This is a genomic window from Paenibacillus methanolicus (genome assembly GCF_008124765.1).
In the GTDB taxonomy this organism is placed as follows: Bacteria; Bacillota; Bacilli; order Paenibacillales; family Paenibacillaceae; genus Paenibacillus_Z; species Paenibacillus_Z methanolicus.
The window spans coordinates 1-115,343 of sequence record NZ_VNHS01000013.1; the positions used below are offsets into that span (position 1 = coordinate 1).

Genomic DNA, 115,343 nt, shown 5'->3' on the forward strand with positions numbered 1-115,343 from the left:
AGACCCCTGGAAGACGACCAGGTTGATAGGTTCGAGGTGGAAGCGCAGCAATGCGTGCAGCTGACGAATACTAATCGGTCGAGGGCTTATCCTAACGTTTAAGTTCGCAAGAGCTTAAACAAAACACAGCTAAAGTGTTGAGTTTCGTATCCAGTTTTCAGGGTGTAATAACACCTGAATGTTCCCTGATAGCTCAGTTGGTAGAGCACTCGACTGTTAATCGAGTTGTCACAGGTTCGAGTCCTGTTCGGGGAGCCATTTCATGGAGAAGTACCCAAGTGGCTCAAGGGGACCCTCTGCTAAGGGGTTAGACTGCGTAAGTGGTGCGAGGGTTCGAATCCCTCCTTCTCCGTTCTTCTTTCAACAGGGCCCGTTGGTCAAGGGGTTAAGACACCTCCCTTTCACGGAGGTAACAGGGGTTCGAATCCCCTACGGGTCACCATCTTTACATGCTCACGTGTTGGGGATTAGCCAAGCGGTAAGGCAACGGACTTTGACTCCGTCATGCCAAGGTTCGAATCCTTGATCCCCAGCCATTTTTCGAGCCATTAGCTCAGTTGGTAGAGCACCTGACTTTTAATCAGGGTGTCGTAGGTTCGAGTCCTACATGGCTCACTTTTGTCTTCATATGCGGTTGTGGTGGAATTGGCAGACACGCTATCTTGAGGGGGTAGTGCCCACCGGGTGTATGGGTTCGAGTCCCATCAACCGCACCATCTTATTATGCGGTCATGGCGGAATTGGCAGACGCGCTAGATTCAGGTTCTAGTGTCAGCAATGACGTGGAGGTTCAAGTCCTCTTGACCGCACCATTATGCGGAAGTGGCTCAGCGGTAGAGCATCGCCTTGCCAAGGCGAGGGTCGCGGGTTCGATTCCCGTCTTCCGCTCCATAATGTGCGCCCTTAGCTCAGCTGGATAGAGCGTTTGACTACGAATCAAAAGGCCGGGAGTTCGAATCTCTCAGGGCGCGCCATTTTATTACGGGATGTAGCTCAGCTTGGTAGAGCACCTGGTTTGGGACCAGGGGGTCGCATGTTCAAATCGTGTCATCCCGACCATATTTTTCAATTAAATATGCTAGTCTACATAGTGAAAACCGATCGCCTCCGGGTGATCGGTTTTTTGATTTATGCTTGGATAGATGATGTCAAGAAAAGGAGTGCGATGAATGATGCCGGTTCATGTCCTTCGCATCTATAATTTTGTCTATTTTTCGCTGTTTGCGATTTTCCTTTCGTTCCTGCCCGTTTATTTGTCGTCGATTGGCTTAACCAAGACGGAGATCGGCCTGCTCATCGGATTAGGCGGTTTCGTGGGAATGGTGGCGCAACCGATGTGGGGGATAATTAGCGATCGCCTGCGAACGGTCAAGAAGGTGTTACTGCTGCTCATTTTACTGTCGGTCATCGTGGGGGCGGTTTTGTTTCAATCGCAGCAACTGATGCTGCTGTCCGGACTCGTTGTGCTCATGTACTTGTTCTTTATGCCAACGGATCCGCTTATGGAAAGTTTGAATGTGCAAATATCTCAACAACAAGGCGTTGCCTTCGGATCGATTCGTATGTTCGGCGCGCTCGGCTATGCTGTTGCTTCGATGATTGTGGGCTATGCCGGCGAAGTTGGCGGCAGGATGTCGTATGTCTATTTATTTGTCGGTTACGGAACGCTTACGCTTCTTCTAGGCTTTCTACTGCCAGATGCCCCCGTTAGCGCAAAAGTAATGCGCCAAAGCGATTTAAAGGCATTTCTGAAGGCGAGGAAGACGTTGTTATTCTTTGCGCTTATTCTCATTATCTCGGTTCCCCACCGCATGAACGATATTTTTATCGGATTGTACGTGGAACATCTTGGCGGGAGCACGGTACAGGTAGGATATAGTTGGACGGTGATGACCGCGGCGGAAGTGTTGTTCTTCGCGTTAAGCGGCAAGCTGATCAAACCTGGCAGAGAAATGGCTGTCATCACTCTTGCGGCGGGGTGTTACGCGATCCGGTTTTTGCTAAGCGGACTAGCTTCGACTCCGGAAGCGGTCGTATGGCTGCAAATCATGCAGGGCGTATCATTCGTCCTCTTCTACGGCGCGGCTATTCAGTTCCTGTATCGCATCATTCCGGAAGAATGGAAGGCGACGGGGCAGACGCTATTGGCCGTGCTGTTCTTTGGGATCTCGGGCGTTGTCGGCTCTACTGCAGGCGGCTGGCTGTTCGACCGGATTGGCGGAGAGAAGGTTTATCTCCTCATGTCCGCGATGGCGTTCGCGGGCGTTATGTTCAGCCTCGCCGTTTGGAGAACGGTCGAAGAAAAGCCCGATTCAGGGACGGAATCGAGGATCAAGTCGAAAATCGGCGAGTAACAGAATGCGGAATCTGACGTTTTTTTACGTCATTCCGCAAATTCTTTTTTTTACTCGAAAAGTGTTGCCAAGTTCATGGGATATATGTTATATTAACATTCGTTCGTGTGAAACAAACGTGCGAGTAAGGCCCGTTGGTCAAGGGGTTAAGACACCTCCCTTTCACGGAGGTAACAGGGGTTCGAATCCCCTACGGGTCACCATATTAATATCGCGGGGTGGAGCAGCTCGGTAGCTCGTCGGGCTCATAACCCGAAGGCCGCAGGTTCAAATCCTGCCCCCGCAACCAAATATTTTGAATGCGGAGCCGTGGTGTAGAGGCCTAACATGCCTGCCTGTCACGCAGGAGACCGCGGGTTCGAATCCCGTCGGCTCCGCCATTCCCTTCATATTTTGCCGCTGTAGCTCAACTGGTAGAGCAACTGACTTGTAATCAGTAGGTTGGGGGTTCAAGTCCTCTCGGCGGCACCAGCTTTTCATATGCGGTCATGGCGGAATTGGCAGACGCGCTAGATTCAGGTTCTAGTGTCAGCAATGACGTGGAGGTTCAAGTCCTCTTGACCGCACCATCTGCGGAAGTGGCTCAGCGGTAGAGCATCGCCTTGCCAAGGCGAGGGTCGCGGGTTCGATTCCCGTCTTCCGCTCCATATGCGAAACGAACGTTCAGCGATAATGCTGAACGTTTTTTTGTTATTCTGTATGCAGACACAAGATAGTCGGGACCAAGACAATAGGGCTTGTGGTCGGGGAAGAACAAAGGTATGAACAGGCTTCTTCATGGATCGGCCTTATTAATATACGAGAGCAGCAAGAAGAGCCCCCTTTGAGGAAGGAAGGCTCTTTGCGATTCCAATTTCCCCTATTCAAGAGGGGAAATTTAGCGTCAACCGGCGGAAGCGCGAAGGCGTGGAGCCGGTGACGGCCTTGAATTTCTTATGAAAGTAGGGCAAGCTCTCGAAGCCGCATTGCGCGGCGATGTCGCTGACTTTGTCGTCGGTACGGGTGAGGAGTTCTTTGGCGCTAAGGATGCGTTTGGTGAGAATATACTCCGTGACGTTCATGCCGGTCAGCTGCTTGAATACCCGGCTGAAGTGCGAAGGACTAACGGCTGCTTCGCGCGCGAGATGCGGCAAATGAATATCCGCGAATAGATGGTCCTCGATATACTGCAGCGCCTGGCCGATCCAAGGCCATACATGCGTGGTCGGAACGCTGTCCGAGGCTGTACAAGGCGTCGTGTGACGCGCCAGCACGAGCAGAAGTTGCTGCAGCGCGAGTTGAATCGCTTGTCTGCAGCCCGGCCGTTTCTCGCAGAGCTCCTCATGGATTCGATCCATGTGCTGTTCGACCATCTCGCGATATGTACGCGTATCCAGCTGATACTGCTTGGTTTGTTTGCTGTGCTCGAATGCGTCCAAGAAGGAGAAGCCGTCCCCGTATACATTGGGCGGAATGAGCAGCGAGCTAAAATATAGAGCGGTGGCGATAACCGGATCGGTGGCGTCCGGCAACGTGCGGTGAATCGTGTCGCCGGGAATTAGGAACAGATCCCCGGGCTTCACGTCGTATAGGGTCTGATCGATAAAGAAGGTTCCGCTGCCGGCATAAATATACACGATTTCATACCAGTCGTGAAAATGCTCGGGCAGCTCGGTGTGCGACGATTTGGTTTCTCGGTAAGCGATATCGAACATGAACGGGCTTCCTGGCTTGAACTGTTTACGCAATGGTTTCACGTGCAGAGGCTCCTTTGAGTCGATTAATCTCGCTTTCTCCTAAAATAGCAAGAAAGAGTACAAATCTGCAATGAAAAGCGACTTCTTGGCGAAGATATGCTGATACAATAGAAAAGAACGTCCGTTATGAACCATCCTATTCCAAGCAGGAGGGGACTTATGCGTATTGATGCCCATCAGCATTACTGGAAATTAAGCCGAGGCGATTACGGCTGGATCGGTCCGGAGATGCCGGTGCTGTGCCGGGATTACTTGCCCGCCGACCTGCAGCCTGAATTGCAGCGGCATCGAATCGAGAAGACGATCGTCGTGCAAGCGGCGGCGACGCTGGCGGAGACGGAATATTTGCTGGAGCTGGCGGAATGCGATGAATCGATCGCGGGCGTAGTCGGTTGGGTCGATATGTTCAATCCCTCTTATGTGCACGCTTACGAACGTTTTGCCGGACATCCGAAATTCGTCGGGTTCCGCACGATGCTTCAAGATCTTACGGATGCTTCGGTCATTCTCGAACGCGGATATTTGGAGGCGCTTTCTTTCTTCGAGCGGAAAGGCACGCCGATTGATCTATTGGTCAAAACCCCGCAGCTGGACGCGCTGATGGAAGCGCTGGAGCAAGTGCCGCGACTGCATGCGGTGATCGATCATGTGGGCAAACCGCGCATCGCGGAAGGCGTCCAGGATCCGTGGCGCAGCCAAATGGCGGCGATCGGCGCGATGCCGAATATATACTGCAAATTGTCGGGGATGGTAACCGAAGCGGATCACCAGAACTGGAAGCCGGAACAGCTGGTGCCGTATATTCGCCATGTGCTGGAACAATTCGGACCGGACCGCGTCATGTTCGGCAGCGACTGGCCGGTTTGCTTGCTGGCGGGCAGCTATACCGACGTCTTACATGCGTTGGAGCGCGCTTTGCCGGAGGAATGGACATCGGCGGAACGCGAGAAGCTGTTCGGCGGGAACGCGGCGGCTTTTTATCGGCTCAAGTAATGGGCAGCCAGTCTCTGTCTCAACTAGGGGCCGGAGCGATGAATGAAAGGCTTCGTGAAGTAGCCTGTTAGACGCTTAGACAACGCTTGCCGTGCCCTATGCAGCGCAGACGTCGTGCATCCGGCAGGTTAATCAACTGAATCGCCAAAAAGGCTTCTTCCGTCAGGAAGAGGCCTCTTGGCGTTTCAATTCGACCAACGTCGCATGCAGCTGTTCGGTCGCGAGCCCATGGAGGACGAGCCGGAAGCCTGCGCGCAGCGTGGTCAGCGGCACCATCGGATGCTTATTGTTCACGAGCGCCATTCGTTCGTTGCTGCCAACGATGCGGGAGGCGTAGATGCCGATCGTCTCGTCGAGCTGGAGCGAATTCGTCGCCCGCCAAAAATCATTGTCGGTCAGGAACAGCTGATAGACCGGCGTGAAGCATTCGATCGCCGTCGTGAGGTCCATGAAGTTCGTCCAGCGACGTGGCATCGGCTCGATCGGAATACGGCTGTTGGAGATGGCGTCGAAATTCAACCGCTCCTGCTTCGTCATCTCCAGCCCCTTCTCGCTCAGCTCCCGATTCAGATTGATGACGAAGTTGTACAGGTTCAGGTCGTGAATGAGAAACAGATCGTCCTTCACCGGTTCGAGGTTCGTCGGCTTGAGCGGATTCAGTTCGATTGCAACGCCCGGTACGTTGTCGCGGATGAATTGCAGCACTTCGGAGCCGAGGTAGAAGTGGCGCAAAATCATGAAGTTGGCTTCCGGGCCGACGAACGTGCGCATGCCCCAATACAGCACGTTGTGAAGGAGACGCGACGAAGTCAGCGCCTTGGGGACGACGATTTTGTAAAGCTGCAGGACGATGATGAGCAGCCGGGCGAACGGGCGGAGGACGGGCAGCAGAAACTGGCGCGATTTGCCGGAGCAGTCTTTGAGATAAGCGGCCTTGGCTTCTTCGTTGAACGGGATGCTGCGGTCCATGTATAGGGCGAGGAAAGGGTCCGGGTCACGCTTGTCGTGAGCCATCCGCTGAAAATGGTTCGGTTGTTGGTTCATACGTTCCCCAGCTCCTCTAATTGCAGCACGTATAGTCGCGCCGTCGTTTTGGCCGTCTTGACGATGCGCGCCGCCATGTCCATCGTCAGCATCGGATGGGCGATCGCGGCTTCGAGCCGCTCGAAATGTTTCTCGTCCGAGTCGCCGTGATAGATCAGGAACGACACCTGCTCGTCGGTCAGGTTAAGCTGGGCTTGGATCATTTCGCCCCAATACCGGGCCATCCGGCAGCCGAGTCCTTCGATGATCCACATGGCGCCGATCAGATCGAACGGATTGTCCCGGCTGGCCCGCTGGAACAGGTAGGCGGAGAGCGCCTCGCTGCCGATGTTCTTGTCGCCGGACTGGATCGCGGCAAGATCGCCGCCGACCGCGGTATAGTTCCGTTCGAGAATTTGAAAATCCCGATGCTCATCCCGGGCATGCGCGATGAACAAGGAGCGCAAGTCGATATGTTCGATCGCGATATAGGAGGCGGCGCGTGCGATCCATTGGGAACCGTCGATGACCTGCTGCCGGATGTTCTCCATGAGCTGTTTATACAGCTCCAGCGTGAATTTGCCATCGTATAGCTGGCGAATAACGGGTACGCGGGCAAGCTTCTGCTCGAAGTCGATCCATACCTGCACGAGCTCGCGAACGAGGAAGGCTTGCGTCGCGCTGGCGGCATCGTAATCCAGATGCGGCGCCTCGGGCTCGCGTTCTGTGGCGGGGATGCCCGCGGCGGCCGGTTGGTCGTCCGCGGACCCGACGACGGTCATCAGCATGAAGGAGGTCTGGAACCGTCCGCTCTCCGGCACCATGCACAGCACCTGCTCGCCCGGCTTCAGATGGCCTTCGTTCATCAGCTCCTCGAGCATGATGTAGATCGATGCGGCGCCTGTGTTGCCTTTGGTATATAGATTGGTGAACCAGCGCTCTTCGGGAATCGTCAGCCCGCCGAGCCGGAGCAGGCGGAAGATCTCTTCCCGGAAGAAGTGCGACGAGTAATGGCAGACCATCCAGTCGATCCGCGCCGGGTCGATCCTCCCTTCGGCGACCAGCTCGAAGAAGCGATTCACGCCGACCTTGGGCATTTCGTTCACGAGCCGGATATCCTGCTTGAGATTGATGGCGCCGCGATCCGCCGCCTCCTGAACGGAAGGGTAGTCGAGCCAGCTGGCCGGCGCGTCCGCATCGGACGAGACGCCGGCGTACATGCAGGCCTCGTAACGGTCGGCATAGGACATGTTGTCGATCCACTCCACCCGCAGCGACAGGCCGCGCGAGGCGGGCTGTCGTTCCAGCACGGCGGCTCCTGCGCCGTCGGAGAGCATGAAGCGCAGGAAGTCGGTATCGAACGGAATCGGGCGATCCATAAAGGCGGCTTGCTTCTCGAAGCGGGCGTGTTTGAAAATACGGCTCGGGAACTCGCTCGCGCACGACACGGCGGCCTCCGCCTCGCCCGTCGCCACGCGCAAATAGGCGTTCTTCATCGCCTGCATGCCGCTGCCGCAGACGCCATGATGCGTCGCGACGTCCATCGCGGGCAGACCGCTCCGCGCATGCACCATGCTGGCAAAGCCCGGAACGAGCAGGTCGCCCTGCGTCGTGCCGGCGGCAAGGAATCCGATCCGCCGATCGAGCGATTCGGGATGGCGCCTCAGCGCGTCGTCAATGGCGTATTGCGCCATCTCGGCGTTCGAATAGAGGCTTCTCTGCTGCTTGTCGATCGCATAATGGCGGGCGCGAATCCGGTTTTGTTCCAAGATGCGGCGCATGGATTTGGAGCTCCGGCCGCCGATGCGGCCCAAATAATCTTCGATCTCGTCGTTGCCGACGGGCGGGCCGGGCAGAAACTTGCCGATGCTGGTTATATAGACGGGATTCATGTTGGAACCTCCTAATATGAACGGGTTGGGTGCAGAAGGATCGAAGCTGTTGCTTTAGTCGTATCATCTAAGAATTGAACCTGTGCGAATAGTACTAATTCTCTCTAGTACCTTCGAAAGGGGACGAGCCCGAGGGGCATTGGGAGCAGGGCACCGGCCTTTCTTCTCCAAATCAAGGAAGGTATAATGAGGACAAGAAGCTACTTAAGGGGGCTGTCATCATGAGCAGGATGATCGTTCGGCTAGGACTAGCGGCGGCGGCGTTAACGTTCGGGCTTGGCGCGGAAATGCGCTTCATGGACGCGGAGGCGCTCGCGCGGAGCACCTCGACGCCGTCTGCGCTCGAGCAAGAGATCGCGATGCAGGTAGAACAACGGCAGCCCGTCATTAAATTAGCGTATACCGGCGACCGCGCCGAACTGTCGGCGAACATCGCGGAGCTCGCCCGGCGCGCGATCGAAGCGGATGATTATACGGCGTACGTCGTCGATGCTTATTTCTATTCGGTGCGGGCATGGGGAAGCACCGCCACGGTGACGATGAACGTGCGCTACCGGGAATCGGCGGAGCAGACCCGATATGTCGACGAACAGGTTCGGCAGACGCTGGCGGCCATTGTGACACCCGCAATGAACGACAGCGAGAAGGTTAGAGCGATCCACGATTGGATCGTGCTGCGGTTGGCCTATGACGAGAACTTGGCGAGGTATACGGCTTATGAGGCGCTGACGGAAGGCAAGGCGGTCTGTCAAGGCTATGCTCTGCTGAATCAACGGATGCTGACGGAGGCGGGAATCGAGAGCCGCATCGTCGAAGGTCAAGTGGATAGCGGCAGCCATGTCTGGAATCTGGTTCGGCTCGAGGACGGTTGGCATCACGTGGACGCGACATGGGACGACCCGCTGCCGGATAAGCCAGGTCATGCCGGCAGCAAGTATTTATTGAGAAGCGATGCGGAAATGCGTAAGGATCACCGTTGGGAGAAAGCGTATCCGGCCGCTGGGGAAGCGGAAGCGGGAACGGCGGCCGGACGCGAGGATGAACCGGCTAGTTGAGCGGGTAAGCAAAGATGCGGATAGCCTGGCTGCAGCTTGCAGGGTATACCGCGAATTAATCATGGGAGTCGAATAGGGATGAATATCGTTTCTGCGTTGTCGTTTTTGTTTGTTTTTCTCGTGCTTAACGTTTGGCTTAGCTGGAACGGCTCGTTGTTCTGGTCGTCGATTCTGCCGGAAGGCATGATGAGCGCGTATTGGATCGTCTACGCGGTTATTGCGATTGCTTATATAGCCGCTATGCTGCTGCGCCGCGCGCTCCCTTATTGGGGCTACGCGCTCCTGAAGCAGATCGGCTCTTACGGGCTCGCCGTGTTGTTCTATGCGCTGCTGCTCGTGCCCGCGGGAGACCTGATCTACGGCGCGCTCCGGCTCGCCGGCATGGAGTCGGATACGGCGCTGCCCGTCGCTGGGTGGACGGCTAGCGGCGCGCTGCTGCTCCTGCTGCTCAAGGGATCCTGGAACGCGTGGCGCCCGATCGTAAGACGGTACGACATCGAGATCGGGAAGTCCGGCGGCGCCTATGAATCGCTGCGCGTCATGGTCGCCTCGGATTTGCATTTGGGCAATATCGTCGGCAAGCGGCATTTGAGACGGCTCGTGCGCAAGGCGGAGGAGCTGAAGCCCGACTTGATTCTGATGCCCGGCGACGTGCTCGACGACAGCGTGGAGCCGTTCGCGCGCGAACGGATGGCGGACGTGATGCGGGAGCTGCGCGCTCCGCTCGGGGTCTTCGTCTCGCTTGGCAACCACGAATACTACGGCGGGCATATCTCCGAATATATGGAGCGCATGAAGGCGATCGGCATCGAGGTGCTGACCGACCGGACGGTGTTGGTGGCGGATTCCTTCTATGTGGCCGGCCGGAAGGATAAGGCGGCGGAGGCCATGCAGAACGGTCGCCTGCCCGTCGCCGAGCTGTTGGACGGACTGGATCCGGCCAAGCCGATCCTGCTGCTCGACCATCAGCCCTACGCCTTCGAGAAGGCGGCCGAGGCAGGGGCGGATCTGATGCTCTCCGGCCATACGCATCGAGGGCAGATGGCGCCGAACCATTGGATTACGCGTCGTTTGTTCGAGCTGGACTGGGGGTATATGCGCAAGCACGCCATGCATGTGATCGTATCCTCGGGCTTCGGCACGTGGGGGCCGCCGGTGCGGATCGGGAGCCGCAGCGAGGTGCTCGATATCCGGGTCACCTTTACCGGGTAGCGGGAAAAATCCGGCTAAAGTCGGACGGTTGGAAAACGTTGGCTCGGGTACAATGTAGGTGGACAACATACTGGGAGGTAGGTCAAATGAGTTTTCGACTCGAAAAGGATTCCATGGGTGAAATCCAGGTGCCGGAGGATCGCCTGTGGGGCGCGCAAACGCAGCGCAGTCTAGAGAACTTCAAGATCGGCGTGGAGAAAATGCCGCTTCCGGTCATTCAAGCGTTCGCTTACTTGAAGAAAAGCGCCGCGCTCGCCAATAAAGGGCTTGGCAAGCTGGATCCGGCCAAGGCCGACGCCATAGCCGATGCCGCCGACGAAGTGTTGGGCGGACGTTGGGACGCGGAGTTCCCGCTGGCCGTCTGGCAGACCGGCAGCGGCACCCAGTCGAACATGAACGTGAACGAAGTGATCGCGCGGCGCGCGACGCAAATTTTGCGAGAGCGGGCAGGCGAAGGCAGCGTTCATCCGAACGACGACGTGAATCGCTCCCAAAGCTCCAACGACACGTTCCCGACGGCGATGCACGTCGCCGCGCTGATCGCGGTCGAAGACGACGTGCTGCCGGCGATCGACCAGCTGAAATCGACGCTCATTCAGAAGCGCGACGCGTTCCAGGACGTCATCAAAATCGGACGGACGCATCTGCAGGACGCGACGCCGCTGACGCTCGGCCAGGAAATCAGCGGATGGGTGCGCATGCTGGAGAAGGCGGACGCGATGATCCGGCTGAGCGCGGAAACGCTGCGCGAGCTTGCGATCGGCGGCACGGCCGTCGGCACGGGGCTCAACGCCCATCCGGAATTCGGGGACCGCACGGCGGAGGAGATCAGCAGACTGAGCGGCAAAACGTTCAAAAGCGCGCAGAACAAATTCCATGCGCTGACAAGCCATGACGAGCTGGTATTCGTCCACGGCGCGTTCAAGGCGCTTGCCGCCGATCTGATGAAGATCGCCAACGACGTGCGCTGGCTGTCCAGCGGTCCGCGCTGCGGCATCGGCGAGATCCGCATTCCGGAGAACGAGCCGGGCAGTTCCATCATGCCGGGCAAGGTCAATCCGACGCAGAGCGAAGCTTTGACGATGGTCGTCTGCCAAGTGATGGGCAACGACGCGGCGATCGGCTTCGCGGCGAGCCAGGGCAATTTCGAGCTGAACGTGTTCAAGCCCGTCATCATCCACAACTTCCTGCAATCGGCGCGGTTGCTGGCGGACGCCATGCGCTCGTTTGACGAAAACTGCGCGGTCGGCATCGAAGCGAACCGGGAGACGATTCAGCGTCACTTGAACGAATCGCTCATGCTCGTGACGGCGCTGAACCCGCATATCGGCTATGAGAACGCAGCGACGATCGCGAAGACCGCCCATAAGGAAGGATTGACTTTGCGGGAGGCGGCGATCCGCAGCGGCCTGATCTCGGCCGAGAAGTTCGACGAGGTCGTTCGCGCGGAGGATATGATTTCGCCGAACGCTTAAGCCTGGCTCATATTGAAGCGGGAGATGGAGACCATGGAAGTGGCGCTGGAGCTGATCGTGCGCTCCACAGAGATCGACGTGAACGGACATGTCAACAACGCGAAATATTTGGAATACCTCGAGTGGGGCCGCGAGGAATGGTACGAGCGCATGGAGCTGCCCTACGAGAGATTTGTGGCGTTGGGCGTGCAGACGGTAACGGTTAATATCAATATCAATTACCGTCGGGAATGCAAACAAGGCGACCAGCTTACGGTCATCACCGCGCCGGAGAAGGCGGGACGCAGCAGCTATGTGCTCCGGCAGGAAATTCGCAATGCGCAGGACGTAGTATGCGCGGACGCGCTCGTGACGAGCGTGGCGATGGACGCGGCGACGCGCGCGAGCCGCGAAATGCCCGAAGCGCTGAGAGCACTGTTCCCGGCATGATCCATCCGTTGCCGGGGGAGATGGCTTTCGTCAATGTGCCGCTCCTTCAGTTGGGCCGTGCTTGACTCGACGGAGATTGCGGCAGTAAAATTATATTATTCCGGTTATTTTAGTCGGAGTTATGAACGTTGACCAGATGACTGGAGACGCAAGCGCGAGCCTGGGTCTCCTTTTGTTTTAGGCAAGCCCTAGCCACGTGTTCGAGCGCCGCGCCGGCAGAACTTGCGCGACGCGCAAAATCCCATTATTAGGAGGCATGTAACCATGAGCCAAACTGAAACGAACCCATCCTTCGTACTTGAAGTAGCCGACGAGGTGGCCGGCCGCCGACAGGCCGACCATGCGGTTACGCCGCTGTTCCTCAATCGCTGGTCTCCCCGTTCGTTCGCGGACACGCCCGTCGACGAGGAGACGCTGCTGACGGTGCTGGAAGCGGGGCGCTGGTCGCCATCGTCTAACAATTTGCAGCCGTGGCGATTCATCGTCGCCAAGACGCCAGAACAGCTGGAGCTGTTCCAATCGTTCATTCTGCCCGGCAACCGGGCTTGGACGGACCGTGCGCCGGTGCTGCTGCTGCTTGCTTCCAATCCGCTCCGCGACAACGGAGAGCCGAACGGGGCGCACGCCTTCGACACGGGCGCGGCTTGGGCATCCATCGCGCTGCAGGCGCAGGCGCTCGGTCTGATCGCGCACGCGGTCGGCGGTTTCGACCGAGCGAAGGCCATAGAGACGCTGGAGCTGCCGGATGGGTTGGAGCTCCATGCGGTTGTCGCATTAGGCTATCGCGGCGGTCTAGAGACGCTGGACGAGAAGTTTCGCGAGCGCGAGGCGCCGAACGGCCGTCGGCCGCTTCGCGAGAGCGTCATCGAAGCGACGGCGAAGGCGTAAGGAGAAGATCGGACGGGCAGTCGGCAGAGACCGGCTGCTTTTTTTTGCGGACGCGTGGCGGATCGGAAACGGATTTGCTTGTTGCGCGTCGCGGCTGGTTGTCGTATGATTTCCTATATTTGGTTTAAAAGGCACTTCGGTCAAGTGGAGAGCGTGTCGGCGAGAGAGAAGGGGGAAGATCATGAAATGCTTCATTCGCGCTAGCGCGCGTCTTGTATTCTTGGCTTTGCTCGCCTGCTTGTTCGCGGTGCAGCAGACTGGCGAGGCGCATGCGAACGGCGGGGCGCTGTCTTGGCCGCCGGCCGGGCAAGGGCCCCTGCGCTTCGACGAGGATTCGGGTATTGCGTTAACCCGCGAGAAGATCGTGTACGAGATCGACCGAGAGCGTCACGATATCGCGCATGTCGGAGTCGAATACGTGCTGCGCAACGGGAAAGGGCAACAGAAGGACATCGAGCTGCTGTTCATTACGCCGTCATCCCCGGAGAAGGAGTTCCATGTCCGGGAGGGCGAACGCGTCTTGGAGAAGAAGGCGATCTCGAATGTGCAGCTCGATAATTGGATGAGAAGCGAAGCCGCGTTGGAGGTGGTGGAGCCGCTGAGCGGCAAGGTGCTTCGGTATCGCGAGCGCTCGCCGGGGACATGGAGCGGCGAGCGGCCGGTTATGGGCTACTCGTTCCGCCTTTCCTTTGCCGCGGGCGAGGAGAAAACCGTAACGATGGGCTACCCGGACTATGCCGGTTTTCATCGGATCGGCGTCGTCCAGCCCCTTCACTCTTATCTGTATTACATGACGCCGGCTGCGTTCTGGGAGGGAGAAACGGCCGTCGAGCTGGAGCTGCGCGTGCCGGATCGCAAGTTTCGCGTGCACTCGAGCATCCCGCTGACGAAGCTGAACGGGGTCACGTACGGCGCCAAGCTTGGCGCCCTGCCGCAAGCGGAATGGCGGCTGTCCGTCGTGGATGCTTCGGGGCTGATCTACGGGACGAATTCGCCGCTTCGGCATAATTTGATCAGCCTGCTCATCGTCTTGATCGCGGCCGCTGGACTGTTCTACGCCGCACTGCGGCTCAGACAATCGCTTATTTTGGCTGCTGGAACGCCGGCGTTAATCGCGTTTACGTACTTCTACGTCCATTCGGTCAGCAGCGATAAGATCATCGATTTCCTGGCAGTATGGATGATTCGGGTGGTCATGGCGGGGCTGTTGGCGGCGTGCTGGCTTGTCGCTTGGATGAAGATTAGAAGAAGAAAGGCCGCGGAAACCACAACGCATAGATAAGAGCAAGCTAATTAGCAACGCCTTCGCGGCGTGTCCCGAAGCATACAAGAAGAGCAGGCGCCTAGCGCGCCTGCTCTTCTTGCATGTCCGGGACGAACCATAGATCGCGAAAGCGTACCCAACTGAGCGATTCAAGCGCGATGCCCCGCACGTTCGGCTGAAAGGCCGTCTTCAAATGTTTGCGGTAGAGCAGCACGAGCGCGCCTTGGTCCATCAGTTTCTCTTCGATCGCGAGGAACAGGTTTCGGCGACGCGCCGGGTCCGGTTCGGCGAGTACGTGCTCGATCGCTTGGTCCAGCCAGAGACGCATATCCGGCAGCGTATGCTGCTGGAGGCTCCTGTACAAATCGACGAGCCGGAGCTCGCGGTGTTCGTCCAGCATGACCGCGAAGAGAAGCAGATCGGCGCTCATGCGGGCTTCGCCTTTGAACAGCTCTGCGGGGAGGAACTGAATGTCCACGTCGATGCCGGCTTGGCCGCACAACTGCCGAATGATGCTCGCGTCGGCTGCGTATTGCGGGATCGTAGCGAGCCGCAGCTTGTCGCGCAGATCGCCAGCCGCGGCCGGTCCCGCCGGTGCCTGGCTTGAGGCGATCGGCATCTCGGCAGCCGATAGTGACGCAGAACCGTAAGGCTCTATCGGCTGCCGTCTCTGTTCGGGCGTCGCTACGCCGTTGCTTGCACCGACTTGTCCCGTGTCGTAGGCTGCGCGACGACGGCCGAGGTCGTCGGACGCGGCCGGTTCTACCTCGATCGGCCAGAAGCTTTCCGCCCGTTCAAGGACGTCGCCGGACAGCAACCCGAGAAGCGCGTCCCGGTCGATCGCCGCGCTCAGCGCCGCCCGAAAGCGCGGGTTGCGAAGCGGGCCGTCCTTCAGCTCGTTCACCGTCAAGAACTTGCAGGTCATGCCGGATTGACGTATCTGCTGCCAGCCTCCCGAGGCGGCATCCGCCATGCGGACGTTGTGCATGACTTGGAAAGCGGGCATACGGGAGGCCTCCTGATTGCCGCCTTCGCCGTCCATGGTCCACACTTCCACCCGGTCGAGAAAGCCGCGACCTTGAAAATAGGAACCGAACGCCTCCAGCACCCAGACTCCCTGCTCGTTTCCCGTTAGCCGGAACGGGCCTGTCCCGACCGGCCGCAGGCCGAACTCGTCGCCGGAGGATTCGCAGACGTCCTGCGGTACGATGGAAGCCCGATTCGTCGAAAGGAAGGAGAGAAACGTCTCGTTGCGGTGCGCAAGACGTATACGTACCGTCGTCTCGTCCGGGGTCTCGATGTCCGCGATGTCGCCGTAAGCCCAGCTGTACAAGCCGTTCGGCGCAAGCTTGCGAAGCCGTTCCAGCGAATATTTGACGTCGGAGGCAACCATCGCGCGCCCGTGATGGAACAGCACGCCTTTGCGCAGATAGAACGTCCATAAGGTGCGAGTCTCGTCCGTATCCCAGGCATGCGCGAGATGGGGAATGATGCCTTGCCCTTGGACATCCATCCGGACGAGACCGTCGAACAACTGGGCGACCAGATGGGATTCGCCCGCGTAATGCGTCGCGGCCGGATCCAGCGTATAGATCGTCTGCGCCAGCGGAAAGCGTAAAATATCGGAACGGGCGGCGCCGCGCCGCTCGGAATGAAACCCGAACTGCCCGCTCAGCCACTGCTGAAACTGTTCCCGGGCGCCTCCTTGTTCTTCGAGGGACTGCAGAAGCGCAAGCGCAGCCCGCAAGTCCGAGCGCTCGATCAGCTCCTGCGCTTCCTGAAGCGCCGTCTGTTCCACGCTGGCGAGGAAACACAGCGTCGAACGGTTGCCCCGTCCTCGCTTCGCTTCCCACGTCAGCCATCGTTCTTCTTGCATTCGCTTGAGCAGCATGACCATGTTGCGATGCGTGCAGTCGATCACGCCCGATAGCTCGCCGGTCGTCGCCTCGAACGGTTCGCCGTCCCGGATCTGCGCGTAATGCTGGCGGAGCGCCAAATAATGCCTGCGAATTTTCACGGAAAGATCTCCTAATTAAAATATGAAATTTCCAGAGTTGAATTTGCACTTTTTGTTCTTGTTTTCATGGCTACAATATAAGGGAGAACGGCATCAAAATGCAAGTCTATTTCTTCATCGCAAGGAGCGATACGCGCATGAGATCCCGCACCATGGCAAAAAAGATACGACCGGCTGCTGACGATCGCGCTGCTATTCGGCGCGTTCAGCCAATACGCGCTGGTGGGACACGAGCCGGGATTATCGGTTCCGCTAATAGTCTTGGCCTTATACGCCATCTTCTACTACGCTATGAAAGGCAGAATCGGCGGGCTGGATCAGTGGCGGGGACAATGCCGCTCCGGCTGGCTGCTGTTCATCCCGATCGCGATGCTCTCCGCAAGCTACGCCCTGTTCTCGAACGAGTTGTTCCGCGCATTGAACGCATTGTTAATTCCGGCCATGCTGCTCGCGCAGGCGACGCAATTGACCCGCGCGAGCAGCAAGCCGTGGTACCGCGCGGCGTTCTACGCCGATCTATTCCACATCAGTTTCATTCGCGCGATGGAACAAGGCGCGGTCCCGTTCCGGCTGATCCGCGAGCTGACGGCGCGGGGAGGACGGCGGGAGGAAGGGCGCGCAGCGGCAGGACAAGCGCTGCTCGGCTTGCTGCTCGCGGTTCCGGTACTGATCGTGTCGTGCTGCTGCTCGCGGCGGCGGATGGCGTCTTCCAAGCGTGGCTTGGCCGAATTCCCGCCTTGTTCGAAGGCGCGCAGCTGGGCGAAGCGGTCGTCCGGATCGTCGTCGCGCTCGTCGTCGCGCTGTACGTCTTCTGCTACTTCTGGGGGTTGTTATTCCCGGAGCAGGGGCCGAGTATGGCGAAGCGTCGAGACGGCGTTCCGGGCGAAGCCTACAAGGTCGACATGCGTCTGCACGCGGTGACCGGGTGCACGCTGCTTGGCAGCGTGGCCCTCGTCTACGTGCTGTTCGCCGCCGCTGACGGCCTGCTGCCGGAAGGGACGGCTTACGCCGCCTATGCGCGGCGCGGATTCGTGGAGCTGGTGCTTGTCGCGCTAATTAATTTGGGTTTACTGCTGCTTGGACTTCACGGCTTGAAGCGCGAGCCGGGCGCCCTCGAACATGCGCGCAGAACGCTGCTCGGCCTTATTGTCGGCTGCACGTTCGTCATGCTCGCTTCGGCGTATATACGATTGTCGCTATACGAGGAGGCTTACGGGTACACGGTCACGCGGCTGCTCGTGCACGGCTTCATGCTGTTCCTGGCGGCGCTGCTTGCCTTCGCGTTCGCGCGCATTTGGCGCGAGCATATCTCGCTTGCGAAAGCGTTCATCGGACTCGGACTGTTATCGTACGTCATCCTCAATTACGTGAACTTGGATGCGCGCATCGCAAGCCAGAATATCGCGCGCTACGAGCAAACCGGAGATATCGACATCGATTATTTGACGGGGCTGTCCATGGATGCGGGTCCTCAGCTGCGGAAGTTGCATGAGCGTCATCCGAAGCTGCGAGGCATCAAGCCGGCACTACAGCGGATGCAAGAGGAGGCTAGCGGGGAGAGGGGCTGGCAGTCGTGGGAAGCAGCGAATGAGGGGAAATTAGTCCGGTCGGCCCGCGAAACAAAGCAGCAAAGGCGGGGACCCTCTACGGTCCTCGCCTTTGTGTACGTTTAGCCATTCGCATGAAGGTAGCTGCTTAACTTTTACGCGGCTTGATCGGATAGCCCGGCACGCAGCTTGCGCTGCTCGAGCAGCCGATGGCCGCGATAATAGAACGGAACCGCTATGAAGGTAAGGAGCATGAGAATGCCAAATATAAGCGGTCCTTGCGAGAAGCCGAGCTTATGCAGCAGGAACCCGCCTAGCCAGGCGGTTGCGCTCTGGCCGAGAAAGGCCAGGCCGCTGGCCCCGAAATAGGCGCCTCGCTGATGCTCTGGGGCAATCTCGCCGACGATGACGTCGCCGTGAACGAAGCATAGAATCTCGCCGATCGTGAAGACGACCACCGCCAGCGCGAGCAGGGCAAAATGGTCGAACAGCCCGAAGCCGAAGACGCCGAGTCCGAACAAGACGCAGCCGACCTTGAGCGCCGTGATGGATGAGTACCGCTTCATTAACCGGCCAAGCGGATATTGCAGCACGAGCACCGATATCGCGTTCGCGAGGAACAGCTTTGGATACAGGTCGATCCGGTCGTGGCCCATGTACTGCGACAGCGTCGTATCCAGATGGCTGTAAGCGCCGGCGACGAACAGGTTGCCCATCAGAAAGCTCAGGAAGATTTTATCGGTGAAGACGACCTTGAAAATATGGCGGAACGGTACCGGTTCCGATCCGGCTTGCCCCGAGCGGGCCGGTCGGTACGTGCGGCGGACCATCGCGAGCGCGGCGGCGTAGAAAAGGAAAATGCAGCCGGCGATCGAGAACGGGGCGAACGAGGACGAACCGCCTGCGCCTAATTGGAGTCCGATGAGCGGACCGATCGCGGCGCCGATATTAATGACGAAATACCGGGCGTTGAACAGGGTGGACCGCTGTTCGGCGGGCGTCACGTCCACCAGCAAGGCGCGGGCGGTCGGCTCGAACACGTTGCGGAACAAGCCGTTGCAGGCGCTCAGCAGGAAGAAGGCGGCGACGGAATCGGCCAACGCGAAGCCCGCGAATACGAAGCTCCACAGCGTCATCGCCGCGATCATGACGGGGAAGCGGCCGAACCGGTCGGACAGCATGCCTCCGATAAAGCTGCTGCACGTCCCGGCGAACAGGCTGATGGCGAGAATCGCCCCGACGGTCGTCGGATCGATGCCTTTCGTCCGGCTCAAATAAATGCCGAGAAACGGAATCGCCATGAAAAAGCCGGTGCGGGACAAAAAGGTGCCGGCCAGGATAGCCCAAGCTACGGGATGAAACCGAGGGATAAACGGACGGGCTTGCATCGAGGTTGCCATAGGTGCGTCATCTACTTTCAATATGAAGTCTGCGCATGCTCGCGTTGGCACTAATTATACGCGCCGGCCCGCAGACAAAAAGGGTATAAAACGACTTTAGCCGTTCCCCTTTTCAGGATTGTGCCATCCGGGTATGATGGATGACGGTGACGAAGGGAGATCCGCTTCCATGCGCCGAGTGCGACAGGCCATGCAGAGCGGATTTAACGGGAGGAGTACATTCAGACGATGAAACGAACGATCATCATCGGCGCGCTCGCGCCGCTTGCCGTTCCGGCGTTCGTCCATTTGACGCTCGAGGGCATCAGCCGGTACGTCAACGAGACGCCGCCGGCAATCGACGAGGCGAGTTTGGAGTTGGCGCCTGTCGAACTTTTGGATCATCATGAAGGCACGGTATCCATGTTCTGGTATAGCTTTGGCTTGACCGAATACGTCTCGCTCGGAACGGCGACCTTGGCCGTTTATATATTGGCGGTCGCGATCCGGATTTGGCTTCTGCGGCGAAGCGCGCGTAAGGATTAAAGGGGGGAGCAGGCAGAGCGGGGCGGAGATCCGTCAATATCGCGCTTCCGATCCAAGGGTGTCCGAGCGGAATCGTGGCCCCTCGGGCGAATGGTTATACGCGTCTGAGCCGAGATGGGAACAGTTGCTGACGCGGGAGATCGATCCGGCGGAAGGGAGCGGCATGCTGGCGAAACGGTTTCGTCCGGAACCGCTGCAGTAGAATCGAGGGTGTGCGGTAAAATCAAGGAGCAGCGCGAGATGCGCTGCTCCTTGTTTGCGTGCATTTGGCGCGCATTTAGATTTTGCTGGCCCATACGGCCACGCCGCGTTGATCCAGACCGGTTAGCGCGAGCGTTGGCTTGTTGCGATGCCAATCCCAGGCGGGCGTCAGCAAGCATGTCTCCACAATATTGCCATAGGAGATGGCGATCGCCGTCTCGCCCGTCTGCTCCCATTGCCCGACGATGGAGCAGCATTCGAACCGGCCGTCCGCGAACAACGTCATCGGGACCGAATTCAGCACGGCTTGGGGGACGAGCGGCGTCAGCTTGATGCGCTCGTATTCCCCGGCGATCGACGCCCGGTCGATCGGTTGGATCTTCTCCCCGGCATAGCGCTGCGGGTTCAGAAGCGGCCAGTCGTCCGGCGTCCAGAGGATGCGGTGCACGTGCATCGTCGCGATTTGCGGGCCGCTAAAATCGTGCTCGCGAATATGGCACGCCAAGTACCATGCATTATCTTCGTCGCGCAAGACCGAATTGTGGCCGGGGCCCATGTATCCCTGGCCGTCGCCGAAGCGGTAGCCGCCCGCGATCATAAGTCCGATCTCATTGCGGTCGTCGTCCACGACGTTCATATCCCGTCCGTTCGGGTCGAGGTAAGGTCCGAGCAGCCCGCGGCTTCGGCCGACTCTGATGTTGTAATCGCTCTTCAGCGAGCCGTACGACACGAATAGATAGTAGTAGCCGGTATCCGGATTGAAGCGGATATACGGCCCCTCGATCGCGCCGTCCGCCCACTTCGGCCGCCGCGCGATGCAGACGCCGATGCCTTCCTCGGCCGCGAGTCCGGTCTCCTTGTCGAGCTTGATGATATGCATGCCGCCCCAGAAGGAGCCGTAGGCCATATAATGATCGCCCGTCTCTTCTTCGACGACGAGATTGGCGTCGATGGCATTAACAGGGGACGCGTGGCTCGTCTTAAGCACGATGCCGCGCGGCTCGAACGGACCTTCCGCGTTGTCCGCGACCGCCAGGAAAATGGCGGACTGTCTAACGCCCCAGGTGGAGTTCGAGCAGTAAAGCCGGTATTCGTCGCCGACCTTGATGATATCCGGCGCCCAAATGCCGGTATCACCGACCCAATCCGACGATTCCTTCGGCGGCTGTTCCACCATTTTGCCGATCGTCTCCCAGGTAATGAGATCGGCAGATCGTCTGGCGATCGCGCCGGTGCAATACGTATAGTACAACCCCGTTACCGGATCGCGGAAGAGCGCCGGATCGTGCGAGCCCCACAGACTGAACGGATCCGGCCTAGACGGCGGCTGCTGGCCGTCGACGAAAACGGGCTTAGGCGGCTGCGCAGGAGGGGCGGAAGGGTACTCGATGGTTGAGGTATTCAGGCCTGTCATGGATATCCTCCTTGAGAGTTGCGCGTGAACTTCATGCCGTATAAAAATCAAAGCGTTGGCATGCTGTATAATTATTTTATTGAAATATTAATATTTTTGCAATTATATTAATGTTATTGTTAACGTATATCGGGGTCTATTGTATTTTTTAACTTTCAAAGTATATGTTTACAGGTTAAATATAAGGTGTTAGGATGGGATTAACTACCCAGATAAAATCTCGCAAAGGGGTTAAATAAGAGGAGGCGTGTTTATGCATATTCAACGACTGCCTTGGGCTGGAATTCGAATGACGACTGATCATGCGGCGATTGTAATCGATCCGGTCACCCGAATACCCGAACGGTTCGGCGGCGCGCGCGAACCGATGCATCCGCTGCGTACTTACGGCGAAGCGGACGCCGTCTTGGTTACGCATTTGCATGAGGATCATTTCGACCCCGATGCGATTGTCGAGGCTTATGGCGCGGACATTCCGGTCTATGTGCCGTCGGAGATGGCGGAAGCCGCGCGCGCGAAAGGATTGACGAACGTCATCGGCGCTCGCGTCGGCGAATCCTTCGAGCTTGGGAGCGGCGTGAAGGCTACCGCGCTTCCATCCGTCGACGGGGTGGGAGACGTGCAGGTGGCGTGGACGGTGGAAGCAGGGGAACGGCGGGCGATCCATTGCGGCGATACGCTATGGCACGGGTATTGGTGGGCGATGGCCGGCAAATACGGACCGTTCGACGCGGCCTTCCTGCCGGTGAACGGAGCCGTCCTCCAGCTGCCGGGACGTCTGCCCAGCGGTCAGCCGATCTGCTTGACGCCTGAGCAAGCGGTGTCGGCCGCCGCGATTCTAGGCGTGGGGGTGCTGGTGCCGATCCACTATGGAACCGTGCACTACCCGCCCGTTTATATCGAGACGCCGGATATCGCGGCAAGGCTTGCGGCGGCATCGGAGGGCAAGGTCAACGTGCGGATGCTAATGGTCGGAGAGTCGATCGCGCTGGGCTAAACGGGACGTATTTGACAGTTGGTTACTGTTGACGACAATACGTCAACCTTCATGGTTCGATGATATCGATCAAGGCCAGCGAACGAGAGGGCGGAACATCGGCTGCGTGCCGGTTTCCGCCCTCTTTGGCATGTCACGGTTTGCGTCCCGCCCACTTGGCCGCCCAACGGTCCATCGCCTTGAGCGCCTCGTTGAAATCCATCCCTTTCTCGGTCAGCGAATATTCCACGGTTACGGGTACGGTCGGGATGACCTCGCGATGGACGATGCCCGTATGCTCCAAATGCCGCAGCGCGTCGGTCAGCGACTGCGTCTTGACCACTTTCACGTCCCGCTGCAGCTGCTTGAATCGTTTCGGTCCTTTGCACAGCTCGGCAATGATCAGGAACGACCACTTGGCGCCCAGAATTTGCAGCACCTCGCAAATATTCGATAAATCCTCTTCCTCATGCCGAAGTTGCTCGCTCATTGGTTCACCCGCTTACGATTAGTTAGTTGATCAATACGAACGGACTATGTCCAACTGTTTTGCCTTCTTACAATAAGTTATTAACTTAATTATAATGACTGACAAGAGGGAAAACACATGTCGAAGGAGATGGAAAGCGTGAATCGGACATTGATCATCATGCTGGCGCTCGGGGGCTTCTTGGCCGGCTCCGCCGAGCTGGTCGTATCTGGTATTTTACAGGTTATCGCGGCGGATTTAAACCTATCGGTCGCCCTTGCGGGACAGCTCGTCACCGCGTATTCGATCGCGTTCGCGGTCGGTACGCCGTTAATTATCGCGTTCACGAGGAAGCGGGCACGCAAAGACGTGCTGGTCGGCTCGCTCATCCTATTCGCGCTTGGAAGCGCGGTGGCGTTCTTCAGCACGGGCTTCGAAGTTCTGATCTTCTCCCGAATTGTCCTTGGCATCGGCGCCGGATTGTACAGCGTGGTCGCGCTCAGTTCGATCGCGAAGCTCGTGCCTCCGGGCAAAATCGGCAGCGCGGTCGGCATGATCGCCCTCGGCTTCAGCCTCGCGATGGCGCTCGGGGTGCCGATTGGCGTCGCGGTCGCGGAATGGTGGAGCTGGCGCGGCATATTCGCCTTACTGGCGGTGCTCAGCTTGCTCGTCGCGGTGGCGCTTGCGAAGCTAATGCCGAATATCGCCGGAGGGTCGAGCGTCCCTTTCGTTCAACAGGCGCGGGTGCTGCGCAATCCCGTCATTCTGGCCGGCATCGGGGCGGCGTTGTTCAACAGCATGAGTCATTCGGTCATCCTGACGTATTTGGCGCCTTATTTGCAGACGATATACGAGGTCGGCACGGGTGGCGTAGGGGTTATCATGCTCGCATTGGGCTTGATCGGCATCTTCGGCTCGCGTCTGGGCGGCAGCGGGGTCGATCGCTTCGGCGCGGGAAGAATGCTCGTATTCAGCCTGGCGGCAGGCGTCATTACGCTGGCGTTGACGCCGCTGTTGTCGGCCACGCTTGCCGGCGGTCTTGCGATGATCATCCTCTGGATGGGTTCGGTGTTCATGTCGGCTCCGGCGCTTAATGCCTACCTGATCCGGCAATCCGGCGACGCCGCCGACCTCGTGCTCGGACTGAATACGCCGATCATTCACCTTGGCCTGGCGCTCGGGGCGGCGTCGGGCGGCGTCCTGTCGGAAGCTTCGGAGACGGTGTTGTACCATCCTTGGCTGGGCAGCGTGACCGTGGCAGTCGGCGTCGCGGCGGCCGTCTGGTCCAACAGCGCGGCGAGGCGCAGAGGGCAGGCGGCAAAGCCGGTCGCTTAAATCGGCTTGATCTCGGCGATATGCGCGCCTATACGAAGCCAAAGTGACAAAAATGTCACCTCCCCGACTGATGCCGCGATGGATAGCTCTCCCAATCCGGTCTATAGTAAGGACAGGAAAGGGAGGTTGAGAACGTGCAAGCCGTTATTCAAACGAAACAATTATCGAAGCATTACGGAAAGACTCCCGTGCTGAACAATATCGATCTTACCGTGAACCAAGGGGAGTTTACCGCGATTATGGGGCCGTCCGGCTCTGGCAAATCGACGCTGATGAACGTGCTTTCGACGATCGACCGACTGTCGGGCGGCGATGTTTGGCTGAAAGGGCAGTCGCTGCTGGCGCTGAACAAACGAGCGTTGCGCGAATTCCGCCAATCGCATATGGGGTTCATTTTCCAAGACTACAACCTGCTCGACACGCTGAGCGTGAAGGAGAACATCCTGCTGCCGCTGTCGCTGCGAAAGGTTAAGTCGCCGGAGATGGAAGCCCGCTTGAAGGTGATCGCGGGGGCGCTCGGCATCGAGGGCATCTTGGACAAATACCCGAGCGAAATCTCGGGCGGCCAGAAGCAGCGGGCGGCGTCGGCGCGCGCGATTATTACCGAGCCGTCGATCGTGTTTGCCGACGAGCCTACGGGCGCGCTCGACTCGCGCTCGGCGACGGGACTGCTGGAGCAGCTCGTTCATTTGAACGAAACGTTCGGCACGACGATTCTGATGGTGACGCACGATCCGTACGCGGCGAGCTATTGCGGCAGGGTCATTTTCCTGCGGGACGGCGGCATCGTCAGCGAGCTGTATGCGGGCGACCAGGGGCAAAAGGCGTTCTACGACCGGATTCTCGACACGCAGAGTCTGCTCGGAGGAGGCAAGCGATGAGCCTGCTCGATCTGACGCTGCGCAACGTGCAGCGGAACTTTCGCCTCTATACGATCTATCTGGTCTCGATGATCATCGGCGTCGTCATTCATTTCACCTTCTCGTCGCTCATGTTCAACGAGGATATTCTTGGCGCGCTGGAGAACCGGGACAATTTCCGCCTAGGCGTGTCGGTTGCGTCCGTGGTCGTATTCCTATTCATCATTTTCTTCATCCTGTATGCCAATTCGTTCTTCATGCGGCAGCGCAAAAAGGAGTTCGGCACGTACCTGCTCTTCGGCATGCGCGAAGGGCAAATTACGCGGATGGTGTTCTACGAGACGCTGGCGCTCGGCGCGGTGTCGCTCGTGTGCGGCATTCTGCTCGGCGGTCTGCTCTCGAAGCTGTTCGGCATGCTGCTCATGAAACTGATGCAATACGACAGCGTCATCTCGCTGTCCTTCCCGATCGAGGCGATCGGCACTACGGTGGCCGTGCTGTTGGCGCTGGCGGTCATCGTCACGCTGCAGAGCCATTTCGTCATCCGCCGCGTACAGCTCATCGAGCTGTTCCGCGCGAAGGAGCGGATGGAGAAGCCGATCCGTGCCAATCGCTGGCTGGCGCTGCTCGCGGTTATCCTAATTGCGGCGGCGTTCATCGTCATCGGCGGCGGGGCAACCTCGGTCATGTGGCAGGATTATCCGCTGCCGAGCATGCTTATCATCACGGTCGGCATGATCGGCGGCACGTTCTTATTTTTCCGCCAGTTCACGGGCTGGTTGCTGCAATTCATAAGCAACAGGCGCCGCTACTTCGAAGGCGGCACGATGCTGTGGACGTCCGCGCTGCGGTTCCAGGTGCGCGGCAATACGCTAAACCTGACGTTCATCACGCTGTTCGGCACGTTGATCATGCTGCTCACTTGTTTCGTGACGATCAACTACAAGGTGCAGTTCGACGCCGTCGGCATGAACTTGCCCAACGATATCGCCTATGAGGCGAAGGATCCGGCCGTCCGGGCGGAAGCGGAAGCTATCATAAACGAATCCGCGCACGGAATTACGTGGCAGCGATCGCTAGAGGCGCTGGCGGCGGAGCCGAGCACGCCGCTCGACGAAACGTTCGAGAATCCCGAGTATTTCTTTCCGCAGGTGCTGCTGATTGCCCAGCAAGCGTACAACGACATCGTGGAACTGCGCGGCGACGACCAGACGGTCGAGCTCCATGGCGACGAAGCGGTGTCGCTCTCGCAGGGGACGGACTTCGCGACGACGTTCGGAGCGGGCGACGCCAGGCGGCTGGAGCTTGCGCTGGGCTCGGGCACGATCGCGTTCAACGTCATCGAGAAGAAGGACTACGCGCTGCTCGGCTGGGCCAGCGATCCGGTGCTCTCCATGGTGAAAAAGCCGCCCGTTCTCGTCGTAGCCGATGAGACCTATGCTTCCTTAAGGGTAGACGCGGCGCGACGTACGTACGAGATCTACGAGATCGAAGATGAGAAGAACGCCGAAGCGCTGTCGAAGGAGCTGCACGCGCTGGTCACGAAGCAGCCGGAGGCGTATTACTCCGCCTTCGCGGACGTCTACTCGAAGCAGATCGAGAGCTCCGCCTTGCTGCTGTTCGCAAGCGCCTTCCTCGCGGTCATCGCCGTCTTCGCGCTGGCGAGCGTCATCTACTTCAAGCAGCTGCGCGAGGCGACGGAAGCGCGCGGGCCATATGCGATTTTGCGCAAAATCGGGGTACGGGAGGATCATATCCGCAGGGCGGTTCGCAAGCAGCAGCTGTTCGTATTCGGGCCCCCGCTCGTGCTCGGCATCGGATTCAGCTGGTTCATTATCAAGGCTTACATCTTGGATGCGGTGCAGGACTTCCCGGGGCTGACGAGCGCGGTGTGGGCGATCATGGGCGGGTATTTCATCCTCTACTTCGTTTTCTACCTGTCGTCGGTCAATTTGTATTACCGGTTGGCGAGCGCGCGGGGATAGGCATATATACGCAAAAGCGAACGAAAAACCGCAAGCGGACGGCGAAAGCGCCGGGCTTGCGGTTTTTTTGGGCGATTAATCGCGGTCCTCGCGCGAACGATCGCCGCGCCGCATCATCCAATGCGGATCGTGATGCTTCGGAAAATGGATCACCATCTCGGTGTAGGCGCCGGCTACCGACGAGCACGTCATGTAATGGCCGAGCCGATTGGACAGCTCCTGCGCGAGATACAGTCCCATGCCGGTCGATTTCGCCTGCGCCTGCCGTCCGTTCGTCCCCGTGAAGCCGCGGTTGAACACCCGCGGCATGTCTTTCGCTTCGATGCCGATGCCATTATCCCGGATGACGAGCTGTTTCTCCTGTGCGAAGGCGCGGGTCGAGACGACGATCTCTCCGTGCTCGCCCGTGTATTTCAAGCTGTTCGTGATGACCTGGTCCGCGATGAACTGCAGCCACTTGGGGTCGGATTGGACGGTCAAGCGGGGTTCCATCCGGAACTCGATCCGGATTTTGCGCGAGATGAACGTCTTCGCATGACGCCTCACGATTCCTTTCATGAACGGCTCCAATTCCACCGCGCCGATCTCGTAATCCTGGCTGAAGCTGTCGAGTTTCGCGTAATAGAGCGCCTGATCGACATAATGCTCGATGCGGGTCAATTCTTCTTCCAGGCTCGCCGGGTCGATCCGCGTCTGCTGCATGAGCCGAAGGACGGAGATCGGCGTCTTGATCTCGTGGAACCACGAGACGACGAAATGATAGTGTTCGAGCTGCTGCGCCTTCGCTTCGTTGAGCGCCAGAATGTGCCTTCGCTCCATCTGCTCCATCGCCTCGCGATAGGCGGCGGCCTCCATCGAGAGCGGACGCGTCTCCTCTTCGTCCATACGACGGATCGCGCTTGCGCTTTGGGCATACCGGTACAGCGTGTAGCCGGCGGCGATGAGCAGGGCGAGCGCGCAGGCATATAACACCGTGCTCCACCGCCACGAGACGCTGGGATCTGTCATGAATACGAGCGCTACGACGGCGACTACCGAGAGCAGGACCAGTAGGTGAGGACGCTCATAAGAGAGGAACCGCCAAAATTTCATTCGACGATATACCCCATTCCTTTGCGCGTCGAAATAAAGTCGTCCAATCCGAGCGAGGCGATCTTGCGCCGGAGCCGATTGACGTTGACGGTTAGCGTATTGTCGTCGACGAACTGCTCGTCGTTCCAGAGCGCTTGCATCAGCTCGTCGCGCGAGATGATTTTGCCGATATTGCGCATGAACGTCTGCAGCACGATGAATTCGTTGCGGGACAGCTCGGCGGACTGCGCGCCCGCGGCAATCGACGAATTGGACAGGTTGAACGTGAGCCCGCCGTGCGCCAGCTGCAGCTGCTCGTCCTGGTACGTGTAATTGCGGCGCAGCAGCGCGTTCACCTTGGCGACGAGCACGCCAAGATCGAACGGCTTCTGCACGAAATCGTCCCCGCCCATGTTGATCGCCATGATGACGTCCATGTTCTGATCCCGCGAGGAAAGGAACAGGATCGGCACCTTCGAAGCGGCGCGTATGCGCTGGCACCAGTAGTACCCGTCGAATACCGGCAGGTTGATGTCGAGGATGACCAAGTGCGGCTGGGCTTGTTCGAATTCCTCCAGCACGCGGTCGAAGCGGACCGCCTCGGTCACCTGCATTTGCCATTTGCGCAGCGTGTCGGCCACGATCGCGCGGATCTTGTCGTCGTCTTCGACAAGCAGAATGTGAAACAAGGAAGAGGCCTCCTATCGGAAAAAGGTCGTGCATTCAGTATAGCATTTCGGAGCGGGCAGGGGTTGGCGTTAATTCCCGTAAATATCCATAGAAAATATTGACAGCCAGACGGTGATTTGTTAGTTTTAAATTGTTATTGAAAACTCGCGGATGATTTTAAATAAACACTTAATATCGTGAAAGGGAGTGGATCGTCATTCAACCCATCACCGAGCAGCTGCGTCTGCTGGAGTTCGGCTATAGCGAGCCGCTGGAGTTCATTGCCGCGCTGTCGATGGCGGCCAAGAAAGATTTCATGATGGAGTTCGGGCGCGAGATGGGCATCGCGTTGGACGAAGAAGCCACGGCGATGTTGGAAGGGATGATCGGCCGGCTATCGCGGCACGTGAAGCGGGAGATGCATTTGCTCTTCGGTCAAAGCACGCTGTACGACCGGCTCGACGCCGGGCTGTATCATGTCTTCTTCGGCAGCGAGGAGACGGCGAGCACGCGGGACTGGCTCGATCGGTACAGCAGCTGGAACGCGCTTGATCTGGTGTATATGCTGCTTGAAGCGGTGTACGAAAGCGCGGGCATCGACTGGCTGGAAGGACATGCCGCATCCGCGGTCAGAACGGATGCGCAGCTGCTGCCGCTGCTGGCCGCCGCGCATCCGCTGCCGGACGCGGAGCTGCACGCCGAACTGCTCGATTGCGCGAGGTACCCGGAGGAATTCAAACAGCGCACCGTTCTGCTGCTGGATTCGTTCTGGACGCATGCGTTCCTGCCGGAACGGGAGAGGCTGGCGGCGATCGGCGCGGAAGGAGCAAGGAAGTACGAGGCGCTGTTCGCGGAGGAGCCCGAGAACGCTTTCGCCAGGGTCGCCCGAATCGATCCGATGCTCGTGACGAAACGGACGCGGGTGCACGTCAGCTATATTTCGCAGGTGTGCATGTTTTTCAACGCCGCCGAATGGAACGAGGACGCGTGCAGCTGGATGTCGCTTGGCTACTTTAACGACGCGTTGGAACGCAGGCAAGCGGATAAAGACATGACCGAGAAGTTTCTGAAGGTTATCGCGGACAAACGCAGGCTCGACCTGCTGGAGCTGCTCAAATCGCGCAATCATTACGCCGGCGAGTTGGCGCAGTTAATGGCGCTGACGCCCGCCGCCATTAATTATCATACGAATTTGCTGATCGATCTCGGACTGATCCGGATCACGAAGGCGGACGGCCGCATCTATTACGAGCTCGACGCCGAGAAGCTATCTTCGCTGATGGACCAGGCCAAGCGGACGTTATTGAACTAAGGAGGAGGGGGAACGAAGTGAGCCATTACGTGTTCGAGGCGCAGGAGATCAGCCAGCTCTATAAGAAAGGCAAGACCAGCAAGCTGGCTAACGACAACATATCGCTGGGCATCGAGCGGGGCGAAATTCTCGGGGTGCTCGGTCCGAACGGGGCGGGCAAATCGACGCTTATCAAGCAGCTCGTCGGCCAGCTCAAACCGACGTCGGGCCGCGTGCTGTACGAGGGCGGGGAAGTGTACGCCCAATCGCGCAGAGTCGCTTCGGAGGTCGCTTATTTCTCGCAGGACCCGCACGTTCTCTCGGATTTGCTCGTCATGGAGGCGCTCGTCTTCACCGCTCGTCTTCGCGGGATGGATGCCCGCTCGGCGAAGCGCGAAGCGGAAGCGCTGCTCGGGCTGTTCGAGATGAGCGAGCTGGCCGGCAAGAAGCTAAGCCGGATCTCCGGCGGACAGAAGCGGATGGTTGGCATCGGGACGGCGCTCATCGGCCATTCGCCGGTGCTCATCTTGGACGAACCGACCAACGAGCTCGATCCGAAGAAGCGCCGTCTCGTGTGGAATTTGATCGAGGAGCATAACCGGCAGGGGGCGACGATTCTGCTCGTGACGCATAACGTGCTGGAGGCGGAGCAGGTCGTCGATCGGGTGGCGGTTATCAACCACGGGAAGCTGCTGGCGATGGATGCTGTCGCGAAGCTGAAGCAGCGGGTCGACCAGCGGCTCCGGTTCGAGATCGGCACCGCGATGGGCCAGCGGGAAGCGGCGGAGCGGGAATTGGCCGCTTGGGGCATCGTGCAGGAGGGCGGAGAGAACCGCATCCGGCTGCTCGTCGAGAAGCATCGGGCGGCCGCGCTGCTCGAGATGATTATCGCGCGGACGGACCTGCCGATCGAGGAATATTCCGTCCTTCCGCCAAGTCTGGAGGACGTCTACTTTCACATCGATCGGGAAGCGGAGAAAGGGGAGGTCGTGCATGAGAGGGTCGGTTAATTCCGCGCCGCAAGCCGCGATCGCGGTGCCTACGGGCTGGGGAAGATGGTGGACGGAGCTGTCGATTCTCGTGCGCATTCAATTCGCGACGATTCGCAACAGCTGGGTGTGGATTATCGTCATGGCGACGCTGATTCCGATGACGACGATCATCTTCATGCGCTTTTTCATTACCGATCCGTCTTACGAGAACATCGTGCAGATTTTGGCGGGGAATTTGCTGTTCGGCATCATCGTTATGGGGCTCAACGGTTTGGGGCAGGAAATTTCGTTTCAGAAGCATCAGGAGCATTTCACGTTCTACGCTTCGCTGCCGATTTCGAAAATCAACTTCGTGCTGGCCAACATGATCCGCGGCTTGATGAGCACGGTGCCGTCGTTCGTCATCCTCTTGTTCCTTGGCCAGTGGATGTTCGACGTAAGGCTGCACGTCACGCCCGCGCTTCCGCTCGTGGCGCTGTTGTGCCTGACGAGCGTCGTCGGCGTCGGGATCATACTCGGCTTCTGGTCGCCGAGCCATCAGTTGACGAACATTCTATGCCAAGCGCTCATGATGCTCATAACGTTCTTGTCGCCGGTCATGGTAACCGCCGACCAGCTGCCGACGGTGGTGCAGTGGATCTCGTACGCTCTGCCGACGACGTATGCGGCGGACGCGATGCGGCAGGTGCTGCTGCACGGCTGGACGACGGGCGTCATGCTCGATTGCCTCGTCATGCTCGCGTTCAGCGTGCTGTCGTTGTTCATCGTCGGCAAGCTGGTCAGCTGGCGGGTGAACCGGTAGCGCGACTGGCGGCGCGATAATAAGCAAAAGATCCCTGAACCGGCAGTGTTCAGGGATCTTTTGCTTATCTTATTCGTAGCTAATGTCGATCTTCTCCGCCGCTTGATTCCAGTCGACCTGCGCGCCGAGCTGCTCGCTAATGAAGCGAAGCGGCAGGTAGGAAGTGCCGCTGACGCTGAACGGCGGCGTCTGGAGTTGGACCGTCGCGCCGTTCAGCTGCGTGATGCCCGTTTTGTAGTTGATCGTGATGCGCAGCGGCTTGGCCGGATTGGCGCCGGTAAGCGTGACGATTTTGCCGGCGTCGTCCCAATCGAGCTTGGCGCCGAGCTTCTCGAAGACGGAGCGCAGCGGGACGAACGCCTGGCTGGCGCGCGTCACGACGCCGTTCGTCAGCTCGACCGCCTCGTCGTTCAGGATGACGGCGATCGGTTTCTGCACGGGGACGGGCAGTTCGTGGCTCATTTCGTAGTCGCCGTAGCCCAGTTCCGCGTTCTTGTTGAATCCCCAGCCCCAGAGCGAGCCGTCCTTCAGCTGGAAAATGAGATGCCGGCTAGCTTCCACCTTCTCTACGCCTGCGGCCAGTAGGTTGAACTTGGCGTTCGGCGCTAGTTTAACGCCTTCCACCGACGTCTCGTACAGCTTGCCGTCGTCGGTCAGCGCGACGAGTCTGCGATCGGCTGCATAAGCTTCCCGTACGCCTTGGAGGGCGCTAAGCATCACCGGCGATTGTTCGTAATAGACGACGCCGTCGGATTGGCCGGTGACCGTCTTGCCCCAGAACCATAATCGGCCGCTCTTGTCGATGGCGGCCGAGCCGCTGATCTTCGCGATATTCGAGAGGCCTCGGACCTGCGCGGGCTTCGCGTCTTTATGCCCCGTCTCGGGCACTTCCTCCGGGAGAGTCCACACGGTTCCGTCGCGCTTCAGCCCCGCGTTCCGCTCGATGTCCAGCATCCCGCTCCAGCCGGGAACCGGCGTGAAGCGCTCAAGCTCCGGCGTGCTACGGACGACCGATCCGTCCTTCTTCAGGAACAGAAGCACGCTCTCTCTTTCATAGTCAGTCGTCGCTTCCTGGTAGGCGACGATCTCTGTCACGTCCCCGATGCCTTCGATCTTCCTCGTCTTCGACGGCACGAGCGCATTCCGGCTCACGGGAACGGCGAAGACCGCGCCGCTGGCATCGGCGATCAGCGCCTCGTCTTCCCAGTAATGCAGTACCGAAGCGAGGCCTGCCGCGTCGGGTACCTGCTCGATCGTTACGCGGTTCGTCGCGCCATCCCGCTGCCAATGCCAGACCGTGTCGTCCTCCTTCACGACCAGCTGCGCGGCGAAGGCCTCCTTCACGTCGGTCAGCCCGTGAATTTGGGTCGGGACGGCTTGCTTGCCGCTCCATGCCCAATACGAGCCGTCTTTCTTAATAAGCGATGTAGGCGAAAAGTCCAGAATGCTCCCTTGGATCGCGGTCGCCGAAGCCGGGAACGCCAGCTGCAGCGATAGCACCGAAGCCGCTAGGAGCGCGGTAAACGATTTTTTCATTATGCGATTCCTCCTTGCGACATTAGTTTCATTACGGGTTATAGCTGATGCTGATTTGCTCTTCCTTCTGCTTCCATTCGACATTGGCCCCGAGCTGTTCGCTAATGAAGCGAAGCGGCAAATACGAGTAGCCGCTCAAGCTGAACGGTTCCGTCTGCGTCTGGACCGTCTTGCCGTCCAACGTCGTTACGCCGCTGCGGAAGTCGATCGTGATGCGCAGCGGGCTTGCGCCGTTCGTTCCATCGAGCTTGACGATCTTGGCCGAATTGTCCCAGTCTAGCTTGGCGCCAAGTTTCTCGAAGACGGAGCGCAGGGGTACGAACGCTTGGTTATTTCGCGTCACGACGCCGTTCGTCAGCGAGATCGTTTCGCCGTTTAATACGAGTTCGATCGGGGGTTGGAACGGTTCTGGAGTATTATCGTGCCATCCCCAGAGTGTGCCGTCGGTTTTCTGAAAATGCCTTCCTTCATCTCCCAGGTTGTCTACATGATCGGCGAGCAGGCTGAAAGAAGGATTGGATGACATTTTATCCGTTTCGATTGACGTCTCGTACAGCTTGCCGTTATTCGTCAGGACGATGAGCGACCTTCCCACAACATAGGCATCTCTCACGTCGTTGATCGTCGCAATGCGAACGGGCGCCTGCGCGTGGTACTGGGTGCCGTCGGAGAAACCGGTTGCGGTGCTGCCCCAATACCAAAGCCGCGACTCTCCGTCGATCGCCGTGAAGGCGGTAAGCTTCTTAATGTCGTTCAAGCCTTTCACCTGCTGCGGGGGCTGAACCGATTGCGACAGCTCGTCCGACAGCGCCCAGACGGTTCCGTCGTTCTGCAGCGCGAAGCGGCCTTCCAGCGCGACGATGCCGTCTAGGCCCGTGACGGGAGTGAATTCCGAACGGCCTTTCGTATGGCGCAGCACCGTTCCGTCCTTCTTTAGAAACAGCCATTGCTCGCGATCCTCGAGCTTCGGGTCGGACTCGTAGTAAGAGGAAAAAGCAATGATACTATCAATGTCGGAGAGCTTGACGGTTTCCGCGATGTTTCGAGCGTAATACCCTTCCCCCGGCGGAATGCGGTAGACCGCGCCGTCCGCGTCCACGGCAAACACGGTCTCGCCATAGGGTACGACGTCGGTCAGACCTTTCATGCCGGGCACCTGCACCGCGGTCGACTTGCCCGTCCGATAATCGACGGCCCAATGCCATACGGTATCGTCCTTCTTCACGGCGAAATGGCCAATCGACGCCTGGATGTCCTTGAGCGCCGTCACCTGCGTCGGCACGGAGCGTTCGAGCATGCCTTGCCTGCCCCATTCCCAGAGCGTGCCGTCTTTCTTCACGATGGTGCCGGTCCCGTATTGGGCGATCGTCCCGCTCACGGGTGCGGCGGCCGCGGGAGAGACGATTTGAAGCGCGGTAAGGGATGCGAGCAATACGGATACAATGCGGTCTTTCATACGGGAGCGATTCCTCCTTTGGTCATGGCGCTGCAAACAAACCAACCTTTAGACGTTTCGGAGATCGGGAAGGTTACGATTTGTAGGGAATATATGTAAAATTAATAATTTCTCATCGCGTCGTACTCATGGGCGTAAGGGGGAAGGCGAATATCGCCTACGTCCCGAACACGGAGTGAGATCGGTGGAATGCGGCATTTGCCGGGGCTAGCGCAATTTAATACCTCCATGCCGGTCTCGGTTCAGAGGCGAAATCGCGCGATATGCGATGACAGTCCTTCTCGCTGCAAAATCGCTATCTGCTTCGGTCCGAAAAGATCGAAGTGGGGGTAACGGTCGCGGCGGTGGATGTATGCGGGATTGAGCCCGTGCTGCCTGCACCAGTCGGACAGCCGCTCCAAGTCGGCGCAGCCCGCTTTGGTCACGGTCCGCATGTCCGGGAAGCGAATGTCCGTCCAATAATGGGTAAGGAACGCGATTTCGCCGCGTAGTACCGCCTCCTTCCACGCGTTCAATTCTACTCTCGTAATGCCAAGCGCCATGTCGGGTCCACCTTTCTCCCTTTACTTTACCACGGTGAACCGCGGTTTTCGAAGCGCTGCGGGAATCTCCGTTAGGCGAGTCGAAACCAGACTTGATCGAGTACCGTTATTCGCTCTATAATGATCGTAATCGAACGTGATGCGTAACTGGCGGAGCATGGGTAACCATGAGGGAGCGCATTAACGGTAATAGCCGTACGCCTGGGCAAAGGTAAGGGGAGCAGCGTTCCCTTGCCTTTTTTGTTGTTATCAACATCTACAGGAGATGAACAAAATGGCGGAAAAGACGTTGATTTTGAATGGAACGACGGTGGCTGACGGGATTAAGGCGAATCTTGCGGCGCGGGTTGCGGCCTTGAAGGAGAAGGGGATCGTGCCCTGCTTGGCGACGATTCTGGTCGGGGACGATCCTTCGTCGGCGACGTACGTGCGGATGAAAGGCAGCGCATGCAGCCGGCTTGGCATGGAGTCCCGCCGCATTCATCTGGGGGCGGAGACGACGACGGAGGAGCTGATCGCGGTAATCGACGGGTTGAACGGCGACGACGGCGTGCACGGCATCCTGCTCCAGCATCCGGTGCCGCATCAGATCGACGAGCGCGCGGCGTTCGAAGCGATCGCGATCGGGAAGGACGTGGACGGGGTGACGATGCTCGGTTTCGCGCAGAATGCGTTCGGCATGGCGGAATATCCATCTTGTACGCCGGCGGCGATCCTCGCGATCCTCGACTACTACCGCCTGCCGATGGAAGGCAAGCACGCCGTCGTCGTCGGACGCAGCCCGATCCTCGGCAAGCCGGTGTCGCTCATGCTGCTGAACCGCAACGCGACGGTGACGGTGTGCCACTCCAAGACCGAAGGATTGGCGGAGCTCGTCCGTCAGGGCGACATTGTCGTGGCGGCCGTCGGCAAGCCTGCCTTTATCCAAGGCGAGTGGGTCAAGGAGGGCGCCGTCGTGCTGGATGCCGGCTATAACGAAGGCAACATCGGCGACGTGGACTACGAGGCGTGTCTAGCCAAAGCGAGCGCCATCACGCCGGTGCCGGCGGGCGTCGGTCCCGTCACGATCGCGACGCTGCTCAAGCATACCGTGGCTGCCGCGGAAAGAAGGGTGTTTCAACCGTAGTAAATCGGGGTAAGCACGAATATACTGTGCTGAAGTCGTTTATTCGTGGTAAAGGAGCTGAGCTGGATTGGAGATTGGTCAGTTCGAACAGGAAGTCTATACCGTTGAATTCGCGGATCGGCACTATAACGTCGTTTACTATCGGGAGATCGAGGCGATCGGCACGGAGGATGCCCGGCTGCAAATCCTGCTGCACCACCCGGACGCCAACATACGCGCGGTTACCCGGAAAGAATAGCTTATCGCAAGGCGAAACGACTGTAGCCGTTTTTTAGCGGCGACATGCGTTTCGTTCCGGATAAGCGGATTGGTTTGCGTTCACAATCCGAAGATTGGGAATGCAGCATTCCGCGATGGAGAAATACAAGATGGCTTATATTCGTGAACATATAAATTCTAGTATTTCAAGGAAGAACCGCCCGTGAGCGCAAGCTCATGGGCGGTTTCTTTTGCTGCTCGAATAAGAGGCGTAATGCATGCAAGAAGGAAAATATTGCCTGGCGGCGAAATTACTGAATAAAAGCAGTGTACGAAGCGGAGGCGAGGAAGACGCGCATTGACTATATATCAAAGGATGCATACGTGGTGCACGGGATTACGGTCCAAGACCTGGCGAGTCGGACGTACTGCGTGTTCGATCTGGAGGGAACCGGCATTGATTTCGACCGCAATCATATTACGCAGATCGGCGCAGTGCGGCTTGAAGCAGGCAAGATCGTTCGTACGTTTCGCGCCTATGTTCGATCGCCCAGACCGATCCCGCCTTCGATCGAAGCGATGACCGGCATTTCAAACGCAATGATTCAGGAAGCGCCGGCCTTTCCCGAGGCGATTCGCGCCTTTCGGGCCTTCTGCGAAGGGAGCGTGCTCGCGACGCAGGCCGGGTACGAATACGACATGCCGATGTTGGAGCGACATTGCCGAGAATACGGCGTTCCAGGCCTCGAGCAGCCGGTGCTTGATACGAAGGCCATGTTCGCATGGCTTTATCCCGAGTGCGAAGCGGTCATTTCGACCGATTATTTGCTGGATTACTACCACCTCTCGCGCGAGGGGGCGCAGCGTCATGACGCATTGGGAGATTGCGTGCTAATAAGCCGTATTCTGACCCAGTTACTAGCAGAGTACAAGGAACGCGGGATAGCGGATTTTCGCCTGGATAATTCCTTAACCGTGAGACGATTCGCAATCCCGGGCATGGCGAGGACGTAAATTATGAAAGGCGGAGAATCCAATGGGCATCCAAGTTAAAGCGGGCGATTTGCTCCAAGCCGCCGAGCATGTCATCGGTCATCAGGTGAACTGCCAAGGCGTGATGGGTTCGGGCGTCGCGAAGAGCATCCGCGCTCAGTTCCCGGAGGCGTACGAAGCATACCTCGAACTGTGCAGCCGCACGTCGAATGAGGAGCTGCTAGGCCGGTGCCAAATGGTGCAGACGCCAGACGGCAAGCACGTCGCCAATCTATTCGGTCAGTTCAACTACGGGCGTCAGCCGAAGCTGTACACCGACTACGACGCTCTACGGCAGGCGCTGAGCCAATTGAAAGGTTACGCCCGGGAACGCGGATTGACGGTCGCGCTACCGTATCAAATCGGCTGCGGCCTCGCCAACGGCGATTGGAGCATCGTGGAGGCAATGATCAACGAAATATTCGAAGATTATGAAGTGACGTTGTACAGGCTGTGAGCGAGACGAGCAAGCATCATAAAGGCACAGGTGCGTTCGCATCGTCTGCTATTGTGGCGGATCGGCACAAGCCGGGTTCCGCGTCGGGAGGTTCTATGACGACATCGACCACTATTTATTTCGTCCGCCATGGGAAGACGCAATTCTCGAAGGACCTCGAGAGGGAAGGCGGCGGCGCGAAGCTAACGGAAGAGGGCGAGCGCGATGCAAGGCGAGTGGCGGAGCAGCTGTCCGGCGAGGGCATTGACGTCATCGTCTCCAGTCCGCAGCATCGGGCGCGGGATACCGTCGCGCCGCTGGCCGAACGGCTTGGGAAAGAGATTACGCTTATGGAAGCGCTCAAGGAGCGGGCGATCGGTAGTCTGAGGCTGGATATTCCGGACGAAGAATTTCGGCGCGCCGTGGCGCTCTCGTTCGAGGACCTGGACGCGGCGCTCCCGGAAGGGGAGACGACGCGGCAAGCGCGGGACCGCGCGGTGCCCGTGATCAGGCGTCTGCTCAAGGCGCACGCGGGCAAACGGATCGCGATTGGCACCCACGGCAACATCATGACGATTCTGCTTCACTATTTCGATGCGCGCTACGGCTACGCATTCTGGGCAAGCACGAGCAAGCCGGACATTTACAGAGCGAGATTCGAAGGCGAGCGCCTGGCGGAAGTGGAGCGATTGTGGGAGGAAGAGGGCGCTCCGAGACCGGCATCCGTTCCGCCAGGAGGCGATAGACGGTGACGAGTAACGCCAACCGTATCAAGCAATTGCTGCGTCGTCGCGTGCTGGAGAACATAACGCCGCTCAAAATGCTCGAAGCATACGGCGCCTGCATGAGCTGCCGCTTGTTGGAGCAAGAAGGGCGTTGGGGCGTGCTGCTGCTTCTGCCAACGTCGGTCTTTCCTTACGATGCGAAGACATACCCGGATGCGACGCACAGCGTGTTCTTGGCCGGAACGGATGAGGAACTGCTTGGACAGCTTGTGGATGAACTGCCATTCGAACGGCCGCTCGTCTTCAAAGTGCAACGACCGGAATACGAGACGCTGCTGCGAGAGCGGCTCCCGCTTGAACGCAAACGAGCATTTCATACGTATTCCATTCGCATCGAGCGATTAATCGTTTCGCCGAACGGGAACGTCCCGGAGGAACGGCAGTTGAACGAATCGCTGCTGCCTCTCTGGATGGCCAACGGCTATACAAGGGAAGAGTTGTTGGCCATGTTCGCGGGCGGCGCCCGATCTTATACGCTGTACGAATGGGGAATGCCTGCGAGTACGTGCCTCACGTTCCCGAACTATGGCGACGTCTGGGAGATCGGCGCGGTTCATACGACGGAGGCGCATCGGGGGAAAGGTCTGGCCGCCCAAGTCGTGACGACGGCAGCGGCCAGCCTGCTTGCCGAGGGGCGGATCCCCCGCTATCATGTGGAAGAAGGCAATACGGCTTCCATCAAGCTTGCCGATAAACTGGGCTTCACGCATGAGGTGGAACTTGCGCATTGGTACTACGACGGCAAGCGAATCTGACAGAAGAAAGGCGTTGTCCGCATGACCTTATTTTATTACATGGCCGCCGGCCGCGCGCTGCCGACGGGCTCGTTCGGCAAGAACAAGACGACGATGACGCTGAATCATTACGTGACGCACGTGAATCCGGCCGCGGCCGATAACGGGCCGATGCAGATGCTGCTGCGGAAGTACCCGGCGGGCGAGCAGCTGATGGAAGTGTACGAGACCGAATTGGATGCCGTAGGCTTGTTCGTTAAGGGACCAATGGAGAATCCGGGAACGGAGCATCCGTTCAAGCTGCCGCTTATTTATGAAATCAGTCCCGAAGGCGGTTCGTACAAGCTCCGTCCCGAGTGGTTGAAGACGCAGCCTGCAGCATACGCGAAAAGCCGCAAAAGCCTGGACGTGCTGCTCGATTATTTGCGAAGCCATCTCGAACCCGGGGAGCATGCCGAGCTTTACGCCTGTTGGGCCAATGGGAAGGATCGTTTTGAGGACCCGCCGAAGCACGAGCTGGATACCGTGCTGGATTTGAACGCGTTTACGCTAGACGAAGGGTTCGATTGGCAGGAGCATCAATATATTAGCGTGACACGATGATGGCATGACATAAATGATAAGGCGGCGAGCCAGGGAGGATGATTTCCCTGACTCGCCGCCTTTTTCGTCGATTAGTCGATTAAAGGTGGAATAATTGCGTTAACGCGCGCGCTCCAGCTTCTTCAGGAACGCTTCGCCCACGTCGGCATTGGTGACGTTGATTCGCTTCAGGCGCAACGTGCTCGGCTGGTTGCCGGGGAAGTTGATGCCGGGTTTCACGAGCAGCGTCATCGTGAAACCCGCTTGACGGGCGATGGCTTCGCTGGCCGTGCTGTAGTCGCCGAACGGGTAGCAGAGCACGAAGACGGGGCGGTGCGTATGGTTCTCGATCATCGTCTTCGACAAGTTAAAATCGTCCAGCACCTTTTGCTCGAAAATTGCTTTCGTCTCCGGCTGCTTTCCGGCATATGCCGGCGCCGTTACGAGACCGCGTTCGACGTCCGAGCCTCGTACCTTGCCTTTGCGGTGCAGGTCGTACGTATGGCTTTGAGTATCGACGAGCCCGCTTGCCGACATCTCGGCGATTTGCGCCCAGGTTAGCTTCGGCGCCCCGTCGGAGGTGATGTCGGACGCATCGCGGCGGATCATCGAGGCGATGACGAAGATCGTCGCCTTGGCGTTGTATTTGCGCAGCAGCGGGTAGGCCAGCGTATAGTTGCTCTCGTAACCGTCGTCGAACGTGAGATAGACGGGTTTCTTCGGGAAGAGGCGCTGCCCCTTCAAATACTGCTGCGCTTCCTCGGCCGACAGCGTCGCGTATCCGCCTGCCGCAAGCGCGGCGAGCTGCTTCTCCAGCGCCTTCGGATGCACGATCGTCGACGTATCCAGATCGGTCTGAAAATGGTGATACATCAAGATCGGCAAACCGTCCGTCTCCGTGCGGTAGCGAACGCCGTCATTGGCGATGCTCAGCCGATGCGTTCGCGCGTTCCAGTCTACCGCAAAGTTCTCGAAGCCGCTCAACTTTCCAGCCGGAAAATACAGGATGCCTTTGCGCTCCAGGAGCTCATCCGGCTGTAGGTTTAACTTGGCCGAGTGCGTCTGTTTGGCATGAAGAGTTATGCCGCCGGCGATTCGCTCCGATTCGAGCCCGAAGCGGGCGGCATCGTGGAGGGGAAGGTAGAGACTACCGGACTGCTCGATCGGCGGGTGAGGCAAATGGGCTTCCAAGCCGTTGAAGTATGTGTGGATCGCCGCTTCTTTGCGTCCGTATGGGAAGAGAAGCAAGAGCAAGATGGCGAGCATCAGACTGACTTTAGATTTCATGAGGCACCTTGAGTAGAATGGATTTTGATTACGATTGCTTGCGGATTTCATTGGGCGTTCACCTAGCCGTTCTTGCGTCGGCGTCTTCGCCGGACGAGAAGCGCGGCGGTCGACAGAACGACGAGTCCGACGCCGAGAAGGACGAGCTCGCCGCGATAATCTCGGAAGGATAGCCGTCGCGGACGATGGTCCTTAATGAAGATCGTCTGCGGTTCGACGCCTGGTCCAAGGACGCGCAGATCGCTGGCGGCGGCCGTCAGCTCCTTGACGCTGCACTGACCGGTGTACGCATCTCCGTTGCGCTCCTGGTAAGCATAGACGAGATAGCGGGCGCCTACTTGGAAGTCGATTCCGCAGGAGGCTTCGGATCCGCGGTCGAACACGATCAGCTCGGTTTGCTCGGCGCCCTTCCACGATTCGGTCACCTTGAAGTGATTCGCCTCCCGATGTTCGATCGGACCGAGGACGCGAGCCTGCCGCTCTTGTTTCTTCACGCGCAGAACCTCGCCCGTGAACACCAGTTTGGCGTTCGCCAGCGCTTCGGCGGGATTCGGTTCCGCGCAATCGCATGCGTAAGAGACCGAGGGAGAAGGGAACGCGATGCCAGACGCGGCACATAGCGCGAGAAGGAAGAGTGCGACGATTTTCCTCATCTTGCAGATGTCCCTTCATCATATAGTAACTAATCCTGATTTGTAAATTAGCTCCATTTCAGACGAGACATGACAGCCGAAAGTTGCGCCGTACGGATCGAAAAACGAAAAAAAGCAACCGGCCTAAGCCGATTGCTTGTGTAGTCAGTAGTCTTATGTTCGAATATCTTCTCTGCCGCCGGCCTCTAGAACTTCACGCGCTCCGCCAAATACGCCTTCAACCCCGCGATCGGAAGCCGGGTCTGCTCCATCGTGTCGCGGTCGCGGATAGTGACGCAGCCGTCGGTCTCCGACTCGAAGTCGTACGTAATGCAGAACGGCGTGCCGATCTCGTCGTGACGGCGGTAGCGCTTGCCGATGGAGCCGGCGGCGTCGTAATCGACCATGAAGTCTTCGGCGAGATCGGCGAAGATGCGCTGCGCGCCTTCGGCCAGTTTCTTGGAGAGCGGGAACACCGCCGCCTTGATCGGCGCGAGCGCCGGATGGAAGCGGAGCACGACGCGGCTGTCCTCGCCCTCAAGCTGCTGTTCTTCGTAGGCATCGACCAAGAACGCCAGCGTGACGCGGTCCGCGCCGAGCGAAGGCTCGATGCAGTACGGCACGTAACGCTCGTTCGACTCCTGATCGATGTAATGGAAGTCTTCGCCGGAGTGAGCCATATGCTGCTTCAGGTCGTAATCGGTCCGGTCGGCGATGCCCCATAGTTCGCCCCAGCCGAACGGGAAGCGGTATTCGATGTCGGTCGTCGCGTTGCTGTAATGGGACAGCTCGTCTTCGGCGTGGTCGCGCAGCCGGATGCTCGCTTCGTTCATGCCGAGCGAGAGCAGCCAGTCGCGGCAGAAGTTGCGCCAGTATTCGAACCACTGCAGGTCCTCGCCCGGCTTGCAGAAAAACTCCAGCTCCATTTGCTCGAATTCGCGCGTGCGGAACGTGAAGTTGCCCGGCGTAATTTCGTTGCGGAAGCTCTTGCCGATCTGGCCGATGCCCAGCGGCATCTTCTTGCGCATCGTCCGCTGCGCGTTCTTGAAGTTGACGAAGATGCCTTGCGCCGTCTCGGGACGGAGGTAGACCGTATTGGAACTCGATTCCGTTACGCCTTGGAACGTCTTGAACATGAGGTTGAACTGGCGAATGTCCGTGTAGTCGCGGCTGCCGCAGTCCGGACAAACGATCGCGTGCTCATCGATCAGCGCCTTCATTTGGTCGAAGGACATGCCGTCGACGACGATCTCGATGTCTTTCTCGCCGAGCGCGTTCTCGATCAGTTTGTCCGCGCGGTGGCGGGCTTTGCACGATTTGCAGTCGATCATCGGGTCGTTGAAATTTCCGACGTGGCCGGAGGCGACCCACGCCTGCGGATTCATCAGAATCGCAGCGTCCAGGCCGACATTGTACGGCGATTGCTGGATGAATTTCTTCCACCACGCGCGTTTGATATTGTTCTTCAGTTCGACGCCGAGCGGGCCGTAGTCCCACGTGTTGGCGAGTCCGCCGTAAATTTCGGATCCGGGGAACACGAAGCCGCGGTGTTTGGCCAGCGCGACGATCTGTTCCATCGTTTTGTTATTGCTCATTGTTGTGCACGCTCCTCAAGTATTAGTTCCAGCCGCAATATCAAAAAAGCCCCCGCCTCTAGGACATCGCGGGGTGCGATGCCTAGGGACGAGAGCGTATGTGCACCCGCGGTTCCACCCTAGTTGACGTTTCGCGACAAGACGAGAACGCCCTCTTTTCACAATGCCGCTCCGGACTGCCTTTTCCCTGACGAGTTGCCGGGCTTGCACGGTCCCCGGCTCGCTGTCTTAGGAGCGACTTGGCGTCGCATCAGGTACTATTGGTCCATCAACGCGGTTATGGCTGATTGGTGAACATCTTACCTCGGAAGCCGGCAAAAATCAATAACGCGTTATTCGGCTTCGATTGGCTCGACGAATAGTTCCTTATACTTCTCGTAATCCGCGGTTTTGCACTCCATCTTCAATCGGGTGCCGTTCGGCTCGTAAGACGTCTCCAGTACGTGCGCGTTGGCATTAAAGTAGGCGACCAGACGGCCCTCGGCGAACGGAATGATGACCTCGCGCTCGACGTAGTTCTGGAAGACCTTCTCTTTGACGAGCTCGACGAGCTCTTCCAGTCCGGCCCTCTCTTTCACCGATAGATAGACCTGATCGCCGCTCGTCTTCGGGTACGTCTCGCCGGTCAGGTCGGTCTTATTGTACGCGTAAATCATCGGAATGTGATCCGCGCCCAAGTCCTTAAGCGTCGAGTTCGTCACGTCGATCATCCGCTCGTGCTCTTCGTTGGCGTAATCGACGACCTGGACGAGCAGATCGGCCTCGGCGACCTCCTCAAGCGTGGAGCGGAACGCCTTCACGAGATGATGCGGCAGCTGGCTGACGAAGCCGACCGTATCGGTCAGCAGGAACGACTTGTTGTCCGGCAGCTCGATGCCGCGCACCGACGTCTCCAGCGTGGCGAATAGCATGTCTTTGGCAAGAACTTGTTTGTTCGATTCCGGCATGTAACGGTCCAAAATGGCGTTCATCAGGCTGGATTTGCCGGCATTCGTGTAGCCGACGAGACAGACGACGGGCACGCCGGTCTTCTGTCGCTGCTTGCGCTGCACTTGCCGGCGGGCGACCAGCTTCTCCAGCTCCTGCTGCAGGGCGGAGATGCGGTCCTCGATGCGTCGGCGATCCAGCTCGAGCTTCGTCTCGCCGGTACCTTTGTTCTTCATGCCGGAGCCGCCGCCTTGGCGGCCGAGCGATTCGCGCAATCCGACGAGACGCGGCAGCATGTACTGCAGCTTGGCAACCTCGACCTGAAGCTGCGCTTCGCGCGTCTGGGCGCGTTCGGAGAAGATCTCCAAGATGAGGATCGTGCGGTCGATGACCTTCTTCTGCAGCGAGCTCTCCAGATTGCGAATTTGGGAAGGGGACAGCTCGTCGTTGAAAATGACGGTCGAGGCGTCCAGCCCCTCCGCGAGCGCCGACAGCTCGCCGATTTTGCCGGTGCCCAAGTAGTGGGAGCCGTTGAGTTTGGCCAAGTTCTGGGTCAGCTCGCCGACGACCTCGATGCTGCATGCTTCCGCCAGGTTGCGCAGCTCCTCCATCGAATAGGCAAAGTCGGGGCGGTCCTGCAAATTAACGCCGACGATAACGGCTCTGTTGTTCGGTTGTTCCATATATGAATTCCTCCTAGGGATTGATTTGGATTGAGGGGAAGCGCGCGGACGCAAAAAAAACGCACGGGCGCTCTGGCCTGTGCGTTCGAAGAGTCGAATGGAGGAAACAAGGAAGTATCCGGTACGATCGACGGCGTGGAAAGTGCCGTCGCCGTTAGCCGGGTACAAACGGTCGTTTCGGAAAGCTAGTGGCAAACAAACCCGCCGATTAGCGAGCGTGATCCAAGCGCATTCCGAATATTTTATTCCCTAAAGGCATGGACGAGACCTGCAATCTCGGCGATCTCGTGGTACGATTATCCATGGGTTACCCTTAAAGGACAGACCTATCCTGAGTCCTCTGCACGCAGGCAGAGCCTTGGCGCTATTCAATTAGCCGCGCAAAGTACGAACTCGGATAAAATCTATCACACGTAACCCTCCGTTCAATCTGAAGTACACACATTCTAACATAGCCGGCCGCGTGTTTGCAAACATATGGAAAAGGGGCGGGAATTCATGCGAAACGAAGCGCAGATGATGGAGTTGATTTTGTCGACGGCCCGAGAGGACGAGCGCATCCGGGCGGTCATCCTGAACGGCTCGCGGGCGAACCCGGAGGCGAGGCGGGATCTGTTCCAAGATTACGATATCGTGTATATCGTCGCATCGGTGGAGGCGATCATTAGCGACCGCGCTTGGTTCGACCGCTTCGGCGAGCGAATGATCGCGCAGTCTTCGGACGAGCAGTTGGACAGCGAACGCCGGCCGGGCGACGGCTATATTTGCATGATGCAATTCATGGACGGCAACCGGCTCGATCTCCGTTTGTTCCAGGCGGACCGGCTGGCGGAGCTTGCGTCCGACAGTCTCAGCGTGCTTCTGCTCGATAAGGACGGGCTCATCGGGGAGATGGAGCCGCCGAGTCTTCGCGACTATGCCGCGAAGCGGCCGACCTCGCGGGAATTCGCGGCGTGCGCCAACGAGTTCTGGTGGGTAAGTACTTATGTAGCCAAAGGATTGTGGCGGGACGAGCTGACGTACGCGAAGTCGATGATGGACGGGCCGGTCAGGGAGATGCTCATCCGGATGCTTGCGTGGCAAATCGGCGAGCGCTCCGGCTATACGGCCGACACGGGCAAGCTCGGCAAATATTTGAAGTCGTATATGGCGCCTGCCGAATGGAAGTTGTTCGTCCGAACTTACCCGGACGCCGATCCCGAGCGGATGTGGGACGCGCTGCTGCGGATGGGCGAGCTGTTCCGGCATGCGGGACGGGAGGTGGCGGCCGCTTGCGGCCATGCTTACCCGGAGGAAGACGATCGGCGGGTCACGGCGCACTTGGCCCACGTCAGAAGGCTGGCGCCCGATGCTTCGGATTATATGAACCGCGATGGACATGGACGAATATGATTTTACACGGCGAGGTATGCGGAAAATAGGAGGATATTGTCAAGCGGGCTCGAACTGATTGTAGACAAAGATCCAGATGATAAGCGCGAACTTATACTTTCCTACTATGTTACAAAATGCCTAGCCGGGAGGTTGAACCGATGTTCGTTCAGATTTTGCTGCTGGATGTGTTGTTCGTCCTCGTCCCTACGTTTATTTACGGCATTTTTTACGACCGGATGCGGCAGACGCCGCTTTGGTACGGGTTCTTGCTGGGCCTATCCGCGATGGTATGCCTCGCGACGAGCGTGCATGAAGCCAATCTGTACTTTGACTTGCGTTACATCCCGCTCGTGATCGCCTTTCTCTATTGCGGCCGCAAGGCCGGACTGCTGGTCTTGGTCTGCATCTTGGCGATTCGAACGTATGTCGGCGCCGATGAGATGGTGGTCGGCCACATCAGCATTTTGCTCGCGGCGATCGTCCCGTGGCTGGCGGGCTCTGGCATTGGCGCGCTTCCTTATCGCGGACGGATCGCGAAGGCGCTCATGATCGGCTGCTGGCCGCTCGTCACGTCGGTGGCGGTGATCGGCGTCTATTCCGCGCTGTTCGGATCGGAACGGATCGGTTGGCCGGATTTGCTGCAGATGCTGTTTTTCGGCGCGGCCTATATCGTTGGCCTTGGTCTATCGATTATGCTGAATGAAGCGATTCTGGAGCGCGAGATGATGAAGATCGAACTGCAGCGCGGCGAGAAGCTGCAGGTCGTCGGGGAGCTGGCGGCATCGATCGCGCACGAAATCCGCAATCCGCTGACGGTCGTCAAAGGGTTTCTGCAATTAAGCTTGGAACGCAAGGAAGCAGGCATTTCGCATATTCCGATCATGCTGGAGGAGCTTGGCCGCGCGGAGATGATCATCAACGATTATTTGAGCGTGTCGCGTCCGCAATTCGAGAAGATCGAAGCATTCGATTTGGGCCTGCTGATCTCGAATATACTCGTTCTGTTGGATCCGCTTGCGAATAAAGAAGGCATTCTCGTGGAGATGCAGCTGGAGGAAGGCCTCTCGCTGCGCACCGACAAGGCGCGTCTGCAGCAGGCGCTGCTGAATTTGATCAAGAACGCCATCGAGGCGACGAAAGCCGGCGGCATCGTGAAGGTCGCGTTGAACGCGGGGCCGGGCGAAGCGCACGTGACGATCGCCGATACGGGGAGAGGCATGACCGAGCAGGAGTTGAATCGCTTGGGCACGCTGTTCTATTCGACGAAGGAGAAGGGAACGGGCCTCGGCACGAGCGTCTCGATCCGGATTATCGAAGCGATGCAGGGGACCATTTCGTTCAAAAGCAAGCCGGGCGTCGGCACCCGAATTTCGATCGTCCTCCCGCTCGCGGAGCGGCATTTTCGCGACCGCTTGGGCTGATCGCTCTCGCAGCAGGCTGGACACGCGGGCCCGCTTGGAGGGATAATGGGATACCACCATTTCAAAAAAAGAGGTCAATTGGCATGATAACGACATCCAATAAGGCAAGCGCCAAGAACATCGTATTTTTTGACTCGGGGCTAGGCGGGTTGAGCGTGCTGTCCGAGGCGCTCGACCGCCTGCCGGGCGAGAATTATATTTATTTCGCGGATAATCTGTACGTCCCCTACGGCATGAAGCCGCAGGAAGACGTGCGCCGTTTCATACTCGGGGCGTTCGAACGCATTATGGAGAACGAGGTCAAAGCGATCGTCGTCGCGTGCAATACGGCCACGAGCCTCGTCGTTCGCCAGCTGCGGAGCGACTATGGCATTCCCGTCATCGGCATGGAGCCGGCCGTCAAGCCGGCCGTCGAGCATAACCGGGCCAGCGGCAAGCGGGTACTCGTGCTCGCGACGCCGATCACGCTGAATCAGACCAAATACGCCGAGCTAATCTCGCGGCTGGACGGCGATCATATCGTCGATTCGCTCCCGCTGCCGGAGCTGGTCACGTATTGCGAAGAGCTCAATTTCGACCGGGGTACGATCGGGGCTTACTTTCGGGATAAGCTCGCGCCATATGATCTGAATAATTACGGCACGATCGTGCTCGGCTGCACGCACTATCCATTCTATCGCGAATTGTTGAAGGAGCTGCTGCCGCCCCATATCGAGCTCGTCGACGGCAGCCGAGGGACGGTGTCCCGATTGTCGGATGTGCTGGAGACCCACGGCTTGATGAACTCGCAGACGCGCGGCCGATTGACCTTCAGCTGTTCCGGGGAGACGGCATACATCCAGAAGCTGGAGCGGGCGCTGGCGCTGTATCGGACGGAGCTGTCGGTCTAGCGGAGGCCAGAGTGCCACAGGAGAAAACGGTATGGAACACGAAAGCTCGCCAAGGCATGCGCCTTGACGGGCTTTTTGTGGATTGACTGCCGCGGATACGAGTCGCGAGTCGCGTTCGACCACCGAGCAACAGCTGCCTTAATCCGTCGCGCCTCCGTATCCGTAAGGCCGGTCGCCTACGATCGAGATACGCTCCGCCACCCGGCGCTCCGGATAATAATCGTTCACCGCGTAGTGCTGGAGGGCGCGATTGTCCCAGAAGGCGACCGTATCCGGCTCCCAGCGGAAGCGGACGTGATACTCGGGGATCGCGATTTGACGGAACAAATATTGGAGCACTTTCTCGCTCTCGTGGTCCTCCAAGCCGACGATCCGGGTCGTGAAGGAGGAATTGACGAACAGCGTTTTACGTCCCGTCTCCGGATGGACGCGCACGATCGGATGCTCGGCGGCGGGGAACTCGGCTTGTTTGGCGGCTAATTGGTCCGGAGGCAGCGCCCGTCCGAACACGTGGGTGAAATCGTGAATCGCTGTCAACCCGTCAATGCGCGCCCGAATCTCTTCCGGCAAATTATCGTAGGCGGCAGCGGCATCCGACCAGATCGTGTCGCCGCCGCCGGATGCCGGCGTCTCGATGAGCCGCAGCACGGCGCCGAGGGCGGGAGTAAGCCGCCAGGTCACGTCCGCGTGCCAATTGTTCTCGCGTCCCGCCGTCTTGTCGTCCTTGGCGAAACGAACGACGTCCGCCGAATCTCCCTGCGGCAAGAAGGGATGGTTCTCGAGCTCCCCCCAATTGCGGGCGAACGCCGCCTGCTGCTCGGACGTGATCCGTTGGTTGCGGAAGAACAGCACCTTCCACTCCAGCAGGGCGCGGTTCAGCTCTTGCTTCAATTCCTCCGTGAGCGGAAGGCGCAGATCGACGCCTTCGATCTCGGCTCCGAGCGTCCGAGCTAGCGGCTTCACGCGGAATAGCGCGTAGGGGGCGGATATGGCGTCGCCTTGCAGTCGCCGCAGAAGGCGAGGGCCGTTCGCTGATTCCCGGCTAATGGCGAGCGGCCGATCCGCGGCGGGATGGAATGCGGCGAGATTCGCTTCCGATAGGGCCATGTTAGCGAGCCTCCTTTCGAACCGCTTCGACAGGCTGTAGATGATGGCGGAAGAACCGAGTCGTCGCCTGGAGCGCTTCATCGAGGAATGGCGTCGGGCCGGCGAACGGATGTTGGATGCCGAAGCCGTGGTCGCCTCCTTCGATTTGCGCGAAGGCATGGCCGGGCGCGGCCAAGCGAAGCGCTTCATGGCCGAGCAGGAGGCGTTCTCCGTCAGCGCTGCCTTGCACGATGAGAGCCGGCCGCTTCAAATAAGCCAGTTGATACGGAATGTCGTAGCGGGATGCGTGCTGCTCGATATCGGCCGCGATGAACGGCTCGGCGCTGACGCCGGTAGGCGGCGTCAGATCGGCCGGCGGATTCCAAGCGACGACGGCCCCTACCGCGTCCTGCTCGGCGGCCGTGATAACCGAGGCAGCTCCGCCTCGACTGTGGCCGAGCAAGCCGATTCGACCGGGATCGGCGGCAGCGGACAGCGGCAGCCTCTGCTCGCGGACGAGCGTCAGAATGGTCTGCAGATCTTCTAGTTCCCTGCTTAACGTCCGAGCTTGCGCGACGATCGCCTCGGGCTGTTTGGCCGCGGCCGCGTCGATTCTCGAGAAGTCGAAGATAACGGTGTAGAATCCCTGCTCGGCAAGCGCATCCGTAACATAAGGCCAGAAGCCCCAATCCTTAAAACCTCGGAATCCGTGCGCAGCAATGACGACGGGAAGGTCTTTGCCCCCATCTTTCGTTTTGATTTCGCCGTTCAAAAACAAACCGTTGTCCAATGGGGCGCGAAACGCTTCGCGGCTAATTCTGGTCGTGCTCATGCGATCAACCTCCTGCGTAATTATGGGAAATTAGGAACAAAAACAGGCCTTCTTCAAAATTAAGAAGAACGCCTCCGTCGGTACGGTTAACGAACTCGGATACGCGGTCGCAGCCTTTAATCCGATAAAACAAATTGGATTTGTAGAGATCATATTATAGGGGCCTTCCAGAGCTGTCAATAGCGTCAAATGTCGAATAAATTTTTTGTCGCGAGTCCGTTGACAACCCGATTTAATGCATGATAAAGTCGCTCTAAACCAAAACCAAGTAACAGAATTGGAATTGTTGGATAAGGTCGACCAAACCATTGGAGACCCTGATCGGAAGCGGAAGCATCTGTGCGTCGCGCTTAGATCGGGGTCTTCGGCATTGTTAAAAAAAGATCGAAGGAACTACCGGATAACCGGCGATCCTCCGCAAACCTTTGGCGAGTCACGCGCATTTTGAAGCGCCGAGCTCCCCTCTGAGCGGAGGATTTTTTAGTACCACCTACATAAACGGGAGGTTGAGGAGAATGAACAACGTACAGAAACGAAAAAGAGGGTTCGGCAAGCTTGGGATCATCATGGCGGCGGTCGTCATGACGGCCGTGGTGCTGAGCGGCTGCGGCGGAGATAAGACGGTCACGGCGAACGCCAACGCAGGCAATGGCAACAAAGGCGCGAAGAACGAAGCCGCCTCCTCGACGAACGGCGAACCCGAGCTGCTGGAACTCCGCTATCAAGGCGGGGTAGGATCGGTGACGCTGCCCGAGCTGGCCGAGGATCTGGGCTATCTGGCGCCGATCAAACTCAAGTGGATCGGCAACACGATTAGCGGGCCGCAGGACATTCAGTCGGCGGCGACGGGCGACGTCGATTTCGGCGGGGCGTTCAACGGCGCGGTCGTCAAGCTGATCGCCTCGAAGGCGCCGGTCGTCCCGGTCATCGGCTACTACGGCGTCAACGAGAAACGGTGGGCGGGCTACTTCGTGCTCGAAGACAGCCCGATCAAGACCGCGCGGGATTTCATCGGCAAGACGGTCGGCATGAACACGCTCGGCGCGCACTATGAGGTCGTCCTGAAGACGTGGCTGCGCAAGGAAGGACTGACCGAAGACGAGATCAAATCGGTGCAGTTGGTCGTCATTCCGCCGATCAACGCCGAGCAGGCGCTGCGCCAGGGGCAGGTCGACGTGGCCACGCTGGGCGATATGGCGCGAGACAAGGCGCTGGAGCGGGGCGGCATTCGTCCCATCTTCAACGACTACGACCTGCTGGGCGAATTTACGGCGGGGTCGTACGTCCTGCGCAAAGACTTTATCGAGAAGAATCCGAACACGACCCGCAAGTTCGTCGAGGCCGTCGCCAAAGCCATCGAATGGGCGCGCACGACGCCGACCGAAGAGGTTGGCGCGCGATTGGAGAAAATCCTTACGGAACGGGGACGCGACGAAGATACGTCGGTGTTGAAGTATTTCAAATCGTACGGCGTCGCGGGCAAAGGCGGCCTCATCTCGGATAAGGAGTTCCAAATTTGGATCGACTGGCTGGAGAACGAAGGCACGATCAAGAAGGGCCAAGTGAAGGTGCCGGACATTTATACGAACGAGTTTAATCCGTTCCAGGACGAAGCGAACAAGTAGAGCACGCGGTAGGTCTATTCCAAACGCGAGGTGAGCGAGATGACGACGAAAATCAGTTTCCAGCATGTGAACAAGACGTTCAAAGTGAAAGGAAACGCGGGCCGGTCCGAGGCGACCGAGTTCACGGCGCTGCGCGACATCAATTTCGACGTGAAAACCGGCGAATTCATGGTGATCGTAGGGCCGAGCGGTTGCGGCAAGTCGACGCTGCTCGACTTGCTCGGCGGCCTGACGAAGCCGACGAGCGGCAGCATCCTGATCGACGGCAAGCCGATCAAAGGGCCGGCGCTTGACCGCGGCATCGTCTTCCAGCAGTACGCGCTGTTCCCGTGGAAGACGGCACGAGGGAATATCGAATTTGGTCTTGAAGCGAAGGGCATACGAGGCAAGGAGCGCGCCGAGCGGGCGCGCGAATTCCTCTCGCTCGTCGGCCTCGACGGCTTCGCAGACCGCTACCCGCACGAGCTGTCCGGCGGGATGAAGCAGCGCGTCGCCATCGCCCGCAGTCTCGCGTACGACCCCGACATCCTGCTTATGGATGAGCCGTTCGCCGCGCTGGACGCGCAAACGCGCGAAACGCTGCAGAGCGAGCTGCTGAAGATCTGGGAGAAGACGAAGAAGACGATCGTGTTCATCACGCACGGCATCGACGAGGCCGTCTATCTCGGTCAGCGAGTCGCGGTCATGACGAGCCGGCCGGGGCGGATCAAAGAAATCATCGACATTCCGCTCAGCGCGCGAAACGGCGAAGAGGACTTGCGCTCGGATCCGGAGTTCGGACGTCTTCGCCATGAGATATGGAGCCTGCTCCGCGACGAGGTGCAGCGCGCCCAGGCATACGAGATTCAAGACAAAGCCGGTCATGCTCAGAACGCATCCAATAAAAATAAATCGGGGGTGTTGTAACATGGCAACGGCGGAAAAAAGCGTATCGCTGCCGATCGGATCGGCGCAGCGGCGGAGTTCCGCGATCGCGGCTCCGCTTGGCATTGCAGGAAAGGTATTGAAGCGCACGATTGCCATCTTGGCGCTGGCGGCCACATGGGAAGTCGTGCCTCGGGCGGGTCTCGTGGAGACGGCCTTCCTGCCGCCGCTCTCCGAAGTGCTTCAAGCATGGTGGGGCTTGCTGACGAGCGGCGAACTGTGGACCCATACGGAAGCCAGCCTGATTCGCTCGCTCGCCGGCTTCGGCATCGCAATCGCGGCGGCCATCCCGCTCGGACTGCTGATCGGCTGGTACAAAGGACTGTCGGAGCTGCTCACGCCGGTGCTTGAGCTATTCCGCAACACGGCTGCGCTGGCGCTGCTGCCGGTGTTCACGCTCATCTTGGGAATCGGCGAAACGTCCAAAATCACGCTGATCGTCTATGCGTGCTCGTGGCCGATCTTGCTGAATACGATTTCCGGCGTGAAGAATGTCGACCCGCTGCTCATCAAATCGGCCAAATCCATGGGATTGTCGCCGCTTAAATTGTTCATCAAGGTCATTCTTCCGGCGGCCGTGCCGACGATCTTCACCGGCGTCCGGCTGGCGGGGGCAGGCTCGATTCTCGTGCTCATCGCGGCGGAGATGGTCGGCGCCAAAGCCGGTCTCGGCTATTTGATCAACTACGCGCAGTTCAACTTCCAGGCGCCGGAGATGTACGCGGGCATCATCAGCATCTCGCTGATCGGCCTGTTGTTCAATCAAGGACTCGTCACGTTGGAGAAACGGTTCACCGCTTGGAAGCAGACGCAATCCCAATAACGATGAAGCGACACCACTATGCGAAGGTTAGGTGATTTCGATGTCTACAGATAATAAACGACAAATCAAGCTCGGCGCTTTCTTCATGATTCCCGGCCACCATGTAGCGGCATGGCGACATCCCGAGGCGGAGGCTCATTCCGTGTTGGACTTCAAGTTCTATAAGAAGCTGGCGCAAACGGCCGAGCGCGGCAAGTTCGACATGGTCTTCCTCGCGGACGGCTACGCGGTATCGAAGCGGTTCCCCGCGGCGCTTGAACAGACGGTATCCGTGCGTCCCGAGCCGCTGACGCTGCTATCGGCGCTGTCCGCCGTCACGGAGCATATCGGCCTCGCGGCGACGGTGTCGACGACGTATAACGAGCCGTTCCACGTGGCGCGCAAATTCGCGTCGCTGGATCACCTGAGCGACGGACGCGCGGCTTGGAACGTAGTCACGTCTTCGCAAGACGAGGAGGCGCTTAACTTCAACCAGCAGGTGCATCTGCTGCACGAGAAGCGTTACGACCGGGCGGAGGAGTTCCTGAACGTCGTGACCGGCTTGTGGGACAGCTGGGAGGACGACGCGTTCCTCTTCGACAAGGAAGCGGCCAAATTCGCGGACGGCAGCAAGGCGCACACGCTGAATCACGAAGGCAAATGGTTCAACGTGCGCGGTCCGCTCAACGTCGCGCGCCCGGTGCAAGGGCATCCGGTTATCGTGCAGGCCGGCGCATCGGAGCCGGGCAAGGAGCTTGCCGCGCGCACGGCGGAGGTCATCTTCACCGCGTGGCAGACGCTGGAAGAAGCGCAGGCGTTCTATTCGGACGTGAAGGGGCGGCTGGCCAAGTACGGCCGTTCGCCGGACTCGCTCAAGATCATGCCGGGCGTGTTCCCGATCATCGGCCGCACCGAAGAAGAAGCGTTAGCCAAAAAACGTCAGCTGGAGGAGCTGATTCCGGTGGAGGCGGGCGTCAGCTTGCTGTCGGCGCTCATTAGCTTCGACCTGTCCGGGTACGACGTCGACGGACCGCTGCCGGAGCTGCCGCAGCTTGCGCAGGTGAACGGCGGCAAGAGCCGATTCACGCTGCTCAAGGATTTGGCCGAGCGGGAGGGGCTGACGATCCGCAAGCTGTACCAACGCATTGCGGGCGCGCGCGGCCATCGCGAAATTCTCGGCACGCCTGCGCAAATCGCGGATCAGCTGGAAGAGTGGTTTAATAACGGCGCCGCGGACGGCTTCAATATTATGCCGCCTTACTTGCCCGGCGGATTGGACGATTTCGTGGAGCTCGTCGTGCCGGAGCTTCAGCGCCGCGGCTTGTTCCGCACCGAATACGAAGGCACGACGCTGCGCGACCGCCTCGGGTTGTCTCGGCCGATTCACCCGGCGCAGCTGCAGCCGGCCAATATCGCCGCCTTGTCATGACGACCGGTATCGGAGGCGCCGCGGCGGTTCAGCAGGCACCTGCCGCTTTGAGGGAGCTGAAGGAGCCGTCCCCGTATTATTGGCGGACGATCATGACGCTGATTATCGGCTCCTTCATCGGGATTTACCACGTCGTTTCGTTGAACGTGGCGCTTCCGGGTTTTATGACGATCTTCGGGGCGGAGCTGTCGACGGTGCAATGGCTGGTCACGGGATTTACGCTCGCGACCGGCATCATCGCCCCGCTCAGCGGCTATATCGGCGACAAGTGGAGCAACAAGACGTTGTTCCTCGCATCGCTTGCCGGCTTGACGGTCAGTTCGGTTCTCTGCGCGCTGGCTTGGAATATCTACGCCTTGATTGCTTTTCGGATTCTGCAAGGTATCTTCTGCGGCCTCATTCAGCCTGTATCGCTGACGATGCTGTACCAGACGGTTCCGGCCGAGAAGCGGTCGGTCGCGGTTAGTCTCTGGTCCGCTTCCGGGATCCTCGGTCCGGCGCTTGCGCCAACCGTTAGCGGCTGGCTGCAGGGGTACAACTGGCACTGGATGTTCGTCGTCATGCTGCCGCTAAGCCTAGCCACGATGTGGTATGGCTGGCGGCACTTGCCGGTCGGCGGTCAGGCTTCGCGACGAAGGGCGGATTGGACGGGAATCGTACTGGCGGTCGTCGGCAGTCTCGCCTTGCTGCTGCTATTCGGCAAGGTCCATGCATGGGGCTGGGGATCGCCGCTTGCCATCGGATGTTTGAGCGTGGGGATCGGGACTGCGGCCGCCTTCGTCCTGCACGAGCTGCGATCGTCAGAGCCGCTGTTGCAGCTGCGGCTGTTCCGGCAACGGATGTTCGCCGCGAGCCTGGGCGCTTCCGTCGTCCTCATCATCGGCTTGTATTCGGGCATTTATTTCATTCCGCTCTATTTGCAGCAGATTCATGCGATGACCTCGCTCGAGGTAGGGCTTCTGCTGCTGCCTCCCGCGATGTGCCTCGGCGTCTCGACGCTATTGTCGGGCAAGTTGTACGCGCGCCTCGGGCCGGTGCCTCTCGTCACGGCGGGCGCGGTGCTGCTCGCGTGGGCGTCTTGGCAGTTCATCCTTCTAACGCCGGACACGCCGGAGAGCTACGTCATGCTGTGGATGTCCGTGCGCTATGTCGGAGTAGGACTGTCCATGACGCCGGCCATGAACGCGGGCATGGGCGCCGTCACCCGCGAGTTGGCGGGCGACGCTTCGGCGCTCATTAACTGGCTGCGGCAGGTGTTCGGCGCGTTAGGACTCGGCTTGTTCACGTCGTTATTCTACGCGCGCTTCGCGGTTCATGAGCGGCAGCTCGCGGACGCGCCCTACGGGCGGAGCGCCGAGCAGCTACATGAGACGGCATACACGATGGGCATTAACGACGCGTTCCTCGTCGCCGGCTGGTTCGGCGTCGCGGCGATCCCGCTGGCGCTGCTGCTCGGGAAGCGGGGCTTATGGACCCGGCGCGCGAAGGCGGCAAGCGCGTCGAACGAAGGAGGTGGAGGCGGAGCGTAGTAACGAATGGTAGCGATGAATGGTCCGCGCCGATATGGCGCGGATATTTTTTGCGTTCGAGGAGCTCGTTTGCCGCTCCCGTACCGCGCGTGCTACAATTTGCTCATTCTGACAGAGCGGAGGAACACCGATCCATGAACCCTTTTATCATTCATCAGACTCATGTGCAGGAAGGCATCGTCGCGCGTCAGGCGAAGCCGGAGGACGCGGATGCGGTGCTCGCGCTGCTGCTTGGCACGGCCAAGTGGCTGCAGAGCACCGGCTCCACGCAGTGGAGCGCGCTGCTGCGCGGCGAGGACAGCCATGACACGCCGGCCGCGATCCGTCGCGGCGAAACATTCGTTTTCGCGGCCGCGGACGGCGAGTTGGCGGGCGTTTTTATTCTGATGCAGCAGCCGAGTCCTTGGGACCGCGATTTGTGGGGCGAACTGACGGAGGGCGAGGATCGCGCCTTCTACTTGCACCGGTTGGCGATTAACCGACGGTTCGCCGGGCGCAAGCTCGGCGAGGCGATGATGCGCTGGGCGGAGAGCGGCATCCAATTCGAAGGCAAGACGCTCGTAAGGCTCGATTGCATCGCCAGCAACGAGGCGCTGAACCGCTTCTACAGCGGGCTCGGCTATGCACACAGAAGGGCGACGAACGGCTTTAATTTGTATGAAAAGCAGACGGCTTTTCAGTAGTCGCTTTGCGGATTCGACGCTTTGGCGCGTCCATTCACTAAACCGACTAATTTGAGGCGCGTATCCGGCAATTATGTTTTGCGTTCGCGACTTCATTCAAGTATGATGGATAGAAAAGACAATTGCCTAGCAGAAGGAGACATCAGTTGCCATGATTTCGAAAACCAGCCATGCCAAGATCGTCGACTGTACGATCCGCGACGGCGGACTCGTCAACAACTGGGATTTCAGCGTCGAGTTCGTCCAGCATTTATACAACTGCCTGAACGAGGCAGGCGTCGACTATATGGAGATCGGATACAAAAACTCGCCGAAGCTGCTGAAAGGCGCGGACAGCGCCGGCCCATGGCGCTTCCTGGACGATGATTTCCTCCGCACCGTCATTCCGCAGAAACTGAACACCAAGCTATCCGCGCTCGTCGATATCGGCCGCGTGGACGAGAACGATATTTTGCCGCGCGAGCAAAGCATGCTCGACCTGATCCGCGTTGCCTGCTACATCCAGGACGTGGACAAGGCGCTCGAGCTCGTGCAGCTGTTCCACGACCGCGGCTACGAGACGACGATCAACATCATGGCGCTCTCCAACGTCATGGAGCACCAACTGCTCGAGGCGTTCGAGCAAATCAACAACAGCGTCGTCGACGTCGTTTACATCGTTGATTCGTACGGCTCGCTGAGCCCGAACGATTTCAACCACCTGGTGGACAAGTTCCGCAAACACCTGCCGAACAAACGTCTAGGCGTGCACACGCATAACAATATGCAGCTTGCGTTCGCTAACACGCTGATCTCCGTGGAGAAAGGCGTCGAACTGCTCGACGCTTCCGTGTACGGCATGGGCCGCGCGGCAGGCAACTGCCCGACGGAGCTGCTTGTCGCGAACCTGAAGAACACGAAGTACAAGCTTCGTCCAGTGTTGGATATGATCGAGAAGTATATGATTCCGCTTCGCGAGAAAGAAGAGTGGGGCTATATCATTCCGTACATGATCACGGGCATGCTCGACGAGCATCCGCGTTCGGCGATGGCGCTTCGCGACTCCGCGAACAAGGACAAGAGCGTGGATTTCTACGACAAGCTGACGACGCCGGAAGTGTCGCACGGCAAATAAGGAATCACGAAGGCCGACCGGATGTCTGCCGCGGCGCTTGCGGGCGCGAGCGGCGGTCCGGTCGGCCTTTTTTTCGGGAAAGGCGGTGATTGGCGATGAGTTTTCAGAAAATAACGCCGCGCAAAATCTACGAGGAAATCGCGGAACAGCTGAAGGCGCATATTTTGGACGGCGGCTGGAAGAGCGGCGATCGGCTGCCTTCGACCAAGGAGCTATCCGAGCAGTTCCAGGTCGGGCGCTCCACGATGCGGGAGGCGCTCAGCGCGCTCAAGGCGATGGGGCTGATCGAGATCCGGCACGGCGACGGCTGCTTCGTCCGCTCGGTGGAAGCGGGCGATGTCCGGATGCCGGAATTCGATACCCGCTTGCTGAGCCGCGACGCGATCTTCGAGCTGTTGGAAGCGCGGATCGCGCTGGAAGTGTCGAACGCGTCGCTCGCCGCGAGGCGGCGGACGGAGGCGGATCTGTCTGCCTTCCGGGAGCTGTTGAAGAGCATGCGAGAGCGTCTGGGCGACGAGTCGTTCGGCGAGACGAGCGATCTGGCGTTCCATCGACTGCTTGCCGAAGCGGCGCACAACACGATTCTCGTCCGGCTGCTCGAGACGATCGCCTCGCAGTTGGAGGCGGCGATCAAGGAAGCCAGGCGGATACAGCTCTACGGGAACGAGCAGGTGGCCCAGCGTCTGCTGGAAGAGCATGAAGCGATATTTTCGGCGATCGAGCGGCAGGACGCGGCAGAGGCGGAAGCGCGCATGCGAGCGCATCTCGCGCACGTGGAGGGCGCGCTGCGCAGCCATTTTGCGGTTGGCGATCGGGTTGAATAACAAGAATGCCGCGCACGACGGCGAGAGAGGAGCAGGAGAGAAACGATGCCTTTCCTGAAACGGATGACGCTGCGATGGGACGATCTGTCGCCTGAAGACCGCGGCCGGTTCCCGTACAATATTCCCGCTTTGCGGCAGTTGGAAGAGCTGGAGTTCCGCGAGAACGTCACGTTCTTCACCGGCGACAACGGTTCGGGCAAATCGACGCTGCTTGAGGCGATCGGCGACCTGTGCGGGTTCAATATCGTCGGCGGCAAAGATACGGTCGTGCGCAATCAAATGGACGACGTGTCGCTTACATCGATCATGCGGCTGCAGTGGCTGCCGAAGGTGAACCACGGGTTATATTTTCGGGCGGAGACGTTCGATACGTTCGCGAGCTACATCGACGAGCTGGCCAGGGACGTCGGCAGCTTGGCCTACGCGCCATATGGCGGGAAATCGCTTCACCAACGTTCCCACGGCCAGGCTTTTCTGACGTTCTTCGAGAATCGGCTGTTGAAGAAAGGCCTATACCTGCTCGATGAGCCCGAGTCGGCGCTCTCGCCGCAAAATCAGCTGGCGTTCCTGCGTATCATTCACGACATGGAGCAAACGAGCCAAGCGCAGTTCATCATCGCGACGCATTCGCCAATCCTGATGGCTTACCCGGGCGCGGCTATCTACCACTTCCAAGAAGGACGAATCGAGGAGGTCGCGTACGAGGAGACGGAGCAATACACGCTGACACGGGACTTCTTGAATCACCGGGAGCGATACTTTCGCATGCTGTTCGAGTAGTCGGCGCGGCGCACTTGATCCGTTATCGGAAGCTAGCGGAGGCGGAGATATACGTTTGAAGCTCACCGTCAGCAGCAATTCATAATTTGGCATGGAGATATCTCAACATCTTGCCAGGTAACGACTGATTTGGTATGTTATAGAAAGTAATTTCCAATTCAAGGGCTATGCTATCCCCGGCTTCGCGCCGGAGACAACCCCGCTGCGCGCAGCGGGGTTATTTTTTATGTTCAGGAGGCGGTTGGGATGAAAGGGACAACAGGCGAGCAAAGAATGATTTTGACGCGGGAGGATCTCGTCCAAGGGCTGCGCGGATGTGGACTGCAGGCAGGCTCGACCGTTATCGCGCATTCGTCGATGCGCAAGTTGGGGTTTATCGTGGGAGGCGCGGAGACGCTCGTTCGTGCGTTATTGGACGTCGTCGGCGAAGAAGGGACGATCGTGCTGCCGTCGCAAACATGGAAAAACCTCGACCCGGAGACGGGCGTTCATGGGGAGGAGCCGGAAGCGTGGTGGCCGATCATCCGCGAGCATTGGCCGGCCTACGACAAGGCGGTCACGCCTTCAATCGGCATGGGGGCGGCGGCGGAGACGCTGCGCGCGTGGCCGGGCGCCGAGCGTTCCGATCATCCCGCGCGTTCATTCGCGGCGGTGGGCAAGCATGCCGCGGAAGTGACCCGGGATCACGACCTGCGCAATATTTTCGGCGATGGCTCGCCGCTTGCCAAGCTGTATGAGCTGGACGGCGACATTCTGCTGATCGGCGTCGGTCACGACAAGAATACGTCCCTGCATCTAGCCGAATACAGGGCGAATTATCCCGGCAAGCGACTGGCCACCGAGAACAGCGCCATCATGGTCGATGGCAAGCGCAGTTGGGTCGCCTATGAGACGCTGGCGGTAGATGACGCGGATTTCGTCCGGCTCGGCGAGTTGTACGAACGGGAACACGGCATCGTCCCGCAGCGAATCGGAGGCGCCGAGGTGCGGCTGCTTAAGCAGCGTCCGCTCATCGACTGGGCGGTTAACTGGATGAACGCGAACCGTAGCTAGCGCGAACGCAAGCTTCGGCAATCCAACACTATCGGGCTCGCCGCAACGGTTCCGTGTGCCGAAAGGCCTATACTTACCCGTCCTAGCGCGGCCTGAATCGGCCAAATCGGCGTAAACCGGCGGCGGAAAGTTTATTTTTTTGAGGGGATCTTGTCCGTTTCAAACGGTTTTGGAGCCGTGTATATCCTAAGTGTCAAGCACGTTATCCAAACAAAGACGAACCTCAAAAAAGGGAGAGATGATGTATGAAGGGTTTTCGCGCAAAGGTCGGCATGATGCTGGTGGCATCGGCACTGGCGGTACCAACAATGGCATCGGCGGCGGAAGATGCGGTCACCGCGACGGATACGATCGTATCCACGGAGACGACTGTTCCGGCGGTCCAAAACATGGGCATTAAATTCCGGCTCGACAGCAACCAATTCGAAGTGAACGGCACGATGATGACGATGGACACGGCGCCGGATATTGTGAACCAAACGTCCTACGTCTCGCTGAAGCATTTCGCCGAAGCGATCGACGCCGAACTGACTTGGGATGCTGCGGGCGAGAACGCGACCTTGAAGACCGGCGACTTTACCGCGACCTTCAAAATCGGAGACTCCCTTATTTGGCTCAACGGCGCAGAGGTTGAACTTGGCGCATACATAGGCGAGAAAGACGGACGCACGATCGTACCGATCCGCGCGCTCGGACAGCTGTTCGGCTGGAACGTCAATTTCTACGGCGACGGCAACATCTATTTGAGCAAAACGATTGTGTAATCAAAGCTGATTGGTTTGCGTTCACAATCCACGGATTGGGAATGCAGCATTCAGCTAGAAAGAAGCTGATTGGTTTGCGTTCACAATCCACGGATTGGGAATGCAGCATTCAGCTAGAAAGAAGCTGATTGGTTTGCGTTCACAACCCACGGATTGGGAATGCAGCATTCAGCTAGAGAGAAGCTGATTGGTTTGCGTTCACAATCCACGGATTGGGAATGCAGCATTCAGCTAGAAAGAAGCTGATTGGTTTGCGTTCACAATCCACGGATTGGGAATGCAGCATTCAGCTAGAGAGAAGCTGATTGGTTTGCGTTCACAATCCACGGATTGGGAATGCAGCATTCAGCTAGAGAGAAGCTGATTGGTTTGCGTTCACAATCCACGGATTGGGAATGCAGCATTCAGCTAGAGAGAAGCTGATTGGTTTGCGTTCACAATCCACGGATTGGGAATGCAGCATTCAGCTAGAGAGAAGCTGATTGGTTTGCGTTCACAATCCACGGATTGGGAATGCAGCATTCAGCGGCGATGTGACTCTTATCCATTCCAATATGTCGAGAAAGGGATGCCCGATCGTCAAAGCCATTTGACGCGGGCATCCCTTTTTGGGCTGTTATGCGGTTCCAATCGGCTCTCGGAATAGATTCATCCTCGAATGGCGAGAACGTTCGTTTAGAAGCCGGGCAGCTCGCCGTCCCCTCGAATATTGGCCGCATAATGAGCCGTGTTCGGATGAAGAAATCCCGTGCCCGCAAGCGTGCGCCCGCCGGCCGTCACGCCGGTCAACTCGACGCGCAGGTCCGCGCTTTCCTCGAAAGCTTGCAGCAAGGCCGTCTGGGGCATGCCGTCGATCTCGATGTACCATAGCCGGTAACCGGTATCGGTAACGACGTACAGCTGGGCTTTCGTGAACAACAGTTTCGTCGTCTCCTCGCCCTGCGTAATGATCAGTTCGGCCAATTGATAAGTTTCCATAACGCGTCTGTCCCCTTACGTCAAAGTCTTCTTCCGATTGTACTTCCCGGGCATTCGGGATGCAACCTTTATCCGTCTGGATGCGTTTGGAAGATGTGGGGGCGCATATCCAGAATGAAATAGCAGATCAATGCGCGTCCCGCGGCGTGTTCAATCCATACAAGGGGGCATGGAGATGAAGAAGACACGAACGGGAATGAAGGAAGAAGCAGGCAACCGCAAGCTTACCAAAGGCATGCGACCGCTTGCGCTGCTCTTGGCGGCGGCGCTGCTCGCGAGCGGCTGCTCGTCCAACGACAGCGGCAACGATGCGGCGACGGGCAATTCGGCGGTCAGCGATGCCGAGACGGATAGCAGCAAGGCGGCTGACAAGGGCAGCGATTCGTCCGCGCCTTCGGATGGCGGCGACAAGGCCATCAGCGAGCCGTCGTCGGAGTCGTCGAAGGCGGAAGACAGGGCATCTCCGACCAAGAAGCCGAGCGGGCAACAGCCCGACCCGCAAGCCGGCTTGCTGACGGCGGGCGAGTGGAACGACCTGAGCGAATGGCAGGATTGGCAGCAATTGAACGCCAGACCGGAAGTGCAGCAGCTGCGCGATTATTGGGCCTTCTACCGGTTCGATATGCTGGATGTTCGCGTGACGGGCGGGGGCCGGCCCGTCGTGGACGCGATCGTCCGCGTCGTGGACGAAGACGGACAATACGTCTGGGAAGCGCGCACCGATGCGTCGGGGCGGGCCTTCGCGTATGCGGGTCTGCTCGACGAGCAGAGCGGCCAGGGCAAATATTCGGTCGAGGTCGAAGCGGGCGGCGGGCTGAAGCAATTCGAGAATGTGCCGATCCCGCGCGGCGAAGCGCTGCAAGTGGAACTAGACGAAGCGAAGCGAACGCCGGAGAATCTGGATCTGATGTTCGTCGTCGACACGACCGGCTCCATGGACGACGAATTGGCTTATTTGCAAACCGAGCTGAAGGACGTCGTGAATCGTGTCGGCCAGGACAACGGCCAACAGCTCGATATCCGGGTTAGCACGAATTTCTATCGCGACAAAGGCGACGATTACGTTGTCCGGCCGTTCCCGTTCACGTCCGATATCAGTACGGCGGTGAAGCAAATCGGCGAGCAGGAAGCTTATGGCGGGGGGAATTTCCCGGAGGCGGTCGATCAAGCGCTGCAGGATGCGGTGCGCGAGCATGAATGGAGCGAGGATGCCCGCGCCAGATTGCTGTTCCTCGTGCTGGACGCCCCGCCGCACCACGACGACCCCGTCATCCGGAAGATCAAGCGACTGACGCAGGACGCGGCGGCGCAGGGTATCCGGATCATTCCCGTCGTATCGAGCGGCGCGGACAAAAATACCGAGTATCTGATGCGGTTCATGTCCGTGGCGACGGGCGGCACGTATCTGTTCCTGACCGACCACAGCGGCGTCGGGAACGAGCACTTGGACCCGACCGTCGGCGAATACGAGGTTCAGCCGCTCAATGATTTGCTCGTTGACGTGATCAACCGGTACGTCCAGGCGAATTAACGGCCGACGATTCCCGTTCGGTACCGGCAGCGAATGAAATAGGCATCCTCAAGCGTCATCAGAGCGGGTTCAAAACCGGCGCCAGGGCAGCGGCTGCCGAGAAGACGGAGCTCGTCATAACCGTCCTCGGGCCGGATGTGCAGTAGATGAGCGGGATCGTACCGGCGGTAGGCGCCCTTGGCGACGGAGCCGGTCCAGACGGAGACGGGCAATCCATTGATCCATTCTTCCGCCGTACCATAGAAGCAAGGGATACCGTCTTCGAACCACAGCACATGGTCCGCCCATGCTTCCCATTCGTTCATTTCGTGGGTAGACACGACGATCGTGCGGCTTCGCGAATGGGCGGCCACGAACCGGGTGAAGTGCAGCCGCTCGAGCGTGTCCAGCGCGTTCAGCGGCTCATCCAGGAATAGAAAAGACGGTGAGGCGATCCACGCTTGCGCCAGGGCGACCCGCTGTCGGACGCCCTGCGCAAGCGTTTTGATTTTGAGGGAGCGGTAGTCCCCGAGATGAAACGACTCGATCAGCCACTCCAGCTCGCCGGCGGCCAAGCCCCCTTTCAGCTCCGCGAAATAACGCAGCAACTTGGCGACTGTCATTTGCTCGTATAGCTCGACGCCCGACGGCACGAATCCGATGCGGGCGCGGATGGCGGCTAGATCTCTTTCTACGCCCAAGCCATCATAGCGGATGATGCCGCTGTCGGGGAAACGGGCGGTCGCCAGCAGCTGCAGCAGAGATGATTTGCCCGCGCCGTTCGGCCCGACGAGCAGCGTGATGCCCGGCTTGAGCGTCAGCCGCTGTACGAATAGCTCGAACGACGAGGCCTGGTGGCGGTACACGACCTGATGCATTTCAAGCATGGTGCTTGTTTCTCTCCCTTGTTCATCATCGTTACGGAAGCAGGCGCGTGCCGAAACTTCTGCGGTAGGCGAGCGCGAGCAGGAGCAAACCCGCCGCCAGCGCGCCGGTCTGAATATGGGTCAAATATTCGTTCGAGGCGAAATCCCATACCGGTACGATCCGCTGCATAAGGCCGTTCCAAGCAAACCAGAGCAGCAGCGCGACCGCATAGGCCGTCTTCAACCCGCGCGACATGATCAGATAAGCGGTCAGACCGCTCAGGAACAGCAGCACCGACAGCCAATGGAGCATGAACGGCAGCATCGGGAACGTCACCACCTTCATGTTCATATAGAACGAGCCGGCGATGCCGAACAGCAGATTCAGGCTGATGACGATCATCGTGCGGACGATGAGGAGCAGCGCGGGCGGGAACGGCGTGATCGACTCGATCATCCGCAGCTCCTTGTTCCAGGTGCGGAAGCTGTACGCAAGCGAAGCGAGCAGCAGCGCGGGCAGTATAAAGGTGAAGGTGTTGCCGACCGAATGGAAGGACACGTTCTGGTCCGTCGGCAAAATAAGCAGCAGCATGGCGAACACCATTAAGCTGGCCAACCAGTACATCCGGGAGTACGAAGAGAGCTGCGACCGGATCAGCCGATAAAGCGATAGGGGGCGAAGCGGCGCCGACTGGAGCGCGTAACGCTCGGCTTCGGAAGTCTGCCGGAGTTCGTTGAACGCCGGCTGGAGGGCTTGGATCAGACGGATCGTGTCCTGCGACGAGACCGGGCTCGCGAGCAGTCGGGAGAGCGGTTCGCGCATTTCTTCTTCTAGCTGATTTAATTCATTGTCGTTTGGCACGCTCATTCCGTCCGCCTCCTTGATGGCCCGCATCCGCCGCGATCTCGGGATGCAGGCGCGATTTTAACTTGCGCAAGCCGTTGTATAGATGAGTTTTGACCGAACCGAGCGGCAAGCTGACGATGTCGGCGATGTCCTGCAATTTTAAATCCTGAAAGAATCGTAACGTTATGATTTCCTTTTGCACCTCGGGCAAGGAATCGAGCGATTCCTTGATTTCTCTGCGGGTTTCCTGCCGCTCCGCGATAAGCGCGACGGCCGGTCCCAGGTCATGCTGTTCCGGCGGCTCGGCGAACGAGGTTTGCACGTAGCGGAAGTGGGCGCTCTTCCAATAATCCCGGCATAAATTCAGCGCCACCCGGTACAGCCACGCCTGCACGTTGTCCGGCGGCTTCCGATCCTGCAGCTGCTTGATTAGGCGGAGGAACGTCTCCTGGACGAAATCCTCGGCTTTGCCGCCGTCTTTGAGCTGCCGCTGGAGGAAGCCCGAGAGCGGGGCGTGATAGCGGTGCACGAGCGCTTCGAAGCTTGCTTGGTCGCCATCGGCCATCCGCTGCAATAATTCTTCATCTGTCATCGGAATTGCTCACCTGCCTTTCTCCTCATACCAGGCTTGTAGCCATTGTTCCCACGTAATTCGCGGGTAGTGGTACGGATCCGCCGCTTCGGTCGCGAGCGGGCTTGCGGAACGCGTGGATGAACGATCTTCGATCGCAAGTCCTTCGTTCCAAAATCGCGTCAGCACCCGTTTGACCACGTCCGCTTTCCCTTCTTTATACGCGGTATCGACCATTTGCTTCATTTTCTCGCCGATCGGCGAGAGCATATAGACGTCGCCCTCTTGCGCGATGACGTGCTCTTTCATCGGAATGTACAACGCGATCATGCGCCTGATTTCCTGCACGATCGAGTACGTGCTCAGCATGTTGCGGTTCTGGTCGTCCCATTCGTTTACCCGGGACGAGCTGTACACCGTGTCCCCGAACAGCAGGAAGCTGAGCGTCTGTTCCATTCGGTACGCATCGAGATTGCTGTGCCGCAGCTCGCCGATGAACAGCGTATCCCCGATCGGGAAGACGCTCGTTAGCCCGTAGCTGCGGTCGAACGTGCCGATGAACGGGAAATACACGATTTGCCGGATTCGGTCCAGCCGCGTGCCGGTCCACTGTTCATAGAATGCCCGGCGCTCGCGCAAGTTTTCCAAGAAAATCCGCGCCTCCTCCACATTGCCCGGCGTCGTCAGCATGAAGGCGGGCTCGTCCGCCACCTTCACCGTCGTGAACGAGCCGCCGGCTACGGTCGGAAGGACGGCGTTCGCTCCGGCGAAGCTTCGCGCGCCCGGGGCGTCATCCTCCGCCGGGGGCAGCGTGGAGACGAGCCGGCCGTCGAAACCTTCCAGCCGCAGGCGAAAATCCGCGCGCAGGCCGTTCGTCACGTCTGCGCGAGGCACGATCTGTTCGCCCTGACGGTACATCAGACTGTCCCCGCCCGGGAGAGGATACCAGCCAAGATAAGCGGGAAGGAACGAGCTCCTTCCCTGCGCGAACAGGAGATGGTATTGCCCCGAGGCGTCCTGTGCCCATTCGTTCAGCGGGGAAACGGCGGCATATTCCCAGACCACTCTATGCGATGACGCGGTCGGATCGAGCGCCGCATGATCGAACGAGATTCGGTCCTGCTCCTGCGTCCAAGCGACCGGTTCGCCGTCCACGGTTAATCCGCTGACTTTAAGCTTCGGATAGAGCAGGAAGGTCACGCGTCCTTCGATCCGGTCCGTAACGGCCTCAAGTTCTTCATGAGCGGGAAGCAGCCGTCCCTCTCGCGTCGGCAAGACGAACTCCGCCCGCGCGGTTAAGGAATCGTTTTCGGCGCGCGCGAGCCGCACGTCGATGCTCTCGACTTTGAAGGCGTAGCGCTCGTGAAGGTGAATCCGCTCCGCTGCCGGAACGTTAGGCATAAGCTGCTGCCATTGCGCGTAACGCTGCTGCCATACATCGGCATAAGGGACGAATACCGCGGCGGCGGCGATTAAGGCGACGCCCATAAGCGCGATCGGCGCAAACGGTCGTAGGACCGGTCGGGTACGGGCCAGCAGCGCGCAAGCGGTCGCCAGGAGCAGCACGGTGACCGTCCCGGCGAAAACGTACGTCAGCGGATATTCCAAGCCGGACAAACGATAGGCCCAGGCTTCGCTCGCGGACGCTCCCAGATCTCCGATCAGATGATTCAGGCTAAACAGCCTCATCTGGTGCCAGTTGAACACTTCGATTAAATAGACGGGCACGAAAATCGAACCGAATATCCAGCCGCAGAAGGCGACGGGAAGCGCGAAGCGCATCGGGAACAAGGCGCCGATGACGATGCCGACCGCCACGCCTGCCGCGAAGGACGTTTCATATAGCGGCGCGTAATGCGCGATTTCGCTCCATATCGACCGCCAGCTTAATTTGTGGTGGACCGCCACGCCGACATAGACGGCGAGTATGCAGACGGTAAACGCGCTGCTATATAGCATGCCGGCAATCCATTTGGCCGCGATCATGACGCGGTTCGTCACCGGCAAAGTCAGGCTCCACTCATAGGAAGGATTCAGCGCGTCCCTCCGAATCAGCAGCACGCCGAGGAACATGGGGAGCGCGGTCAAGAACGTCATCAGGGTGGCATGGGCATCGGCGGCGTATAGGTTGACGTCCATCGATGCGGGAAGCCCGATATCCGCGCATTGAAACAGCATCCATAACCCGGCGGCGGGCGGCAGCAGGAGCGTCAACCGCAGCTTGGCGATCAGCTTCAGCTCGAATCCCGTTTGCAGCAAAAGCGTTCGCATCACGATCCCGCGCCTCGGTTTCCGGTGATCAGCGCCAAATACCCTTCTTCCATCGTCGGCGCGGCGGAATGGGCATACGGCGTGGGCGGATACTCCGAGATCGTGCGGCATAAAATCCCGTCCGCCGTGCGGCGTGCCGACAACAGCCTCTCCTGTGCCATCGCCCGCCATTCCCGCTCGGAGGCTTCCCACTGCCATAGCCTGCCTTGGGCATAACCGGCGAGGCCGCCGAGACGCCCGTTGTACAGCAACTTACCGCTTCGCAGCACGAGCGCTTGACCGCACACCGCTTCGATATCGCTGAGCACGTGCGTCGACAGCAGCACGATGGCGCTCGGCGCCAGCTCGGCCAGCACGTTGCGCAGTCGCAGCCGCTCCTCCGGATCAAGGCCCGCCGTCGGTTCGTCGACGATGACGGCTTCCGGCGTGCCGACGAGCGCCTGCGCGATGCCAAGCCGCTTGATCATGCCGCTGGAGTATGAGCCGACCGGTTGATCGGCTTTGTCTTCGAGACGGACCGCAGCGATCAACCTCTTCACTTGGGTTTCCTGCTCCAAGCGGGTGCCCGCATTCTTTAGCTTGGCGGCGTGCAGCAGCCACTCCCGGGCGGTCAACTGCGGATAGAGCCGGAACGTCTGGGGCACGTAGCCGATCCTTCTTCTGGATCGGGACACGTCCCGGACGGTGACGCCGTGCAGCGAGGCATCGCCGGTCGTCGGCGCGAGCAGCCCGGCGAGCAGGCGCATGAGCGTCGATTTGCCCGCCCCGTTGGGACCGAGCAAACCGTAGATACCGCGTTCTAATTGAAAGGACAAGGGCTCCAGGGCCCAAAGTTGTTTGTATTTTTTGCCTAGATGGTCAGCAGTAAGCATGCTTGCGATTCCTCCTCCTTCCTAAACGAGCGCCGAGGGCGAAAAGTTTTGCGGAAGTGCTTGAAAGATGCTGGACAAGATCAATGTTTATAGTACAAACTAGGAAGAAGAACCAGGATTCTTCCGTCTATTTTACACGAAATCGTCCGAGGTAGAATCCTTTGTCGGCAAACCGGCTCGGCAAGGGCCTTGGACACTCGAACGGGGACGCGGAAGCATATTCATACATAACCTTAGTCTGTCGAATAGTGGCAATGAAGGATAATGGACGCAGGATGAAAGTCCTTCCCGAATATAGGGGAGGCGAACGCAAAAGAGCAATCCTTCTGGAGGGAATCAACCATTTATGAAACGGGCGGACATATGGACATGGGGAGCGGCCGTCTGCCTCATCGCGGCGGCGGCTGTTCCCGGCATGTTCGAACTTGGAATTAACGCGCATATTTATAAGCAAAGCTTCGTCTTTATGCATGCGGCGGTAGAATTTCTAGCTTTCGCTTCCTGCTTTACGATCTTCACGCTCGGTTGTCTGTTCGGTGCGGATAGCGTGACACGTTGGCAGCGTTCGCTGGCTTCCCTGTACGGCGCGGTCGGCGTGCTTGTCTTGATGCATGCGATGACATCTGAAGGCATGCCGCTGGCTTCGGCGGACGGCGCCGTCACGCTGCCGCTCGTCTACGCGGGCATGGCCGAGCTCGCCGGCGCGATCGGACTGCTCGTCCTGTTCGGCAAGGGCGATCGGGAGGCGGGACGCGCACAATCGCGGCCGGCAATGATCGGTGCCGTCGCGGCGAGCGCCGTCGTTGCCGGAGGGATCTTCGCTTGGGCTAGCGGCGAAGGGCTGGCGCAGGGGGCTGGCGTCCGGGCAGTAGGAGCCGTCGCGGAGGGCATGATTTTGATGGCGTACGCGCTCACGGCGGCGCTGCTGTTCTTCCGTTATCGCGCGTCCAGGCCGACGCTTGCCTCATCGGCGATACAGGCGATTGCGTTGTTTGCGCTCGCGAACGCGCTGCTCGTGGTTGACGGCGGCGGCGAGACCTACGCGTTCCTGGCGGGTCACGGATTACGGCTGCTCGGCTTCGCTTCGCTGATCCGGGGCATGTTTGCGTCGGCGGCGGAAGCGGAGACGCTGCGGCAAGAATCGTGCAAGGCGGATATCGACCGGGACGAACTCACCGGGCTTGCGACAAGACGCATGTTGAAGGAACAGCTGCAAGCCGAGATGATTCAGGCCAAGAACGACAACCGCGTCTTGGGGCTGCTGCTGCTCGATATCGACCGGTTCAAGACGATCAACGACGCGCTCGGCCACACGTTCGGCGACTCCATGATCCAAGCGGTCTCGGAGAGACTAAGGACGGCGATGAATGGTCAAGATCGGATATACCGGATGGGCGGAGACGAATTCGCGGTCGTGCTGCCCGGACTTGCGACGACACAGGCTGCCGAATCCTACGCGCAGCGGCTGATGGGCATGTTCGACCGGCCGATTCTGCTCGACGACGCGGAATACCACATTACCATTAGCATCGGTATTTCGTTCTTCCCCCAGGACGGAGAGAGCGTCGACGTGCTGATCAAGAATGCCGACACGGCGATGTACACGGCGAAGGTGCACCGCAACGAGTTTCAAAGCTATCACTCCGAAATGAACCAGACGACCCGGGATAAGCTGCGTCTGGAGAGCGATCTGCGCAAAGCGCTGGAGAACGAGCAGTTCACGCTCGCCTATCAGCCGCTGGTCAACTTGAGCACGGGACGGATCGTCGGCGTCGAGGCGCTCGTCCGTTGGCAGCATCCGCAGCGCGGGCTGCTCCCGCCGGGAGAGTTCATTCCGCTTACCGAGGAGAACGGGCTCATTCTGCCGTTGGGCGAATGGGTGCTCAAGGCGGCTTGCAAGCAGAATAAAGCGTGGCAGGACGCGGGCATGCCGCCGATGCGGATGTCGGTCAACCTGTCGATGAGACAGTTCCGGCAGCATAAGCTGGCCGACCGGATCAAGAGCATTCTGGAGCAGACCGGCATGCCGCCCGAGTATCTGGAGCTGGAGATTACGGAGAGCATGACGAGCGACGTGGAGTTCGCGATCGACACGCTGTCGAATTTGAAGGCGCTCGGCGTGCAGATCAGCATTGACGACTTCGGGACGGGATACAGCTCGCTCGGATACTTGAAGCGGTTCCCGGTCGACAAGCTGAAGATCGACCGCTCGTTCGTCACCGATCTGACGGAAGGAAGCAGCGACGCTGCGATCGTGACGACGATCACCTCCATGGCCCGTCATCTGAAGCTGAAGGTCACCGCGGAAGGCGTCGAGAACGACGATCAGCTGCGTTTCCTGCGCGAGCGGAACTGCGAAGAGGCGCAAGGATATTACTTCACGAAGCCGATTCCGGCGAATTTATTCGAGCACTGGTACAAGCGGTATTTGCAGACGGCGTAGTCAAGCGAAGACGGGACGGAAGCGGAATCGGCTGTACTAGGAGGTGGCAGAACTGAGGGTGACATTATTCATCTACGGCTCGCTGCTGCCGGGGCTGAGCAACCACGGGCTGTTGGCCGGACGCATGCTGGCTATGAAGCCCGGCCGCGTCGCCGGACGGCTGGTTGACGTGGGGCCGTATCCCGCGTTGGTCCGCGATATCGTCGCGGCCGAGACGGGCAGCATGGTGCGCGGTCTATGGATCGACGTGGAGCTTAAGCTGCTGCCGCTGCTGGATGAGTTGGAGGATTTCGCCGGTCCGGAGGAGACGAACGATTACGACCGCGTCTGGACCGCGGATGCCGACGATCCGGCGCGATCCGGATGGGTGTACGTCTGGCCGGACGACAGGGGCAAGCCGGTCGTGGACGGCGAGGATTGGGCGCGTTACTTCATCGAGAAGCGCAGGTAGAGAGCAGGAAGACGGGGGCCATTAGAGGCGCCCGTTTTTTGTTTGGTGGGTGTTCGAACGATCGTTATGATTTCCGTATTCTAGGATTTATTATAAGCGTTCTATAATATAGAAGCGAACGCCGACACGAAACGCGAGTAACCCATTCTGAGGTTAAGCATGTACGTCGTGATCGGCAAGCATACCGGGCAGCAACGCGAAGGATTAGGACATATGTCCTTTGGCGGTAGCGGAATAATAACGTAAACTATGGTGTCAGGCAGGGGAGTATTTTTCATTGGGGGCGCGGAACATGAAAAAGCGGCATGATACGGGAGAAATCCGCGCGCTGATCGAAGGCCATGGACTTGGCGAGGCGTTCGGTCGGGAGACGGCGGAGCGGATGGAGCTTCGCGTCTACGATGACGGCGAATTCGTATGCAAGATGGGCGAGCGGACGGACGGGCTGTATGTGCTCGTATCGGGCAAGCTTAAAATTTATACGCTTCTGCCTTCCGGCAAGTCGATGCTGCTGCGATTCGGCAAGGCGCCGTCGCTCATCGGCGACGTGGAATGGACGGGACGTTATCCGGTGAAGAACAACGTGGAGGCCGTCGGCGAATGCACGCTGCTGTTCGCCAGCCGCGAGGTTATTATGGAGCTGCAGGCGCAACGCCCGGCTTTCCTCTGGTTCATGATCGAGAATTTAAGCTACAAACTGCACACGTTCGGCAATGCAACGGCGATGAACGTGCTTTATCCGGTCGAAAACCGATTCGCGAGCTATTTGCTTTCGCTGCATGAGCTTCGGGACCGACAAGGCGCCGCGGACGAAATCCGCACTTCCACGCTGACGGAGACGGCCGAGATGCTGGGCGCGAGCTACCGCCATCTCAACCGGGTCATCGCCCGATTTGTAGACGAAGGCGTACTGGCGCGCAGAAGAGGACGTCTCGTCATTATGGACGAAGAGAAGCTGCGCGCGTTGGCCGGCGGACATTCGTACGCCTAGTCGGGAAGAGCCGGTATGGCGGCGGCTGCGCGAATGGGCTTGGCAGGGACGAGTCGTCAAGTCCTCCGAAGCGATCTGCGTTAAAGAAGCATGAATGCGAACAGGCCGAACCGCTCCTAAGCTGGAGAAGTTCGGCCTGTTCGGCGAGCGTATGCGCGGTTATTGGAGGATCGACGAGACCGGAACTGTGCCGGTCTCGTCGGCTCCAGGAGGGAACCACCCCATCGTCTTGGCTCCCGGCGACACGGAAGGCACGGCTTCCTTTGTAGCGGGATCATCCGCATCCGCTTCTATAATCGCGGGAACCGTCGTCCTCCCGGGAGTAGCCGCATGGATCAGGCATACCGGCAGCAGCACCGCGGCCGTGCCAAGCACCATCAATCGCTTCAACCGATAAACGGCGGCCGTGCCGTCGAGCCGATGAATTCGTTTATGCTTCACATGCTGCCTCACCGCCAGCAGAACGGCCAGCGTCACTGCGGCGCCGGCGAATAGCGCCAGCTGCCATGCCGTCTCGCGGACCGAAGGGAATACCGTTGCCGCCGCGTAGACGACGGACCCAAGGGTCAGCGCGTGGACGGGCAGCACGATCTTCTTGTCTGACGCGGCTCTCCGCAGCGTTCTGCTAGGCCGCGCCGCTATAACCGGTTCCAGCTTGATCGTCAATTTGGCCATGTGCGCCGCCGCCGATACGGCAGTCAAAGCCGGGAGGGCGAGCAGGACGGCGAAGGCTATCCATTGGCCGGTCGCCGGTCCCGCCTCGGTGCGCGCGACCGCCGCGGCCTCGCCGCCGATGAGCAGCGCCGCGCCGGCTAGCAGCAGCAGCGTCAATCGGGCGGTACGCCGCATGCGGCCGGTGCTGCCGCCTAACGCGATCGAGCCGGCTCCGTAGCTGGCGAATAAAGTCATGGTCGCGATGAGGAGAGCGAGCCCGTCGCGCATCATCGTCTCTGGCATATCATACGCCTCCGTTTCCCATTTACATCACTTCCTCTATATTACAAAGACGCGAAGGAGCGGGGAATCGGCCGGGGACGGGTTTTGAACCTGGACCTCAGGCCCGGAAGCGGGATACGTCCGCAGACGGAGTTACCCGCTCACCGCTTCTTTCAGCAGCTCGTAAGACCGTACCCTGGCGGCGTGATCGTAGACCGTCGAGGCGACGATGAGCTCGTCGGCCTGCGTCTCGTCCACGATCTCCTGCAGCCGAGCGCGTACGGTTTCTCGGCCGCCTGCGATCGTATAGTTCAGCTGACGGCGCACGATCGCTTTCTCCTGCGTCGTCCAGAGCGCGTCCATATCCGCTACCGGCGGCTGGAGCATGCCGGTACGCCCGCGAATGATATTCAGGAATTGCTGCTCGTGACTCGTGGCCAAATATCGCGCTTCTTCGTCCGTCTCGGCCATGACGATATTCACGCCGACCATGGCGTACGGCTTCACCAGCTGGCCGGAAGGCTTGAAGCCGTTGCGGTACAGATCTAGGGCGGGCAGCAGATAATCCGGGGCAAAGTGGCTCGCGAAGCCGAACGGCAGGCCGAGCTCGGCGGCAAGCCGCGCGCTGAAATCGCTCGAGCCAAGCAGCCAGATCGGAATATCGAGTCCTTCGCCCGGAAAAGCGCGGACGCCGGCGGGACGGTAGTCCTGGGGCGCGTTCGGATCCAGATACGCGCGAAGCTCGCCCAGCAGCTCCGGAAAATCATGGCCGCCGCTCCCGAGGCCGCGCCGGATGGCGCGGGCGGCCGGCTGGTCGGAGCCTGGCGCTCGGCCGAGTCCCAGATCGATCCGGCCGGGATACATCGATTCCAGCGTGCCGAACTGCTCGGCGATCATGAGCGGGGCGTGGTTAGGCAGCATGATGCCGCCGGAGCCGACGCGAATCTTCGTCGTACCCGCGGCGATATAGCCAATGGCGACGGAGGTCGCCGAGCTGGCGATGCCCGGCATGTTGTGGTGTTCGGCAAGCCAATAGCGGTGATAGCCCAGCCGCTCCGCGTTGCGGGCCAGGTCGAGGGAATTTCGGAATGAAACCGAAGGCGTGCTCCCGGCCGTGACCGGAGCAAGGTCTAATATGGAAAGCGTTACGTTCTCAATCGTTCTGCGCATGGTTGGACAGCCTCCTGACAGGGATTCATGAATAGAGTATCCCCCGTCATTATGATATGTTGTTGCAACAAAAGCAAGTAGCAACGCATTTGTAAGTAAGTATAATATTTATACCATTGATTCGCTATCATGCGCCGTCAAGTCTTTCAAGCCGGGCATGACAGACTCGAAATATGCTACAATATGGGCAGTTTGACAATCGAGGAGTGGGCATGGAAGATGGGCGGACAACAAGTTAACGAACAAGAGCTCGTGCGGTACATAGCGGGCAAGACGAAAGCGGACGAGAAGAGCATCGGACTCGTTCTGCGGCATGCGGCGGCATTCATGGAGCGAGCGCAGGCGGGACGCAAGGGCGAGGTAGACGTCGACATTGACGATATCGTCGATTACGTCATGACCCGCAAGGATGTGCGGCTGAGCGAGCTGGCGGTCGAGAGCATTCTCGAAGCGGAAATGGACTACTTGATGGATAAGGGTCTTGCCGGGTATATTGACTAATCCGCGATGGGGACATGCGGAACGGGCGCTCGCTGCTGCACGGGCGCTTTTTGCGTTCCTTCTCTCCGCCGCGTAGTTTCTTGTTTAATTTATGAAACAATCTAGGTTACAATGGCAATAGTTGGACGATAACCAATAAAGGAGGGAACTGATAATTTTTGGATGGTGTTGCCCGGGATCTAAGGGGCGGTCGCGCGGCGAGGCCTTGGTGTTGCCCGAAAGTTCGGATTTTGTGCACTGGCATGAAAGCGGTTCGATAAGTACACTAAGACTTGTAGTGCAAAGAGAAAGGACGTGCGGCTTCATTGTTAACTCCTGCAAATCAAACATCTTCTTATGCGACACAACGGTTAATTAGCTTGCGCCATGCGGCGAGGCTTCTACTTATGTTGACGCTGGCAACGTCGATTCTGCTGCTGCCAAGCCTGGCGTCCGCCCACGCGGTCATCGAGAAGATGACGCCGGCCGCGGGCGAACGAATGGCGAAGGGACCGGAGAAGATCGAGCTGGCATTCAACGAGGCGATCGAATCGAAGGTCGGTTCGCTCAAGGTGCTGGACAAAAAATCCAAAACAATCGGCTCGTCCGAGCCGATGACGAGCAAGGATGGGCGCACGTTGTCGCTCGCGCTTCCTACGCTTGCGGAAGGCGTGTATACCGTCTCCTACAGCGTCATCTCGGCGGACGGTCATCCGGTAAGCGGATCGTACGTCTTTATCGTCGGCAATCCGCCGGAAGCCGTCGATGCGTCGAATTTCAACGTCCATACTGAGCTCGGCCACGAAGGGCACGTCATGTCGACCCAGCTAGGCGGCAGAGATTTCATCCTGTACGCCATCCGCATCGCATATTATGCCGCGCTAATGCTGGCCGCGGGACTTCTCCTATGGTCGGCCATCGCGAGACAGGAGAACCAGTCGCTGGGCCGCGTTCGCCGCAAATGGGAACTGCCCGTCGCGCGCAGCTTGCTCGTGATCGTCCTCCTCTTCGTGTTCATTCAAGCGACGGAGATGATGAAGGGTTATCCCGCAAGCGATTATGCGAAGTTATTCGGCCAAACCTCGGTCGGACGCGCCTGGCTGCTGCTCGTCGTGCTGGCAGTCGCCCTGTTCCCCGTGCTGAAGCTAGGTTCGGCCGTTCGGGCAGTCTGGGCGGTGCTTATCCTCGGCGTCGAGAGCTGGAGCGGACACGCGGCAGTCTATTCGCCGAAATTCGTAACGATCTTGCTGGATTTCATCCATCTGGCAGGCTCCGCGCTCTGGGCGGGCGGGCTCGTCCTCCTCTTCGCCGTGTGGAGGTTCGACCGCAAGGAGGCCGGGCGTTTCGCGGAGCAGTTCTCGCGGATGGCACTCCTGTCGATCGCGGTCATGACGGTGAGCGGCGTCGCCATGACGCTGTTCTTCCTGCCGTCGCTGGATTACCTGCTCTATACGCCTTGGGGCAAAATGCTCATCGCCAAGACCGCCGTCGTCGCGCTCGTGCTTGTCGTCGGCGCGCTACTCCGCTTCCGCGTGCGGAAGGGGCAGCTGCCGCCGGCCGCGCTGCTGAGGGCGGATTTAGGCTTGATGGCGCTCATAATCGCGATCGTTGGCATCTTCACGTACATTACGCCGCTGCCGGCGAACGAACCGATTCTGTATCATAAAATGGGCGAAGAGCAGCATCTCACCCTGCGCATATCGCCGAATAAGCCGGGGGCCGACAATACGTTCTCTCTTCGTGTCTGGCTGCCGGAGAACGTCGGTCCGGCGAAGTCGGTCAAACTGCGGATGATTTCGCTCGACCGTCCGGAGCTAGGCGCGATCGACGTGCCGCTCGCGCCGTTCGTGGACGAGGAGACGAGCGAATTCACCGGCTTCGTCGGCGAATCGTTGAAGGCCGAAGGGCCGTTCCTGCCGTTCGCGGGCAAATGGCAGGCGGAGATGCGGGTGATCACGCGGAACGACGACGAGATCGTGGAACGTTATGAGTTCCGCAACTATTAAGCGAGCCGGGGGAAGGAGCGGCGTCGATGCAATATAAGCGGATCAAATGGCTGATTCTATGGATCCCGACGGCGACGATCGCGCTGTGGGAATATGTGCGGCACGCGTTCCTGCTTCCTTATATCTCGATGGATCTGGGCAACTTGCTCGCGCCGGTCATCGTGCTGGTCGTGACGCTCACGCTCGTGCGCGGACTCATGCGCATGCTCGAGGAGGCGCACGAATCGCTGCAGCGGGAGCGGGCGGTGAAAGCCGCGCTCGTCGAGCGCGAGCAGCTGGCGCGCGAGCTTCACGACGGCATCTCGCAGTCGCTCTTCTTGCTTGCCGTCAAGCTCGATCGGCTGGAGCGGGAGACGGAGGGCGGCGCGGCCGCCCAGACGGCCGTCCAGCTGCGCGGCACCGTCAGGCGCGTGTTCGAAGACGTCAGGCAGTCGATCGCCAACCTGCGCAGCGAGCCGTCGCTGGCGGATACGGAGTGGATGCAGCCCGTCATGCTGCTCGCAGAGGAGTTGGAGCGTTCGGACGGCTTGCGGGTGGAGATGGACTGGCGGTTGTCGGAGCTGGGGCTGTCGAGCAAGCAGAAGGTCGAACTCATCGCCATCATCCGCGAAGCGATGCTGAACGTGCAGAAGCATGCGGGAGCAACCCGGATGCTGGTGCGCACGGAGCCGGCGGAGGGCGGCGGATTCCGCTGCACGGTCGAGGATGACGGCGCCGGCGCCGATATGGACGAACTGATGGCCAAAGGCCGGTACGGCATCCGCATGATGATGGACCGGGCCAAGGAAATGGACTGGCAGCTCGACATTGGCAGGGTCGGCGGACCGGCCGCGCGCGAAGAACGCGGCGGCGGTCTGCGCGTCGAGCTATCTTCGAAGGAGGGCGCTTGAGAATGAGGAAGCATCGCGAGCAGCTACGAGAACAAGCGCAAGCCGAGCAATCGGGAGGGGGAGTTCCGCAGCCGCCGAACCGGGTTCGGGTGGTGATCGTCGACGATCATCCGCACGGCCGGGAAGGCATGCGGGAGATTCTCGGCGCCGATCCGCTCTTCGCTATCGTCGGAGAGGCGGCGCACGGCGAGCAGGCGGTCTTGATGGCGGCCGAGCTCGCGCCGGATCTGATGCTGATGGACATCAACATGCCGGTCATGAACGGGATGGCGGCTACCCAGCATATCAAGGCGATCGATCCGAAAATCAAAATCGTCATGGTGACGGTGTCCGACGACATTACGCATCTTTTCGAAGCGATCAAGCGAGGGGCGCAAGGCTATTTGCGGAAGAACCTGTCTCCTTCCTCTTGGCTGGAATATTTGCGGGGCATCGTCGTCGACGAAGCGCCGATGTCGAAGGAGCTGGCGCAGCGTCTGCTGCAGGAATTTAGCGGCGTCGGCGCGTCGGGAACCGGCGATGCGGAGCAATTCGCGCCATCTACTGCCTCCGCCTCCCGGAATGGGAAGCCGATGATGTTCGAACGCGCGGAGACGAGTATCGGCGATCATGGCCGAACGCCGCTGACGCAGCGGGAAGGCGATATATTGGCGCGCGTCGCTTCCGGCGATTCGAACAAACAGATCGCCGCCACGCTCGGCTTGTCCGAGCATACGGTGAAGAACCACTTGAAGAACATTTTGCAGAAGCTGCATCTGGACAACCGGGTTCAGCTGACGCGCTACGCGTACGAGCAGGGCTTGGTTGGCGACCGTTAAGAGGCGGCATGAGGACTGCGGATTATGCGGAAGATTGGGAGGGGCTCGAATCGGCCGGAAGGCGGTTTGAGCTCCTTTTTTGTTGAGTTCACAATTTGGACACAATTGGCTAGCCCTATCGAGTCATGCCCCTGCAGCCCTGCCGCGATATACTTGGTTCATCGAGCTAACAGCATAGGGGGAAATATGAATGAACGCAATGAAGAAGATGACGGCCATCGCGATGGCGACGATGCTGTCGATGGTCCTGTTCGCGGGGATGGCGAGCGCGCACGTAACGGTATGGCCGAAGGCGACGACGCAGGGCAGCTACGAAGTATTCTCGGTGCGGGTGCCGAGCGAATCGGAGAACGTAACGACCAAGAGCGTACAGCTTACCGTGCCGGACGCGGTGAAGGTTTCCCGGGTCGAACCGAAGGCCGGTTGGACCTACGCGATCGAACAGAACGCGGAAGGCGGCATTACGAAAGTCACCTGGACGTCGGAAGGCGAAGGGCTGAAACAAACGGAATTCACCGAGTTCCGCGTGAGCGGCAAAGTAGCCGAGGACGCCACGGAGCTGCTGTGGAAGGCGTACCAAACGTATAGCGACAACTCGGTCGTGGAATGGATCGGCGCGGCGGATGCCGATTATCCGGCTTCCGTTACGACGGTGTCCCCGGGCGCGGCCGAGGGCGACGGACACCACGGCGCGGCTGCATCGTCCGATGCGGCTGCCGAAGAAGAAGAAACGGGCGGCGACTCCAAGCTGCCGCTTATCCTGTCGATCGTGGCGGTCGCGCTCGCGGCGCTCGCGGCCGTCCGTTCGTTCGCAGGCAAGAAATAACCGGTTCGGCGCGCAATGCCGAACCCGGAACGAGAGAGGTCCGCTTGCGGCGTCCGAACGATGCCGGCAGCGGGCCTTTTTCGCGGATTTTCGCGCGAAAGCTTGCGCTGGGGACGACATTTTATATATAATCGACACATACTTTAACGCGATGAGGAAGATAAGTACGCAGTACCGCCGCACAGGGAGAAGACGCCGAAGATTGAGAGCGTCTTTACGGGAACGTGGCTGCCGAAATTCCCTTCCGAGCAGGTCGCTGAACGGGCATGCGGTCTTAGGGCTGCTTGCGCAAGTAGGAGGACCCGGCTATCCGGCCGATATCCGGAGCATGAGGAACGGCTTAGGGCCGCCCCGTACTTGCGCTTAATCCGCGCTTGTCCACGGAGCGCCGACCGTTCGAATATGGGTGGTACCACGATCCTTTCGTCCCTGCAGCAGCGGGGAGGAAGGGTCTTTTTTATTTTGCGTGTGGAGGCGAAAGGAATGAAAGAACGTTTAGAAGCATTGCGTTCGGAGGCGTTGGCGGAACTTGAGACCGTCGACAGCCCGCAGCTGTTGAATGACTTGCGCGTCAAGTATTTGGGCAAGAAGGGCGCGCTCACGGAGATTTTGCGCGGCATGGGCTCGCTGAGCGCCGAGGAGCGCCCGGTCATCGGCCAAGTCGGCAACGACGTGCGCGCGGCGATCGAATCCGTCATTGAAACGAAGCAGGCGGCATTCGTCGCGGCGGAGACCGAGATGCGTCTTGCGGCCGAGACGATCGACGTGACGCTGCCGGGCAAGAAGCCGGAAGCGGGCGCGATTCATCCGCTGAACAAAGTGGTCCAGGAGATCGAGGATATCTTTGTCGGCCTTGGCTACACCGTCGCGGAAGGCCCGGAAGTCGAGACCGATTATTACAACTTCGAAGCGCTGAATCTGCCGAAGGATCACCCGGCCCGCGACATGCAGGACTCGTTCTACGTTACGGACGAAATTCTGATGCGCACGCAGACGTCCCCGGTTCAGGTACGCACGATGAAGGCGGCGCAAGGCAAGCCGATCAAAGTCATTTGCCCGGGCAAAGTATACCGCCGCGACGACGACGACGCGACGCATTCGTTCCAGTTCAACCAGATCGAAGGGCTCGTGATCGGTCCGAACATCCGGATGAGCGACCTGAAGGGCACGCTCCTTCAGTTCGTGCAGCTCATGTTCGGCAAACAGGCGCAAATTCGTCTGCGTCCGAGCTTCTTCCCGTTCACGGAGCCGAGCGCCGAAGTCGACGTCACTTGTTCGCAGTGCGGCGGCGACGGCTGCCGGATGTGCAAGCATACCGGCTGGCTCGAGATTCTCGGCTGCGGCATGGTGCATCCGCGCGTCCTGGAGATGGGCGGCTACGACCCGAACGAAGTGAGCGGTTTTGCGTTCGGCATGGGCGTGGAGCGGATCGCGCTGCTGAAATACGGCATCGACGACATCCGTCACTTCTACACCAACGACCTGCGCTTCCTGAGCCAGTTCGTCCGAATGTAAAGACAAGTTTGTAATAGGAGGGTACGACAGTGAACGTTTCATGTAAATGGTTGAGCGAATATATCGATTTGAGCGGATATAACGGCGGACAGCTCGCCGAACTGATGACCAGCGGCGGGATCGAGATCGACATCGTCGAGAACCGCAATAAAGGCGTGACCGGAGTCGTCGTCGGCCACGTGGTCGAGCGCGAGAAGCATCCGGATGCCGATAAACTGTCCGTGTGCAAAGTGAACGTCGGGCAGGAAGAATTGTTGCAGATCGTCTGCGGCGCGAAGAACGTGGCCGCCGGCCAGCTCGTGCCGGTCGCGACGATCGGCGCGAAGCTGCCGGGCGACTTCGCGATCAAGCGCGCCAAGCTGCGCGGCGTGGAATCCCAAGGAATGATCTGTTCGGCGAAGGAGCTGGGACTGAACGACAAGCTGCTGCCGAAGGAGCAGCAAGAGGGGATTCTCGTCCTGCCGGAAGGCACGCCGGTCGGCGCATCGATACTCGACGTGCTGGCGATCGCGGACGAGGTGCTCGAGCTTGACTTGACGCCGAACCGTTCGGACTGCCTCAGCATGCTGGGCGTGGCCTATGAGGTTGCCGCGCTGACGGGCCGTCCGGTCACCCTGCCGCAGGCGGGCTTGAACGATGCCGCCGAGGTGGCGTCCGATTACGTGAAGGTGGCGGTGGAAGCGGAGGCGCAATGCACGCATTACGCCGCGCGCTACATTAAAGGCGTTCATATCGGGCCTTCCCCGCAATGGATGCAGAACCGCCTCATGGCGGCGGGCGTCCGTCCGATCAACAACGTCGTCGACGTGACGAACTACGTCATGCTGGAATACGGGCAACCGCTGCACGCGTTCGACGCCGACAAAGTCGAAGGGGGCCGCATCTTGGTTCGACTGGCCGGCGAAGGCGAGACGATGGTCACGCTGGACGGGCAAGAGCGCAAGCTGGAGCCGCATATGCTCGTCATCACGGACGGCGCGAATCCGATCGCGCTAGCCGGCGTGATGGGCGGCGCGAACTCCGAGGTGACCGATGCAACGGTGAACATCCTGCTGGAGTCGGCGCGCTTCGACGGTTCGACCGTCCGCAAGACGAGCCGTCAGCTCGGTCTTCGTTCCGAATCGAGCGCGCGCTTCGAGAAGGGCGTCGATCCGGCGCGCGTCATCCCGGCGCTCGACCGAGCGGCGGCCTTGATCGCCGAAGTCGCGAGCGGCCTCGTGCTGGACGGCATCGTACAGTCGGAACCCGCGGCGAACGAGGAAGCCAAGATCGCCGTTTCGATCGCGAAGATCAACGGTTACCTCGGCACGGAGCTGTCCCGTCTGGAGATCGAGACGATCTTCGGCCGACTGCAGTTCGGATGCGAAGTATCCTCCGATGATGTGTTCACCGTCCATGTTCCTTCCCGCCGCGGCGATATTACCCGCGATGTAGATCTGATCGAAGAAGTGGCCCGGCTGTACGGCTATGACAATATTCCGACGACGCCGATCGAAGGAGCGACATCGCCGGGTGCGCTGACGAAACCGCAGGCGATCCGCCGCGAGCTGCGCAAGCGGCTGACGAACGCGGGGCTGCATGAGGTCATCAGTTACTCGTTCACGCATCCGGAGCGTACGGCGCTCTTCCCGGATCTGACGAGCGAGGCGACGCCTGTTCGCCTGGCGCTGCCGATGAGCGAAGACCGCAGCGTGCTGCGCACGTCGCTGCTGCCGCAGCTCCTCGAGACGGCGACGTACAACCGGAACCGGAAGAACGACGACGTGGCGATTTTCGAAATCGGCAGCGTCTTCCACACGGACGAAGCGGAGCTGACGCGCCTGCCTCAGGAGAAACACCGTTTGGCGGCGCTCATTACGGGCAACCGCATCGGCGCGAAGTGGAATCGCAAAGCGCAGCCGGCCGACTTCTACGATGCTAAGGGCATTGTCGAAGCGATCGCCGAGACGCTCGGCGTGACCGGTTCGCTGTCGTACGAAGCCGCGCAGCCGGAGCACTTCCACCCGGGCCGCACGGCCGCGATTAAGCTGGGTACCGAGCGCGGCCCGCTCGTGATCGGATACGTCGGCCAGCTTCACCCGTCGGTGCAGCTCGCCAATGACCTCGGCGACACTTACGTCGTGGAGCTGGAGCTTGCGCCGCTGTACGATCAGGCGGATTTCGGCATCGTGTACAAAGCGCTGCCGCGCTACCCGGCGATGCAGCGGGATATTGCGCTCGTGGTCGACCGTGATGTGGAAGCCGGCGCGCTGAGCGCGGCCGCGGCGGAACAAGCCGGCGCGCTGCTCGAGTCGATTAATGTGTTCGACGTCTACACCGGAGAGCGTCTCGGGGCAAGCAAGAAGAGCGTCGCGCTGTCGCTCGTCTACCGTCATGCGGAGCGTACGCTGACGGACGAGGAAGTCACGGAGTTGCACGCTTCCGTCGTGTCGAAGCTGGAACAATCTTTTGGCGCGGAATTGCGTAAATAGGCAGGAGATGCAAGAAGCCGCATCGAATTAGTTCATTGCGAACCGATTCGATGCGGTTTTTCTGTTCAAATACAGGTATTTATCAGTTTCGCGTTTATAAATCATCCTGTATTTCACGGCATGAAACGCGCTGCGCCGCTGAAAGACGGCGCAGCCGTTTCTTGCCTGGAGCGCGAATGCGCTTCCAAGGAAGCAACCGCGCGGCATCGGCGCGCACCGGCAGCTAGTTTTTCGGGTATGGCCAATGGAAGGCATATGGCGGTCCGGCCCTCGGCTTGATTCGCCAAGAGCCCATCGGTTATGCTGTTTGAAACGATTGCGTTGATAGCTTTGAAGCTTGCAAGAAGCCGATTGGAAGTACAGGAACGATAGAAGCCCCGAAGTTAAGTCACAAGGATATTTCCCGAGGAGGAACCGCCTTCATGGATGCTGCCGGACGTAAAAGCATAACGGTTGATATATATGGTCATCAGTTCAAATTAATGGGTCACACGAACCCCGAGTATATTCGGAGGGTGGCCGCGCTTGTCGACGAAAACATGCACAAGCTGGCGAAAGGATATCCGCGTCTGGACATCCCTAAACTCGCGCTGCTTGCTGCCGTACATATGGCGGAAGACGTATTTCGGCTAGGCCGGGAGAACGAACATCTGCACGAAACGGAAATACGCTGCCAGACGCTGGCGCAGGAGCTCGACGGCGCGCGCGCCGAGCGGGAGTCGCTGCAAGGTGAGCTGGAGCAGGCGAAGGCGGCCGCGATCCAGGAGCTAGAGAAAGCCTACGCGGAAGCCGCCGATGAGCTGACGCAGCTCCGCCAAGAGAAGGAAAAGGAACTTGCCGCGCTGAAGGAAGCGAAGGAGACGGAACTCGCGACGGCCGAGCGCCGGCATCAGTCGGTCATTACGGAGATGCGCGAGGAGCTGAGTCTGGAGCTGGAACTGCAGCGCGAGCATTACGAGCAGGCGGCGGAAGCGACCGCGGCCGAGCTGGAGCGGATTCGCGCCTCGCTGGCGGAGGAGCTTCGCATGGCGGCCGAATCGCATGCCGAGTCGGCTCGGGAAGCGGCGGCGCAGCTGACGCGCCTTCAGGCGGAATTGGCCCGCGAGAGGGAACTGGGCGCGGACGAGACGGCTAGGCTGAACGCCGAGCTGGAGCAGGCGATGCTGATCTACGCCGAAGCGGAGGAGAAAGCCTCGGAAGCCTTGGCGCAGACGCGGGCGGAGCTCAATGCCGAGCTAGACGGGCTGAAAACCGAGCATATGGAGGCGCTGGCGCGTGCAGCAGCCGAGCTAGAGCATGAGCGGGAGGCGGCAGGCAGCGTGCTGGCCCGCAAGACCCGCGAGCTCGAAGAGGCGATCGCGGCGAAGGAGACCGCGGAAGCGGCGAAGGAAGCCGAGTTGGCGGCGTTGCGCCAGACGATGCAGGAGCGGTTGGAACAGGCGCAGATCGCCGTCATTGCGGCGGAACAGGCGGCCGACGAAGCCGTAGCGAAACTGCGCGCCGAGCTGGAGGCTCAGCTGGAGCAGGCGCTGGCCGTTCAGATCGAGGCGGAAGCGGAAGCGGTGGCCGAACTGGCCCGCGTTCGCGACGCGCTGCAGGCGGAGCTTGCGCAAGCGCAGGCTTCCCACGCCGAGGCGGCGGCCGCCGCGGACGAGCTATTGCGAGCCCAGCATGCGCTGCGGCTTGAGCTGGAGCAGGCGCGCGAGCTCCGCGACTCGCAAGAGGCGCAGCTCGACGAGTCGAAACGCCGGATCGAAGCGCTTCAAGAGCAACTGGCGCAGGCCGAGCAATCGCATGCGAGTCATGCCGGCGAGCTGCGGATGGAGATCGAGCTGCTGCATGAGGAGCTGGCGTCGGCGAAGGACGCGCATGCCGGCCGTACCGACGAGCTGCAGGCGGAGATCGGTCTGCTGCGGCACGAATTGACGCAGGCGAAGGACGCGCATGCGAACCAAGAAGGCGAACTGCAAGCGGAGATCGAGCTTCTCCAGGAAGAGCTTGAGCATACGAGGAGCGCCCATGCGAGCCATGCCGGCGAACTTCGCGCCGAGATCGAGCGGTTGGAAGTAGAACTGGCAACCGCGAAGGACGCGCATGCCGGTCAAACAAGCGAGCTTCAAGCGGAGAGCCATCAGCTTCGGGAAGAACTGGCGAAAGAAAGGGATGCGCATGCGTTCCGCGCCGGAGAACTGCAAGCGGAGATCGAGCTGCTGCAAGATGAGCTCGCGGAGAAGCAAAGCGCGCATGCGATCCGAGCTGAAGAGCTTCAAGCTAGGATCGAGCGATTAGAGGAAGAGCGGGCGACCGACGCGAGCGCGCATGCGAGCCAAACGAGCGAGCTGCAGGCCGAAATCGAGCTGCTTCGAGAAGAGTTGACGGTTGCTCAAGAATCGCATGTCGGCCAAAAAGGCGATATGCAGGCGGAGATCGAGCGGCTGCGCGACCAGCTCGCGAAGTCGCAGGACGCGCACGGGATCGAAACGAGCGATCTCCGTACGGAGATCGAGCTGCTGCAGGAAGAGCTGGCGGCTGCCAATGCAGCGCATGCCGGTCAAACCGATGAGCTTCAGGCGGCAATTACACGCGTTCGGGAAGAGCAGGCGCAAGCAGGCGACTTGCACGCAAGCGAAACGAGCCGGCTGCACGCGGAGATCAAGCAGCTTCACGAAGAGTTAGCCCAAGCTAAGCTATCCCACTCGGCCGAGTCGGAATCGCTGCGAGCGCAGCTAACGCAGGATACGGCTGACGCGCAAGCGCGGCTGACGCAGGCGCAGGCGGAACTTGACCAACTGCTCGCCGCTTTCGAAGAAGCGGAATCGGCTGCGGCGGCCAAGCTGGAGCGGCTGCAGACCGAACTTGCGGAGGAACGCGCGGCCTCGTCGGACACGATCGCCGAACTCGAGCGCGAGCTTGCCGCCGCGCAAGCCGCGTTGTCGACCGAGCGGGAGAACGCGCGCGCCGCGCTGGCGGATGCGCACGCGCAGCACGTCTCCCGCGAAGAAGAGGCGCAAGCGGAGTTCGCGCAGGCGGCGGCCGCGGCCGCCGAACAGCTCGAGGCGGTTAGTCGCGATTTCGAGGAGCGTATCGCGTTGGCGCAGTTGGAGCTTGCGGAATCGGAGGCCGGGAAGGAAGCTCGGCTGGCTCAGCTTCAAGCGCAGCATGATCAGGCGCAGGAAGAGCTCCGGGAGGAGCTTCGCCGCATACGCGACGAAGCGCGCGCCCAGTTGGAGCTGGCCCGCGAGTCCGCGCGTCTCGGACTGGAAGGAGAGCGCGAGGCGGCGAAGGCGCAGCTGGATCGCGCCGCCCTGGAGGCGGCCGCAGAGCTGTCCCGCGTCCGCGAAGAGCTACAGCTGGAGCTGGAGATCGAACGGGAGCTTCATACGGAGGCGGCGTCTGCCGCGATCGAGGAGATTAATCGGCTGAGAACGGCCAACGAAACTGCGCTGGAAGAGGCGCAAGCGCTGGCGCGCCAGCAGCTGGAGCAAGTCCGCGAAGCGTTCGCGAGCGGCATTGAGCAGGAGAAGCGCAAGCATGAGACGATGCTCGAGGCGGAGCGGCAAGCGACCGCCGAGGCGCAAGCCGCTCATGCCACGGTGCTGCTGGAGCTTGAAGCCGCGAAGCAAGCGGCCGAGGCCGAGCTGGCAACCGTTCGCGGTCAAGCACAAGCCGAGCTAGATACGGCCCGTCAAGCCGCCGCTGTGGAGTTGGAAGCATTGAAGGCCACCCTTGCGCGCCAAGCGGAGGAGGAGCGACGGATGCTGCAAGCGCAGGTAGAGGAAGCGCGGCAAGCGGCGCAAACCGAGCTAGCTCGCGAGCGGGAGAGCTCGGGCCGTCAGCTGGCGCAGGAGCGCGAGGGCGCGCAAGCGCTGCTCGACGAAGCGGTGCTGGAGCAGATGGAGCTGGCCGAAACGCTCCGCGCCGAATACGAAGCGCGCATTCGCTCGCTCGAAGAAGCGAGGCAGACCGAGCTTGACCGCAGCCGGACGGCGAACGAAGAGTGGCGCGAGCAGGTCGAGGCGCTGGAAGCGGAGCTAGATCGCGTTCGCGGCGAGCGGGTAGCCGCCGTCGCGGCCGCGCAAGCGGCGGAAGGCGAGAGCCGGGCGCGATTGACCGAAGCCGAGGCTTCGATGCGGGCGCGAATCGACGAATTGGAATTCCAGCTGCTGGAAGCGTCGGAAGCGGCGACGGAGCTGCGCGTCCAGTTGGACGAGCTGAAGCAGAAGGAAGCTCAGCGTAGTCAAACCGCGGGAAGGCAGGACGAGCAGCTGCGCAAGCAGAGCGAGCAAGCCGCGACCGCGCAACGCCACGTACAGCAGCTGGAAGTGCAGGTCCGTGAGTTGACGGACGTCCGGGAGCGGCTTCGCCTGGAGCAGGAGACGCTCAAAGGCCGGGAGCGCGAGCTTAGGGCGAAGCTCGGCGCCGCTGAGCAAAGGCTGCTGGAACAGCGCGGCAATCTGCAGGAGCTAGAGACTCTTCGCGAACAGACCGCGGCGCGGATCGCCGAAGCGGAAGCAAGCCTTGCCGGCGCGCTGCAGCGCGCGGCCGAGCTGGAGCGAGAGCGTCAGGCGGCGGGCGAAGAGCTGGAGTTGGCGCGGCGCCAAGCTGCCGCGCACGCGGAAGCCGAGACAACGCTGGCGGACCAGCTTGCGCTCGCGCGGGACGAAGCGGAAGAGCGAATCCGCGAGCTAACGCGTCAAGTGTACGCGCTGCAATCCGAGATGGAAGAGCTGCAGCGGAATGCCGATCAAGCGGCGTTCGAGCGGCTGCAGGTCGAGCACAACAAGCTGAAGATCGAATATTCGAAGCTTCAGACCGAATACAACGAATGGATCGAACTGATCGAAGAAAGTTAAGCAGCGGTTATCGGGGCAGAATTCGCAAGGGAGGGCTCGCCATAACGGAGAGCCCTCCCTTTTTGCCATATAGGATCGTATATTTATCATTCATATACAAAAGCCTCTATGTCTCTGGAATGAAACGCGCATCGCCGCTAAAAGACGGCACAGCCGTTTCACCTTGCCTGCCGCGCGCAGGAGGAACATAAAGAAAAGCGCCCCGACGCCAAGATGGCGCGAGACGCTAGCATTTATTCGACGACGATCGTCGATTTCATTTTGGAGTGGCCGGCGCCGCACTGAATGTTACAGAAGAAGGTGTACGTGCCCGGTTCGTTAATGGTGACGACTTCGGCGTCGCCGGACTGGATTTTCACGCCGAGATCCTCGATTAGGATGCCGTGAATACCCGATTTGGTTTCGACGCTGATTTTCGTCGCTTCGCCTTTTTTGATTTTATATTCGGCTTGGTCAAACTCCCAGTTGGATGCTTTGATGACGATTTCGCTCGCGGCCGTAGCCGGTTCTTCTACCGCGCTTCCCGTCTCTTCGGCGTTGTTGCCGGAACCGCAAGCGGCCAATACGAGCATGATTGCGGCGAGCGTCATCATGAGCCATGTTTTCTTGAACAAAGGTGATACCCCTTTCCGTGCGTGGACTTTAGTTCTAGTGATTCGTACTTAAGTATACCGCTAATCGGACAAAATACCAGTGACGAACTGTTGAAGGATCGAATGCGTACGATGTCGATTTGCGGAGAAGCGCACATAAAACCGGCCCCGCATGGAGGCGAGGCCGAGTTTTATATCATGCGATGAAGCCCGAGAACCTTAACCGCGCTCTTCCCGACGACCGGCCTCGTATGGCGTGCTGACCGGAATGAACAAGTCGATGATCCCGATCACCAAGGCCGCGAGGATGGCGCCGAGCCATGTGACGGCGACGCCGCCGACGATGAATTGCGCGACCCAGATGACGGCCGCACTGGCGATGAATCCGACGATGCCGCGCCCGAACGGCGTCACGCGTTTGCCGAAAATCCCTTCAATGATCCAGCCGAACGCCGCGATGACCAGTGCCAAGAACAACGCGCTCCAGAAACCGCCGACGCTGAACTGCGGGACGATGTAGCCGACCACCATCAAGACGATCGCCGCTACGATGAAACGGACGATATGACCCAAAATATGCATGACGAAACCCTCCTGAACCAAAGTTTGTGATGCAAAGTTTCGTTGCAACAACTAGTGTCCCCCGCCTGATGACGGGCATGCATCCCAGCTTCCGTCATGGCATACGCATACAGCTTCGGCTATAATAAGGAACGAGAGGAGTTGTGCTCAGATTGGACACCAAAATACTGCAAACATTAGAGTTTTCCAAAATTGTACATAGATTGACCTCCCATGCGGCGACTTCGCTCGGCAAGGCGGCGGCGGAAGCGTTAAGCCCAAGCTCCGACCTGGAAGAAGTGAAGCTGCGGCTGCAAACGACGGACGAAGCCTATAAGGCGGACCGGCTGAAGGGCAACGCGCCGTTCGGCGGCGTGACCAACATTCGTCCGCAGCTGCTCCGATCCAAGATAGGCGGCACCCTTAATCCGGCCGAGCTGCTGGAGATCGCCGAGACGATCCGCGGTTCGCGCAGAGTGAAGCGGCACGTGCTTAATCTGCACGAGGACGATCCGATTCCGCAGCTGGCGTTTCAGGCGGAGCAGCTTACCGAGCACAAGTCGCTCGAGGACGCGATTCTCGCCTGCATCGACGACCAAGCGGAAGTGATGGATAGCGCAAGCAGCGAGTTGGCGGCGATCCGCAGGGAAATCCGCGGCGGCGAAGGCCGCATCCGCGAGAAGCTCGAGAGCATGATTCGATCCTCCTCCGTGCAGAAAATGCTGCAGGACGCGATTATTACGATCCGCGGCGACCGCTACGTCATTCCGGTAAAGCAAGAATACCGCTCGCACTTTGGCGGCATCGTGCACGATCAATCCGGATCGGGCGCGACGCTGTTCATCGAGCCGGAAGCGATCGTGGCAATGAACAATAAGCTGCGGGAGCAGCGGGCGGCCGAGTCGCGCGAAATCGAGAAAATCCTCCAGATCCTCACGGCGCAGACGGCGGAATACGCGGATGAACTGCTGCTCGATCTCGACGTGCTCGGCCAGTTGGACTTCGCTTTCGCGAAAGCGCGTCTTGCCCACGGCATGCGCGCCAGCCTGCCGATGGTGAACGATCGAGGATTCCTGAAGCTGAAGCGCGGCCGCCATCCGCTCATCGCGCACGAGAAGGTGGTTCCGCTTGACGTGGAGTTAGGCGATCAATATTCGGCGATCATCGTAACCGGACCGAATACCGGGGGTAAGACGGTATCGCTCAAGACGATCGGCCTGCTCAGCTTGATGGCGATGTCGGGTCTGTTCGTTCCGGCCGAGGATGGCAGCGAGCTGAGCGTGTTCGACGCGATCTACGCCGACATCGGCGACGAGCAGAGCATCGAGCAAAGCTTAAGTACGTTCTCCAGCCACTTGACCAATATCATCCGCATCTTGAAAGGCATGACGCCGAGAAGCCTCGTGCTGCTCGACGAACTCGGCGCGGGCACGGACCCGGCGGAAGGCTCGGCGCTGGCGATCGCGATTCTGGAGCACATGCACAAGATGGGCTGCCGGATCGTGGCGACGACGCATTACAGCGAGCTGAAGGCATACGCCTATAACCGTAAAGGCATTATCAACGCGAGCATGGAGTTCGACGTGCAGACGCTCAGCCCGACGTATCGGCTGCTCGTCGGCGTGCCCGGCCGAAGCAACGCGTTCGCGATCGCCGAACGGCTCGGCCTGCAGCGCTCGATCATCGAGCACGCGCGCGGGGAAGTCAGCGAAGAGGACATGCGCGTCGAGTCCATGATTGCCTCACTCGAAGCGGACCGTATCGGGGCCGAAGCCGAACGCCATAGGGCCGAGGCGCTGCGCAAGCAGATGGAGGCGCAGCGGGAGCGCCACGAGGAAGAGCTGCAGCGTTTCGAGGAGCAGCGCGACAGGCTGCTCGAGAAGGCGCACGAGGAAGCGCGCGAAGCGGTCGCGAAGGCGAAGCGCGAAGCCGAGACGATCATCGCCGACCTGCGCAAGCTGGCGCTCGAGGAAGGCGCTTCGGTCAAGGAGCATAAGCTGATTGAAGCCAGACGCAAGCTCGATGACGCCGCGCCGGCGCCGAAGCTGGCGAAGGGCGCCAAGACGAAGCCAGCCAAGTCGCAGCAGATAAGTCCGGGCGACGAAGTCACGGTGTACAGCCTGAACCAGCGCGGTCATATCGTGGAACTTAGCGGGTCCGACGCGCTCGTCCAACTGGGCATCATGAAGATGAAGGTGGCGCTCTCCGACTTGGAGCTCGTGAAGCGGGCCGAGACGGCCAAGACGCAGCAGCCGAAACAGGCTGCCAGCTTGAAGCGGACGCGCGACGAAAATACGCGGATGGAGCTGGACCTGCGGGGAGCGAACCTGGAAGAAGCGATCCACGAGGTGGATCGCTTCCTGGACGAGTCTTTCCTGGCGGGACTAGGCCGCGTGTACATTATCCATGGCAAAGGCACGGGCATTCTGCGTACGGGCATTAGCGATTTCCTGCGCCGTCACAAGCATGTGAAAGGTTACCGGCTGGGCGATTACGGGGAAGGCGGGTCGGGCGTGACGGTAGCGGAGTTGAAGTAAGTTTACGCACGGGAGGTGCCCGCCGGTGGAACGCGAAGTCGATCAACTGCTGAGCAATCCGTATGCCGCTTCGCTTGCCTATGTTTCGGTGGCGGTTTTGGCCTTGGTCGTGTTTTTATTCCTGTTCGAGGTCGTGACGCGCTATAATTGCTGGGACGAGATTCGCAAGGGCAACGTCGCGGTAGCCATGGCAACGGGAGGCAAAATATTCGGCATTTGCAATATTTTTCGTTTCTCCATCGAAGCGAACGACTCCGTCTACGAGAGCATGGGCTGGGCCGGCTTCGGCTTCGTCCTGCTGTTGGCCGCGTACTTCCTGTTTGAATTTTTGACGCCGGTCTTCCGGATCGACGACGAGATCGGCCGGGATAACCGGGCCGTCGGGTTTATCGCCATGATGATATCGGTCGCGCTGTCCTATGTCATCGGCGCCACCGTCATCATTTGAGAGGCGCGGCCATCATTGCTATGCTGAAAGGAACGTTTATTGGGGATGAAATATTTATGGGGAACGCTGCTTGCGCTGGCCGTGCTGTTCTTTGCGCTCGGCGTCTGGTATGTGACGAAATAAGAAACCATGTTGGTTATTTAGGCCGGAGGAATTCGAAATGAGCGAAATCGAAGCGACAGCGGTGTGTCCGTGGTGCCACACCGAGATTATTTGGGATAGCGAGATTGGGCCGGAGAAGCATTGCCCGTACTGCGGCAATGAATTGTCCGGTTACCGGACCGTGCAGATCGGAATCGATCAAGCGGACGAAGAGGAAGACGATGACGTAGAAGAGTCGCCGGCCAAAGGCGAGAACGGCGAATCGTACGACGATCTATGGGACGACGAGGATTCGAATACGGCTAGCTCGCGCTCGGCTCAGCGCAGCGGCGGATCGTTCGGCGTTGGCGGCGGCCATCTGGCCGCGCAGGCGACCGTACAGCGGCTGCTGGAGCAGCAACTTGACATGCCGGAGTGTCCGGTATGCCGCGAATTCCTGCTGGAAGCCGGCACGCAGACGGTGGCCGAGGGGTTCGCGCCGGTCTATTCCAAGCTGCTGAAGGGGCCGCTGTTGGCCGCGCCGTTCCAGGTCGTCACGTATGTGTGCCCGGCGTGCTTCCATGTGGCGAACAAGCTGGCCAAGGCGGATCAAGACCGGATGATCGAGACGCTGGCGGAAGCGGCGGACGATCTGTAAACCAGAGGCCGGCCTCACCTGGTAACTGGAGCCAAGCGCTTCGCATGGGGCATCGTTCCTCCCTCGCCTGGGTATCTTACGTCAAGAGCACGTAAGCGACCAAGGTGGGAGGAACGAGAGTTATGGAGCAGGGCAAACATTCGGTGCAGTCCCGATGGGCGGCCACGATGGCGCGCGGGAAGATGCGCACGGAATCGTTCGGCGGCGGCAAGCGAAACTACGACAGCCGCTCGCTGGACGGGCAGGCTGTTCTTTTGCTGGTCGTGCAAGGACTGCTTGGCATTGCCAATGCGCTGTCGGGTACGTTCGTACCCGTTTACTTGTGGAAGGCGAGCCAGTCGCTGGCTTTGATCGGCTGGTTCAATCTGTTTCAGGCGACGGTGAGCGGCTTGACGTTCTGGCTCGCCGGCAAGTGGGTCAAGGAACATAATAAGATGCACTGCCTCCGGCTGGGCGTGGCGCTGTCGGGGGCCTTTTATTTAACGGTGCTGCTGATCGGCAAATCGGCCGTCGACTACGCGATCCCGCTAGGCGTGCTGAACGGCATCGCGCTCGGGTTGTTCTGGCTCGCGTACAACGTCGTCTATTTCGAAGTTACCGAACCGGGCAACCGCGACCGTTTCAACGGACTGGCCGGATTTCTAGGCTCGGGCGCGGGTATTTTGGCCCCGTGGATCTCAGGTCTTATTATTACATCGCAATCGGGAGAACGCGGGTATACGATTATTTTCACGATCTCGGTCATCCTCTTCGCGGTAGCGGTCGTCATGAGCTTCTGGCTGAAGAAGCGGGAGGCGGTCGGGCAATACGAATGGCTGTACGGCTTCCGGCAGCTAACGCGCAAGGACAGCCCGTGGCGGCGCGTCGTGCCGGCGATTATGGCGCAGGGCGTGCGTGAAGGCGTATTCATGTTTCTGATCAACCTGCTGGTGTACATCTCGACGAACAACGAGCAGAAGGTCGGCAACTTCTCGCTCATCACCTCGTTCGTCGCGTTGATCAGCTTCTGGTTGATCGGCAGGCTATTGACGCCTCAGCGGCGTAAGGCTGCGATGTTAATCGGCGCCGTCATGGTCACGGCGGTCATCGTTCCGTTGTTCTGGCCGCTGCGCTACGGTACGCTGCTTATGTTCGGCATTGGCTCGGCCATCTTCATGCCGCTCTATATCATTCCGATGACGTCGACGGTATTCGATATGATCGGGCAGTCCGAGGAGAGCGCCAGCCGGCGGGAGGAATTTATCGTGCTGCGCGAGGCCGGACTGACGCTAGGGCGCGTCATCGGGCTTTCGTCCTACTTGCTCGTCTTGCCGATCACCAAGGGGACGCCGGAGGCGGTGCCGATTCTGCTGCTCGCGGTCGGGATGTTCCCGATAATCGGCTGGCTGTTTATTCGGCCTTATTTATCAAAAGTGAAGCGACCTGCATAAGGAGCGGCTCATAGGGGAGAGAAGCGCTTATGGTGCGTATTGTGAACAATGTGGCGGAACTGATCGGCGACACGCCGGCGGTTCGGCTTCGGCGCCTGGTTCGGAAGGGCGACGCGGAAGTACTGGTGAAGTTGGAGAAATTCAATCCGAGCGGCAGCGTTAAAGACCGGGCGGCCTCGTCGCTCATCGACGACGCAGAGCGGCGGGGGGCCCTGCGTCCCGGCTCGACGATTATCGAGCCGACGAGCGGCAACACGGGAATCGGGCTGGCGATGAACGCCGCGGTGAAAGGATACAAGCTCATTCTCGTCATGCCCGATAATATGACGAAGGAGAGGATCGGACTCTTGAAAGCCTATGGCGCCGAGGTCGTGCTGACGCCGGCCGCCGAGCGCATGCCCGGCGCGATTGCCAAGGCGAAGGAGCTGCAGGCATCCATCCCCGGCAGCTTCATCCCGAATCAATTCGAGAATAGCGCCAATCCGGACATTCACCGGAAGACGACGGCGCCCGAAATCATCCGCCAGACCGGCGGCCGTCTGGATGCGTTCGTGGCGACCTCCGGGACGGGCGGCACGGTAACGGGGACGGGCGAGACGCTAAGAGCGTCCATTCCGGACTTGTACATCGCCGTCGTCGAGCCGAAAGGATCGCCCGTCCTATCCGGCGGTCAGCCCGGCCCGCACAAGTTGGTCGGCACGAGCCCCGGGTTTATTCCGCAGGTGTTGAATACGGAAGTTTACGACGAGATCGTGCAGGTATCCGACGAAGACGCGCTCGCGACGATGAGAGCGCTCGCGCGCGAAGAAGGACTGCTGCTCGGCCCGTCGTCGGGGGCGGCCGTTTGGACCGCGCTGCAGCTTGCGCGCAAGCTGGGCGAAGGCAAGCGCGTGCTATGCATTGCGCCGGATAGCGGCGAACGCTATTTAAGCATGGATATTTTTTGATGTTTCTTATACTTGATACAATACGGAAGAACCCGCAGCCCGCGAAGTCGGCGGCCGCTGCGGGTTTTTTTTGATATATCCAACCAATCAAAAGCTTTGCCGGCTAGATGGCGCTAACCTTCTGGTTCCCCTCGGTGGAGGTCAATGCTGTAAGGTTAGGGAAGACATCCGTTGAGGCCACCTGACGCTAGAGATGACAGACTAACGCACAGGCTTATGACTGAAGACAAACTTCAACACCCACGGAAGCTTTGTCCACCCAGGACAAAAGCGTGCCCAGCTCGAAGCTATCCGCCAACCGCGAACAATCGTGTCAGCAAGAAAGCGGGAGTCCAGAGGGCAAAGCCCTCCTCCCACCTCCTCGGCGGAGGAGGTGGGAGGAGGGAGCAATAAAACTCGGGTCAAAGGGGCAGAGCCCTCTTAACCTGTCAGCATTGCAGCGGAGGGAGAAAAGAAGGTTCTCAAAGGGCGAAGCCCTTTTGCTCCTAATCCTTCCACTCGGCGAGCTGCGCGAACAGCACATCCCGGCGTTCCTTGATGAACCGGCTGATGACATCCGCCTCGCCGAGGAAAGTCTCGTAAGGCCATTTGCGCGTAAAGTCGTCCCGCACGTCGGCTTGAATGCTCGCCATCATGTCCTTGACGATCGGTTCGATGACGCGCGCGGTGAACGTCTCGTTCAACAATCGCTTCAGCAGACGGCGGTATCGGACGCGCACCGATCGGTAAGCCAGCAATTTGCCCGTCAGCTTATTCATCCCCCGCACGGACACGAGATCGCTAGGACACAAGCGGCCGAAGCAGTTCCGCCCCCACGTCCCTTCGTAATCCCACGGAATAATCCGGTATTTGCTCGTCGCCCGATGTTCGTATAACGCATAGTTTTGATCGAAGCCGTCGTAATTGTTCGTCAGCACCGCGCCTGCCAGCCAGCGTAAATAAAGATCGACATCAAGCCGTTTCCCCAGGTAGGCGCGCAGCGTGGAGCTGGATGGCCGATTCACGTTCGCGATGAAAGCGGCGAGCCGCTTCTTCGTGCCGTCGCCCCCCTTGACGAGCTGGTAGCCGGCGAATAGCGAGCGCTTGCGTCGCTTGGTCTCGTGGTCGATCAGCGTGAAATCGGCGTTGTCGTTCACCGCGTAGACGAGGGAGGATGCGCCGATGCGCCGTCGCCGGAAGAACCGTCCGTCTACCGCTTCAATCTCGACGTACACGCCGTGCGGCTTGCCGTTCCAATGCAGCTGGACGTGGCGGGTGCGCGGCGCCGGCACGCCAATCTCGTTAAAGAAGCGAAAGGACAGCGCGTTGCGGATGAGCGACGGGTCGTCGAATTCCGCGTTCCAATGCAGCGTGCGGCCTTCCGTCTGGATTTCGTACGATTTCTTCAAATAGTTGCGGGTATGGCCGCCTCGGATGCGGATCCGGGCTTCGGCCGCCGCGCCGTCTCCGACCAGCCGCGCGGGTACGTAACGGTCGCTCCATACGTCCCGAAGCAGCTCATGACTCGCGCCGGGGTCAATCTCGATCGAGCGAACCGGCAATCCCTTTCCGGCCATGGGATCATCCTCCAGGCATCAGGTTCAGCCTGCCCCCTGCGGCGGGCAAGCTGCGATACCTTACTCTATGCGGGAGCCCGGTCGGAGGTGTGCGGATTGCGCGCGAAAAGGTGGAGGCGCGTCTACTCGATCGGGAGCGGACCGCCGCCGGTTACGCGGGCGTGGCGGAACTAGACTAGCGTACATCTGGTAGAAAATAGATTGCTACCCTAGTCCCTTTGAAGACGGGATACATATAAATATATTACAACCGTCATCCGGAAGAATCGAAGGAAAGCGGCGGCTAGCAAGGGGATGGCCGTCGCAGCCAACCGGTAGATTGGAAGGAAGACGCGCGGCGAAGTTTCTATTTTTCTTCGCTCACATTATATCAAACGGGAGGAATTCGCGATGGCTTACGAGTACCATGGCAAGTCGTTCGGCAAGAAATGGGACGGCCACAAATCCGGCGGCCATAAATCGTACGGCATGAAATTCGAGCACAAATCGTTCGACAAGAAATGGGAGCACAAATCCGGCAAAGACCACAAATCCCATGGATGCAAAAAAGAAGAGGACTGGAAATGCCTCATCAAGAAGCATGTCGTCATCAAACTGAAAAAAGGCTGTCCGGACTGGATCGAAGGCGTGTTGATCGGCTTCGATAGCCACAAAATCGTTCTGCTGACGAAAGAAGGCATCGCCTACGTCGACGTCTGCTGCGTGAAGTGCATCTACGAGAAGAAGGAGAAGAAGGAGCACTGCGGCTGCGGCAAACACGACGGGCATAAAAGCGGCGGACACGATGGATGCCGCAAGGAGCACCATTCCGGCGGCAAAGACCACCACAGCAACGGTAAAGGCTACGGGCATGGCTTCATGGGCGGCGGCGATTGGTTCGATGGTCACCGCACGAAAGGCGGCGACGGGCTTCGCAGCGAAGGGCACCATGGCGGCCATTACGGCTCCGACAAAACGTGGGGCATGAAGGACGGCGGTCACTACGGCGGCAAGAAAGATCACAAAGGGAAAGACGATCACAAAGGGAAAGACGATCACAAAGGCAAATACGGCCACAAAGGACGCAAAATCGGGCGCAAATGCGGCTGCGGCTGCAAATGCAAATGCGGCAAAAAGAAAATCGCCCGGTAACGCGCTTCGGAATCTTGCCATGACCACGATCGCATGATGCAGCGCGGGCTGCGTGCCCTTAGGGCGCGTCAGCCCGCGGCATCGGCATCCACCGCCGCACGAGGAGGAAGGGAAAGCCATGAGAAACCTACGTCCGCTCCTTAACCGTTACGTCGAGCTACAAATCGCCGATGCCAAGCAGCCGGTCCGCGGTTGGCTGGCCGATCTGGGACAAGACATTCTCGTCGTCTACACCGGGTCGAACTATGTCTACGCGCCGCTCGTTCACGTCCGTCGCCTAAAGCTGCTGAACGCGGCGCCGCCTCCGTCCGGGCTGCCGGAGGCGCCTTACGAGAACATGAACGACGGGATCTCGTACCGCAAAATACTTATGAACGCCAAAGGGATGTTCTCCGAGTTGTACATTACCGGGGAGCAGACGGTTCACGGGTACGTTAACAGCGTCATGAACGATTTCTTCGTCTTCTATTCGCCCGTCCATCACTCCGTCATCGTCTCGCTCCAGCATCTCAAATATTTGATCCCCTATTCGCAAGGCGAGACGCCGTACGCCTTAACGCCCGAACAATTCCCGCTTAAACCTTCGCCGCTCACGTACGCCCGTTCCTTCGACCAACAGCTGCAGAAGCTGATCGGCGAGTTCGTCATTCTCAATCTGGGCGAGCAGGCGAGCTGCATCGGCGTGCTGAAAGGCATCGACCAGCAGATCGTGGAGCTGTCGGACGCGAGCGGAACGCCGGTCTTTTTGCACCTGAATCACATTAAGACGGTTCATTTGCCATAAGGGGGGCGAAACCGCTTCTTTCCAATTTCGGGGAGAGGCGGATACATATTTTGGCTGCGCGCGGTTCATAATACGGAGGGTTTGAAAAAAATGGCGATAAGGAGGGGAATCGCTTGTTACAGCCGATGTCCTCGAAAGAATTGGAGTATATCATCGATTCGATATCGAATGAAGACCTGCTCATGAAGCAATGCGCGGTTGCGGCGACGTCGACGTCGAACCAGGCGCTGGTCAACATCTATCAGCAAGCCATCAGCCAACACCAACAGCATATCGAGACGCTCATCCATACGATCCAGCAGCATCAGCAGCTGGCGCCGTCGCAGCCGCAAGGCTAACCGTTCCCGCGCGGGACAAGCCGTTTCGCCCGGACGAGATATTGACTGTCAACCATAAGGAGGGTTTCCACGTGTTCCAACAATCGAACGGCCAGAAACAGACGCATACCCATCTGCTGGCGGAGGAAGATTTGGCTTATACGGTGCTTGCCGACCTGAAACGCGTATCCGGCGAGTACGCGACGGCGGTGACCGAGTCGAATTGCCCGGATATCCGCCAAGTGTTCACATCGTTGCTGAACAGCACGCTCCGCCTGCAAGGCGAGCTCTATCGCGCGATGAAGCAGAACAACTTGTACGACACGCCGACGGCCGCGCTGCGCCAAGAGATGGACAAGCAGCTGCAGAAGCAGCAGCAGACCCAGCAGAAAGCGGCGCAGCTGCTCCAGCAGATCGGGCTGCAGTCGCAAAATCAATCCCAAGCGCAGAGCCAAAGCCAGTTCCCGCAGCAACAGCAAGCTGCCAATTCGCGCCAGCAGTTCCAACAGCCGCAGCAGGCGCAGCCGATCAATGCGCAGGAGCAGCAGTTCCAGCAAGCGCAAATTCCGGTGGCCGCGAGCGCTTTCGCTCAGCAGGATCAGCACCGCCAACAGTTCCAACAAAACCAATTCGCGACCGGCGCAGGTCTGTTCCAAGCAAGCGAGCAGCAATCGGCTTCCCAGTATCAACCCGTGCACCAGTCGAATGCGTTCGGGCAGCAGGCGCATAACCCGCAAGCGGGCATTAGCCAACAGCAGTACCAGCAGGCGAGACAAAACCAGCATTCCCAGCAGTTCCAGCCGTCCCAGCAGAATCAGGCGTTCAGATCAAGCGCTCAGTCTTCCGCGCAGCAATCGCGCGCGAACGCGACGAACGCAGGCTTCACGCCGCTGCAGCCGATCCACCAGACGCCAGGCGGCAATCAGCCGAATTATTTCTCCTAAGCACCAGCAAAGCTCCCGAGAGGGAGCTTTTTTGCATACTAGGATAGCTTCCGTTGATACCCGCGGGCTTCTCCGGACCGCCGCTAAACTTCCCAAGCCTCGGACAGCCTGCGGATGCCTGACGCGATTCGTTCGATCGGGATGCCTCCGTAGCCGAGAAGCACCGTGCCGGGGGCGGCAAGCTCGGGAGCAAGCGCATAGATGGACGTCGGATAGACATGGACGCGCGCCGCTCTGGCGGCGGTCACGAGTTCTTCTTCGCGCCTGCCGCAGCGGTCGCGCAGCAGCAGATGCAGCCCGGAGCCTTGGCCGATCACGTCGACGCGATCGCCTAGATGCTCGCGGACGGCGGCCAGCATCGTCTCCTGCTTGCGGTTGTACAGCATGCGCATACGCCGGATATGGCGCTCGAAATCGCCGGCGCGCATGAACCGCGCAAGAGCGGCCTGGAAGATCGGCGAGGCGAGCTGGTCGTAGCTGTGGGCCATCGCCTTGAACGCCGACAGCAGCTCCGGGGGCAGGACCAGATAGCTGATTCGCAGCGACGGAGCCAGCGCCTTGGAGAAGGTCCCTAAGTAGATGACGCGACCGTCGGCATCTAGTCCTTGGAGGGAAGGAATCGGTTTGCCGCCGTACCGGAACTCGCCGTCGTAATCGTTCTCGATAATATAGGCGTCGCGTGCTTGCGCCCATGCGAGGAGCTGCAGCCGTTTGGCGATGGAAGTGGTCATGCCGTATGGAAATTGGTGGGAGGGCGTGAGGTAGACGGCTTGGGCGGAGGATGCCCGCAGCTCATCCATGCGGATGCCGTCCGCTTCCAGACTGATCGGCTTAACGGGTGCGCCGGCTTGCAGCAGCAGCGATTTGACGCCGTCGTTGACCGCTTCTTCCGCCGCGATCGCTCCCAGACGCGGACGGAGCAGCTGAAGCAGCAGCGCGAGCGAATGATACGTCCCCGCGCCGACGACGATCTGCCCGGGCAAGGATCGTACGCCGCGGGCGTGAAGGAGATAGGCGGCAATCTCCTCCCGCAGACGAGGGTCGCCCTGGTAATCGCCGTACAGGAGGGTCCGGCCGTTCTCGGGCAGGAAGCATTCGCCGACGAGCTTGCGCCATTTGCCATGCGGGAATTGAGATAGATCGACCGCCCCGTATCCGAAATCATAATCCGCTTCGTCGGCATTGGCGGCATGATAGGCGCGCGACGGAATTGGAGGACCGTCAGTCGCAAGGGGCTTCGACGCGGACTTGTCGATCGGATCGATGCCGGGAGAACCGGTGATCTCCGGCGAATGGATGGATAAATCCGCCACGAAAAGCCCGGAGCGGGGGCGGCTGACCGCATATCCTTCCGCGGCCAGCTGATCGTAAGCGTGAGCGATCGGCGTCCGGCTGCGTCCCAGGAGGGAAGCGAGCAGGCGGACGGAGGGCAGCTTCTCGCCGGGGCGCAGCTGCCCTGCGCTGATTTGAGCTTTAATATAGGCATATAGCTGCATATATACGGGGACATTGGACGCGTCGTCGAGCGTCGGCATGAGCGAGTGCATGCGGATTCCTCTCCATTCTTATATCTGTCACATGAAAAAAGTATAATCTGTACATTTTGCGCGTGACAAGACTGTATTACGATGGGAGCATGCCACAGAAAAGGGATGAGATGTCGATGATGCACACTTACGCGCTGCCTCATATTGAACGGTTGGAACCTTATGCGTTGGGCGAGCAGCCGAAGCCGGGCCGGACCTGCGCCAAACTGAACCAGAACGAGAACCCTTATCCGCCGTCGCCGGCGGTGCTGGAAGCGCTGCGGAGTATGCCGGAAGAGTCATTGCGCAGATACCCGGATCCGTCGGCAGGCGCGCTTCGTGCGGCGATCGCCGAACGGACGGGGCTTGCGGCGGAGCAAATCTACTGCGCGAACGGTTCCAGCGAAATTATCTCGCTCCTGTTCAAGGTGTTCGTCGGTCCGGGCGGACGGGCGGCCGTGGCGGAGCCGGGCTTCGGACTTTACCAGACCGAGGCGGCCGGCCATCAAGCCGCGTGCATCCCCATCCCGCTTCTGCCTGATTACCGTCTGGATATCGACGGCCTGCTGTCCAGCGGCGCAGACGCGCTGATTCTAATTCATCCTCACGCGCCGACCGGTTTGTTGACCAACCCGGAAGAACTCGAGCGTCTCGTTCGTTCTTTCCAGGGACTGGTCGTCGTGGACGAGGCCTATATCGACTATGCGCCGGCCGGATCGTCCGTCCTGCCGCTGATCGAACAATTTCCGAACCTGCTCGTCCTGCGGACCTTCTCCAAATCATACGGGTTAAGCGGACTGCGAGCGGGCTACTGCGCGGGCAGCCGGGAGCTGATCGCGGCGTTCGCGAAGGGCGGGGGCATCTACAACGTTGACGCGCTGGCCCAGAAGTTGGCGCTGGCCGCCGTGCGGGACGACGCCTACATGCGTGGCAGCGTGGCGCGCGTCGTTGCGACGAGGGACGCTTTTGCCGGCGAGCTGCGGCGGAGAGGGTACGACGTGCTTCCGTCGTCGGCCAATTTCGTGCTGTGCGCGCCCCCCGTAACCGGACCGGATGCCCGAACGATATATCGGAAGCTGGTCGAGCGGGATATATACGTTCGGCACTACGAGCATCCGAGGCTTCGCGGTCTGCTTCGGATTTCGATCGGGACGGATGAAGAGATGGAATGGCTGAGGAGGGAGCTGGATGCGCTCGCGTCGAATTCGGGCTAAGGCCGAACCTTCCCGAGCGCCCGTCCGACCGGGAGAACGGAAAAGCGGGAGGCCGCAAGCGGGGCCGCTTTTTCCGCTTTGCAGGAAGCTTGGATTCGTTGTAATATAGACTTTATTACTTAATGACACATCATGTAAAATTACGCCCTGCAAGCAAGGCGCGAGCGCTTTACTATGGAATGGGGCAAGCGGAGGTATTGACGATGAGTGAGCTTAAAACGAAGATTTTGGAGCTGCTGAAGGAAGATGCGCGGCGCAGCGCGGAGCTGATCGCGACGATGCTGGATGCGGAGGCCTCGGCGGTGTCGCAGGCGATCGCGGAACTGGAGCAGGAGCACGTCATCGTCAAATACGCGGCCGTTGTTAACCCGAGCAAGATCGACGAGGAGAAGGTTACCGCTTTGATCGAAGTTCAAATTACGCCGGAACGCGGCCGCGGATTCGAAGGTATCGCGGAACGGATCTATCAATATCCCGAAGTGCAGTCGGTCTACCTGATGTCCGGCGCTTACGACCTGCTGGTCGAAGTCCAAGGGAAGACGCTCAACGAAGTGGCTTCGTTCGTATCGAGCAAATTGTCGACGATCGACGCGGTGCTGTCGACGAAGACGTTCTTTATTCTGAAGAAATACAAGCAGGACGGCATTATATTCGAGGAGCGCGAAGACGATCACCGTCTTCTCGTCTCGCCGTGAGGGTGATGGGCCATGATTAAAGAAGAAGAGAAACCCCAGCCGCAAACATCGCTCCGCTCCATGCGCGATTACCTCGCGCCGGGCGCGCGCGACATGAAGCCGTCCGGCATCCGCCGTTTCTTCGATTTGGCGGCCGGCCGCAAGGACATCATCACGCTGGGCGTCGGCGAGCCGGATTTCGTCACGCCTTGGCATGTGCGCGATGCTTGCATTTATTCGCTCGAGAGAGGCAAGACGCAATATACCTCCAATGCCGGCATGCCGGAACTGCGCGAGGCGATCGGCCAATACTTGAACGACAGCTTCCAGGTGAAGTACAACCCGGCGGACGAAATTCTCGTGACCGTCGGCGGCAGCGAAGCGATCGACCTCGCCTTGCGGGCGCTCATTACGCCGGGCGATGAAATTCTCGTGCCGGAGCCTTGCTACATCACCTACTCGCCGATCACGACCTTGAGCGGCGGCGTGGCGGTGGGCGTCGAGACGTTCGCCGAAGACAATTTCAAGCTGCGCGTGGAATCGCTGCAAGCCGCGCTGACGCCGAGATCCAAAGTGCTCATCCTCTGTTACCCGAGCAACCCGACGGGCGGCATCATGACGTACGAGGACTGGCTGCCGATCGCCAAGTTCGCCGAAGAGAACGACCTGATCGTCATCTCCGACGAGATATACGCCGAGTTGACCTACGGCATGAAACACGTCAGCTTCGCGGCGATGCCGGGCATGAAGGAACGGACGATTCTCGTCAGCGGCTTCTCCAAGGCGTTCGCGATGACCGGCTGGCGGATGGGTTACGCATGCGGACATCCGGAGCTGATCGGCGCCATGCTGAAGATTCACCAATATACGATCATGTGCGCGCCGATCATGGGCCAGATCGCGGCGCTCGAGGCGCTCCGCAACGGGCTGGAAGAGAAGGACCGGATGGTCGAGTCGTACAATCAGCGTCGCCGGATCGTCGTGCAGGGCTTCCGTCAGATCGGTCTGGAATGCCACGAACCGCAGGGAGCATTCTACGCGTTCCCTTCCGTGAAATCGACGGGGCTGACGAGCGAGGAATTCGCGACGCGGCTGCTGCAGGAATACAGCGTGGCGGCGGTCCCGGGCGACGTGTTCGGCAAAGGCGGCGAAGGCCATCTGCGTTGTTCGTACGCCAGCTCGATCGCGAACTTGACGGAAGCGATCGACCGGATCGGACAATTCGTCCAGAAATTGAAGGCAAACTAAAAAAATAGTTTCATTATTGGCAGACTTTGTTATAATAACTTTAACAAATTTTTATAAACTTAGTTTGCACAAGCGATCCCGGCAACCGATATTTACGACAGAAGGAGGAATGAACATTGGCTTGTGCGGATTATGAGTTCTCGTTTCGAAGCGAAACGGGCGCCATCCAAGCGAAGCAGTACTCCTCCTCCATCCGCGTATTGGAAGACGAGATCTACGAGCTGCGTCAACGAATGGAACAATCGTATTTGGAGCAGAAAACGTTCAGCTCCGATATCGTCATCGATTTGAGCCGCAAGCTAGACATTAAGATTAACGAGTATATGCGATTTATGGTGAGAAGAAATTCTCTTCAATAGCACATAACAGCAGCCGGCCGGATGGCCGGCTTTTTTGCGCGCCGGAAGCGGGTGAAGGACGGCAGACGGATTTACAAACAGGAACAAATGTTCTATTATGAATGAGCATGTTTAAAGTAGCAAGCGATTAAGCAGGTAAGGGAGAGAGGTCTACGATGGCTAGCAGAGAACAGCTGCTGCATGATTTCGCCGCGCTTATTCCGTTCGCGGAGTCGCTGCGCGGGCTGGACGAGGCGGCCTGGACGGCGCGGGTCGCGCCTGGCAAGTGGGCCGTTCGCGATATCGTGTCCCATATGATGCTATGGGACAAGTATTTTCTGGAAGAAGCCATTGAGCGGATTGCCCAGGGGGAGCCGCTCACGGCGCGGCACTTGGATTACGATGCATTCAATCGCGATGCGATGACGTTCGCCGCGACCCGCAGCCAGAAGGTGATCTTGGATCTGGCCATTCGCTTCCGAAGCGATATCATCCGCCAGTTGACGATGCTCGGCGAGGAGCGCGCGTCTCGCGTCTATACCGATGCGGACGGTCAACCGTTCGCCATAGGACGATACGCGGCCGACTTTATCGCGCACGACGCGCATCATATGGCGCAGATCCAGCGTTTCTTGGGCCGGGAGGCGGACGGCGCGATCGGTTCGGATTTGCAGCAGCGTACATAAGCGGCCGGGCGGTATAGCCTGGCTTCGAACGAGCGCGATCTCCCGAGGGGGTCATCGCGCCGTTTGTCGTTTTCGTGACGAGCGAGCTTGGAATCTCTCGAACCCTATCGTTTCGACGGTGTGGGGAGCGCGTCAGATATGATATAGTGAACGTAGACTCTACGCCAGTGGAAGGAGCTTATTTGCCGAAGATGAAGAGAACGAAGAGGTTTGCAGCGCTGCTGCTCATTTTGTCCTTGTTTGGCGCGTTGTTAGCGGGCTGCGGAGATGAGCCGGATTTAACGGTGTTCATTATGCCGAAGGAATATTTCAATCCCGACGCGGCGCAGAAGATCGAAGATAAAGTACAGGCCGGATTCGGCGAGACGAAGTCGATCGCGGTGAACGCAAGCCCGATGTACAACGCGCAGAAGCTTGTCGTCGAGATCGCGGCCGCGGGCAACGGGATTATCGTCATGCCTAAGGATGCGCTCCAGATGATGATCGACCAGGGGCCGGCCGTTCAGCTTGACGATACGTTCAAGGCGGAGGATTACCAGGAAGGCGTCATGGAGAGCATGGTCGAAAGCGAGAACGGCGAGCTGACGAAGGTGAAGGGCTTGTTCGCGATTCCGGTCGAGAAGATTCCGGCCTTCAAGGCCGCCGGCTACGAAGAGAAGGATATCGTGGCGATTATTCCGGTGAACGCCCCGGATCAGGAATTGTCCAAGCAAGTGATGAAGGAGCTAATGAAGCCATGAGATTATATACGAGAACCGGGGACGGCGGGCAAACTTCCGTCAAAGGCGGACGGGTACGCAAAGACGACATCCGCGTCGATACGTACGGCACGATCGACGAGCTGAACAGCTTCGTCGGACAAGCGGCGGCCGTAGCCGCGCGCGAAGGGAAGCAGGAGGCGCTGGTCGCGGAACTGCTGGAGATTCAGCAGGAGCTGTTCGACTGCGGCTCCGATCTGGCGTTCGCCGACCCGGCCGGCCGCGAGTTCAAGATGGACGCGCAGCCGGCCGAGCGGCTGGAGCAATGGATCGACGCGCATATCTCGGCGGCGCCCGAGGTGACGCGTTTCATCCTGCCGGGCGGCAGCGAGACGTCGGCCGTTCTTCACGTCTGCCGTACCGTCTGCCGCAGAGCCGAGCGCCGCGTCGTGACGATGGCTTCGGAGATGGAGATCAACATGGACGTGCTGAAGTATATCAACCGCCTCTCGGATTATTTCTTCGCGGCGGCGCGATCCGCGAACGCCGCGCTTGGCGTGCCCGACACGGAATACGTCCGAAGCGCGGAAGTGTTCCGCAAGAAAAAGAAACCATGACGATGCAGTACTACCCGCCGCTGTCCGTGCTCGTGGAGGCGAAGGACGCGGGAATGATGGTGCGCACGCTCGCCGAACGCCGTCTTGGCGTCTCGCGTAAGCTGCTCTCCCGTCTGAAGCTGACCGAGCGAGGCATTACGGTGAACGGGCAGCGGGTATATGTGAACGACCGCGTGCAGGAAGGCGATCTGGTCGAGCTGCGAATGGAGCAGGAGCGGTCGGACGATATTCTGCCGGAGCCGATGGCGCTCGACATCGTGTACGAGGACGCGGACCTGCTTATCGTCAACAAACCGCCTGGCATTGTCGTGCACCCGACCCATGGCCACTATACGGGCACGATTGCGAACGGCGTCGTCCATCATTGGCGGGAATGCGGCGAGATCGTCCGGTTTCGTCCGATCCACCGGCTGGACGAGGATACGTCCGGGCTCGTCGCGATCGCGAAGACCCCTTACGTGCATCAACAGCTGTCCGAACAGCTGCAGGCCGGCGAAGTCTATAAGTCGTATGTTGCTTATGTCTACGGCGCGCCGCCCGCATCGGCCGGCACCGTTGACGAGCCGATCGACCGGGACCCGGAATCGCCGCACGTCCGCATCGTAACGCCGAGCGGCTACCCGTCGGTGACGCATTACGAGACGGCCGCCGTATACGGAGACGGCATCGCTTCGAAAGTAAAGCTGAAGCTCGAGACGGGACGGACCCACCAAATTCGCGTGCATATGAAGCATATCGGTTGCCCGCTGATCGGCGATGCGATGTACGGCTTCGCCGCGCCGGAACGGCTGGCGGACGGGCTGCCGAAGCTGGAGGGGCTGGTGGCGCGCCAGGCGCTGCATGCCGCCGTGCTCGGCTTCACGCACCCGATTCGCCGCGAATGGATGCAATGGGAAGCCTCGCTTCCCGAGGATTTGAGCAGTTTGGAGACGGCGCTCGCCAAGCAGGATTTTGGACGATAGATAGGAGCAATGACATCCGATGAGTAAACTTAAGCTATACGAATATTCCAAATGCGGCACATGCCGCAGCGCGCTTAAGTGGCTGAAAGCCGCAGGCTACGACGACATCGAGAAGCACGACGTGTTCGAGACGGCTCCTTCCGCCGAGACGATCGCGGAGCTGGTGGCGCGCAGCGGACTCGATATCAAAAAGTTCTTCAATACGTCCGGCGAAGTCTACAAGGAGCTTGGGCTGAAGGATAAGCTGGGCGCGATGACGGACGAAGAGAAGATAGCGCTGCTCGCCTCGAACGGCAGACTGATCAAGCGTCCGGTCGTGACCGACGGCAGCAAGGTGACGGTCGGCTTCAAGGAAGAGCATTACGAGCAGGAATGGAAGCAATAAGGCCGGAATACGGCGCGCTCTTGCCGGCATCCTGGCAGGCGGCGCACCGTTCGTCGACATAGGGGAGGCGCGAGAAGCAATGAAGAAATCTTGGCGGGCAGAGAAGCTGGATCGGCTCGGATCCTCGATCTTTGCCGAAGTGAGCGGTTGGAAACGAGAGGCGATGGCGGCCGGATTGGACGTGATCGACCTGAGCATCGGCAGTCCCGACCAGCCGCCCGCGCCGGAAGTGCGGCAGGCGCTCGCGGATGCGGCGTTAAGGGCGGACGCCTACGCGTACCCGGGCACGAAGGGCAGCCGCGGCTATCTCGGCAAAGTCGCGGAATGGATGGCGTACCGGTTCGGCGTCGACTTGAACCCCGAGACGGAACTGCTCTCTCTGATGGGAACGCAGGACGGGCTCGGGCATCTCGCGCTTGCATTGTGCGACCCCGGCGATATTGCGATCATTCCGAACCCCGGCTATCCCGTCTATGCGGCAGGACTTGCCGTGGCGGGCGTCGAGCCATACTTGATGCCGCTTCGCGAGGAACGGGGGTATTTGCCGGATTTCGATGCCATTCCCGAGGAGGTATGGCGCAAGGCGAAGTTCATGCTGCTCAACTATCCGAGCAATCCGCTGTCGGCGGTTGCGGACCTGCCGTTCTACGAGCAAGCGGTCGCGGCGGCGAAGCGGCATGACGTCCTGATCGTGCATGATCTAGCCTATTCGGAGATGGCGTTCGACGGATTCCGTCCGCCGAGCATTTTGCAGGTGGAAGGGGCGCGCGATATCGCGGTGGAATTCCATTCCATGTCGAAGAGCTTTAATCTGGCGGGCGGTCGGATCGGCTTCGTGGCAGGTAACGCGGAGGCGGTAGCGGCGATGGCCGAGCTGAAGGGGAACATCGACTTCGGCGTGTTCCTTCCCGTGCAGGAAGCGGCCGTCGCCGCCTTGGAGCGCGATATGTCGGGAACGGTCGAACCGGTAGGCGGATTATACGAACGGCGCAGAGATCTATTCCTCGGCGCGCTGGCGGCGGAAGGCTGGGCAGTACCCGAGCCGAAGGCGACGATGTTCATATGGGCGAAGCTGCCCCCGATGCGCTGGCATATGGCGGAACCTTGGACTTCGCGTCGAATTTCCCGGGAAATGCTCGCTCGGTACGGAGTTGCGATGATCCCGGGCGACGCTTTCGGATCTGAAGGCGAAGGCTACGTGCGAATCGCGCTCGTCGAGGAAGAAGAAAAGCTGCTGGATGCGGCGAAGCGGATCGGACGTTTTATTCGCGGCGAGTAGCTCGCGGCGAACGGACCGGGATATTGCTTGAAATGGCGCTGTCCTTGAAGGACGGCGTGGACGAGCCTTGGCAAGTCGCGCCTAGAACGGCATGGTTTATCGACAGCGATTGTCGCGCGTTGTTAGCAATGTTTAGGCATTGCAGGGTCCTAGCGCTGTGCTCTAAGATAATAAGAAGCAAGTATTACGGTATGGGGATGGAATCGGATGAACGAGAACAAAATTTTGATCGTGGACGGCATGGCCTTGCTGTTCCGGGCTTTTTTCGCGCAGTCTTACAGCGCCCGGCGGCTTGAGGACGGCACGCCGACGAACGCCATTTACGGCTTTATGCAGTATCTGTTCGACGCGGTGAACGAATTCCGGCCGACGCACGTGGTGTGCTGCTGGGATATGGGGAGCAAGACGTTCCGCACGGAGTTATTTTCGGATTATAAAGCGAATCGGCCGGATGCGCCGGAAGACCTGATTCCGCAGTTCTCGCTCGTCAAGGATATCGTGGCGGCCCTGAACATTCCGAACATCGGGCTGGAAGGCTATGAGGCGGACGACTGCATCGGCACCGTATCGAATAAGCTAAGCGAGCTGGGGCATGTCTATATTCTTACCGGGGACCAGGATATGCTGCAGCTGGTGACGGAGCGCATCCATGTCGTCATCATGAAGAAGGGCCGGAACAATTACGCGGTGTACGACTTAGATTTCCTGAAGACGGACAAAGGTATACATCCGTTCCAGGTCGTCGAGATGAAAGGGCTCACGGGCGATACGAGCGATAATTACCCCGGCGTCAAAGGGATCGGCGAGAAAACCGCGCTGAAGCTGCTGACCGAATACGAGTCGATCGACGGCATCCTGAGCAACCTCGAGGTACTGCCGAAGAGCGTCAAGGCGAAGATCGAAGCGGACTTGGAGATGCTCCATCTGTCGCGGACGCTCGCACGCATCAACATCGAAGTGCCGGTCGCCTGCAGCCTCGAGGAATGCACGTGGAGCGTGCCGCTGGATTCGGCTTCCGAAGTGTTCGATAAATACCGGCTAACGAACTTATTGAAAATGATCGGCTAATACGAGAAGGCGAGAAGCCCTTTTCCTGCTTGCGGGAGAAGGGCTTCTTCGTGCTATGCGCAAGAGCGGGCATTCGAGTCCGCACTGGCATAGAGCGCGACGTTAATGGCGGGCCGAAAGTTGCAGACGGCGATGATACCGATTCCCCATACAATAATTTCCACCGTGAGAAGTCAATCCCGTCGACTGCGGGGAAAGGAATGCGACACTACAATATCCGTGTAAGCGCTTTATTCAAATGGAGTTCCGCATTGATTTGCGCAAACGTTTGAACAAAGGAGGGCATGCGAATCAAGACGGCGCGTAAGCCGCGCCTGGTAATGATGCCTAAAAGCGAATATCCCCAACGCTTTCGGCCACTAAGGGAGGATTAATCGTACATGCGAGCAGGAACGTTCAGCAAACGAATCATGGCATGGCTCATGGGCTTCATGGTGCTCACGACGTCCGGCATCATTCCGCCTGCGGCGGAAACGGTCGTTCAAGCGGCGGAAACATCCGCGGGATCGGCCACCGTCTACTACTACACGCCGACGCGGAACTGGAATACCGTCTACATGCATCACAACGGGAGCGGAACTTGGACGCCAGTGCCGGGCACGAAGATGGATGCGGCCTGCGCGAACTGGGCGAAGTCGACCGTTACGCTCGGCAGCGCGGCCACGTTCGAGTTGGTCTTCAACAATGGCTCCGGCGCTTGGGACAACAACGGCGGCGCCAACTATAAAGCCGGTGCTGGCGAGCATCAAGCGAAGGACGGCAAGCTGACCGCCGGCGCGGGCAATCCATGCGCGCCGGATACGACGGCGCCGAGCGTCCCCGCCGGATTGGTCAAAGGCGCGGTGACCAGCACGACCGCGGCACTATCGTGGACGGCTTCGACCGATAACGCGGGCGGCAGCGGCGTAGCCGGCTACGATGTCTACCGCGGCGGCGCGCTCGTCAAGAGCGGCGTAACGGGCGTAACTTACGCGGATACGGGGCTAACGCCTGCCACGGCTTACAGCTACACGGTCGTGGCGAAGGACGCGGCGGGCAACCAATCGGCGCCATCCGTCCCTTTGTCCGTGACAACCGCCGCGGCCGGTAATCAGGCTATCGTCTATTACTACACGAAGACGAAGGGATGGACGTCGGTTAGTGTCCACTACCAACCGGCGGGCGGCAGCTGGACGGCCGCGCCGGGCGTGGCGATGAACGAGAACGCCTGCGCGGAGTGGGTGAAGAAGACCGTCGATCTGGGTTCCGCGTCTTCCATGAAAGCGGCCTTCAACAACGGTTCGACCTGGGATAATAACGGCGGCTCGGATTATACGTTGGCTGCGGGCGTAGTCACCGTGAAGGACGGCATTGTGACCGCCGGAGCGGCGAACCCATGCGCGCCGCTGCCGGAAGACGTTACGCCGCCGTCGGTTCCGCAAGGCGTATCGGCGGTCGCGAGCGGTCTTGCGATCACGCTGAACTGGACCGCTTCGACGGACAACGCGGGCGGCCGCGGGGTAGCCGGCTACGAAATTACGCGTACCGGCGGTACGGCCGGCGCGAAGACGTTCACGACGACGAGCACGTCTTTCCGCGACGGCTCCCTGGAAGCGAGAACGGCGTACAGCTATACCGTGAAAGCGTACGATAACGCGCAGCCGGCCAACAAATCGGCGGCCAGCGCGGCCGCGAGCGCCACGACGGGCGACGCGCCGCCGCCGGTGCCAGGCGGAACGCCGATCGGCACGGATATGCGCGAAGACTCGATTTATTTCGTCATGACGGCGCGCTTCTACGACGGCGACGCATCCAATAACCGCGGCGGTTCGGCGCATACGACCAGCGGCAACGCGGCGAATAACGACCCAATGTTCCGCGGGGATTTCAAGGGACTGATCGACAAGCTGGATTACATCAAGGCGCTCGGTTTCTCGGCGGTCTGGATCACGCCGGTCGTGCTGAACCGCTCCGACTACGATTACCACGGTTATCACGGCTACGATTTCTTCAGGGTCGACCCTCGGCTCGAATCCGCCGGCGCTTCGTATCAGGACTTGATCAATGCGGCGCATAACAAAGGGCTCAAGATCATCCAGGACGTCGTCTACAATCACTCCAGCCGTTGGGGCGCCAAAGGCTTGTATACGCCGAAGGTGTTCGGCATCCGCGATACGCAGTGGAGCTGGTTTTACGACGAGCCGGTCGCCGGCGCCGAGTATGACGGAATGACCGTCAACGCGAGCGGCAAACCGTACAACGGCGATCTATGGTCGACATCCGAGCCTGCGGGCAACACGTGCCGCAACTGGGGCGTACCGACGGGCGCCACGAGCAAGGAAGGGTATAAAATTTACAACT

The 115,343-nt window shown here is 59.5% G+C and carries 100 protein-coding genes, 16 tRNA genes, 1 rRNA gene, 1 pseudogene and 1 riboswitch (1 of these 119 running past the window's edge); of the genes and pseudogenes, 88 read left to right on the top strand and 30 right to left on the bottom strand.

The window, feature by feature from the left end:
- The 18 genes from BCM02_RS29270 to BCM02_RS29355 form a co-directional block, all read left to right on the top strand.
- Positions 1-94 (top strand): 23S ribosomal RNA (locus tag BCM02_RS29270); the annotation flags it as partial.
- Between the two features lie 88 nt (positions 95-182).
- Positions 183-258 (top strand) — tRNA-Asn (locus BCM02_RS29275).
- A gap of 6 nt (positions 259-264) precedes the next feature.
- Positions 265-352, top strand: a tRNA-Ser gene (locus tag BCM02_RS29280).
- A 15-nt stretch (positions 353-367) separates the two neighbouring features.
- Positions 368-442 (top strand) — tRNA-Glu (locus tag BCM02_RS29285).
- A 19-nt stretch (positions 443-461) separates the two neighbouring features.
- Positions 462-536 (top strand) — tRNA-Gln (locus BCM02_RS29290).
- A gap of 6 nt (positions 537-542) precedes the next feature.
- Positions 543-615, top strand: a tRNA-Lys gene (locus tag BCM02_RS29295).
- Between the two features lie 15 nt (positions 616-630).
- Positions 631-716 (top strand) — tRNA-Leu (locus BCM02_RS29300).
- Positions 717-725: 9 nt separating this feature from the next.
- A tRNA-Leu gene (locus BCM02_RS29305) sits at positions 726-812 on the top strand.
- A gap of 4 nt (positions 813-816) precedes the next feature.
- Positions 817-891 (top strand) — tRNA-Gly (locus BCM02_RS29310).
- Between the two features lie 6 nt (positions 892-897).
- A tRNA-Arg gene (locus tag BCM02_RS29315) sits at positions 898-974 on the top strand.
- An 8-nt stretch (positions 975-982) separates the two neighbouring features.
- A tRNA-Pro gene (locus tag BCM02_RS29320) sits at positions 983-1,059 on the top strand.
- A gap of 110 nt (positions 1,060-1,169) precedes the next feature.
- Entirely contained in the window at positions 1,170-2,354 is a 1,185-nt protein-coding gene (locus BCM02_RS29325) for an MFS transporter (RefSeq protein WP_148932694.1), read from the top strand.
- Positions 2,355-2,482: 128 nt separating this feature from the next.
- Positions 2,483-2,557: transfer RNA gene (locus tag BCM02_RS29330), tRNA-Glu, on the top strand.
- Between the two features lie 9 nt (positions 2,558-2,566).
- A tRNA-Met gene (locus tag BCM02_RS29335) sits at positions 2,567-2,643 on the top strand.
- A gap of 14 nt (positions 2,644-2,657) precedes the next feature.
- A tRNA-Asp gene (locus BCM02_RS29340) sits at positions 2,658-2,734 on the top strand.
- 15 nt (positions 2,735-2,749) lie between these two features.
- Positions 2,750-2,825: transfer RNA gene (locus tag BCM02_RS29345), tRNA-Thr, on the top strand.
- A gap of 11 nt (positions 2,826-2,836) precedes the next feature.
- Positions 2,837-2,923 (top strand) — tRNA-Leu (locus tag BCM02_RS29350).
- Between the two features lie 3 nt (positions 2,924-2,926).
- Positions 2,927-3,001, top strand: a tRNA-Gly gene (locus BCM02_RS29355).
- Between the two features lie 216 nt (positions 3,002-3,217).
- Here the strand turns inward: BCM02_RS29355 and BCM02_RS29360 are convergent.
- Positions 3,218-4,090: an AraC family transcriptional regulator gene (locus BCM02_RS29360; RefSeq protein ID WP_148932695.1), complete on the bottom strand. Its 873-nt coding sequence runs from the start codon at positions 4,088-4,090 to the stop codon at positions 3,218-3,220.
- Between the two features lie 159 nt (positions 4,091-4,249).
- Here BCM02_RS29360 and BCM02_RS29365 point away from each other — a divergent pair, with 159 nt between their 5' ends.
- Positions 4,250-5,083 carry an amidohydrolase family protein gene (locus tag BCM02_RS29365; RefSeq protein ID WP_148932696.1) on the top strand — a complete coding sequence of 278 codons (834 nt, stop codon included), beginning with the start codon at positions 4,250-4,252 and terminating at the stop codon, positions 5,081-5,083.
- Positions 5,084-5,245: 162 nt separating this feature from the next.
- Here the strand turns inward: BCM02_RS29365 and BCM02_RS29370 are convergent, their stop codons facing one another.
- Positions 5,246-6,127, bottom strand: coding sequence for a DUF6999 family protein (locus BCM02_RS29370; RefSeq protein WP_148932697.1), 882 nt, complete (start codon positions 6,125-6,127; stop codon positions 5,246-5,248).
- Positions 6,124-7,998: a 3-oxoacyl-[acyl-carrier-protein] synthase III C-terminal domain-containing protein gene (locus BCM02_RS29375; protein WP_148932698.1), complete on the bottom strand. Its 1,875-nt coding sequence runs from the start codon at positions 7,996-7,998 to the stop codon at positions 6,124-6,126. Before BCM02_RS29375 ends, BCM02_RS29370 begins: the two co-directional genes overlap by 4 nt.
- Positions 7,999-8,219: 221 nt before the next feature.
- On the opposite strand from BCM02_RS29375, the gene BCM02_RS29380 reads away from it, so the two are divergent.
- From BCM02_RS29380 to BCM02_RS29405, 6 genes are all read left to right on the top strand, one after another.
- Positions 8,220-9,053: a transglutaminase domain-containing protein gene (locus tag BCM02_RS29380; RefSeq protein ID WP_148932699.1), complete on the top strand. Its 834-nt coding sequence runs from the start codon at positions 8,220-8,222 to the stop codon at positions 9,051-9,053.
- Positions 9,054-9,131: 78 nt separating this feature from the next.
- The gene (locus BCM02_RS29385; protein ID WP_148932700.1) at positions 9,132-10,265 is read left to right on the top strand and encodes a metallophosphoesterase; all 1,134 of its coding nucleotides are present in this window, start codon (positions 9,132-9,134) and stop codon (positions 10,263-10,265) included.
- A gap of 86 nt (positions 10,266-10,351) precedes the next feature.
- The gene (gene fumC, locus BCM02_RS29390; protein ID WP_148932701.1) at positions 10,352-11,740 is read left to right on the top strand and encodes a class II fumarate hydratase; all 1,389 of its coding nucleotides are present in this window, start codon (positions 10,352-10,354) and stop codon (positions 11,738-11,740) included.
- A 33-nt stretch (positions 11,741-11,773) separates the two neighbouring features.
- A complete protein-coding gene (locus BCM02_RS29395; protein WP_148932702.1) occupies positions 11,774-12,169 on the top strand; it encodes an acyl-CoA thioesterase in 396 nt (131 codons plus the stop codon).
- Positions 12,170-12,433: 264 nt separating this feature from the next.
- Positions 12,434-13,057, top strand: a complete 624-nt coding sequence (locus tag BCM02_RS29400; protein WP_148932703.1) for a nitroreductase family protein — start codon at positions 12,434-12,436, stop codon at positions 13,055-13,057.
- 181 nt (positions 13,058-13,238) lie between these two features.
- On the top strand, positions 13,239-14,339 hold the full coding sequence (locus BCM02_RS29405) for a hypothetical protein (RefSeq protein WP_148932704.1): 1,101 nt from the start codon (positions 13,239-13,241) through the stop codon (positions 14,337-14,339).
- Positions 14,340-14,400: 61 nt separating this feature from the next.
- Here the strand turns inward: BCM02_RS29405 and BCM02_RS29410 are convergent, their stop codons facing one another.
- Positions 14,401-16,338 carry an ABC transporter substrate-binding protein gene (locus tag BCM02_RS29410; RefSeq protein ID WP_148932705.1) on the bottom strand — a complete coding sequence of 646 codons (1,938 nt, stop codon included), beginning with the start codon at positions 16,336-16,338 and terminating at the stop codon, positions 14,401-14,403.
- 369 nt (positions 16,339-16,707) lie between these two features.
- Between BCM02_RS29410 and BCM02_RS36520 the strand changes: the two are divergent.
- Positions 16,708-18,011: pseudogene (locus tag BCM02_RS36520) on the top strand (DUF4153 domain-containing protein).
- A 29-nt stretch (positions 18,012-18,040) separates the two neighbouring features.
- Here the strand turns inward: BCM02_RS36520 and BCM02_RS29420 are convergent.
- Positions 18,041-19,285, bottom strand: a complete 1,245-nt coding sequence (locus BCM02_RS29420) for an MDR family MFS transporter (protein WP_148932707.1) — start codon at positions 19,283-19,285, stop codon at positions 18,041-18,043.
- A 228-nt stretch (positions 19,286-19,513) separates the two neighbouring features.
- On the opposite strand from BCM02_RS29420, the gene BCM02_RS29425 reads away from it, so the two are divergent.
- Positions 19,514-19,810, top strand: a complete 297-nt coding sequence (locus BCM02_RS29425; RefSeq protein WP_148932708.1) for a hypothetical protein — start codon at positions 19,514-19,516, stop codon at positions 19,808-19,810.
- A 277-nt stretch (positions 19,811-20,087) separates the two neighbouring features.
- Here the strand turns inward: BCM02_RS29425 and BCM02_RS29430 are convergent, their stop codons facing one another.
- A complete protein-coding gene (locus BCM02_RS29430; RefSeq protein WP_148932709.1) occupies positions 20,088-21,425 on the bottom strand; it encodes an arabinan endo-1,5-alpha-L-arabinosidase in 1,338 nt (445 codons plus the stop codon).
- Between the two features lie 253 nt (positions 21,426-21,678).
- Here BCM02_RS29430 and BCM02_RS29435 point away from each other — a divergent pair, with 253 nt between their 5' ends.
- Complete coding sequence (locus tag BCM02_RS29435; RefSeq protein WP_148932710.1) at positions 21,679-22,422, top strand: MBL fold metallo-hydrolase; 744 nt, start codon at positions 21,679-21,681, stop codon at positions 22,420-22,422.
- 133 nt (positions 22,423-22,555) lie between these two features.
- On the opposite strand, the gene BCM02_RS29440 is transcribed toward BCM02_RS29435, so the two are convergent.
- Positions 22,556-22,891, bottom strand: a complete 336-nt coding sequence (locus BCM02_RS29440) for a winged helix-turn-helix transcriptional regulator (RefSeq protein ID WP_148932711.1) — start codon at positions 22,889-22,891, stop codon at positions 22,556-22,558.
- Between the two features lie 138 nt (positions 22,892-23,029).
- On the opposite strand from BCM02_RS29440, the gene BCM02_RS29445 reads away from it, so the two are divergent.
- From BCM02_RS29445 to BCM02_RS29455, 3 genes are all read left to right on the top strand, one after another.
- Positions 23,030-24,205 carry an MFS transporter gene (locus BCM02_RS29445; protein WP_187434474.1) on the top strand — a complete coding sequence of 392 codons (1,176 nt, stop codon included), beginning with the start codon at positions 23,030-23,032 and terminating at the stop codon, positions 24,203-24,205.
- Between the two features lie 134 nt (positions 24,206-24,339).
- Positions 24,340-25,086, top strand: a complete 747-nt coding sequence (locus BCM02_RS29450; RefSeq protein ID WP_148932713.1) for an ABC transporter ATP-binding protein — start codon at positions 24,340-24,342, stop codon at positions 25,084-25,086.
- Positions 25,083-27,050 carry an ABC transporter permease gene (locus BCM02_RS29455; RefSeq protein WP_148932714.1) on the top strand — a complete coding sequence of 656 codons (1,968 nt, stop codon included), beginning with the start codon at positions 25,083-25,085 and terminating at the stop codon, positions 27,048-27,050. Before BCM02_RS29450 ends, BCM02_RS29455 begins: the two co-directional genes overlap by 4 nt.
- Positions 27,051-27,125: 75 nt before the next feature.
- Here BCM02_RS29455 and BCM02_RS29460 read toward each other — a convergent pair whose 3' ends face one another.
- Complete coding sequence (locus tag BCM02_RS29460; protein ID WP_148932715.1) at positions 27,126-28,142, bottom strand: sensor histidine kinase; 1,017 nt, start codon at positions 28,140-28,142, stop codon at positions 27,126-27,128.
- Complete coding sequence (locus BCM02_RS29465) at positions 28,139-28,810, bottom strand: response regulator transcription factor (RefSeq protein WP_148932716.1); 672 nt, start codon at positions 28,808-28,810, stop codon at positions 28,139-28,141. The genes BCM02_RS29460 and BCM02_RS29465 overlap by 4 nt, the downstream gene beginning before the upstream one ends.
- Before the next feature lie 296 nt (positions 28,811-29,106).
- Here BCM02_RS29465 and BCM02_RS29470 point away from each other — a divergent pair, with 296 nt between their 5' ends.
- From BCM02_RS29470 to BCM02_RS29480, 3 genes are read left to right on the top strand one after another with little or no spacing between them, the layout of a single operon-like run.
- Complete coding sequence (locus BCM02_RS29470; protein ID WP_187434475.1) at positions 29,107-30,102, top strand: ArsR/SmtB family transcription factor; 996 nt, start codon at positions 29,107-29,109, stop codon at positions 30,100-30,102.
- A gap of 17 nt (positions 30,103-30,119) precedes the next feature.
- Positions 30,120-31,091: an ABC transporter ATP-binding protein gene (locus BCM02_RS29475; protein WP_148932718.1), complete on the top strand. Its 972-nt coding sequence runs from the start codon at positions 30,120-30,122 to the stop codon at positions 31,089-31,091.
- Positions 31,075-31,875: an ABC transporter permease gene (locus BCM02_RS29480; RefSeq protein WP_148932719.1), complete on the top strand. Its 801-nt coding sequence runs from the start codon at positions 31,075-31,077 to the stop codon at positions 31,873-31,875. The genes BCM02_RS29475 and BCM02_RS29480 overlap by 17 nt, the downstream gene beginning before the upstream one ends.
- 69 nt (positions 31,876-31,944) lie before the next feature.
- On the opposite strand, the gene BCM02_RS29485 is transcribed toward BCM02_RS29480, so the two are convergent.
- The 3 genes from BCM02_RS29485 to BCM02_RS29495 all read right to left on the bottom strand — a co-directional run bounded on the left by BCM02_RS29485 (position 31,945) and on the right by BCM02_RS29495 (position 35,409).
- Positions 31,945-33,411, bottom strand: coding sequence for a stalk domain-containing protein (locus BCM02_RS29485; RefSeq protein WP_148932720.1), 1,467 nt, complete (start codon positions 33,409-33,411; stop codon positions 31,945-31,947).
- A gap of 31 nt (positions 33,412-33,442) precedes the next feature.
- Entirely contained in the window at positions 33,443-34,867 is a 1,425-nt protein-coding gene (locus tag BCM02_RS29490; protein ID WP_148932721.1) for a stalk domain-containing protein, read from the bottom strand.
- 242 nt (positions 34,868-35,109) lie between these two features.
- Complete coding sequence (locus BCM02_RS29495) at positions 35,110-35,409, bottom strand: hypothetical protein (protein ID WP_148932722.1); 300 nt, start codon at positions 35,407-35,409, stop codon at positions 35,110-35,112.
- Positions 35,410-35,542: 133 nt separating this feature from the next.
- Positions 35,543-35,623: riboswitch (ZMP/ZTP riboswitch) on the top strand.
- Positions 35,624-35,683: 60 nt separating this feature from the next.
- On the opposite strand from BCM02_RS29495, the gene BCM02_RS29500 reads away from it, so the two are divergent.
- From BCM02_RS29500 to BCM02_RS29525, 7 genes are all read left to right on the top strand, one after another.
- On the top strand, positions 35,684-36,535 hold the full coding sequence (locus BCM02_RS29500) for a bifunctional 5,10-methylenetetrahydrofolate dehydrogenase/5,10-methenyltetrahydrofolate cyclohydrolase (protein ID WP_148932723.1): 852 nt from the start codon (positions 35,684-35,686) through the stop codon (positions 36,533-36,535).
- A gap of 67 nt (positions 36,536-36,602) precedes the next feature.
- Entirely contained in the window at positions 36,603-36,773 is a 171-nt protein-coding gene (locus tag BCM02_RS35515; protein ID WP_187434476.1) for a hypothetical protein, read from the top strand.
- A gap of 347 nt (positions 36,774-37,120) precedes the next feature.
- Positions 37,121-37,747, top strand: a complete 627-nt coding sequence (locus BCM02_RS29505; RefSeq protein ID WP_187434477.1) for a 3'-5' exonuclease — start codon at positions 37,121-37,123, stop codon at positions 37,745-37,747.
- A 22-nt stretch (positions 37,748-37,769) separates the two neighbouring features.
- The gene (locus BCM02_RS29510; RefSeq protein ID WP_148932725.1) at positions 37,770-38,222 is read left to right on the top strand and encodes a macro domain-containing protein; all 453 of its coding nucleotides are present in this window, start codon (positions 37,770-37,772) and stop codon (positions 38,220-38,222) included.
- 95 nt (positions 38,223-38,317) lie between these two features.
- The gene (locus BCM02_RS29515) at positions 38,318-38,953 is read left to right on the top strand and encodes a histidine phosphatase family protein (RefSeq protein WP_148932726.1); all 636 of its coding nucleotides are present in this window, start codon (positions 38,318-38,320) and stop codon (positions 38,951-38,953) included.
- Positions 38,950-39,741, top strand: coding sequence for a GNAT family N-acetyltransferase (locus BCM02_RS29520; protein WP_148932727.1), 792 nt, complete (start codon positions 38,950-38,952; stop codon positions 39,739-39,741). The genes BCM02_RS29515 and BCM02_RS29520 overlap by 4 nt, the downstream gene beginning before the upstream one ends.
- Before the next feature lie 21 nt (positions 39,742-39,762).
- Positions 39,763-40,323: a hypothetical protein gene (locus BCM02_RS29525; protein WP_148932728.1), complete on the top strand. Its 561-nt coding sequence runs from the start codon at positions 39,763-39,765 to the stop codon at positions 40,321-40,323.
- Between the two features lie 99 nt (positions 40,324-40,422).
- On the opposite strand, the gene BCM02_RS29530 is transcribed toward BCM02_RS29525, so the two are convergent.
- The 4 genes from BCM02_RS29530 to hflX form a co-directional block, all read right to left on the bottom strand.
- Positions 40,423-41,589: a polysaccharide deacetylase family protein gene (locus BCM02_RS29530; protein WP_187434478.1), complete on the bottom strand. Its 1,167-nt coding sequence runs from the start codon at positions 41,587-41,589 to the stop codon at positions 40,423-40,425.
- Between the two features lie 62 nt (positions 41,590-41,651).
- Positions 41,652-42,242 carry a hypothetical protein gene (locus BCM02_RS29535; RefSeq protein WP_148932730.1) on the bottom strand — a complete coding sequence of 197 codons (591 nt, stop codon included), beginning with the start codon at positions 42,240-42,242 and terminating at the stop codon, positions 41,652-41,654.
- A gap of 185 nt (positions 42,243-42,427) precedes the next feature.
- Positions 42,428-43,816 carry a glycine--tRNA ligase gene (locus BCM02_RS29540; RefSeq protein WP_148932731.1) on the bottom strand — a complete coding sequence of 463 codons (1,389 nt, stop codon included), beginning with the start codon at positions 43,814-43,816 and terminating at the stop codon, positions 42,428-42,430.
- 332 nt (positions 43,817-44,148) lie between these two features.
- Positions 44,149-45,426 (bottom strand): GTPase HflX, encoded by a 1,278-nt coding sequence (hflX, locus tag BCM02_RS29545; RefSeq protein WP_148932732.1) that lies wholly within the window; start codon positions 45,424-45,426, stop codon positions 44,149-44,151.
- A 498-nt stretch (positions 45,427-45,924) separates the two neighbouring features.
- Between hflX and BCM02_RS29550 the strand changes: the two genes are divergently transcribed.
- The 3 genes from BCM02_RS29550 to murI all read left to right on the top strand — a co-directional run bounded on the left by BCM02_RS29550 (position 45,925) and on the right by murI (position 49,111).
- Positions 45,925-46,818 carry an aminoglycoside 6-adenylyltransferase gene (locus BCM02_RS29550; RefSeq protein WP_148932733.1) on the top strand — a complete coding sequence of 298 codons (894 nt, stop codon included), beginning with the start codon at positions 45,925-45,927 and terminating at the stop codon, positions 46,816-46,818.
- A gap of 140 nt (positions 46,819-46,958) precedes the next feature.
- A complete protein-coding gene (locus BCM02_RS29555; RefSeq protein ID WP_187434479.1) occupies positions 46,959-48,221 on the top strand; it encodes an ATP-binding protein in 1,263 nt (420 codons plus the stop codon).
- 83 nt (positions 48,222-48,304) lie between these two features.
- The gene (gene murI, locus BCM02_RS29560; protein ID WP_148932735.1) at positions 48,305-49,111 is read left to right on the top strand and encodes a glutamate racemase; all 807 of its coding nucleotides are present in this window, start codon (positions 48,305-48,307) and stop codon (positions 49,109-49,111) included.
- A 138-nt stretch (positions 49,112-49,249) separates the two neighbouring features.
- Here the strand turns inward: murI and BCM02_RS29565 are convergent, their stop codons facing one another.
- A complete protein-coding gene (locus tag BCM02_RS29565) occupies positions 49,250-50,218 on the bottom strand; it encodes a TauD/TfdA dioxygenase family protein (RefSeq protein ID WP_148932736.1) in 969 nt (322 codons plus the stop codon).
- 1 nt (position 50,219) lies between these two features.
- Positions 50,220-51,029 (bottom strand): alpha/beta hydrolase family protein, encoded by an 810-nt coding sequence (locus tag BCM02_RS29570; protein WP_148932737.1) that lies wholly within the window; start codon positions 51,027-51,029, stop codon positions 50,220-50,222.
- A gap of 515 nt (positions 51,030-51,544) precedes the next feature.
- On the opposite strand from BCM02_RS29570, the gene BCM02_RS29575 reads away from it, so the two are divergent.
- The 11 genes from BCM02_RS29575 (at position 51,545) to BCM02_RS29625 (ending at position 62,556) form a co-directional block, all read left to right on the top strand.
- A complete protein-coding gene (locus tag BCM02_RS29575; protein ID WP_148932738.1) occupies positions 51,545-52,654 on the top strand; it encodes an ABC transporter substrate-binding protein in 1,110 nt (369 codons plus the stop codon).
- Positions 52,655-52,693: 39 nt separating this feature from the next.
- Positions 52,694-53,560, top strand: a complete 867-nt coding sequence (locus tag BCM02_RS29580; RefSeq protein WP_148932739.1) for an ABC transporter ATP-binding protein — start codon at positions 52,694-52,696, stop codon at positions 53,558-53,560.
- 1 nt (position 53,561) lies between these two features.
- On the top strand, positions 53,562-54,401 hold the full coding sequence (locus BCM02_RS29585) for an ABC transporter permease (protein ID WP_148932740.1): 840 nt from the start codon (positions 53,562-53,564) through the stop codon (positions 54,399-54,401).
- A gap of 40 nt (positions 54,402-54,441) precedes the next feature.
- Complete coding sequence (locus tag BCM02_RS29590) at positions 54,442-55,809, top strand: LLM class flavin-dependent oxidoreductase (protein WP_148932741.1); 1,368 nt, start codon at positions 54,442-54,444, stop codon at positions 55,807-55,809.
- The gene (locus tag BCM02_RS29595; protein WP_148932742.1) at positions 55,806-57,338 is read left to right on the top strand and encodes a DHA2 family efflux MFS transporter permease subunit; all 1,533 of its coding nucleotides are present in this window, start codon (positions 55,806-55,808) and stop codon (positions 57,336-57,338) included. Before BCM02_RS29590 ends, BCM02_RS29595 begins: the two co-directional genes overlap by 4 nt.
- A 134-nt stretch (positions 57,339-57,472) precedes the next feature.
- Positions 57,473-58,021 carry a GNAT family N-acetyltransferase gene (locus BCM02_RS29600; protein WP_148932743.1) on the top strand — a complete coding sequence of 183 codons (549 nt, stop codon included), beginning with the start codon at positions 57,473-57,475 and terminating at the stop codon, positions 58,019-58,021.
- Between the two features lie 151 nt (positions 58,022-58,172).
- Positions 58,173-59,135, top strand: coding sequence for an aldolase catalytic domain-containing protein (locus tag BCM02_RS29605; RefSeq protein ID WP_187434480.1), 963 nt, complete (start codon positions 58,173-58,175; stop codon positions 59,133-59,135).
- Between the two features lie 95 nt (positions 59,136-59,230).
- Entirely contained in the window at positions 59,231-59,959 is a 729-nt protein-coding gene (locus BCM02_RS29610; RefSeq protein WP_148932744.1) for a FadR/GntR family transcriptional regulator, read from the top strand.
- Positions 59,960-60,004: 45 nt separating this feature from the next.
- Positions 60,005-60,739 carry an AAA family ATPase gene (locus BCM02_RS29615; protein WP_148932745.1) on the top strand — a complete coding sequence of 245 codons (735 nt, stop codon included), beginning with the start codon at positions 60,005-60,007 and terminating at the stop codon, positions 60,737-60,739.
- A 246-nt stretch (positions 60,740-60,985) separates the two neighbouring features.
- Entirely contained in the window at positions 60,986-61,792 is an 807-nt protein-coding gene (locus BCM02_RS29620) for an AAC(3) family N-acetyltransferase (protein ID WP_148932746.1), read from the top strand.
- 245 nt (positions 61,793-62,037) lie between these two features.
- Positions 62,038-62,556 (top strand): copper amine oxidase N-terminal domain-containing protein, encoded by a 519-nt coding sequence (locus tag BCM02_RS29625; RefSeq protein WP_148932747.1) that lies wholly within the window; start codon positions 62,038-62,040, stop codon positions 62,554-62,556.
- A gap of 675 nt (positions 62,557-63,231) precedes the next feature.
- Here the strand turns inward: BCM02_RS29625 and BCM02_RS29630 are convergent.
- The gene (locus BCM02_RS29630) at positions 63,232-63,534 is read right to left on the bottom strand and encodes a hypothetical protein (RefSeq protein WP_148932748.1); all 303 of its coding nucleotides are present in this window, start codon (positions 63,532-63,534) and stop codon (positions 63,232-63,234) included.
- Between the two features lie 175 nt (positions 63,535-63,709).
- On the opposite strand from BCM02_RS29630, the gene BCM02_RS29635 reads away from it, so the two are divergent.
- Positions 63,710-65,065 (top strand): vWA domain-containing protein, encoded by a 1,356-nt coding sequence (locus BCM02_RS29635; protein WP_187434481.1) that lies wholly within the window; start codon positions 63,710-63,712, stop codon positions 65,063-65,065.
- On the opposite strand, the gene BCM02_RS29640 is transcribed toward BCM02_RS29635, so the two are convergent.
- Genes BCM02_RS29640 through BCM02_RS29660 form a run of 5 tightly spaced genes read right to left on the bottom strand, consistent with a single transcriptional unit; the run spans position 65,062 to position 70,471 of the window.
- A complete protein-coding gene (locus tag BCM02_RS29640) occupies positions 65,062-65,931 on the bottom strand; it encodes an ATP-binding cassette domain-containing protein (protein WP_148932750.1) in 870 nt (289 codons plus the stop codon). The two genes, BCM02_RS29635 and BCM02_RS29640, sit on opposite strands and share 4 nt — an antisense overlap.
- A gap of 31 nt (positions 65,932-65,962) precedes the next feature.
- Positions 65,963-66,778 (bottom strand): hypothetical protein, encoded by an 816-nt coding sequence (locus BCM02_RS29645; RefSeq protein WP_148932751.1) that lies wholly within the window; start codon positions 66,776-66,778, stop codon positions 65,963-65,965.
- The gene (locus BCM02_RS29650) at positions 66,756-67,349 is read right to left on the bottom strand and encodes an RNA polymerase sigma factor (RefSeq protein WP_148932752.1); all 594 of its coding nucleotides are present in this window, start codon (positions 67,347-67,349) and stop codon (positions 66,756-66,758) included. The genes BCM02_RS29645 and BCM02_RS29650 overlap by 23 nt, the downstream gene beginning before the upstream one ends.
- Positions 67,350-67,358: 9 nt before the next feature.
- On the bottom strand, positions 67,359-69,602 hold the full coding sequence (locus BCM02_RS29655; RefSeq protein ID WP_148932753.1) for an ABC-2 transporter permease: 2,244 nt from the start codon (positions 69,600-69,602) through the stop codon (positions 67,359-67,361).
- Positions 69,599-70,471 carry an ATP-binding cassette domain-containing protein gene (locus tag BCM02_RS29660; protein WP_148932754.1) on the bottom strand — a complete coding sequence of 291 codons (873 nt, stop codon included), beginning with the start codon at positions 70,469-70,471 and terminating at the stop codon, positions 69,599-69,601. Before BCM02_RS29660 ends, BCM02_RS29655 begins: the two co-directional genes overlap by 4 nt.
- 346 nt (positions 70,472-70,817) lie before the next feature.
- Here BCM02_RS29660 and BCM02_RS29665 point away from each other — a divergent pair, with 346 nt between their 5' ends.
- The 3 genes from BCM02_RS29665 to BCM02_RS29675 all read left to right on the top strand — a co-directional run bounded on the left by BCM02_RS29665 (position 70,818) and on the right by BCM02_RS29675 (position 74,356).
- On the top strand, positions 70,818-72,914 hold the full coding sequence (locus BCM02_RS29665) for a putative bifunctional diguanylate cyclase/phosphodiesterase (protein WP_148932755.1): 2,097 nt from the start codon (positions 70,818-70,820) through the stop codon (positions 72,912-72,914).
- A 58-nt stretch (positions 72,915-72,972) separates the two neighbouring features.
- Entirely contained in the window at positions 72,973-73,365 is a 393-nt protein-coding gene (locus BCM02_RS29670) for a gamma-glutamylcyclotransferase family protein (protein ID WP_246183605.1), read from the top strand.
- A 292-nt stretch (positions 73,366-73,657) separates the two neighbouring features.
- Positions 73,658-74,356: a Crp/Fnr family transcriptional regulator gene (locus tag BCM02_RS29675; protein WP_148932756.1), complete on the top strand. Its 699-nt coding sequence runs from the start codon at positions 73,658-73,660 to the stop codon at positions 74,354-74,356.
- 159 nt (positions 74,357-74,515) lie between these two features.
- On the opposite strand, the gene BCM02_RS29680 is transcribed toward BCM02_RS29675, so the two are convergent.
- Entirely contained in the window at positions 74,516-75,313 is a 798-nt protein-coding gene (locus tag BCM02_RS29680; RefSeq protein WP_148932757.1) for a hypothetical protein, read from the bottom strand.
- 132 nt (positions 75,314-75,445) lie between these two features.
- Positions 75,446-76,462, bottom strand: a complete 1,017-nt coding sequence (locus BCM02_RS29685) for an LLM class flavin-dependent oxidoreductase (protein WP_148932758.1) — start codon at positions 76,460-76,462, stop codon at positions 75,446-75,448.
- 219 nt (positions 76,463-76,681) lie between these two features.
- Between BCM02_RS29685 and BCM02_RS29690 the strand changes: the two genes are divergently transcribed.
- The 8 genes from BCM02_RS29690 to zapA all read left to right on the top strand — a co-directional run bounded on the left by BCM02_RS29690 (position 76,682) and on the right by zapA (position 90,321).
- Positions 76,682-76,963, top strand: a complete 282-nt coding sequence (locus BCM02_RS29690) for a hypothetical protein (protein ID WP_148932759.1) — start codon at positions 76,682-76,684, stop codon at positions 76,961-76,963.
- 386 nt (positions 76,964-77,349) lie between these two features.
- Positions 77,350-78,948, top strand: a complete 1,599-nt coding sequence (locus BCM02_RS29695) for a copper resistance CopC/CopD family protein (protein ID WP_148932760.1) — start codon at positions 77,350-77,352, stop codon at positions 78,946-78,948.
- A 26-nt stretch (positions 78,949-78,974) separates the two neighbouring features.
- Complete coding sequence (locus BCM02_RS29700; RefSeq protein WP_148932761.1) at positions 78,975-79,838, top strand: sensor histidine kinase; 864 nt, start codon at positions 78,975-78,977, stop codon at positions 79,836-79,838.
- Positions 79,839-79,966: 128 nt separating this feature from the next.
- Entirely contained in the window at positions 79,967-80,656 is a 690-nt protein-coding gene (locus BCM02_RS29705; protein WP_246183617.1) for a response regulator, read from the top strand.
- 190 nt (positions 80,657-80,846) lie between these two features.
- Positions 80,847-81,482: a YcnI family copper-binding membrane protein gene (locus tag BCM02_RS29710; protein WP_246183606.1), complete on the top strand. Its 636-nt coding sequence runs from the start codon at positions 80,847-80,849 to the stop codon at positions 81,480-81,482.
- A 483-nt stretch (positions 81,483-81,965) separates the two neighbouring features.
- A complete protein-coding gene (gene pheS, locus BCM02_RS29715; protein ID WP_148932763.1) occupies positions 81,966-82,997 on the top strand; it encodes a phenylalanine--tRNA ligase subunit alpha in 1,032 nt (343 codons plus the stop codon).
- Positions 82,998-83,026: 29 nt separating this feature from the next.
- Positions 83,027-85,468 (top strand): phenylalanine--tRNA ligase subunit beta, encoded by a 2,442-nt coding sequence (gene pheT, locus BCM02_RS29720; RefSeq protein ID WP_148932764.1) that lies wholly within the window; start codon positions 83,027-83,029, stop codon positions 85,466-85,468.
- Between the two features lie 422 nt (positions 85,469-85,890).
- Positions 85,891-90,321, top strand: a complete 4,431-nt coding sequence (gene zapA / locus BCM02_RS29725; protein ID WP_148932765.1) for a cell division protein ZapA — start codon at positions 85,891-85,893, stop codon at positions 90,319-90,321.
- A 233-nt stretch (positions 90,322-90,554) separates the two neighbouring features.
- On the opposite strand, the gene BCM02_RS29730 is transcribed toward zapA, so the two are convergent.
- Positions 90,555-90,935, bottom strand: coding sequence for a cupredoxin domain-containing protein (locus BCM02_RS29730; RefSeq protein WP_148932766.1), 381 nt, complete (start codon positions 90,933-90,935; stop codon positions 90,555-90,557).
- A gap of 198 nt (positions 90,936-91,133) precedes the next feature.
- Positions 91,134-91,496 carry a phage holin family protein gene (locus tag BCM02_RS29735; protein WP_148932767.1) on the bottom strand — a complete coding sequence of 121 codons (363 nt, stop codon included), beginning with the start codon at positions 91,494-91,496 and terminating at the stop codon, positions 91,134-91,136.
- A gap of 152 nt (positions 91,497-91,648) precedes the next feature.
- On the opposite strand from BCM02_RS29735, the gene BCM02_RS29740 reads away from it, so the two are divergent.
- The 5 genes from BCM02_RS29740 (at position 91,649) to cysK (ending at position 97,576) form a co-directional block, all read left to right on the top strand.
- Complete coding sequence (locus BCM02_RS29740; RefSeq protein ID WP_148932768.1) at positions 91,649-94,012, top strand: endonuclease MutS2; 2,364 nt, start codon at positions 91,649-91,651, stop codon at positions 94,010-94,012.
- 25 nt (positions 94,013-94,037) lie between these two features.
- Positions 94,038-94,460 (top strand): DUF350 domain-containing protein, encoded by a 423-nt coding sequence (locus BCM02_RS29745; protein WP_148932769.1) that lies wholly within the window; start codon positions 94,038-94,040, stop codon positions 94,458-94,460.
- Between the two features lie 160 nt (positions 94,461-94,620).
- Entirely contained in the window at positions 94,621-95,199 is a 579-nt protein-coding gene (locus tag BCM02_RS29750) for a hypothetical protein (RefSeq protein WP_246183607.1), read from the top strand.
- Positions 95,200-95,321: 122 nt separating this feature from the next.
- Positions 95,322-96,629, top strand: a complete 1,308-nt coding sequence (locus BCM02_RS29755) for an MFS transporter (RefSeq protein ID WP_148932770.1) — start codon at positions 95,322-95,324, stop codon at positions 96,627-96,629.
- A 29-nt stretch (positions 96,630-96,658) separates the two neighbouring features.
- A complete protein-coding gene (gene cysK, locus BCM02_RS29760) occupies positions 96,659-97,576 on the top strand; it encodes a cysteine synthase A (RefSeq protein ID WP_148932771.1) in 918 nt (305 codons plus the stop codon).
- A 485-nt stretch (positions 97,577-98,061) separates the two neighbouring features.
- On the opposite strand, the gene BCM02_RS29765 is transcribed toward cysK, so the two are convergent.
- Entirely contained in the window at positions 98,062-99,132 is a 1,071-nt protein-coding gene (locus BCM02_RS29765) for a CotH kinase family protein (protein WP_148932772.1), read from the bottom strand.
- 390 nt (positions 99,133-99,522) lie between these two features.
- Here BCM02_RS29765 and BCM02_RS29770 point away from each other — a divergent pair, with 390 nt between their 5' ends.
- The 4 genes from BCM02_RS29770 (at position 99,523) to BCM02_RS29785 (ending at position 102,308) form a co-directional block, all read left to right on the top strand.
- Positions 99,523-100,263, top strand: a complete 741-nt coding sequence (locus BCM02_RS29770; protein WP_148932773.1) for a hypothetical protein — start codon at positions 99,523-99,525, stop codon at positions 100,261-100,263.
- 118 nt (positions 100,264-100,381) lie between these two features.
- Positions 100,382-101,047, top strand: a complete 666-nt coding sequence (locus BCM02_RS29775; protein WP_148932774.1) for a DUF2642 domain-containing protein — start codon at positions 100,382-100,384, stop codon at positions 101,045-101,047.
- Positions 101,048-101,172: 125 nt separating this feature from the next.
- The gene (locus tag BCM02_RS29780; protein WP_148932868.1) at positions 101,173-101,385 is read left to right on the top strand and encodes a hypothetical protein; all 213 of its coding nucleotides are present in this window, start codon (positions 101,173-101,175) and stop codon (positions 101,383-101,385) included.
- A gap of 71 nt (positions 101,386-101,456) precedes the next feature.
- Positions 101,457-102,308, top strand: a complete 852-nt coding sequence (locus tag BCM02_RS29785) for a spore coat protein (protein WP_246183608.1) — start codon at positions 101,457-101,459, stop codon at positions 102,306-102,308.
- 83 nt (positions 102,309-102,391) lie between these two features.
- Here BCM02_RS29785 and pdxR read toward each other — a convergent pair whose 3' ends face one another.
- Positions 102,392-103,855, bottom strand: a complete 1,464-nt coding sequence (gene pdxR, locus BCM02_RS29790; RefSeq protein WP_148932775.1) for a MocR-like pyridoxine biosynthesis transcription factor PdxR — start codon at positions 103,853-103,855, stop codon at positions 102,392-102,394.
- A gap of 116 nt (positions 103,856-103,971) precedes the next feature.
- Here pdxR and hisC point away from each other — a divergent pair, with 116 nt between their 5' ends.
- The 12 genes from hisC to BCM02_RS29850 form a co-directional block, all read left to right on the top strand.
- On the top strand, positions 103,972-105,048 hold the full coding sequence (hisC, locus tag BCM02_RS29795; RefSeq protein ID WP_246183609.1) for a histidinol-phosphate transaminase: 1,077 nt from the start codon (positions 103,972-103,974) through the stop codon (positions 105,046-105,048).
- Positions 105,049-105,251: 203 nt separating this feature from the next.
- Positions 105,252-105,743, top strand: a complete 492-nt coding sequence (locus BCM02_RS29800; protein ID WP_148932776.1) for an Lrp/AsnC family transcriptional regulator — start codon at positions 105,252-105,254, stop codon at positions 105,741-105,743.
- 12 nt (positions 105,744-105,755) lie between these two features.
- Positions 105,756-106,970, top strand: coding sequence for an aminotransferase class I/II-fold pyridoxal phosphate-dependent enzyme (locus BCM02_RS29805; protein ID WP_148932777.1), 1,215 nt, complete (start codon positions 105,756-105,758; stop codon positions 106,968-106,970).
- A gap of 116 nt (positions 106,971-107,086) precedes the next feature.
- Complete coding sequence (locus tag BCM02_RS29810) at positions 107,087-107,329, top strand: aspartyl-phosphate phosphatase Spo0E family protein (protein ID WP_148932778.1); 243 nt, start codon at positions 107,087-107,089, stop codon at positions 107,327-107,329.
- 155 nt (positions 107,330-107,484) lie between these two features.
- Positions 107,485-107,994, top strand: a complete 510-nt coding sequence (locus BCM02_RS29815) for a DinB family protein (RefSeq protein WP_148932779.1) — start codon at positions 107,485-107,487, stop codon at positions 107,992-107,994.
- A 191-nt stretch (positions 107,995-108,185) separates the two neighbouring features.
- Complete coding sequence (locus BCM02_RS29820; protein ID WP_148932780.1) at positions 108,186-108,734, top strand: hypothetical protein; 549 nt, start codon at positions 108,186-108,188, stop codon at positions 108,732-108,734.
- Entirely contained in the window at positions 108,731-109,309 is a 579-nt protein-coding gene (locus BCM02_RS29825; protein ID WP_148932781.1) for a cob(I)yrinic acid a,c-diamide adenosyltransferase, read from the top strand. The genes BCM02_RS29820 and BCM02_RS29825 overlap by 4 nt, the downstream gene beginning before the upstream one ends.
- A gap of 2 nt (positions 109,310-109,311) precedes the next feature.
- On the top strand, positions 109,312-110,271 hold the full coding sequence (locus tag BCM02_RS29830) for an RluA family pseudouridine synthase (RefSeq protein WP_148932871.1): 960 nt from the start codon (positions 109,312-109,314) through the stop codon (positions 110,269-110,271).
- 19 nt (positions 110,272-110,290) lie between these two features.
- Positions 110,291-110,656 (top strand): arsenate reductase family protein, encoded by a 366-nt coding sequence (locus BCM02_RS29835; protein WP_148932782.1) that lies wholly within the window; start codon positions 110,291-110,293, stop codon positions 110,654-110,656.
- Between the two features lie 79 nt (positions 110,657-110,735).
- On the top strand, positions 110,736-111,935 hold the full coding sequence (locus BCM02_RS29840) for an aminotransferase class I/II-fold pyridoxal phosphate-dependent enzyme (RefSeq protein WP_148932783.1): 1,200 nt from the start codon (positions 110,736-110,738) through the stop codon (positions 111,933-111,935).
- A gap of 207 nt (positions 111,936-112,142) precedes the next feature.
- Positions 112,143-113,003 (top strand): 5'-3' exonuclease, encoded by an 861-nt coding sequence (locus tag BCM02_RS29845; RefSeq protein WP_148932784.1) that lies wholly within the window; start codon positions 112,143-112,145, stop codon positions 113,001-113,003.
- A gap of 380 nt (positions 113,004-113,383) precedes the next feature.
- A protein-coding gene (locus BCM02_RS29850) for a carbohydrate binding domain-containing protein (protein ID WP_425466212.1) crosses the window boundary here: on the top strand, positions 113,384-115,343 show its 5' portion. 1,313 nt of this gene lie beyond the right edge of the window; only the first 1,960 of its 3,273 coding nucleotides appear in the window; its start codon is at positions 113,384-113,386; its stop codon lies off the right edge, out of view.

Excerpts from the sequence above, each read along its gene's own strand:
- BCM02_RS29590 (WP_148932741.1), top strand. The coding sequence starts at position 54,442 with ATGTCTACAGATAATAAACGACAAATCAAGCTCGGCGCTTTCTTCATG.
- BCM02_RS29565 (WP_148932736.1), bottom strand. The coding sequence starts at position 50,218 with ATGGCCCTATCGGAAGCGAATCTCGCCGCATTCCATCCCGCCGCGGAT.
- BCM02_RS29820 (WP_148932780.1), top strand. The coding sequence starts at position 108,186 with ATGAAGAGAACGAAGAGGTTTGCAGCGCTGCTGCTCATTTTGTCCTTG.
- BCM02_RS29815 (WP_148932779.1), top strand. The coding sequence starts at position 107,485 with ATGGCTAGCAGAGAACAGCTGCTGCATGATTTCGCCGCGCTTATTCCG.
- BCM02_RS29375 (WP_148932698.1), bottom strand. The coding sequence starts at position 7,998 with ATGAATCCCGTCTATATAACCAGCATCGGCAAGTTTCTGCCCGGCCCG.
- BCM02_RS29395 (WP_148932702.1), top strand. The coding sequence starts at position 11,774 with ATGGAAGTGGCGCTGGAGCTGATCGTGCGCTCCACAGAGATCGACGTG.
- BCM02_RS29650 (WP_148932752.1), bottom strand. The coding sequence starts at position 67,349 with ATGACAGATGAAGAATTATTGCAGCGGATGGCCGATGGCGACCAAGCA.
- BCM02_RS29480 (WP_148932719.1), top strand. The coding sequence starts at position 31,075 with ATGAGAGGGTCGGTTAATTCCGCGCCGCAAGCCGCGATCGCGGTGCCT.
- BCM02_RS29825 (WP_148932781.1), top strand. The coding sequence starts at position 108,731 with ATGAGATTATATACGAGAACCGGGGACGGCGGGCAAACTTCCGTCAAA.
- BCM02_RS29425 (WP_148932708.1), top strand. The coding sequence starts at position 19,514 with ATGAAACGAACGATCATCATCGGCGCGCTCGCGCCGCTTGCCGTTCCG.
- BCM02_RS29485 (WP_148932720.1), bottom strand. The coding sequence starts at position 33,411 with ATGAAAAAATCGTTTACCGCGCTCCTAGCGGCTTCGGTGCTATCGCTG.
- BCM02_RS29660 (WP_148932754.1), bottom strand. The coding sequence starts at position 70,471 with ATGCTTACTGCTGACCATCTAGGCAAAAAATACAAACAACTTTGGGCC.
- BCM02_RS29470 (WP_187434475.1), top strand. The coding sequence starts at position 29,107 with ATGATGGAGTTCGGGCGCGAGATGGGCATCGCGTTGGACGAAGAAGCC.
- BCM02_RS29750 (WP_246183607.1), top strand. The coding sequence starts at position 94,621 with ATGAGCGAAATCGAAGCGACAGCGGTGTGTCCGTGGTGCCACACCGAG.
- BCM02_RS29595 (WP_148932742.1), top strand. The coding sequence starts at position 55,806 with ATGACGACCGGTATCGGAGGCGCCGCGGCGGTTCAGCAGGCACCTGCC.
- BCM02_RS29685 (WP_148932758.1), bottom strand. The coding sequence starts at position 76,462 with ATGCGCAGAACGATTGAGAACGTAACGCTTTCCATATTAGACCTTGCT.
- fumC (WP_148932701.1), top strand. The coding sequence starts at position 10,352 with ATGAGTTTTCGACTCGAAAAGGATTCCATGGGTGAAATCCAGGTGCCG.
- BCM02_RS29400 (WP_148932703.1), top strand. The coding sequence starts at position 12,434 with ATGAGCCAAACTGAAACGAACCCATCCTTCGTACTTGAAGTAGCCGAC.
- BCM02_RS29645 (WP_148932751.1), bottom strand. The coding sequence starts at position 66,778 with ATGAGCGTGCCAAACGACAATGAATTAAATCAGCTAGAAGAAGAAATG.
- BCM02_RS29635 (WP_187434481.1), top strand. The coding sequence starts at position 63,710 with ATGAAGAAGACACGAACGGGAATGAAGGAAGAAGCAGGCAACCGCAAG.
- BCM02_RS29570 (WP_148932737.1), bottom strand. The coding sequence starts at position 51,029 with ATGAGCACGACCAGAATTAGCCGCGAAGCGTTTCGCGCCCCATTGGAC.
- BCM02_RS29455 (WP_148932714.1), top strand. The coding sequence starts at position 25,083 with ATGAGCCTGCTCGATCTGACGCTGCGCAACGTGCAGCGGAACTTTCGC.
- BCM02_RS29370 (WP_148932697.1), bottom strand. The coding sequence starts at position 6,127 with ATGAACCAACAACCGAACCATTTTCAGCGGATGGCTCACGACAAGCGT.
- BCM02_RS29500 (WP_148932723.1), top strand. The coding sequence starts at position 35,684 with ATGGCGGAAAAGACGTTGATTTTGAATGGAACGACGGTGGCTGACGGG.
- BCM02_RS29780 (WP_148932868.1), top strand. The coding sequence starts at position 101,173 with ATGTCCTCGAAAGAATTGGAGTATATCATCGATTCGATATCGAATGAA.
- BCM02_RS29690 (WP_148932759.1), top strand. The coding sequence starts at position 76,682 with ATGGGCGGACAACAAGTTAACGAACAAGAGCTCGTGCGGTACATAGCG.
- BCM02_RS29755 (WP_148932770.1), top strand. The coding sequence starts at position 95,322 with ATGGAGCAGGGCAAACATTCGGTGCAGTCCCGATGGGCGGCCACGATG.
- BCM02_RS29555 (WP_187434479.1), top strand. The coding sequence starts at position 46,959 with ATGTTCGTTCAGATTTTGCTGCTGGATGTGTTGTTCGTCCTCGTCCCT.
- BCM02_RS29535 (WP_148932730.1), bottom strand. The coding sequence starts at position 42,242 with ATGAGGAAAATCGTCGCACTCTTCCTTCTCGCGCTATGTGCCGCGTCT.
- BCM02_RS29805 (WP_148932777.1), top strand. The coding sequence starts at position 105,756 with ATGATTAAAGAAGAAGAGAAACCCCAGCCGCAAACATCGCTCCGCTCC.
- BCM02_RS29630 (WP_148932748.1), bottom strand. The coding sequence starts at position 63,534 with ATGGAAACTTATCAATTGGCCGAACTGATCATTACGCAGGGCGAGGAG.
- BCM02_RS29735 (WP_148932767.1), bottom strand. The coding sequence starts at position 91,496 with ATGCATATTTTGGGTCATATCGTCCGTTTCATCGTAGCGGCGATCGTC.
- BCM02_RS29405 (WP_148932704.1), top strand. The coding sequence starts at position 13,239 with ATGAAATGCTTCATTCGCGCTAGCGCGCGTCTTGTATTCTTGGCTTTG.
- BCM02_RS29430 (WP_148932709.1), bottom strand. The coding sequence starts at position 21,425 with ATGACAGGCCTGAATACCTCAACCATCGAGTACCCTTCCGCCCCTCCT.
- pdxR (WP_148932775.1), bottom strand. The coding sequence starts at position 103,855 with ATGCACTCGCTCATGCCGACGCTCGACGACGCGTCCAATGTCCCCGTA.
- cysK (WP_148932771.1), top strand. The coding sequence starts at position 96,659 with ATGGTGCGTATTGTGAACAATGTGGCGGAACTGATCGGCGACACGCCG.
- BCM02_RS29600 (WP_148932743.1), top strand. The coding sequence starts at position 57,473 with ATGAACCCTTTTATCATTCATCAGACTCATGTGCAGGAAGGCATCGTC.
- BCM02_RS29575 (WP_148932738.1), top strand. The coding sequence starts at position 51,545 with ATGAACAACGTACAGAAACGAAAAAGAGGGTTCGGCAAGCTTGGGATC.
- BCM02_RS29620 (WP_148932746.1), top strand. The coding sequence starts at position 60,986 with ATGAAAGGGACAACAGGCGAGCAAAGAATGATTTTGACGCGGGAGGAT.
- BCM02_RS29840 (WP_148932783.1), top strand. The coding sequence starts at position 110,736 with ATGAAGAAATCTTGGCGGGCAGAGAAGCTGGATCGGCTCGGATCCTCG.
- BCM02_RS29610 (WP_148932744.1), top strand. The coding sequence starts at position 59,231 with ATGAGTTTTCAGAAAATAACGCCGCGCAAAATCTACGAGGAAATCGCG.
- BCM02_RS29710 (WP_246183606.1), top strand. The coding sequence starts at position 80,847 with ATGAACGCAATGAAGAAGATGACGGCCATCGCGATGGCGACGATGCTG.
- BCM02_RS29530 (WP_187434478.1), bottom strand. The coding sequence starts at position 41,589 with ATGAAATCTAAAGTCAGTCTGATGCTCGCCATCTTGCTCTTGCTTCTC.
- BCM02_RS29605 (WP_187434480.1), top strand. The coding sequence starts at position 58,173 with ATGATTTCGAAAACCAGCCATGCCAAGATCGTCGACTGTACGATCCGC.
- BCM02_RS29700 (WP_148932761.1), top strand. The coding sequence starts at position 78,975 with ATGCAATATAAGCGGATCAAATGGCTGATTCTATGGATCCCGACGGCG.
- BCM02_RS29845 (WP_148932784.1), top strand. The coding sequence starts at position 112,143 with ATGAACGAGAACAAAATTTTGATCGTGGACGGCATGGCCTTGCTGTTC.
- BCM02_RS29580 (WP_148932739.1), top strand. The coding sequence starts at position 52,694 with ATGACGACGAAAATCAGTTTCCAGCATGTGAACAAGACGTTCAAAGTG.
- BCM02_RS29420 (WP_148932707.1), bottom strand. The coding sequence starts at position 19,285 with ATGGCAACCTCGATGCAAGCCCGTCCGTTTATCCCTCGGTTTCATCCC.
- BCM02_RS29615 (WP_148932745.1), top strand. The coding sequence starts at position 60,005 with ATGCCTTTCCTGAAACGGATGACGCTGCGATGGGACGATCTGTCGCCT.
- BCM02_RS29775 (WP_148932774.1), top strand. The coding sequence starts at position 100,382 with ATGAGAAACCTACGTCCGCTCCTTAACCGTTACGTCGAGCTACAAATC.
- hflX (WP_148932732.1), bottom strand. The coding sequence starts at position 45,426 with ATGGAACAACCGAACAACAGAGCCGTTATCGTCGGCGTTAATTTGCAG.
- BCM02_RS29800 (WP_148932776.1), top strand. The coding sequence starts at position 105,252 with ATGAGTGAGCTTAAAACGAAGATTTTGGAGCTGCTGAAGGAAGATGCG.
- BCM02_RS29385 (WP_148932700.1), top strand. The coding sequence starts at position 9,132 with ATGAATATCGTTTCTGCGTTGTCGTTTTTGTTTGTTTTTCTCGTGCTT.
- BCM02_RS29365 (WP_148932696.1), top strand. The coding sequence starts at position 4,250 with ATGCGTATTGATGCCCATCAGCATTACTGGAAATTAAGCCGAGGCGAT.
- BCM02_RS29835 (WP_148932782.1), top strand. The coding sequence starts at position 110,291 with ATGAGTAAACTTAAGCTATACGAATATTCCAAATGCGGCACATGCCGC.
- BCM02_RS29325 (WP_148932694.1), top strand. The coding sequence starts at position 1,170 with ATGATGCCGGTTCATGTCCTTCGCATCTATAATTTTGTCTATTTTTCG.
- BCM02_RS29510 (WP_148932725.1), top strand. The coding sequence starts at position 37,770 with ATGGGCATCCAAGTTAAAGCGGGCGATTTGCTCCAAGCCGCCGAGCAT.
- BCM02_RS29765 (WP_148932772.1), bottom strand. The coding sequence starts at position 99,132 with ATGGCCGGAAAGGGATTGCCGGTTCGCTCGATCGAGATTGACCCCGGC.
- hisC (WP_246183609.1), top strand. The coding sequence starts at position 103,972 with ATGATGCACACTTACGCGCTGCCTCATATTGAACGGTTGGAACCTTAT.
- BCM02_RS29680 (WP_148932757.1), bottom strand. The coding sequence starts at position 75,313 with ATGCCAGAGACGATGATGCGCGACGGGCTCGCTCTCCTCATCGCGACC.
- BCM02_RS29830 (WP_148932871.1), top strand. The coding sequence starts at position 109,312 with ATGCAGTACTACCCGCCGCTGTCCGTGCTCGTGGAGGCGAAGGACGCG.
- BCM02_RS29550 (WP_148932733.1), top strand. The coding sequence starts at position 45,925 with ATGCGAAACGAAGCGCAGATGATGGAGTTGATTTTGTCGACGGCCCGA.
- BCM02_RS29495 (WP_148932722.1), bottom strand. The coding sequence starts at position 35,409 with ATGGCGCTTGGCATTACGAGAGTAGAATTGAACGCGTGGAAGGAGGCG.
- BCM02_RS29585 (WP_148932740.1), top strand. The coding sequence starts at position 53,562 with ATGGCAACGGCGGAAAAAAGCGTATCGCTGCCGATCGGATCGGCGCAG.
- BCM02_RS29675 (WP_148932756.1), top strand. The coding sequence starts at position 73,658 with ATGAAAAAGCGGCATGATACGGGAGAAATCCGCGCGCTGATCGAAGGC.
- murI (WP_148932735.1), top strand. The coding sequence starts at position 48,305 with ATGATAACGACATCCAATAAGGCAAGCGCCAAGAACATCGTATTTTTT.
- zapA (WP_148932765.1), top strand. The coding sequence starts at position 85,891 with ATGGATGCTGCCGGACGTAAAAGCATAACGGTTGATATATATGGTCAT.
- BCM02_RS29380 (WP_148932699.1), top strand. The coding sequence starts at position 8,220 with ATGAGCAGGATGATCGTTCGGCTAGGACTAGCGGCGGCGGCGTTAACG.
- BCM02_RS29665 (WP_148932755.1), top strand. The coding sequence starts at position 70,818 with ATGAAACGGGCGGACATATGGACATGGGGAGCGGCCGTCTGCCTCATC.
- BCM02_RS29440 (WP_148932711.1), bottom strand. The coding sequence starts at position 22,891 with ATGAGCGAGCAACTTCGGCATGAGGAAGAGGATTTATCGAATATTTGC.
- pheS (WP_148932763.1), top strand. The coding sequence starts at position 81,966 with ATGAAAGAACGTTTAGAAGCATTGCGTTCGGAGGCGTTGGCGGAACTT.
- BCM02_RS29515 (WP_148932726.1), top strand. The coding sequence starts at position 38,318 with ATGACGACATCGACCACTATTTATTTCGTCCGCCATGGGAAGACGCAA.
- BCM02_RS29540 (WP_148932731.1), bottom strand. The coding sequence starts at position 43,816 with ATGAGCAATAACAAAACGATGGAACAGATCGTCGCGCTGGCCAAACAC.
- BCM02_RS29490 (WP_148932721.1), bottom strand. The coding sequence starts at position 34,867 with ATGAAAGACCGCATTGTATCCGTATTGCTCGCATCCCTTACCGCGCTT.
- BCM02_RS29695 (WP_148932760.1), top strand. The coding sequence starts at position 77,350 with ATGTTGACGCTGGCAACGTCGATTCTGCTGCTGCCAAGCCTGGCGTCC.
- BCM02_RS29525 (WP_148932728.1), top strand. The coding sequence starts at position 39,763 with ATGACCTTATTTTATTACATGGCCGCCGGCCGCGCGCTGCCGACGGGC.
- BCM02_RS29640 (WP_148932750.1), bottom strand. The coding sequence starts at position 65,931 with ATGCTTGAAATGCATCAGGTCGTGTACCGCCACCAGGCCTCGTCGTTC.
- BCM02_RS29435 (WP_148932710.1), top strand. The coding sequence starts at position 21,679 with ATGCATATTCAACGACTGCCTTGGGCTGGAATTCGAATGACGACTGAT.
- BCM02_RS29705 (WP_246183617.1), top strand. The coding sequence starts at position 79,967 with ATGCGGGAGATTCTCGGCGCCGATCCGCTCTTCGCTATCGTCGGAGAG.
- BCM02_RS29460 (WP_148932715.1), bottom strand. The coding sequence starts at position 28,142 with ATGAAATTTTGGCGGTTCCTCTCTTATGAGCGTCCTCACCTACTGGTC.
- BCM02_RS29770 (WP_148932773.1), top strand. The coding sequence starts at position 99,523 with ATGGCTTACGAGTACCATGGCAAGTCGTTCGGCAAGAAATGGGACGGC.
- BCM02_RS29625 (WP_148932747.1), top strand. The coding sequence starts at position 62,038 with ATGAAGGGTTTTCGCGCAAAGGTCGGCATGATGCTGGTGGCATCGGCA.